Source organism: Robiginitalea myxolifaciens (genome assembly GCF_900115205.1).
GTDB lineage: Bacteria > Bacteroidota > Bacteroidia > Flavobacteriales > Flavobacteriaceae > Robiginitalea > Robiginitalea myxolifaciens.
On the sequence record NZ_FOYQ01000001.1, the window covers coordinates 576,582 to 691,924 of the forward strand.

Genomic DNA, 115,343 nt, shown 5'->3' on the forward strand with positions numbered 1-115,343 from the left:
GATCCGGGAACCAATCCATTTCTGCGGAGAGGATGTACTTACGCGGAACCCCACCGCTGAGGGCGGTAACCGAACTGTACGTCGGGTAGCCGGGATCCGGAATCAGGGCTTCATCCCCCGGGTTCAAAAAGGCCATACTTATGTGCATGATTCCTTCCTTGGACCCCATAAGCGGCAGGACTTCAGTACCCGGATCTAACTTGGTCCCGTAATGCGAGGCGTAAAATTCGGTGATGCTCTGGCGCAGTTCAGGTAAGCCCTGATAGCTCTGGTATTGATGGGCTCCGGGATGCTCCAGCCCATCCTTCAGGGCATCGGTAACCCCTTTAGGGGGTGCCAGGTCAGGACTCCCAATACCCAGGTTTATTACGGGCCTCCCATTGGCAACACGCTCCCGAACTTCTTTGAGTTTGCGGGAGAAATAGTATTCCTTAACGGTATCGAGACGTTTGGCTTCCGCTATCATTTTCTCGCGTTTTTATATTCCCCGAGGACTTGAAAATCCTCGCTCATTATTTCCAGCAGCGACTTGGCTTTGGCAAAATGGGCATACTCCTCAAAGGTGATGTCCACAAAAAATGCATATTTCCAGGGCGTCTCGATTACGGGTAACGACTGGATCTTGGTCAGGTTCAGGTTGCAATCGCTCATAACATTGAGGACGGTCGCCAGGCTCCCCCGCTTGTGATCGGTTAAAAACCGGATGGAAGCCTTGTCGATTTCCTCCTGCGGCAACACCTTGTTTTCCCGTTTGAGAATTACAAAGCGAGTTGCATTGTTTTTGATGGTCTGAATCTCTGAGGATAGGATCTCTAACCCGTAGAGTTCAGCGGCCCGTACTGGGGCAATCGCAGCGATCCCCTGCAAATTTTGTTGTTGTATCCTGCGAGCGGTTTCAGCCGTATCCACATCTTCCACCATTTTGAGCCCCTTTTGTTTTTTAAGGTATTCCCGACACTGCAACAGGGCCATGGGGTGGCTGTGTACTTCCCGTATGGCCTCGAGTTGCTGCCCGGGTAGGGCCATCAGGTGGTGGTGGACATTGAGGTAGTACTCCCCGATGATATGCAGACTGTTGTCGTGAATCAGCGCATAATTCGGAATAATTGAGCCCGCAATGGAATTCTCAATAGCCATGATCCCCTGACCGGCTTCCCCCTCGAGCAGGCTATCGACCAGTTCGTGAAAGGAGAGGCAGGGATGAAGGGCAACTTCCTTTCCGTAAAAAGCCTCCGCAACCATGTGGTGATTGGACCCCGGAATTCCCTGTATGGCTATTTTTTGTGTTTCCACCTTATTTGCACTTTCGTCTTTTACCAGGAATTCGATTCCCGGCCCCGACAAAAAAAAAGTCCCGTTTCAAAAACGGGACCTTGTTATATCGTTGTAGTATATCTAAAACGGTCCCGTACCTCTCCCAAAAAAGAAGTAGAAATAAAATCCGTTCCAGAAATACGTACGTGTCATTTTCTTTAAGTTTGGGGCTAATGTAGCCAATAATTTTTAAAAGCCGGAGGACGTCTATTTTTTTTGAGAAAAAAATATAAATGCCTGTTTGTGTTGCATTTCATAAAGCGATTTGGCCGCTTTGGTGTAAAATCCTCAGCGATCGGAAAGATGAGATCCTGGAATGGAGTTGGCCATGAAATGCTGTAAATCCCTATTTTTACCTAAAATTTTGCCATGTCCATCTCGGTTTCCGGAATCACCAAAAACTTTGGAGCGCAACGCGCCCTGGACTCCGTCAGTTTTGATATAACCAAAGGAGAAGTGGTTGGTTTTCTGGGGCCCAACGGGGCCGGTAAATCCACCCTGATGAAAATCCTGACCTCCTACTACACCCCGGACGCCGGCTCCGCAAGTGTTGGGGGGTTCGGCCTGGAAGAGGCCCCGGCTAAAGTCCGCGCCATCCTGGGCTACCTTCCGGAACACAATCCGCTATATCTGGAGCTGTATGTACGTGAATATCTGGGGTTTTGTGCCAGCCTTCACGGTGTGGGGCGTGACCGGGTGGAGGCCGTAGTTGCCCAAACGGGCTTGGGCCCGGAAGCGCATAAAAAAATAGGACAACTCTCCAAGGGGTACCGGCAACGGGTTGGTCTTGCAGCCGCATTGGTGCACGATCCTCAGGTATTGATCCTGGACGAACCCACCACGGGTCTGGATCCCAACCAACTCGTTGAGATTCGCAAACTTATCCGGGAGATCAGCAGTGAGAAAACGATCCTGCTCTCTACCCATATTATGAAAGAGGTCGAAGCCGTTTGCGATCGCGTCCTGATCATCGATAAGGGGAAACTGGTTGCGGATGCACGTATGAAAGACCTGCGCAAGAACCAGCAACAGGTCATCGAAGTAGAATTTGATTACCGGGTCGAAGAGGTACTCCTCAACAAGCTAAAATCCGTAAGCCAGGTCAAAAATACCGGGGGCTTTGTCTATGAGCTTACCTTTGACACCCAGGAGGATATGCGGCCAGCAGTCTTCGATTTTGCCCACGATAATTCGCTGAAAACCCTGCAGCTCAACCACAAGACGCGTAACCTGGAAGCCTTGTTCACCGAGCTCACAACAAGCACCTCAACGGCCGACTAGCCCCGAGGTAGTTCCGAAAAGTCTATCCCACAAAAATCGTCAATCCACCAGCTGAAAATCGATGGTGGAAACCACGCGAACCGTTTTGATATGGGGCGTATTCGCATCGAGGTTGCTGATGGAAAACAACCCTTGCCGGGCCACGCGGATATCCCCTACTTCAGAGTTGGAATCCCGGGCGAATTTATCGGCTACCGCCCTGGCGTTTACCGTGGCTTCTTCGATCATTTCCGGTTTGAGCTCATTCAACCCGGTGAAGGAGTACTCCACAGGTTGCCATTCATTCTTTGACCCAAAGAGGATTCCCTTGTCGAGTAAGTCCAGTGACTGGGTCAGGGATCGCTGCAATTTGGGGATATCGGAGGTGCGAACGGTAAGGTCAGATTTGGCCAAGTAGCGGAAGGCGCTGTACTGCGCATTGGTATTGTAGATGTTGGCCCTTGCATCGGTAATATTCACCATTCCCCTGCTTATTTCCTCTGCAGAAAATCCCTGGTCCATAAAGAATTGATAGACGGTTTCGTTCTGCTTTTCCAATTCCCGTTTTACTTCTTGCAAGTCATTGCCGGTGAGGGTGATGTTAATAGGCCAGACCGCAAGATCGGCAGGGACCTCCCGTTCGGACAGGCCCTTTACAGTAACAAATCGATCGAATTGCTTGCCTTTCAAAAAAGTTTGCCCTACGAAAAAACCAGCAATACAAAGGCCCGCAGCGAGGACGAGGGCAGGAATCAGATAATTGGATTTCATGGAAATAGTGTTTTAAAAATTAATAGTTAACAACGGACGCTATTTATTTACGGAGGGCGGCACCCCCATGGGTTTCGGGAAATCCCTAAATGTTTGCCAATTCCGGGTAGTCTACGGGTTCGTTGATTTCAGGAACGTTTCCAGCGTACTCCTTCCCCCGCAAACGGCCTACCGGGTAGGAATCCAACTCGGCAACCGGATAGGGCTGAATCAGGTTTTCGAGGGATTTTTGATCTAGGGGTTCCCCTATGGGTTTCAACCAATTATCGGCTAAGGCATCGGGAAGAATCAAAGGCATTCGGGGACCCTTGAGTTTGGGGTTGTTGTGAATACGAGCCATCAGGGAGTTTCCTACCGTGGTCACGATGGTAAAGGTCGTCAGGTTTTCCCCAGTTTCCGGATTACGCCAATCACTGTATAAGCCGGCAAGGATCATGGGCTCCCCATCTTTCCGGTAGATGTAAAAGGGGTAGGTTTTTCCCTGGTGATGGTGGTGTTCATAGAAGCCATCGATATAGATCAGGCAGCGGTGTTGCTTTGCCGCAGTCCGGAAGGAGGGTTTTTCAAAAATGGTTTCCCCCCGGGCGTTCAGGGTCTGATTCCAGAGTTTTTTCTGGCCGGCAACATCCTTTACCCAAAAGGGTACCAGACCCCAGGTCGCTACATCCGGGAATTCCGGACTCTCATCCGTGAAGATCAATAACCGGGGGTGGTTGAAGCCCGAGGCATGATGGATAGGTAAATCGGTGAAGGGAAGTAGCTTTTCCCGAATTTCCTCCGCCGCCTGCTCATCGCCGGAGCGCAGTGCCCTTTTTAACTGGGCTTCGAGGCTTGTTTTGATATCATAGCACATAAGGCCTACTCAATTGCAAACTTCACCTGAACCTGAGCTTCCATACGAATGCGTTGAAAATCGGAATCGATTCCTGCAAAGGCCATTTCCGTATCCTGGGCGGCCATGGTTCGGATACTGTATTCCGGTTGCGCCTGGCTCCTCACATAGAAGCCACCATCGCTGATATGAATGGCCCGACCCAACTGCTGATCCAGGGTTTCTACCATGATCTTTGCCTTGGTACGCGCTTTTTCAACGGCCATCTTTTTAAGGGCCAGTTCCAGACCTTCTTCATCGGAGTATTCGGTTCGGGAAAGAGACACATTCGCGATGCCCAGCTTCTCCAGTTCACCCACTACCTGCCCAACGTCCCGTGCAGTGTAGAGCAAGAGCTCATACGACTTGTCCTTGAGCACTTCCTTACCCCTCAGGAAGTACTTCATAAAATCACTGGAGATATCGGAGACCGCCAGTTGCTTTTTGAGGTCGATTCCCAAAAGCTCCAGCGCATTGGCCATACGTTCCTCCAATTCTTCGACGGATATACGACCCTTGGTATCGCTCTCCTGCAATACAATCTGTAAATAGATGCGATCCGGCACGACCAGGGTATCTACTTTTGCGGAAGTTTCCAGATAAGGCATATCCAGGAAGTTTTTCTGCTGGCCGATTGCACTGGCGGAAATCAGGAGGAAAAGTGCGGGTAGAACAACTTTTTTCATCTTTGGGCTTTTACCCAAAGTTACGCTTTCAAAAGTAAGTCGTCAAGCAGGGTTTCGAGTTGTGGATGTAATTCGGAAACCGAACAATTCACGAGTATCGCAACGGTCTGTTCCTGCTCGGGATACACCCGAAAAATACTGTAGGCGCCCACGCTGTTTCCCGTATGTCCATAATACGGCCGGCCTGCGGGATCCTGGCTTACCTCCCAGCCCAGACCATACCAGGTCGATTGCCCATCGATCTCCACAGCGGTGATAAACTCATTTAGAATGTCCTGGCTGACCAGGTTTCCGCGAAGCAGCGCCTGGCCAAAATTCAGTAAGTCGGGTACGGTGGAAATAAATCCTCCCCCGGCGAGTTTGTAGCGATTGTCGACCGGAACCGCAGGGCGAAATCCCCGGGATCTTTTGGTGTAAGGTAGGGCCTGGGATTCGGCCGGCATGCCAGGATCTTCTGCAATCGTTTGGGTCATGCCCAAAGGGGTAAATACCAATTCGCGGGCCAGGGTTTCAAAGGGTATACCGGTGGCGCGTTCCATGGCAAGGGCCAGGAGCACAAAATCAAAACTGTTGTATTGATAACCGGTCCCGGGGAGAAACAAAAGTGGATCTTCCTTAAAGACTTCCAAGGAATCCAGCATGGTGTAGGGGCGATTCAGTGCAAATTCTTTACCGCGATAGGTGCGCAATCCCGCAGTATGGGCAGCCAACTGCCCCAGGGTAATTCCGGGATGCGGGTACTCGGGAACATACTGTTCCAGGGGGCTATCCAAGGCAATTCGTCCGTCTTCCACCAGTCTGGCCAGCACCGTAGCTGTAATGGGTTTGGAAACGCTGGCTATGCGAAATAGTGTCCGGTTCGGATCGATCGATTTGCCCTGCTCAAGGTTGGCCGAGCCCGCTGCATGCAGGTGCATAGGTCCCCTCGGGCCGGAACTCCCGATAGCGATGCCCGGAACCTTTTTGGACGCTACAAGATCGTTAAGTTTCTGTGCCAAAGCATCAAGACCGGCTTCGCTTGTGCTTTCGTTCGAATGTTCAATATCGCTGACCCCATCAGGTTTGAAAACCTCCAGGACGCTCCTTAGAAATTTTTCCCAGAATCGCTTCACGGCACCTCAAATAATAACCGTCCCCGAAACTGTTCCTCTACGGCAATTTCTTCGGGTCGGAAAAAGCTTCTAACGTCCCCGTAACCCCGGATTATCCCTTCAATACGCTGCCTTGGATTAACCAGCATATCATTACTGCCCCGGTGATTAATGCGGACCGTGGTGGCCTGTAAGTCCCGGGCATCGATCCGGGAATCCCCGGCTGCCACGGTAAGGTCAGCGAGGTCCGCTTCCCCCCGTAATTTCACACTGGCAATCCCATTGACCACCACGCGAACGGTTTGGCAATCGAGCTCCAGATCAAAAGTACCATCAGTAGTAACGGTTTCCGGGTTATTAAAACTTTCCGATATCAATCTGAGGTTGTTAAAACCCAGGATGCCGGCACTGGTAATGGGCCAACCCGTACTGCTGCGAATTTCCCGTAGATCCGGAGTGGTTACCCGGATAACCGTTTCCCCATAGTCCCGAAACAAGTTGCAGTTGTTTTCGTCCCTGAGGATCAACACCCCATCCTGGACCCGGGCGCTTACCTCAGGGCGGAGGTTCTTTCCGGTTTCAATAACCACGCGTTGCTCTGGCCCCTGGGCAACGACCAGCTGAATGTTTTCAAAAACAGTAATAGCATCAAAAGCAGGGACTTCAACGCTTTCGCTGATACGATCTCCCGCAGCCTGAAAGCAATCCGGCGCGTTCTCCTCACAGGAATTCAGCAGCGCAAAGCTGGCGATGAGGACGATATGCAAGACTCGTTTCATAAGCGTATCCCAATTCCTAATTCAACAGCTTCTGCCTTGGCCCCGTGCGACTTTAAGCTCAACCCGGCAAAGAGCTTCTGGCCAAAATACCTCTTGATCCCTACCCGGTTGTACGTCCTCCCTTCGAAATCGAAAGGATAATATACATAGTAGCCGAATTGAGTCACAATCCCCAATTTCCCCATAGCCAGCTCATGACCCAGGAAGAGGCCAACCCGTTTGAAATCCGTGTCGGGATCCACATCGAGCTCGGGGAAGGAGGTAGCCTGGAACTGGATCAGTTCTTTGAGGAAATTGGAGGCAAAAAAGTCGGCACCCAGTTGCAGGGTACTTTTCCTCCCAATGCGCATTCCCCCATAGGCGGAGGCGATATAAAAGGGAAACTGCCCCGATCCGATCACATCGCTCTCGTTAATCCCGGTGCGAAAGACCAGGTTGAACATATATTTATCGGGCAGGGGATTGTAGGGTTGCTCCTGGTACTCCGGCTTTTCCTCCTGACCTAAATCGTAGCGAAGTCCAAGGCTGAAAGCGAACGTATTGGTAGAGGTATTGGGCGCCTTCACATTGGCGTTGGAATAGTGGATCAGCGAAATCCCGGCCTGCATCCCCAGTTTTCCCCATATACGATCCTTGGCATATTGGGCCATGAGGTAGGTGGAACTCAAAAGTCTGCTGCCATAGGCATTGTTTCGGAAATTGGTTTCCCGATCATACGGATTGGTCGCATACGCAATACCCTGTCCGATGCGCAACTGAAACTGACGTTGGAAGAAGTAAAAATTATAATGCGCATAAAGGCTGATTAATTCCCCCAGCACCGGGTTGCCCATATCCTGATAGACCAGGGAAAGCCCCTTGTCCGGATATCCAAAATCGGATTGCCAGGCCTCCTCCCCATAAGTCCGGGTATTCCAGCCGAGGATAAATCCACGCGGATGATTCGTGATCAGATGGCTGATATCGGTATTGTGTAATATTACCGATCCATAAAACGGTGTGAAATCGAGGAAACTGTCGCGACCCTGTGGATCACTCCCCGGGAGTTCCTGCGACAGCAAAAACCCCGGAACCAAACAAAGCAACCCTAGCCAGATTCCGCGCATCATGGCGGCAAAGTTAGAAAACTGCCTCGGCAATCGCCTTTATATTATCCGATTTCCCCATGGAATAATAATGCAGTACGGGTACCCCGGCCTCCTTCAGTTCCCGGGACTGGGCAATAGACCATTCGATACCTACTTCCCGGACCTGTTGGTTATCCTTGCAGGCAACTACGGCCTCGATTAGTGCTTCCGGTAAATCCGTACGGAATACCTGAGGGAGTAATTGCAGGTGGCGTTTTACCGCAATGGGCTTGATTCCTGGAATAATCGGAACGGTGATCCCCATTTCCCGGGCCTGTGCCACAAAATCAAAATAGCGCTGGTTGTCAAAAAACATTTGGGTCACGATATAGTCTGCCCCGAGGTCTACTTTGTGCTTCAACCATTTTAGATCGGTTTTCAGGGAGGGGGCTTCGAGGTGCTTCTCGGGATAACCCGCAACCCCGATACAAAATTTAGAGGCGGCATCCGTTTCCACCACTTCGTGCAGGTAGCAACCATCGTTGAGCTTTACGATCTGCTCCACCAGGTCTGAGGCATAGGTATGCCCACCCTGGGTGGGTTCAAAATAGGATTGTCCTTTCATGGCATCTCCACGTAGCGCCATAACATTATCGATCCCCAGGTATTGACAATCGACCAGGAGGTACTCCGTCTCTTCTCGGGTGAAACCGCCGCAAAGTACATGGGGTACGGTATCGACATTGTACTTGTGCTTGATCGCCGCGCAAATGCCCAGGGTCCCCGGACGCATGCGCGTTACCTTTTTGTCGTAGAGTCCGTCGCGATCGATGTAGACGTATTCCTCCCGAGACGTGGTAACGTCGATAAATGGGGGTGCAAACTCCATAAGCGGATCGATATTCCGGTAGAGTTCTTCAATGTTCTTTCCCTTTACAGGAGGAATAACCTCAAAGGAAAAAAGGGTGCCATCGGACTTGGCGATATGTTCTGTTACTTTCATTGTTCTGCCAGATTTGGACGCAGCCATTTTTCGGCCACCTCCCGGGGAATTTCTTTACGCTGGGCGAAGTCGGTTACCTGATCAGGAAGGATCTTGCCCAAACCAAAATAACGGGCCTCTTCGTGGGCAAAATAGTAACCGCTCACACTGGCGGCCGGCCACATGGCCAGGCTCTCTGTCAGGCGGACACCTATCCGCTTCTCAACCTCCAGTAATTCCCATATTGTTTCCTTCTCCAGGTGGTCGGGACATGCCGGATAACCCGGGGCTGGTCGGATCCCGCGATAGGCTTCCCGGATCAGGGCATCGTTGTCAAAGGTCTCGTTTGGAGCATACCCCCAGTGACGTACCCGTACTTCACGATGCAGGTATTCCGCAAAAGCTTCTGCCAGGCGGTCGGCCAGCGCCTTTACCATAATGCTGTTATAATCGTCCCCGGCCTGCTCATAGGCCAGGGCTAACGCTTCGCATCCGAGGCCCGCTGTTACGCAAAAACAGCCAACATAGTCCTGCACCCCAGCTTCCGGTGGCGCGATATAGTCGGCTAATGCGCGATGTGGAACCCCTTGCTTTTTATGAGCTTGTTGTCGAAGCGTACGGAATACGAAGTCTTCTCCTTCCGGGGTTTGCAAGGCAATGTCATCGGCTCCCTGGCGTACTGCAGGAAACAAACCAAAAACTGCCTTGGCTTGCAATTGTCCTTCCCGGATTAGCTTCTTGAGTAATTTGCGGGCATCCTCATACAACTGGGTGGCTTGCTGCCCCACCACCTTGTCCTTGAGGATATCCGGAAACCTGCCATGCAGATCCCAAGTCCTGAAAAAAGGCGTCCAGTCGATATAGGGTTCCAGCGTTCGGAGGTTCATCGCTTCAATGGTATTGACGCCCAAGGTCCTGGGAATTGTAATCCCGTCTGGGGTAAACTCCAGCTTCAGGGCGTTGGCTCTGGCTTCCTCCAGGCTGTTGTACTGCTTCTCCTTACCGCGGGATAGAAATTTTTCACGGAAACTCTCATAATCGAGCTTGATCCCTGCCTTGTAATCCTGGCTTCTTTCTTTCTGCAGCAGATCTCCTACCACGGTAACCGCGCGACTCGCATCATTGACATGAACCACTGCTGCACTGTATGCCGGGTCGATCTTTACCGCGGTATGTGCCCGGCTGGTAGTTGCCCCACCGATAAGCAGAGGCACCCGGAAGTTTTCCCGCTCCATTTCCCGGGCCAGGTATACCATCTCATCCAGGGAAGGGGTTATGAGTCCGCTAAGGCCAATAATATCGACCTCCTCTTCCCGGGCAACCTGAAGGATCCGCTCCGGGGGAACCATCACCCCCAAATCGATGATCTCATAATTGTTGCAGGCCAGGACCACGCTTACGATATTTTTACCGATATCGTGGACATCTCCTTTGACGGTAGCCATCAGGATACGTCCTGCCGATTGGCGGGATCCCTTGTCTTTCTCGGCTTCGATATACGGGGTGAGATAGGCCACTGCTTTTTTCATGACCCGGGCCGATTTTACCACCTGGGGTAAAAACATTTTCCCGGATCCGAACAGGTCTCCCACCACATTCATCCCGGTCATCAGCGGGCCTTCAATTACCTCAATGGGAGCGGCACTCGCAAGCCGCGCCTCCTCCACATCTTCCTCGATATATTGATCAATGCCTTTGACCAGCGCGCGGGTTATCCGATCCTGCAGGGGTTCCTCCCGCCAGCTCAGGTCGGTACTGCGTTCCTTTTCCCGGCCTTCCACGGTTTCTGCAAAAGCGAGCAAGCGCTCCGTGGCATCTTCCCTGCGATCGAGCAAGACATCCTCTACATGTTCCAACAGGTCGTTCGGGATATCGTCGTAGACTTCAAGGAGCCCAGGGTTTACAATACCCATATTCATCCCGGCTTTAATCGCGTGATAGAGGAAGGCGGAATGCATGGCTTCCCGAACGGCATTGTTCCCGCGAAAACTAAAGGAAATGTTACTCACTCCCCCGCTGACACTGGCATGGGGCAGGTTTTGGCGCACCCACCGCGTGGCTTCGATAAAGTCAACCGCATTGCGCCGATGCTCTTCCATCCCGGTGGCAACCGGAAAAATATTCAGGTCAAAGATCAAATCCTCCGGAGGAAAGCCAATGCGTTCGGTAAGGAGCTTATAGGACCTTTCGGCAATTTCAATCCGGCGCTCATAGGAATCGGCCTGTCCGGTTTCGTCAAAAGCCATAATGATAACCGCTGCTCCATATTGCCGGATCTTACGGGCCTGATAGAGGAATTCTTCCTCTCCTTCTTTCAGGCTAATCGAATTCACCACGCATTTCCCCTGAACCACTTGAAGCCCGGCTTCGAGAATTTCCCACTTGGAACTGTCTATCATAATCGGCAGGCGGGCAATATCCGGCTCGGCCATCATCAGGTTCAGGAAAGTAACCATTGCCTCCTTCCCGTCGATCAGGCCGTCGTCCATATTGACGTCGAGGATCTGCGCCCCGCCTTCGACCTGGTCCCTGGCAATTTCCAGGGCCTCCCCGTAATTCCCTTCCTTCACCAGGCGCAGGAAACGTCGGGATCCGGCCACATTGGTGCGCTCCCCCACGTTGATGAAATTGCTCTCGGGGGTAATTACCAGCGGTTCAAGTCCGGAAAGTTTCAAGTATCTCGGTGCTGTTTCACTCACGGGGTAGTCAGGGTATTCGCTTGGGAAGTACTCGCGTATTCCCGGGGTTTATATGATTGTACCAGTTCCGCGATGGCGCGAATATGCTCCGGGGTAGTTCCACAACATCCCCCGATAATATTGACCAACCCCAACTCCAGGTATTCCCGGATTTGACCAGCCATGGCTTCAGGCCCTTGATCATAGGCGCCAAAGGCGTTGGGTAAACCAGCATTCGGATGGGCGCTGATGGCCATGGTGGCGTTATTTGCCAGCACCTTAAGGTAAGGTGTAAGCTGGCTAGCTCCCAGGGCACAGTTAAGTCCAACAGATAACAGCGGCATATGGCTGATCGAGATCAAGAAGGCTTCCGGGGTTTGACCCGAAAGTGTTCGACCCGAAGCATCCGTAATGGTGCCACTAACCATGATAGGAATTTCACGACCGGTGTCTTCCCGAAGCTCCTGCAGCGCAAAGAGGGCCGCTTTGGCATTGAGCGTATCAAAAATGGTTTCCACCAGGAATAAATCTACCCCGCCTTCCAGCAATCCTTCGGCCTGTTCCCGGTAGGCCTCCCGCAATTGATCGAAAGTAATTGCGCGATATCCGGGGTCATTGACGTCGGGAGACATGCTGGCTGTTTTATTCGTAGGCCCGATACTTCCGGCAACAAAGCGCGGCTTTTCCGGAGTCTTCGCTGTATACTCACGGGCAGCTTCCCCGGCAATACGGGCAGCTTCCCGATTGATTTCCCGTACCAGCGCTTCCATGCCGTAATCGGCCATCCCTACGGATGTAGCCGAAAAGGTGTTGGTTTCTATAATATCCGCCCCGGCCTCCAGGTAGGCCCGATGGACTTCGGCCAGGGCTTCTGGCTGGGTAATGGAAAGTAAGTCGTTATTCCCCGCCAGGGAGGATTCCCAGTCTGCAAATCGCTTGCCCCGGAAGTCTTCCTCCTGGAATTTATAGGCCTGTAACATCGTGCCCATTGCCCCATCCAGGACAAGGATACGCTGTTCGAGTTCTTTGAATAAATCTGCCATGTTTTACTGCATATATTCATCAGCTGCCCCGGGCATTCATAAATAGAGCCGGGAATCAGCATGGTAAACGGTTACGAGAAAGTTGCAGGAATGCCTGTAAAGGCGGGTGTTATCTGCCCTGAGCTAGTAAATTCCCGCCGGGAACTGCATGGCAACAGGATAGAATGTAGCACCTTCTTGGCCGGGACGGCGCAAGGGTTGCTAAGGCTTCACCGGGTCTATTCCCTCCACCTTTCTCGATAACTGTATCACATTGTAGATGAACTGAGGACAAAGAAAAGGCAAGCCCGGCTTAAAACCAAGACCTGCCTTTGATTTTTACGATACCCAAATGGCTTTCGGGTCAAGGGAAACGAATTCCGGGGTCAGTCCAAAGTTTGAACCACCTCTTTCTTCGCCTCTTTCTTGGTTCCGTCAAATCCCGATACGCCCCCCACGGTAGTATATTTCATCAGGTACCGCTTGTCCGGGTGAATCCGGGCATAGGCACTCTGCATCATAACAGCCGCTTCGTGAAAACCGGATAAGATGAGCTTGAGTTTCCCGGGATAGGTATTGACATCGCCAATAGCGTATACGCCGGGGATGTTCGTTTGGTAATCATAGGCGTTATTCACGCGGATGGCATTCTTTTCAATTTCCAGCCCCCAATTCCCCATAGGACCCAGTTTAGGCGAAAGCCCGAAAAGGGGTATAAATGCATCTGTTTCGAGATAAATTGGCTCCTGAGTGGAGTCATTCGGGGTAAGCTGGACGGCACGTAATTCCCGCTCTCCTATCAGACCCGTAACCTGGGCTTCAGTATACATTTTGATCTTTCCGGCGCGGGCCAGTTCCCGGGCTTTTTCCACAGAGTCCAGGGCACCCCGGAATTCCCTTCTCCGGTGTACCAGGCTCAGTTCTGAGGCCAGTTCGCTTAAATGGATGGCCCAGTCCAGGGCAGAATCTCCACCTCCGGCCAGGACCACCTTTTTGTCGCGATAAATTTCCGGGTCCTTAATCATGTAGGACACGCCCCGGCCTTCATAAAGTTCCAGATCGGCCAGGTCGGGTTTTCGGGGTTCGAAAGATCCCAAGCCGCCGGCAATCACAACAACAGGTGCCCGGTGCAGAGTCCCTGAACTACTGCGTACCAGGAACTGACCTTCACTGTCTTTTTCCAGGGTTTCGGCCCGTTCTCCCAGGGTGAAGCCAGGGCAAAATGGCCGGATTTGCTCCATGAGCTTATCGATCAGGTCCCCGGCGAGTATCTCCGGATAGGCCGGAATATCATAAATGGGCTTTTTGGGATAGATCTCCGAACATTGCCCGCCTGGCTGCGGCAAGGCGTCGATCAGGTGGCACTTTAATTTGAGTAATCCTGCTTCAAAAACAGTAAAAAGGCCGGTAGGACCGGCTCCGATAATAAGGATATCCGTTTGGATCATGAGATTATAGATTTGTAGGATTCACATTGAAATTTCAATGCGCTTTAGACTTTGGAATTTGTTGGCTGGAATTTGCTTTTGCTTTGCAAAAGCTTCCGGGTAGCCCTGTTCATTAGTTTTACTTTGGTTTCAAAATCGGCCCTCAGGGTATCGCGGTAATCATTGAGGTAGGTAACCATTTCGCTCAAACCCTCGGGAAGGACTTCTTCGAGTAATTGTCTCAGGCGTTTGGCGGTCGTAGGTGACTGCCCGTTGGTACTGATAGCGATTTTTACATGTCCCTTGTTTACAATTCCTCCCATATAGAAGTCGCATAGTGGCGGGTTATCGGCTACGTTGACCAGTATCTGTCGCTTCCGGCATTCCCGGTAAACCCAGGCGTTAACCTCGGGGCGGTCCGTAGTTGCGATGACCATATGCCGGCCATCTAAGTGCCAGGTGGCCACTTTGGCATGGATCAACTCTGCTCCATAGCGCTCGGCCAGTTCCCGCGTGCGATTTCGAAATAGCGGAGCAACCAGGCTCACCCGGGCATCCGGACTGGATTTGGTCAGGAAATGCAGCTTTTCTTCAGCAACATTCCCACCTCCGACAATCAGGATATCGAGAACACTGCTTTTGAGAAAAATGGGATATAAGGTATTGCGTTGCATAACTGTTCGATTAAATCTGTACGGGTTGCGGTACTCTAGCTAACTCCCGGGCGTATTCCGGCAACCCATACCGTACAACTTCCCCGATAACAATGACAGCTGGGTTGCCCAACCCCTGCTCAGCTACTTTGGCAGCGATGTCTGTTACCGTTCCGAATGCCCTGCGGGCCCTTTTGGTTGTTCCTTCCTGTAGTACGGCTACAGGCATGGCCGACTTTCCAGCTGCCTGGAAACAGGCCATAATCTTTTGCAGTTTGGACATGCCCATCAAAATCACCACGGTTGCGCTGGATTGCGCAGCCAGAGCCACGTCGCGACTCAATTTGTGTTCCTTGGTGGTGCCAGTTACCACCCAAAAACTCTCACTGATTCCTCTTTGGGTCAGGGGAATATTTTCACTGGCCGGCACGGCAAGACTCGAGCTTATCCCGGGGATTACACGCACTTCCATACCCGCGGCAGCGGCCAACACCATTTCCTCTCCCCCGCGTCCAAATACAAAGGGATCTCCCCCCTTAAGACGTACCACATGCTTTCCCTGGGCTCCGCGTTGCAAAATGAGATCGTTGATCTGCTCCTGGAGGTAGGAGGCACATCCTTTGCGCTTCCCCACGTAAATGTGTTCGGCCTGGGGGGCATACTGCAATAATTGGTCACTGGCCAGCGCATCATAGAGCACGACATCGGCTTCCCCCAGCAGGCGAACGCCTTTGAGCGTAATCAATTCGGGATCCCCCGGTCCGGCCCCGATAAGGCTTAAAATTCCCGGCTTATGCATGACTCAATTGCTTTTCGCGAAATAATTCCGCGCGTTCGATAAAATTTCCAGCCTGATTCCGGTACCGTCGGGCAAATTCTGAATCCGGTGCGGCCTGATTCATGGCGAGCACCTCCTCCTTTAAGCTCGTTATTCCAAAGTCAGGGAGGTAATTCGCCAAATGGGTATCGAATAATTCGAGAATTCCAGAATGGGTGTTGGTATTAACCTCCTCCGCGGTTAGCAAGGCTTTGGCCGTATTGATCTGGGCGCTGTAGGCATAGTAAATCGCCGCAGCGTACCGTTCCTCGGCAAGTGCCTTATCGGCTGCTTCCAACTTTTCCTTGCCTTCCAGCATCAGAGTGGCCACTAAATCAATGATGGCCCCAGCGCACTCCCCGACCCCAATGGCTTTCTCATAGCGAGTCGTACTTCCCCAATCGATAAAATCAGCATCTCCAAGATTGGTGACATCGGTAAGCGGACGCAAGAACTCATAAAAATACTGTTGCCCTTGCTCCGCATAATACGCATCGTACCGTTTTCCCCCTCCATTTGCCAGATAATCCTCAAGGATCAATCGAAGGGCCTGAGGGCCTCGTTTTGAAGGGATTTTAACCACTTTATCGGCAAAACGGCCATTGCCTTCCCCGGCGTTTCCACCCCCAAGCAATACCTGGAGGGCAGGGGCCACGCGCTTATCCGGAGTACGTACGGACATCCCCTGAAACCCAATATGGGCGATTGTGTGTTGACCGCAGGCATTCATACAGCCGCTGATCTTGATTACCAGATCGGGAGCGGCCAGTAAAAGGGGATATTCTTCAGCAATGATACGCTCCAGTTCCGCGGCGATGCCGGTACTACTGGCTATCCCGAGGTTACAGGTATCGGTACCCGGGCAGGCCGTGATGTCGGCCGCCGAATTATACCCGGGATCGGCCAGGCCAATGCGTTGCAATGCAGCATAGACCGCGGGTATCCATTCCTCCCGGATAAATGGGATCAGGATATTCTGTCTCAGGCTAAGGCGAACTTCTCCCGCGCCATATGTTTCGATGATATCGGATAGTTGCCGCGCCTGATCCGTGGTAAAGTTTCCTAGAAAAACCCGGATTCCTACTGCCTTGAATCCCGGTTGTTTTTGCGTTATTACATTGGTACTTTGCCACAAATCATACGCCTGTGCGGCATCCGTTTCCTGTAACTGCAGTTTTACCGCTTTCAATTGGCTTTCGAGGTCTTCTGGAGCACTAGTAACCGGTTGCGTAGCGGGATAAGACTCATGGGGAATTTCAAAAATGGGATTGGGAAGGGACGGAGCCACCTTGGCTAGTTCCTCCCGGAATGCTTCCACCCCCAGATCCCGAACCAAATACTTGAGTCGGGCTTTTGCGCGACTTTTGCGCTCGCCAAAGCGATCAAACACGCGTACAACTGCTTCCATCAGGGGAATAATTCGGTTTTCCGGTAGGAAACTGTACAACAAATCGGCATGTCGGGGTTGGGCTCCCAGTCCGCCACCAATCATGACCTGGAAGCCGCGTACCCCAGCCTGAAGCTTTGCAATAAAACCCAGGTCATGCATAAACGACAAACCGGTATCGGAGCGACCGGCTGAAAAACTCACTTTGAATTTTCGCCCCATTTCCTGTCCGATGGGATTTCGCAGGAAATACTCAAAAACGGCCTGGGCGTATGGACTTACGTCGAAGGGCTCCTCCGGGTCAATCCCCGCTGTTTCACTGGCCGTTACGTTGCGGACCGTATTGCCACAGGCTTCACGCAGGGTAACTTCATCGCGTTCCAGCTCGGCCCAAAGTTCGGGGGTGCGATCCAGATCAACATAGTGGATTTGTATGTCCTGCCGGGTAGTGATATGTAATGTACCCGAGGAATAGGTATCGCTTACCTCGGCAATACGACGCAATTGACGGGCACTTACCTTTCCATAGGGCAGTTTTATGCGAATCATTTGCACCCCGGCCTGTCGCTGGCCGTAGACTCCACGAGCCAAACGCAGGCTTCGAAACTTTTCTTCGTCTAACGCGCCATTCTTAAACTGGTGAATGCGAGCTTCGAGCTCCAGAATATCCTGCTCCACCACCGGGTTCTCCAACTCCGTTCTAAAACTCTTCATTATATTATTCCTATAGATTAACTAGATATATTTACAGCAAATGCTGTCTACCTACTTTGAAGGTTGTACTAATTCCTAGGTGTGCAAGCCGCACTCCCGGTTTTCCAGGACTTTGGTAGGATCGAAATAACGATGTTCGTTAGGGAGGTTCCGGGCCTCGAGATAGGCATCGAGTTGGGTATCACTCCAATAATAGAAAGGACTTACCTTCAGGACACCGTCTTTACTGAGACTGAGGATATCCAGGGTATCCCGGTGCGCTGTTTGCCCGCGGCGCAGGTTCGTAAACCAGAGGTCGGGTTCAAATTCCCGCATCGCACGCTGAAAGGGTTCCAGCTTTACCTGCCGGGTAAACTCAGCATGTCGGGGATCGTCTATCCCGGGGATTCCCATAACCGCATCACGATGGGCTGCTGTTTGCTTTGGAACGTAGAGTCGGATATCCAACCCCAGGCGATAGGTCAGGTCCTCTGCATGCGCGTAGGTTTGCGGGGTGTTGTATCCCGTATCGCACCAGATTACCGGAACCGTGCGATCAATATCGGTTACGGCGTGGAGGATGGCTACCTCGTAAGGCCTGAAATTCGTTGTGAGTACAGGTCGTTTAGCCCGCTCCAGGGCCCAGGCGATTATTTCTTCAGGGGGAATTCCTCGTAATTGCTGATTAAGCTGGTCAACTTGTTTCTGGGTCATAATTCAGTATTTCCTTTTATCCTATCGTTTTACTAGGTTATTCAAAGATAAACGCAATTTTCAATTGTAAAAGCCGAAACGGCAATAAATATCAGTTTACCCTATAGTTTTAATAGATTTTTAAAATATCCCGGGTTTTACTGCGGAAATTTTAGGAGAACCTTGGGATTTTTAGAGGATATCAGCGAGGCTGTGACTGCGATATACGTCCAGGGCACTGTCCCGGACCCGCAACATCAAGCGATGTACGGAACACTTGTCTTCATCCGGGCAGTCGTCGCAGGCTTCGTAAAAATTAAGGCTGACGCAGGGAACCATGGCAATGGGTCCTTCCAGCACCCGCATGACAGCGGTCATTGGGATATCCGCCGGATCCTTAATCAGGTAGTAGCCTCCCCCCTTCCCTTTGCGGGATCCCAGAAAGCCGTTTTTACGCAAGGTGAGTAAGATACTCTCCAGGAATTTTTGAGAGATCTGCTCCTGCTCTGCTATCTCAGCGATTTGCACGGGTTGCCTGTCCTCGCGGTTTGCGAGGTAAACCAGGGCCTTCAATCCGTACTTCGTCTTTTTGGATAGCATCTTACGAAGATAGGAAAATCCGTCGCTCAGACCGCTTTGAGCGCCTGCTCCAGATCTGCCAGTATATCCGCAGGATGTTCCAGACCAACGGAAATGCGAACCATGCCATCGGTAATTCCACTGGCCTGACGTTGCTCAGGACTCAATTTGCTGTGGGTTGTAGAAGCCGGATGCGTAACAATGCTGCGGGAATCTCCCAGGTTGGCCGAAAGGGATAGCAACTGGATCTGATCAAAAAACCGCCGGCCGCCTTCCACCCCACCAGCTACTTCAAAGGCTACCACACAGCCACCGGCTTTCATTTGTTTCACGGCCAGCGCATGGGCAGGATGCGATTTCAAAAAAGGATATTTGACCCAATTCACTTTGGGGTGCGCCGAGAGGAATTCGGCCACCTTGAGGGCATTTTCACATTGACGGTCTACGCGAACAGCCAGGGTTTCCATACTCTTGGAAAGCAGCCAGGCATTGAAGGGAGAAAGCGCCGGACCCGTAATTCGGGAGAAACGATAGACCCTATCGATCAGTTCCCGGCTCCCCACGGTAATCCCGGCAAGAACCCTTCCCTGGCCGTCCATTAATTTGGTTCCGGAATGGATAACCAGGTCTGCTCCGAAGCGAATGGGCTGTTGCAAATACGGTGTTGCAAAACAGTTATCGATCACCAGTAATATCCCGTGATCCCGGGCAATTTTGCCCAATGCCTCCAGGTCCAGGACATCGACCCCGGGATTGGTAGGGGTCTCCGCATACAGCATTTTGGTATTCGGGCCAATAAGCGCGGGAATGTCTTCCAGCCGATCGGGTTGAAAATAGCTGTGCTGAATATTCCATTTCGGAAAGAACTGTGTAAAAAGGGTATGGGTAGAACCAAACACACTGCGGGAGGAAACGATGTGATCCCCGCTTTCGAGCAAGGCAGCGAAAGTGGAAAACACTGCAGCCATTCCGGAAGCAAAGGCAAAACCATCCTCGGCCCCTTCCATCTTACAGACCTTATCGATCCATTCCGATGTATTAGGGTTGGAATAGCGGGAGTAAATATTGCGCTCTTTTTCCTCCGCAAAGGAAGCCCGCATGTCCTCAGCATCGTCAAATACAAAGCTCGAGGTAAGATAGAGCGGTGCACTGTGTTCCTGAAACTCCGATCGCGGAATCTGGGTCCGGATAGCTTCTGTCTCGGGTTGTAACCCGTTTTTCTTATTCCTTGACATGTGTATCGTATTTAAGCCAAAATACGGCTGTAATCTATTTTGTTTCTTATGTTAATCCCGTAACCCCTGCTCCGCTATCCTTAAAATATCACCGAATACGCCACGTGCCGTTACCGCGGCACCAGCTCCGGCACCCTGGATAACCAGCGGCTTTTCACCATAGGATTCCGTAAAAATCTCAATGAGCGAATCCGCACCCCGAACCTGACCCAGGGGGTCGTTTTGGGGAATGCATTCCAACCGCACTTTTAAGTCTCCTTTTTGCTGGAGTAAGTCGCCTGAAAGCTCCCCGACGTACCGCAATACCTCATCGGAACCACAGGTTTTTTTTCGTTCCTGAAAAATCGCATCTAACTGGGGCAGGGCCGCTATAAAATCGGGCAGCTCCAACTCCTGCATGTCCTGAGGGATCAGATTCTCTATCGCGATATCTTCAAATTCATTTTCCAGGTCGAGTTCACGTGCCAGGATGAGGAGTTTCCTGCCAACGTCATTCCCGCTGAGGTCTTCCCGGGGGTCCGGTTCGGTGTATCCGCGATCCAGGGCTTCCTGAACTATTTCAGAAAATGGGCGATCCTCCTGACAATAACTATTGAAAATATAACTGAGGGAGCCCGAGAAAACCCCTCTGATACGGGTAATGTTCTCCCCGGACAAATGGAGCAAGGCAATAGTATCGATAAGCGGTAGCCCGGCCCCTACATTGGTCTCATAGAGGTATTGCTTTTGATGCTGTTGCAATTGCTCCCGCAAACTCGTGTAAAAATCGAAGGATAGCGTGTTGGCTATCTTGTTGGAAGATACCAGGTCAAATCCATTGGCAACCAAATCGGTATAGCGTTCTACAAAACGAAGGCTGGCGGTATTGTCTACAGCGATCAGGTTTTCCAGATGATGTGCGCGTGCATAATCAAAAATATCCTCCAGGCGATATCCCTGATTTGCGGCTTTCAGTTTCGTTTCCCAGTCACTGTTTATCCCCCGGTGATCCAGGAGCACCTGCCGGGAATTGGCCACGGCAAAGACATGGATAGCAATCCCTTTTCGAGCCTCAATTTTCTCCCGGGATTCCAGAATCTGTTGCATTAGGGTTCCGCCAACGGTCCCCACGCCAAATACCGCGAGATTGATCTTTTTCAGGATGCCGAATATTTGCCCGTGGATAACATTTACCGCTTTGAGCAAATCCGGTTTTCGCACCACCAGACTGACGTTACGTCCACTCACGGTATTGTTAAAGAGCAAGGGAACAACCTGATTTCGGATAAGGGCCGAATAGGGCTTGTGGAAATTACTCAGCTCCAGGCCAACGATGGAGATCACGGCTACTTCGGAGCGGATGGTGATCCCCTGGATATCCCTGGTTTTAAAATCTTCCTCAAAGGCGGCAATGAGCGCATCTCTGGCCCGGGTTGCTTCACTTGCGGCAACTACCAACCCAATCCCCCGCTCAGAAGATCCCTGTGAAATGATGCCCACGCTGATCCCGCTTTGACCCAGGGCCCGGAAAATCTTGGCATCCACCCCGACTTTTCCCAGTAACCCGCGGCCTTCCAAATTTATAAGGGCCTGGTCCTCGATAACCGAAAGCGAGCGAATACCCTCTCCCCCGGAAGCCGGACCAATCAGTGTCCCTTCATTATCTGAATTGAAGGTATTGAGGATGCGCAGGGGAATATTTTTTTCCAACAGCGGCACAATGGTCTTAGCGTGCAAAATGGTCGCTCCAAAATTTGCCAGTTCATTGGCCTCCTCGTAGGAAAGTCTGTCGATGCGCCGGGCTTCCGGTACCAGGTCCGGATTGGCGGTGTAAATCCCATCGACGTGGGTATAATTGCGCATTTCGGCTGCGTTCAGGAAATTCGCCAGCAAGGCAGCCGTGTAGTTGCTTCCATTGCGCCCCAGGGTTGTGGTTTCTCCTCGCTCATTGGAGGCTATAAAACCCGTGACCAGCGGTAAGCTTCCCTTTGGCAGCTTCTCAAAAAAGTCGGCGGTGTTCTCCCGGCTTACCCCTTCAAGGAGTTGTCCGTCCAGAAAGTCTCCTTTGGTCTTTAAGAATTCCCGGGAATCTACCGCTATGGCATTTAAACCGGAGGCCTGCAACCGTTCGCTCACCCAGGCCACTGACAGCAATTCCCCAATGGCCAGGACCTGTGCCCTGATTTTTGGACTGTAGTCCCCGAGTATTTGCACGCCTTCCAGCAAACGCCCCAATTCCTCAATATATCCATTGAGCAGTGCTGTACTTCCCGCATGTTGCTGATACTGCACAAATTCCTCCAGATCCTGGTGGTAGTCCTTCCCAGTTGCTGCCCGTTCCAATAGGTTTTCCAGCTGGTCGGTTGCTTTTCCCCGCGCCGACAGAACCACCAGGACTTTTTGATTGTGGGCAGCCTGGTCCCGGATAATTTCCACTACCCGATCCAGCCCATTGCCGTTGGCCAGAGACTTCCCTCCGAATTTGAGGACCAGGGGTGCCTTGGCCTGAGCTTCCGGTTTAAAGATAGGAGCCAGAAGTTCCTCCATTTGCTCAAATTCAATGAGGAAGGCATCATGGCCGTGAACCGACTGGATTTCCCCATAGGTAACCCCGGCATTGGATTGCGCCAATTGCTTGTAGGTCTCCTTGTTCTCCACAGCGGTAAAGAACAAATCCGAATCCACCCCGATGATGTGGATTTTCATAGGGCTCTTCCGAAGCTGCTGGAAAACCTCCTCGCCGTTCCGGGTAATATCAATGGTCTTGAGTAGCTGGTTGGTAAGCTTATAAGCAGCCAGTTGAAAGCGTTGCTGCAATTTCTTACCGTGATGCAACAACCAGCTTTCGACATTGAACACCTGAAGATCTTCATTTGTGCTGCGTCCAAATCGGCGTTTAAAGGATTCCGGCGTCCGATAGCAGAGCATGGCGTGCATACGGGCATCGTGTACAGGTTGGCTGGAGTTAACCAGGAACTGCTCCTGAATCTGGCAGTTGGCGATGAGCCAGTCCGTAGATTTCCAATCTGAGGCTACCGGGATCAGGTGCGCAATGCGTTCGGGTTGTAAGGCCGCCATCTCCCAGGCAATCCCTCCGCCCAAAGAGCCGCCCAATAAAGCAAAAAGCCTATCTACACCCAGGGCGTCCAGGCCCTGCCAAAAGATTCGGGCAATGTCCCCGGCTACAAAATCCTTGTAATTCTCAATGAGGAATCCGTCATAGCCGTTTCCGGGAACATTAAAACAAAGCACCGTGTACCTTTCGATATCGATACACTTATCGAGGCCAACCAGAGCATTCCACCACCCATCTGGTCCCCCCACATGGGAGTTTCCCGTTAAGGCATGGTTGATCAATACCACGGGAGCCTCGCCGAGCTTCTGCCCAAACTGTTCATAAGACAGGCGAATATCGAGTTGTGCACCGCTACGGGTGGTAAATCCGGGTATTGCTATTTCAGGTAAATCCATACAGTTAAACAATAAAAGAACGGTATGGGAAAGGGAAGGATAGGGACCTCAAAGGTCCGTTATGTTATCTGCCCCGAACAGCTCATTGCTGTCTGCGGCCGCTCTGACAAACCGCAACAAACGGGATAGAATGTAGCACCTTCTCCGCACAGGGGCGAAGGGTTGCTAAGGCTTCAAAGGGTCTATTCCCTCCACCTTTCTCGATAACCGATCAATAAAACGTTGAACTTGGGTCAAATATAGGGTGCCCTGAAGCTAAAAACCCAATATTTGGCCGAATATTTATAATTCGAATGCCTCGCGAACCTGGTCTACGGCATCCAGTTTCTCCCAGGTGAACAATTCTACTTCTTTTTCTACCCGGCCATTATAGGGGGATTCAAATACCTTGGTAACCGTTCTGGGCTCCTTGCCCAAATGGCCGTAGGCCGCTGTTTCCTTGTAAATAGGGTTTCGGAGTTTCAAGCGCTCTTCTATGGCGAAGGGCCGCATATCAAAAAGTTTGGCAACGCGGGCGGCAATCTCCCCGTCGCTTAAAGCTACCTTAGCCGTCCCATAAGTATTTACCATTACCGAAGTGGGTTCCACGACACCAATAGCATAGCTCACCTGCACCAGGATCTCGTCGGCAACTCCTGCGGCCACCAGGTTTTTAGCCGCATGTCGGGCAGCATAGGCCGCGCTGCGATCTACCTTACTCGGATCTTTTCCGCTGAAGGCTCCCCCGCCATGGGCCCCTTTACCTCCATAGGTATCCACGATAATCTTGCGTCCGGTCAGGCCTGTATCGCCATGAGGTCCGCCGATGACAAACTTACCGGTTGGGTTTATGTGGTAGGTAATGTCGTCATTGAACAGCTTCGCAATGCGATCGGGCAGGGACTGGCGTACCCGTGGGATCAGGTACTTCAGAATATCTTCTTGAATGCGACGGAGCATAACCGCGTCGTCAGCATCGAAGGGATCGTGCTGGGTGGAGATTACGATAGTCACAATCCTGAGTGGGTTGTGGTCATCGTCATACTCAATGGTTACCTGGGCTTTGGCATCCGGTCGGAGATAGGGTATTTCCCGGGCTTCCCTTCTGAGCGCCGCCAGTTCCCGCAGCAGCCGGTGCGCCAGTTCCAGTCCCAGGGGCATATAGTTATCGGTTTCCCTGGAGGCATAGCCGAACATCATTCCCTGATCCCCGGCGCCTTGTTCTTCCTTTTCTCCCCGGTCTACCCCCTGGTTTATGTCCTGGGATTGCTCGTGGATCAGCGATATCACCCCGCAGGAATCCCCGCTGAATTGATATTCGCCTTTGGTATACCCGATTTCATTGATTACCTCCCGGGTTATCTGTTGCAGATCTACATAGGTATGGCTTTTGACTTCTCCTGCAAGTACCACCTGCCCCGTGGTCACCAGGGTCTCACAGGCAACCTTGCTTTCCGGATCAAAGGCCAGGAAATTATCGAGCAAAGCGTCGCTTATCTGATCTGCAATTTTATCCGGATGGCCTTCGCTGACCGATTCGGAGGTAAATAAATATGACATGTTGTTGTAATTCCTTACGAGGAGAGATTGCACGGGTTTCCCGGCAAACTGCTTTAGCATTTTTCGGGTCGCGGATCGGATCCCGGAGGTTGCAATCAGTCAAATCTATCCTCAAATATGACAGCGGCAAAGGTAAGCTTTTGATGGAAATAACAAAGCATGGATTCCAGGCGAATTCCTCCGAATTTTGACCCCTTCCGGTTTTTGGCATCCGGTTGTTCTTTGTATATTGCTTTCCCCTTTTACGGGGCTAATCAACCAAATTCACCCCTTCATGCACATCGCAGTTGCCGGGAATATCGGCGCGGGTAAAACTACCCTGACCAAGCTCCTTTCCAAACACTACAAGTGGGATGCCCATTTTGAAGATGTGGTGGATAACCCCTATCTGGACGACTTTTACACCCAGATGGAACGCTGGAGTTTTAACCTGCAGATTTATTTCCTCAATAGCCGGTACCGTCAGATTCTGAGGATCCGAGAAAGTGGAAAGAATGTCATTCAGGATCGAACCATTTACGAGGATGCGCACATTTTTGCACCTAACCTCCATGCCATGGGCCTGATGACCAACCGGGATTTCCAGAATTACACCTCGCTATTTGAATTAATGGAAAGCCTGGTACAACCCCCCGACTTGCTGATATATCTGCGCAGTTCCATTCCCAATCTGGTCAATCAAATCCACAAGCGGGGCCGGGAATATGAGAACTCCATTTCCATCGATTACCTCAGCCGGCTCAATGAGCGCTATGAAGCCTGGGTACAGGGTTATGACAAGGGGAAGTTGCTCGTTTTTAATGTGGATCAACTGAATTTTGTGGATGATCCCGAAGACCTGGGACAGGTTATCAACCGCATCGACGCGGAAGTAAACGGTTTATTCTAAGGGGTAAAGCCCCATTCTTACCAGTACAACTTATTTCAGTAAGCCAAGCTCCCGGACATGACTTAAGATTTCCCGGGACTTTTCCGCCAGCAACACCGGCACCGTTTTTTCGTGGGCAATCAAATTCCGAACCCGTTTCATACGGCCCGGATGCCGGACGGTCCTGAGGTAAATGGCGCGTATCCGACCGGGGTAGCGCCGGGCAATATCGAGATAGATGTCTGCATCTTTTTCCCCGCTATCCCCAATCAGGACAAATGACAGCTTGGGATAGGACTCCAGGATATTTACGATCTCGTGCTGTTTATGGGGTACATCTTCCCGCTTGCGGCGCCAGAAACTGGCCATACTCCGCAGCAGGATGGGACCTTTGGGGAACTGATTCCGCCTTAGAAATAATTCCAGGTAGCGATACAGGTTCCAGGGACTGTGACTTACGTAAAAAATCGGGTTGGCAGCTTGCCCGTCGGTTCCCTTATGCAAGGTGTGATACAGCTCGGCCGCCCCACTAAGGGGAATTCGACTTTCGGCCCGTTTAAAGAGGGTATTCACGATTACCCGCCATTTGAGGTAGGAGGTGACGCCCGTTTGCAGGATGGTATCGTCGATATCTGAAATCACGCCAAACCGCGCCGTAGCAGCGGGAATGAGCATTGATCCCGGGAATCGGTTTTCGCCGAGTACAGGTCGGGATAATTGTCCTTCCCTATAGGACATTTCGAAGTGGACCCAGCCTTCTTCGTTAGTGAGGCTGTCCAGGGCCTGGGCCTGCTGATCCAACAGGTAATACCCCTCCATGTCCGTAGTCAGCTCAAAAACACGGTCGTCGGGCAGGCGGATCCTCAGCGGGGCGTGGCGAATTTCATCGGTCTCAAAACGCTTCCAGCTATTGGTAAGCAAGGGGACAAAACCTTTGCGTGCCAGATCAATACTTTCATCTTCCAGGGCCCTTCCGCGAATATATAGTCGCTGTGGGGTTCCGTAGCTCTGAAATGCAACGATTTGAAGCGGATCTTTCCGGCCTAACCAGCCCATAGGCATGCACCAATTTCTTCCTGTGAAGATACCACTTTAGGAAATTCCGGACCGAGCGACCAAAAAAGGTCCGGTGGACCTTTTTTAGCGCGACACTGCGCAAGCAGTGGGCGAGCCGATGCGGCTGGGCTGTTGCGCAGGCATTCTGATGCAAATCAACACCAAAAAAAAACCCCGGCTTTACAGCCAGGGCATTTTTTATATCGGCGGTAGGTACTACCGCGAACCGTCATTACTCGGAATCGGTCATTTCCTCTTCCTCAATGACTTCTTTTTCAATTTTGATTTTGGCGCCGTCTTTGGCTTCTCCAAGAGCTTCGACCTTAGCCTTAACCTCTTCCATGCTTCCGGTAAAGGTTTGCTCGTCGACCAATTGGGCTCCGTTCTCCTCCGAAGTAGTCGTTACCATCGCGGTGTACGTACCATCTTCATTGGCCTCCATACGCACCTCAACGCGCTTCTCCATGGAAGCAGCCATCATCTCATCGGCAGCAGCTGCGCTATCCGTTGCAGAAAGGGCAATACTAGGTGCAATAACCAGGGCAACAACAGAGATCAATTTCAGGAGTATATTAAGGGAAGGTCCTGAGGTATCCTTGAAGGGATCTCCAACGGTATCTCCAACAACCGCAGCCTTGTGGGCATCTGTTCCTTTACGGCCTTGCTCCTCGATCATTTTCTTGGCGTTATCCCAGGCACCTCCGGCGTTCGATTGGAAGATCGCCATAAGCACACCGGCAGAGGTAACCCCGGCGAGCAGTCCACCGAGCATCTCGGCTCCACCGATGAAACCAACCAGCACGGGAACAGCAATAGCCAGAAGTCCAGGCAATACCATCTCACGGATGGAAGCCTTGGTGGAAATTTCCACACATTTATCGTATTCGGCTTTTCCGTCTGCAGCATCAAAGACAGCGCGATCGGCTTCAGAAGCCTTGCTCATATCTGAATCGTACTTCCGCATGATTCCCAGGGCAGCTTTAAGCTCAGGGATATCGCGGAATTGGCGACGCACCTCCTCGATCATGGACATGGCTGCACGTCCTACTGCATTCATGGAGAGTGCAGAGAAAACGAAAGGCAGCATGGCGCCAACCAGGAGTCCGGACATAATATCAGGACGGCTTACGTCAATCGCGGTTACATTAGCTGTTTTCATAAAGGCTGCAAAGAGCGCCAGGGCGGTCAGGGCCGCAGAGGCGATAGCAAATCCTTTTCCAATTGCAGCAGTAGTGTTTCCTACAGCATCCAGCTTATCGGTACGCTCGCGTACCTCACCTGGAAGTTCTGCCATTTCGGCAATTCCTCCTGCGTTATCGGAAATTGGCCCGTAAGCATCAACAGCCAGCTGGATTCCTGTATTGGCCAGCATCCCTACGGCAGCAATAGCAATTCCGTAAAGACCCGCGTAGTAGTGGGAAACCAGGATCGCAGCTGCGATCAGGATAATTGGAATAGCTGTAGACATCATCCCTACTCCAAGTCCGGCAATAATATTGGTAGCCGATCCGGTTTCGGACTGGCGTACAATGCTGTTTACAGGTTTGGTTCCCGTTCCTGTATAGTATTCAGTTACTTTTCCAACGAGCAGACCAGCTACGAGACCGGCGATAGTGGCAAGGAAAACCCCGAAAGAGGTAAACTCTTTTCCACCTTCCATCCAGGATTCAGGCAGCATATAATCGATCAGGAAGTAAGAGGCTACAAGCATTAATCCGGCAGAACCGAATTCTCCGATGTTCAGTGCAGCGTGAGGCGATCCGCCTTCTTTAACGCGCACAAAGAAGGTTCCGATAATGGACATGATGATTCCGGCAGCAGCGAGGGTCAGGGGCAGTAATACCGCTCCCAAACCGTCAAAAGAAGCGGCGAATTCCGGCAGGGCTACGAAGGTTGCCCCAAGTACCATGGTTCCGATGATAGACCCTACATAAGATTCGAACAGGTCGGCACCCATTCCCGCTACGTCACCAACGTTGTCCCCAACGTTATCGGCGATTGTGGCCGGGTTTAAAGGGTGGTCTTCCGGGATACCCGCTTCTACCTTACCTACCAGGTCGGCTCCAACGTCCGCAGCTTTGGTATAAATACCTCCACCTACACGAGCAAAGAGGGCAATAGAAGAAGCACCCAGGGAGAAACCAGAAAGCACATTGAGTACTTCTGCGATGCTCCAGCCCTGTCCGCTATAGATCATGAACAAACCGCTGAGTCCCAGTACACCGAGTCCAACAACGCCCAAGCCCATTACAGCACCTCCGGCGAAAGCAACTTCTAAGGCCTTCCCTAATGAGGTACGCGCGGCATTGGTCGTACGTACGTTTGCCAGGGTAGCTACCTTCATTCCGATAAATCCGGCAAGGGCAGAACAGATGGCCCCTACAAAGAATGATACGGCAACCATCCCGTTATTGTTGGCCTCATTCTCACCTTTAAAGAAGAGAAGAGCAGCAACAGCGACGACAAAAATAGCCAGGATCTTGTACTCTGCCTTCAGGAAGGACATAGCACCATCCGCGATATTCTTGGCGATGCGGGCCATTTTATCGTCTCCTACTTCCTGCTTGGCAACCCATGCATTCTTAATAAATACATAGACCAAGGCCAGAAGACCGAAAGCCCACAAATAATTCACGATTTGTTCCATTATGTCAGTTATTTAAGTTTTTAAAACGGGGGCAAATGTAGTAAAACCGTCTCAGAAATGAAACCCAAAAGTGCCTGTTACGCTAAACGGTCGGGCTTCGGGCAGGTCCAGGTAATTTCCCCGGAAATTGAAGTCGATCCGGAAGATCTTAAAGATGTTCCCGATCCCTAAGGAGTATTCGTAATAAATCTGCTTATCCGGAGCCCGCAACGGAATGTTTGCCGGGCTGTTCAGCAGCTGATTCTCTTCGGACAGCTGCCCCCACACCCCGCGGAGTCCCACAATTTCCCGGAGGTTCCATTTGCGGATCAGGGGTATTCTAGAAAATAGGCGCCCGTTAAAATTATGTTCCAGGTGCCCGGCCACATAAACGTCGGTAACGAATTCGTAGAAATTGAGGTTGGGGAATGTATTGTAAATAGAAAACAAGGTTTGGTTCCCGGGAACCACGTTGAGCAGTCCCAGGGGTACGGCCCCGGAGGTACGGCCAACTTCCAGGGTCGTAAACATGCGACCGAATCCACCGAGTTGCCAGGGTCGGCTATAGGAAGCCTGAATCTTGGTGTAATCAAAATCACTTTCCAGAAACCCTTGAAGTCCTCGGGTATATTGGATATACAGGGTACTGTAATTCTCATTCACCTCGCGGCGCTCGACCCCGTAGCCAATGGTTTGACGCCCCGGGGTGTAGATCAGGGAGGTAATGATGTCTAATTGCTTGATTTCGGAGGAGATCCCGCCAGGGGCATCGGGATCGAGGTAATCCAGGCTAAAAGCATCCGGCAACGCCGAGCGCATGGTTCTTAGCGAGGCACCAAAGCCGAGCCGTAAATTCTTAAAGGGTTCTGCCTGTAAATTGAAGGTGGTAAGATTCAAGTTGGTCAGGCGGTCGTTATTCCCGACAGTAAGCACTGCGCCCGAGGCCACGGATCGTCCGAGAACATCGGTTGTAGCGGTAAGGTTCAGTCCCAGTTGTTCGATATCCCTCCGGTTCCCACCGGAAACGATCAGCCTCATTTTGCGATCGAGCAACCACTTCCCCGAGATTCCGTACTTCACTTTTTTATCCCGGAAACCATAGGCCATATAGCCTTCCAGGCGCCAGGGGTCGTTCTGCCCGAAATAGGTCCGGGCCCCACCCCGAAAACGCCAGCCCTCGGCATCGTTGAACCCCACCACGCTGTAGATATCACCCAGATCCAGGTTCCACTTATCGATTTCCACATAGCCGGAACCCAGGATACTGACCAGGTTGTAATAGGATTTAAAGCGGGGGACTGTTTTTAAGGTGTCGAGCAAGCTGTAAATCCCCAGCTCATCCTGATTCAGGGATTCCAGGCGGTTTTGTTCCCAAAAACCGTTGTCCCGTTCAAAAATCCGGGGATCAAAAGGATCGGTCTCGCCCTTGTAAAAGGCAGCCGGGCGTTCTACATCGAATTGATAGTTGTCGTAGACCGTGGTGCGCTTTCCGTATACTCCCCGCGACTTTTCCTTTTTATTCAGGGCAAAATCCGTGAGCATGTAGTCCCGTTTCAGGAGGAATACCGAATCGGACAGCAACTCAAAATCCTGCTCGATATAGAGCTCCTTGACCCAGTTCAGGTTAGCGCTCCGGGTTAGCTGTAAATTGATATTTACCAGGGCGAAGGTGGAATCATTGACCCAGAAATCCCCCTTAAAGGTGAGTTCGTTGCGGCGCCTGGGGTAATATATAATGTTGTAACACCACTTATCGCCCAGGTAGGCGCTATCGGCCAGCACGTAATTATAGGTGTCAATCCCCGTGGTAGACAGCGGGCTGGTAAAGCTTTTATCAAAAAATTTCAGGTAATTTTCATAGACATCGTACTGGGAATACAAGTCCTGTACAAAGGCGATGATTGCCTGGTTGTTGCTGAATCCGGAATTCTTGTTCCCTAAAACATCCTTCCGCTCTTCTCCGAGTTGGTTGTCCCCATAAACCCTGGAAAACTTCTCATTCAGGAATATTGGGAGATAGGTTTTTCCCGTGATTCGGGAAGTGTCGAGGTCCTCAAACACGAATTCCATGCCTTTAAAAAGGCGGCTTTGGATCAGGGCGCTGTCAATGGTATTCAGGTCAAATTCGACCTTCTCGTATTCGTCGTAGGTGTATTGCTTGAATTTCCGAAGGCCATTGACCCGGCGTTTCTCCCAGATCTTCCTCAGGATATCAATCGCCGGATTGTTCTTTTTGGATTGCTTCCCCACATAAACCACAACCTCATCCAATTGTTCATTGGATTCCTGCAGCACGATTTCCAAATCGAGCATGTTGGGGCGCGTCAGGGGCAGGGTCAGGCGCTCATAGCCAATAAATGAAACTACGAGGGAGTCATAACGGGTTTCGGACTCCAGGTAAAAGCGGCCATTGTCGTTACTGATAGTCCCTTCTGTGGATCCCGCAAAAACTATATTGGCAAAGGGCACTGCTTCTCCGTCCTGGTCTACCACCATTCCCCCTACACGGGTCTGGGCAACTGCCAGTATGGGCAGTAATAAAAACAGGAAGACCGGAAAAAAATTTTTCATGAAAAGCAGTGGGAAAAATAATACCCGGGATTCGAATGCAAAAATCAGGCCTTAAATGGCCCGGCGGGCAGTCTTACTTGTATAAGACCTTGTGGACCGCCTTAATCACGTCTTCCTTGTTCGGCAACCATTCCTCCAACAAGGTAGGAGAATAAGGCGCCGGGGTATCGGCCGTGTTGATTTTTACGATTGGGGCATCCAGGTAGTCAAAGGCGTGCTGCTGTACCTGATAGGTAATCTCGGTGGCGACATTGCCAAAAGGCCAGGCCTCTTCGAGGATAACCAGGCGATTGGTCTTCTTGACCGACTTCAGAATGGCCTCAGAATCCATGGGGCGAACGGTTCTCAGGTCAATTACCTCACAGCTGATTCCCTCTTTGTCCAGGTCCTCGGCTGCGGCGTAAGCTTCCTTAATAATTTTCCCAAAGGAGACAATGGTGACATCGCTTCCTTCACGTCCTATTTCGGCCACCCCAAGAGGAATGGTGTATTCTCCTTCCGGCACTTCGCCCTTATCGCCATACATCTGCTCGGATTCCATGAAGATAACAGGGTCGTCATCGCGAATCGCGGACTTGAGCAATCCCTTTGCATCCTTAGGGTTCGAAGGAACGACCACCTTAAGTCCCGGGGTATTGGCGAACCAGCTTTCAAAAGCCTGGGAGTGCGTGGCAGCGAGTTGTCCTGCAGAAGCAGTTGGCCCACGGAAAACGATAGGGATATTGAATTGCCCCCCGGACATCTGACGCATCTTAGCGGCATTGTTGATAATCTGGTCAATTCCCACCAGGGAAAAGTTAAAGGTCATAAACTCGATAATCGGACGGTTGCCGATCATGGCAGAGCCCACTCCAACCCCAGCAAAGCCCAATTCCGAAATAGGTGTATCCAGCACGCGTTCGGGTCCGAATTCATCCAGCATTCCCTTGGAGGCTTTATAGGCCCCGTTATACTCCGCAACTTCCTCCCCCATCAGGTAAATGGAGTCGTCCCGGCGCATTTCCTCGGACATGGCTTCGGCAATAGCTTCTCTAAATTGAATGGTCTTCATTGGCTCTAAATTAGTGTTGACTCAGGATACGCAATTGAAATGCCCACAAAAATAGAAAATTATCGCCCAAAAGGGGGCTGGCCTGAATCAAAAAAGTGAAATTTTTATTATGCATGCATAGTATTTTTGAATATTTATGGCTATCTTAGCCACCCATTATTCAAGCGACAATTCAAACCCGATATGAAGATATTAGTCTGTATCAGCAATGTGCCCGATACCACGTCAAAAATCAATTTCACGGCCGACAATACGGCCTTTGACACCACGGGCGTTCAATTTGTAATCAATCCCAATGACGAGTTTGGCCTGACACGCGCCATGTGGCTGAAAGAAAAGCAGGGTGCCACCCTTCATGTGGCAACTGTCGGAACGGCAGCCGTTGAACCCACCATGCGCAAAGCACTGGCCATTGGAGCCGATGAAGCCATCCGAATCAACGCAGAACCTACCGACGGGCTCTTTACTGCCCGACAACTGGCAGAAGTTGTGAAAAACGGGGGGTACGACCTCGTGATTGCAGGAAGGGAATCTATTGACTACAATGGCGGTATGGTTCCGGGAATGCTGGCCGCAATGCTCGACTGGAACTTTGTAAATACCTGTATAGGCCTGGAAATCGACGGAGATAAAGCCACAGCTGTTCGCGAAATCGACGGGGGTAAAGAAACCCTGGAAACGAAACTCCCCCTGATTATAGGTGGGCAAAAAGGATTGGTAGAGGAGAGTGACCTGCGCATCCCAAACATGCGCGGTATCATGATGGCGCGCCAAAAAACCCTTACCGTTATGGATCCGGTGGATATGGAACCCGGAACCCGTGATACCCAATACGAAAAGCCAGCACCCAAGGGAGATGTGAAGCTGGTTGATCCCGGAAATCTGGATCAGCTAATCGATTTGTTACACAAGGAAGCTAAGGCCATTTAAAAAATCAGAACCATGTCAGTACTTATATATACAGAAACAGAAGGCGGTAAATTCAAAAAGAATGCCTGGGAGGTATCCAGCTACGGCAGTGCCCTGGCGGAGTCTTTAGGCGTTCCGGCGATAGCGCTCGCCATCAACGCAGACAACCCGGATGCTCCTGGTAATTATGGGGTATCCAAGGTAGCTCACCTGCAGGACGATCGACTGGATAGTTTTAACGCTACCGCGGTTGCTTCCCTGTTGCAACAAGCAGCTTCCAAGTACGGCGCCCAGGTAATTATCCTGGGATCAGGGGCCGACGCCCGCTATCTCGCCGGAATCCTGGCCGGTAAATTAAAGGCTGGATATGCCCCCAATGTAGTGGGATTACCGGTAAGTACCAGCCCGCTGGTGGTGAAGCGAACCGTTTTCAGTAACAAAGGATTTGCACATACAACCCTTGAGGGAACCTTAGGGATTATCGGGGTTTCCAACAACGCCTTTGGGGCCAGGGAAACCGGTGGAAGTGCGGAAGTTGAAAGTTTTGACGGAAGTGTCTCCGATGCCGATCTCGGTGTTAAATCCGTATCGGTAGACCGGGCCAATGACAAAATCGCTATTGCCGATGCTGAAGTCGTTGTTTCCGGAGGTCGAGGCCTCAAGGGACCTGAGAATTGGGGAATGATCGAAGAACTGGCCGATGTACTCGGAGCGGCTACGGCCTGCTCCAAGCCGGTTTCCGATCTGGGATGGCGCCCGCATAGCGAACACGTGGGGCAAACCGGAAAGCCGGTAGCCAGTAATCTGTACATCGCTATAGGTATCAGTGGTGCCATACAGCACCTGGCCGGAGTCAACGCCTCAAAAACCAAAGTGGTCATCAATAACGACCCGGAAGCGCCCTTCTTCAAAGCCGCAGACTATGGAGTGGTTGGGGATGCCTTCGAAGTTGTGCCGGAACTCATCGAAAAATTAAAGAGCTTTAAGGCCCAAAACAGCTAATTTTTGTTAATTTGTCCCGCTAAGAGGGCTGTTAAACAACTGGAACATCCCTGTTGTTTAACAGCCTTTTTTACTGCGAGTGATTATGAGCCTGGTACGCCTTAAAATAAAGGGAATTTCCTATAGTCAAACCCAAAATGGGGCTTATGCCCTCATTCTGAATGAGGTGGAAGGCGACCGCAAATTACCTATTGTTATTGGTGCCTTCGAAGCTCAGTCCATCGCAATTGCCCTGGAAAAGGAAATCAAACCCCCGCGTCCGCTAACGCACGACCTGTTCAAGAACTTTGCCGATCGCTTCGAAATCGTCATCAAACAGGTAATTATCCACAAGTTGGTCGACGGGGTCTTCTATTCCAGTATTATTTGCGAGCGGGATAAGATCGAAGAGATCATCGACGCCCGTACCAGCGATGCAATCGCGTTGGCCCTGCGTTTTGACGCCCCGATTTTCACCTATCGCAATATCCTGGACAAAGCGGGTATTTTCCTGAAATTTTCCTCCAAAGACAAGGACAAAGAAGGTGCCGACGACAGTATCATGGTCGACGAGATTTTGCAGGAAAGCGAAACCGTCGAAATTGATGCTCCCGACGCGGCAATGTACAAGGAAATGACCCTGGAGGAGCTCCATCAGGAACTGGATAAGGCCGTGGCCAGCGAGGACTATGAGAAGGCCGCCAAACTCCGGGACGAAATCTCCAAACGCCAATAACAATTTGGAAACCCTCCTACCTAATGAAGGATTCGGATGGATGTCCCTGGGAAGGGGTGCCCTCGGAATGCTGGTTTTGGTGGGTATTGCCGTGCTATTCAGCAAGGATCGAAAAGGCATTAATTGGAAAACCACCGCAATCGGTCTCGGGGTTCAACTCCTACTGGCCGTAGGAATCCTAAAGGTCCCTGCGGTCCAGTGGTTCTTCAATGTACTGGGAACCTTCTTTAACAATGTACTGGAATTTACCCTGGCGGGAAGCACCTTCCTGTTTGGGAACCTCATGAACCTGGAGAATGCCAATATCGGGTACGTATTTGCCTTCCAGATTCTTCCCACCATAATATTTTTCTCTGCACTCACCTCGGTACTGTACTACCTCGGAATTATCCAGAAAATTGTCAAAGGCCTGGCCTGGCTGTTGACCAAATCCTTCGGGATTTCGGGTCCGGAAAGCCTGAGTGTGGCCGGGAATATTTTTCTCGGACAAACCGAAGCCCCGCTGCTGATCAAGGCCTACCTGGAGAAGATGAACCGCTCCGAAATTATGCTGGTTATGATCGGGGGAATGGCAACGGTAGCCGGAGGTGTACTTGCCGCCTATATTGGTTTCTTAGGAGGAAACGACCCGGTACTGCGCCTGGAATTTGCACGCCACCTGATTGCCGCTTCGGTAATGGCTGCCCCTGGGGCCATCGTGATTTCGAAGATCCTCTATCCGCAGACGGAAAGCGTTGATAAGGAAATCAAAATCAGCACGGAAAAAGTTGGGAGCAACCTGCTGGATGCCATCGCTAACGGTACCACCGAAGGGCTCAAGCTCGCGGTGAATGTGGGCGCCATGCTTTTGGTTTTTATTGCCTTTATCGCTATGCTTAATGGTATCCTCAACTGGACAGGGGGAATCAGTGGGATCAATGGCTGGATTGCCTCAGTAAGCCCGTATGAAACCCTGTCCCTGGAAGCAATCCTGGGAACGGTCTTTGCTCCGCTGATGTGGCTGATCGGGATTGATTGGCAAGACGCCATGCTTATGGGGCAATTGCTTGGGATCAAACTTGCGGCCAGCGAATTCGTGGGCTATACCCAACTGGCGACTTTAAAGGATATCGCGAGCAACCCTTCGCTCAGTTATCAGAAGTCGGTAATCATGGCTACGTATATGCTCTGTGGCTTCGCCAACTTCGCCTCTATCGGTATCCAGATCGGGGGGATTGGATCGCTGGCTCCCGGACAGCGTAAAACCCTTTCTGAATTCGGAATGCGAGCCGTTTTGGGAGGAACACTGGCCTCGTTGCTTTCGGCAACCATTGCCGGGATGATCCTGGGGTAACCTGGATCTTGGTACTTGGAATTTCCCCCAAGTATATCGTTGATAAAGTCTTGAAAATTCCTGCCACTGCCCCTTCACCTTTTTCGCAGTTCCCATTACTTTTATAGCTATGCAACAATACCACGATCTACTTCGCCATGTGCTGGAGCACGGCATCGACAAAAGCGACCGTACGGGTACGGGAACGCGGGCTGTTTTTGGTTACCAAATGCGCTTTGACCTCAGCAAAGGGTTCCCTCTGGTCACCACTAAAAAAATCCACACCAAATCCGTTATCCACGAGCTTTTGTGGTTCCTCCGCGGGGATACCAATATCGGATACCTGCAGGAAAACGGGGTGCGGATCTGGAACGAATGGGCCGATGAAAATGGCGACCTCGGTCCGGTTTACGGCCATCAATGGCGCAATTGGAACAGTGAAGGTATTGACCAGATCCGCGGCGTCATCGACACGATTAAAAACAATCCGGACAGCCGCCGGATGTTGGTAGCCGCCTGGAACCCTTCCGTCCTACCGGATACTTCGGAGAGCTTTTCCGAAAATGTTGCCAAGGGTAAGGCTGCCCTTCCCCCCTGCCACGCATTCTTCCAATTCTATGTGGCCGGTGGAAAACTCAGCTGCCAGTTGTATCAGCGTTCCGCAGATATTTTCCTGGGGGTACCCTTTAACATTGCCTCCTATGCCTTGCTTACCCTGATGATGGCACAGGTCTGCGAACTGGAACCCGGGGATTTCGTGCACACCTTTGGCGATGCGCATATCTACAACAACCATATGGAACAAATTGAGCTGCAACTGAGCCGGGAGCCGCGCCCCCTGCCCACGATGCATCTGAATCCGGAGATCAAGGATCTTTTTGCGTTTACCTTTGAGGATTTCCGCCTGGAGAACTACGACCCGCATCCCCATATCAAAGGCGTAGTTGCGGTTTAATCTTAATCTGCGGTATATTCCTTATCTTAGGGTAAAATCGCATGAATGCCGCTTACCGCAACCCTGGCAGACCGCTTCCTGGAATGCCGTACTGCCTCAGAATCCCTATGTGCTCCGCTGGAAACGGAAGACTATGTGGTGCAACCTATTGTCGATGTCTCCCCGCCCAAATGGCACCTGGGGCATACGACCTGGTTCTTTGAAGAATTCATCTTAAAACAACACCAACCGGGGTATCGGGAATTCCACCCGGACTTTTCTTTTGTATTCAACAGCTATTACGAGAGTGTGGGCAAACGCGTGGTGCGGGCCAACCGCGGCAACCTCAGCCGGCCCGGGGTAAAGGAAGTCTATGCCTACCGCCGCTATGTAACCGAAGCGTTAACAGCGTTGCTCGAGGCGGGTGTTGATGAGGAAATAACCAGCCTGGTTGAAATTGGTATAAACCACGAACAGCAGCATCAGGAATTACTACTCACAGATATCAAATATATCCTGGGAAACAACCCCTTGTTACCCCCTTATGTGAAGGGGGAACTCGGAGCGAATTTGGCCGCTCAGGAATATGCCGCAATACACAATGAAGCCGGGGACGGCCCCCAAGGCACAGATAGTAATACCCCTTACTGGCTGGACATCCCCAGAGGTATTTATCCGATTGGTTTCCAGGGGGAAGGATTCTGTTTCGACAACGAACTGGGGGCTCATGAAGTGTTGTTGCAGGACTACAGCATCAGCAGGAATCTCGTGACCAATGGCGAAATGATGGCCTTTATTGCCAACGGCGGATACGAGCGCTTTGAGCTTTGGCATGCCGCGGGATGGGATTGGGTCCAGGAGGAAAAAGTTGAGGCTCCCCTCTACTGGCATCACATAGACGGCGAATGGTACTATTACAGCCTGCGAGGCCTTCAGAAAGTAGATCCAATGGCTCCGCTATCACATATCTCCTATTATGAAGCTTTTGCGCTTGCCGGATCCCAGGGCCTCCGCTTGCCTACGGAATTTGAATGGGAGGTTGCCGCCGCCTCGCTCCATTGGGGGCAGCGTTGGGAATGGACAGAAAGCGCCTACTTGCCTTATCCAGGGTACAAACGCGCCGATGGTGCGCTGGGGGAATACAATGGAAAATTCATGGTAAGCCAGAAAGTGCTTCGCGGTGCTTCCATAGCCACTCCCCCCGGACATTCCCGGCCAACCTATCGCAATTTCTTCCACCCGCAGCTGCGCTGGCAATATACCGGACTAAGGTTTGCCAGGTAATTTCGACTAATCTCAAATCCACTACTAATTTGGAGTCATCCAACAATACACAATCACCTGCAGTCCGTTTGAAAAAATCAGAAAGTTCCTTTGAAGCCGCCATACGGGAAGGCTTGGGTAATTACCCAAAACGCCTGCCCTCCCGATTTATTTATGATAAGGAAGGTGATGCGCTCTTTCGCCGCATCATGGATATGCCCGAATACTACCTGACCAATTGCGAAACGGAGATTTTTGAGCAGCAAAAAGTTCAGATTATCGATGCCCTGGAGCCTCTGGGGGAAGGATTTGACCTGGTGGAACTAGGGGCCGGAGATGGTAGCAAGACCCGCATCCTGCTCGACGAAATTATCCGACGGGATATGGATTTCAGGTACCTGCCCATCGATATCAGTCAAAATGCACTAAGTGGTCTGAGCAAAAAACTCGTCGCTGAATTTACGGAGCTGGAGATCCTACCCCAGCAAGGCACGTACTTTGACATCCTTGAGGAAATGCAGCAGTGGAAGGAGCGCCCGAAGGTTATTCTTTTCCTGGGTTCGAACATCGGCAACCTCCTGCATCCGCAAGCCATTGATTTCTTGCAAAAACTACGGGCAGTCATGGGACCTTCTGACTTATTGCTATTGGGTTGTGATCAGAAAAAGGAGCCGCAGATCGTACTGGATGCCTATAACGATCCCGCAGGAATTACAGAAGCCTTCAATAAAAATCTGTTGGAGCGGATCAACCGGGAATACGGGGCCGACTTCGACACTGAGCGTTTTATCCATTGGGAAACCTATGACCCGGAAAGCGGGACCGCCCGCAGTTACCTGGTTGCCCGGGAGTCCTTTGAAGTCACTATCCCCGACCTGGATATGCAGGTAAACTTTGAAGCCTGGGAAAGTATCCACACGGAAATCTCCCAGAAGTACGACAATCGCACCCTGGAGTGGATAGCCGGGGAAACCGGATTGGAAATAGCCGCTTCCTTCACCGATTCTCGAGGGTATTACAAGGACTATCTACTGCAGGTACCCAAATAAAAAAAGCGGGGCATTGCCCCGCTTCCTGCTTTACAATAAGTAATCGATATTTACAGTTCCAGAACAGCGTTCTCGGCACCGGCAAAATCGTTCCACTGGTAACGATCGGCAGCTTCGTCATTGACGTAAGTCCCGTCTACCAGGTAACGGAATTCATAAGATTGCTCCATTGGAAGATCAAAAGTTCCTTTGAAGGTTCCGTTTTTCAGTTTTTTCAGTAGACTCCCTTTAGGATTCCAGTTATTGAAGTCTCCAACAACTGCTACTTTCTTTGCTTCTTCTGCAGGCACGGTAAAGGTTACCTTACATACAGGTTTTGATTTCAGATATTGTTTCTTAATAGCCATGATTAAGGGTGTTTAAGTATTTGTATTTACTATTTGGGGGACAAAGCAACGTATAAAAGTACTTACAGCCAAGGAGTTAAAGAAGATTTATGAATTTCGTAAAATTGAATTTACTTCTCCCTTAACTTGATAAAATATGCCGGGTTGTTTTGTTGAGATTACAACAATGATGCAGGGTTATTCTGCGCTGTCAAGCGCACCAAATAACCGCTCCAGATCCTGAGTATTATTATAGCAATGTACCCCAACGCGGATGCCTCCCCCACGCGGGGAAAAGACGATTCCTGCTTCCCGCATGGCCTGATGGCGGGCCTTGCTGTAGGCGATATTGAAGATGGAGCTATGGACTGGCCGGCCGGAAATTTCCGCTGAAAGCAGGCCGCGCTCGTGCAGACCGGCTTTCAAGGCTGCGCTTAAATCCCGTACATAGGTCTCGACTTGCTGCAGCCCCAGGCCTTGAAGAATTTGAAGGGCCTTTAAGAGACTTCCAAAATTTAAGGTATCCAGGTGTCCGGGTTCCAGGCTGCGCGCCAACGAGATACCCGAGAGGCCATCCAGGTCCCCCGAAGTGGAGTTAAACCCTGCAGAGCGCTTTGCTATTCTTGCTTCAGCCATTTCACTGAGGAACACAAACCCGTTTCCGTTACCCCCCAGCAGCCATTTGTAGCCACTTGCGCCGAGCACATCGATACCCGAGCTGTCAAAATCACAATCAAAAGCACCCAGGTACTGGGTGGCATCTGCAATAATCAGCAACTCTGGATTATCCGCTTTGAGGGAAGCCAGAAAGTCATGCGAAATCAATAACCCATCTGTCCAGCGCACCAGACTTAGCATCAGGATTTCGGGTTGGATGCGTTCAACGGCACGGGACAACTCCCCTTCCGGATCCCCGGAAAGCGGAACCCGGGTAACCGCAAACTCCCGGTGCGCAAAAGGCCAGTCCACTGATGGATATTCGTCTGCTGGGAGCAGGACCTTTGCCCCCTTAGGAAGACCCTCCAGCAACATGTTAAGACCAAGCGATACATTGGGGACCAGCGCCGTGCGATCCGGATCGCCATTAAAGAGGCTTGCGGCCAATTCACGAGTTTGCTGCAGCAGCGCCATAGCTTCCAGCTTAAAACGGCTTCCACCCATTGCAAAATCCTCGTCGTATTCCCGTCGCCAGGCCAGAATTTCCTGGTGCATAAGTCCCCAGGCTGGAGTGTTCAGATAAGCAGATTGTTGGAGTAGCGGAAAGTTGAGACGAAAATCCTGCATGTTCATTTATCGGCGATGACCGGCTTGAATTGCCCTGGCCATTTGGCGTATCTTTGCTTCTAAAGATAATCAATCGCATGCTCTCCGCCCTTCGTAATTTTTTATCGGGCTTACTGGCTATAACTCCTAAAAAAGAAAACGTTCATCAGATGTCGCAACATCAAGAGATCATACTAATCGCTGCTGCCGGCGAGGAAAACGAATTGGGGCTCAACGGAGATCTGCCCTGGCACCTTCCCGACGATTTTAAACGTTTTAAAACGCTGACCATGGGCCATCCCATGATCATGGGAAGAAAAACCTTTGATACCTTTCCGAAACCCTTGCCAGGACGCGAACACATAATTGTAACCCAAGACAAAACTTATACCGCCGACTTTCCTAATTGTACGGTCGTATACAGCCTGGAAGAAGCTATCTCAGTCGCAGGCACTTCAGAGAAGATCTATATTATCGGTGGGGGTGAAATTTACCGCCAGGGACTCCCCTATGGCACTGGAGTGGAGCTAACCCGGGTTCACGGTAGATTCCCGGCAGATACCTATTTCCCCGTTCTGGATCCTTCCCAGTGGGAGTGTGTGGCCGCTGAGCTCCAGGGGGCGGATGAGCGACATGCCTTTGCCTATACTTACGAAACGTATCGCAGGAAATAAACCTGCCCCGTTCTCCCGAGTTTTGCCAACATTTGTTGCATGACTTCGGGACTGCCATTGGTGTAGAGTTCACTACTGCCTTCGTTGGCCGGATTCAATAAATCCTGCGCCTCCAGAATCCTTCGGGTCTGCCGGGCAACCGGAAGTCCACAATCCAGGATGGCCACCTCTTTTGGCAGTAGTTCATTCAGAACTGGTTTGAGGTAAGGGTAATGCGTACAACCCAAAACCAAATGATCTATGCCCGCATCCAGCATGGGTGCCAAAAGCGGTTGTAAATGGGCCTGCATTTGAGGTCCGTCCGTTACCCCGGATTCTATGAGTTGTACCAGGCCTTTCCCTTCCTGCTCATATATCTCGATTCCGGAAGCATGGAGCTTGGAAGTATCCGCAAAAAGAGCGCTGCTCAAGGTACCCCGGGTGGCTAACACCCCAATTTTACCCGATTGGGATTGCAGGGCAGCTGGCTTAATTGCCGGTTCAATTCCGATAAAAGGAATCGGGAATTCGGCGCGTAGGGCGGCAATAGCATTTGTGGTGGCCGTATTGCAGGCCACTACGATAAGTTTACAGCCTTTGGAGAGCAACCAGCGGGTAATGAGTCGGCAACGTTCAAGGATTTCCTCTGGAGTTCTTTGCCCGTAAGGGGCGTAAGCACTATCCGCAACGTAGATGGTATGCTCCGCCGGCAGTACCTCCGAAATCTCTTTCCAAATGGTTAGCCCGCCTACCCCGGAATCAAAAATACCAATCGGGCTGGCTGTCCGGTTCGGGAATGCGGGGTTTTTTTTGGCCAAGGCGTTGTTCATCAGTACTGGAAAGGTAAAAAAAAACCGCCCCTTGGGGCGGTTTGTATGCTGTGCTTTTCTTAGAAGCCGAGCTCTTGTTTTACATCGGCCAGCAGATCCTTGCCAGTGGCAACAATCACACCACTACCGGGGCTGGAATCAAAGACATAGTTATATCCCTGAGCAGCAGCAACCTTTTCAATGGCTTCCTTAGCTTTCTTAGAAATAGGCTCGAAAAGTTCGGCCTGCTTCTTTTGCAGTTCCTGAGAAGCTGCTTGTTGCGCTTCCCCAATGTTGCGTTCAAATCCCTGAAGTTCCTGGGCACGCTTTTGGTTCTCCTCCTGAGAAACACCGCTGGCTTCATTCTGATACTGGGTCAGTTTGTTCTGAAGCTCAGTCATGGATCCCTGGATATCTGCGCGATAGGTTTCTTCCAGTTTCTTGAGTTCGGCCTGGGCCGCTTTCATCTCTGGCATTTGAGAAAGTAACTCGGTCACATTAATGTGAGCTGTTTTACTTTGCGCCTGAGCGGTGAATGACATTGCAAAGAGTAGGACAATGGCAATGGCTATCTTCTGTAAATGTTTCATGATTTCTGAATTGTGCAATTTGAGTTATGTAATCTATCGTTTAATTAGTTTCCGCTAATCGTGTCTTTGGCCTGCTCGGTAGCCTTTCGACGTTCTTCTTCTTTTTGTTTCCGGCGGGCTTCCCGCTCTTCGAGCAACTTCTGGCGGCGCGCTTCGTATGCTTTCTTTCGCTCCTCCCTCAGACGGACCTGCTCGGCCCGGTAGTCTTCCGCTTCCTTGGCTCGTGTCGCTTCGGCTTCCTTGGCGCGCTGTTGACGCTCCAACAATGCCTCGCTGGGTTGGTCCACTACCTCCTCGTCTTCGGCCTCGAATTGCTCCAGGCGATCCCGACGGGATTTCTTCGGGGCACTCACCTTGCGGGTTCTGGCTATTTGCCTGAGGACCAGCTCACTGATGTCGTGCCTTTTTTCGGAGTACAACATTACAACATCCGCCGATTTATCAAAAATAAAATCATACCTTTTATTGGCACCGATTTTCTGAACTTCGCTGAAGACCTGGTCCTGTATGGGTTGAATCAGGCGTTGCTTCTGCAATACCAAATCCCCCTGGGGACCAAAACGGTCTTGCTGGTAATCCAGCAATTCCTTTTGAAGGATTCCGATTTCCTCTTCCCGTTCCGCGACCAACTCATCCGTTAACAGGACGCGCTCTGCATCCAGAGCTTCTTGTTGCTGGTCTATGGCTCGCTGGCGGCTCTCTATCTCAGTTTTCCACTGATTTACTTTTGTTTCGAGCTGCTCACTTGCCTCGCGGTACTCCTCAACATTCTCGAGGATATATTCCATGTCCACATAACCGATCCTAACGCCGCGCTGAGCCTGTAAGCCGCACAACAGCCCGATCAGGGCCAGGAAACTAATTATCCTTGTCTTCATTACTGCGTGTTTAGACTATAGAAAATATCGTGCCAAAATTATTAAATCTTTTAAAATGAACGATTTAACAAGGTTTTACACAATAGGACAGGCATCAGAATTGCTGACCGATAACGAAGTGGGTCTGCCATCCGCTGGGTCCTGGAGTGTTGTCTGGCCGGAGATCGTCGTCGAATCCGTATCCAAAATCAATACCCAGGAGCCCGAATGCGGGCATGAAAATCCGGAGCCCCACCCCGGCTGACCTTCTTAACTGAAACGGATTAAACTCCTGAAAATTGTTGAAGGCATTCCCTGCTTCGAGAAAGGTTAACATATATATGGAAGCGGAAGGCTTCAAGGTAAGCGGATAACGCAGTTCAAGGGAGAATTTGTTATAGATTAATCCTCCTTCTACCTGTCCGGTGAGCGGGTCTACCGGGGTCAGGCTGTTATTTTCATAACCGCGAAGCTGAATAACCTCCCGGCCATCGAGCGTAAAGTTACGTCCCAGGCCATCGCCCCCAACGAAGAATCGCTCAAAAGGAACACGTCCTACGTCGGGATTATAGCTTCCCAAAAATCCAAATTCCGAATTGAACCGGAAGACCAGCTTACCTACGATTCGGTTATACCAGTCGGCTTTGAATTTGATCTTATAGAATTCCAGCCATCGGAAGCGCTCCTGATCGAGCTCCTCGAGACGGTTTTGCAGGAATTCATCCCGTTCTTCACCGCCCAGTCCCAATTGCGCACGTTCCCGCTGTTCGGCAATAATATCTGCGCTTTCGTCCTGAAGCGCTGCAAAATCCTTGTCACTAAATAAGGAATACGGCGGGGTGAACTTTGCCGTCAGCGCAATATTGCTACCGGAGATGGGGAAAATCGGGCTCGGTCCGGAACTGTTACGCGCAATCCCTATTGTATAGGCCAACGCATTGGAAGTACCGTTTCCGAAATTGAATAGTCCCGTTCGGTAATTCCGGAAATCATACAACTGGTAGCTCAAGGAGTGGGACAACACAAAGAGGTCGTCGGGCCACTGCACCCTTTTGGCCAATCCCAGGGAAATCCCGGTAATCGAAAACTGTTGGTCTTTGTCTACATCTACCCGTCCGTTCTGCCCAAAAGTGGCGCGGAACTGCTGGGTTCGACTCAAACTCATATTAAATCGCACCGGTTTGCGACCCCCGAGCCAGGGTTCTGAGAAGTTCAGGGAATATACCCGGAACGTCCTACTGGCCTGCAGTCGCAAGGCAAAAGTCTGGCCGTCTCCCATCGGTACGGGTTGGTAGGCTTCCTTATTGAACAAATTCTGTATCGAGAAGTTATTGAACGACAACCCAAGGGTTCCGATAAATCCACCGCCACCATAACCTCCTTGTAATTCTATCTGGCTGGCTCCGGATTCAACCAGGTCAAATCCGAGATCCACAGTTCCTTCATTCGGATTAGGATTCTGGATGTCCGGGCGAACCTGCTCAGGATCAAAGAAGCCCAACTGGCCCAGTTCGCGTATGGTTCGGATAATATCGTCTTTACTGTACTTTTGTCCGGGTTTGGTGCGGATTTCCCGGAAGACTACGTGGTCGTTGGTCTTATTGTTACCCTTTACCGTAACCTTATTGAGGAAGGTTTCTTTCCCTTCAATGATCCGTATCTCGAAATCGATGGTATCGTTTTCGGCGCTTACCTCAACCGGGTTGATCGTGGAGAAAAGATAACCGTTGTTCTGATACAGGTTGGTGATGTCCTGGCCGTCCGGTTTACTATCGTCGGCAATCCGCTTTCTCAGGAGTACCCCGTTATAGGTGTCCCCCTTTTTAATTCCCAGCACCTGATTGAGCTGACGATCGGTATACACGGTATTCCCCACATAATCGATATCGCCGAAGTAATAGCGGTTCCCCTCTTCCACATCGATATAGATGTCAATGCGCTTGTCGTTGCGTCGGGCCACGCTGTCCGAGAGTACCCGGGCATCGCGGTACCCATTTTCAGCGTACTTATCGATCAGGGATTTTAAATCCTCCTCATAGTCCGCTTCGATAAACTTGGACTTTTTCCAGAATCGTCCCGGACGACGCTCCTTGGTATTTTTTAAGGCTCCCCGTAGTGCGGATCCTTTGAGCTTCTCATTGCCGTTGAAAATGATATTCTTAACCTTAACACGATCGCCCTTTTTGATATTGACCACCATATTCTGGGAATTGGTCCCCGAGGTATCGGCGGAAGTCGCGATGGTAACCTGGGCATTGAGAAACCCTTGCTTGCGGTATTTGTTTTCGAGGTAGTTCTCCGAATTGGCAATTAAGCTCTGGGTAATTTTCTTCCCTTTTTTCAGGTCCGTATCGTCTACAATTTCCTGGATCTTTCGCTTGGGAATTCCGTAAAACGTAACATTGTTCAGGGAAGGACGTTCCGAAATAGCCAGTTCCAGAAAAATCCGGTCTCCCTCAATCTGGTAGTAAAAGCTCACGTCCGTAAAGAGATCCAGACCCCATAATTTTTTGATGACCTCACTGATTTGGTCTCCGGGTACGGTAATCGGTTGGCCCTCTATGAGTCCCGTATAGGTTTTTACAGTCTGCTCGTTATAACTCTGTAATCCGGTAACGGTTAGACCCCCAAGGATATAGGTTTTCGGCTCTTCGAAGGAAACTTCCTGAGCTAGGGCAGGCAGGGTAAGCAAGAAGGCAAAAAGGGCGGTAAGGCTTCGTAGTGCTAGCCGCGCCCGGTTAACACTAGTTAAGTTGTTCACTGGTTTTTCCAAATCGTCGTTCTCTGTTCTGGTAACTCTGAATTGCACTGATCAGGTGGGATTCCCCGAAATCCGGCCACAAGACGTCCGTAAAGTATAATTCAGCGTACGCAATTTGCCACAATAAAAAATTGCTGATCCGACATTCCCCACTGGTGCGGATTAGCAAGTCTACATCGGGCAAATCCCGGGTGTAAAGATGACCATTAATAATGGTTTCATCAATATTCTCGGGGGAAATTATATTATTTTTAACTTTGGTTGCGAGGGCTTTAAAAGCACTTGTCAATTCCTCCCTGGAACCATAACTCAAGGCAAGCGTCAGGGTCATAGCCGAATTCTCAGCGGTCTTTTCCATAACCTCTTTCAGCTCCCGGTGCACTTTGTCGGGTAAGGTATTTATCCGGCCGATTGCATTGAGGCGGATATCATTATCAGAAAGGGTTTTGAGTTCTTTTTTAAGGGAAGAAACCAGCAGTTTCATCAAGGTATCCACCTCGATTTTCGGACGTTTCCAGTTTTCGGTGCTGAAGGCGTATAGGGTGAGGTTTTGCACGCCGAGTTTGGCCGCGGTCTCCACGGTCTCCCGAACCGCGCGAACCCCGTTTTCATGGCCGAAAACACGGAGTTTTCCGCGTTGTTTCGCCCAACGGCCGTTGCCATCCATAATTACAGCAAGATGCCGGGGCACTGCCCCCTTTTTAAGCTCCTCAATAGTGTCCATAAGTGCTTCTACTCGAAGCAATCCATGCAGGGCTTTCGCCCGAAGGTGAAGGTGAGGGTAAGCCCGGAGAATACATACCAGTCGTTACTGTTAAAATTCTCAACGATATCGGCCTGTTGCTCAAAATTCGTGCCTTCCGGATTGCTGGCATCCAGGTTATCCGTAAGGGTATACCTGGCGCCTATTTCGGCTCCGAGAATCAAAAACTGATTCAGCCGGTACTTTGCTCCCACGGTCATTGGGATCGCAAAATCGCCTTCCCGCTGATTGGTTTCGATCAACTGTCCGGCATCAAAATAATTAAAATCGTACCTGAAATACGTTAGACCGGTATAGAGGTACGGTGTAAAGGCTGGACCCAATTTGTGCAGGTTGTACTCCACAAAATTGAATTCCAGGCCAGCGGAGAATTCCATAACCCGGTTCTCCATTTCCAGACCTCTTTGTTGCCTTGAACGAATGCTTGAGCGCGTGTCGTCGGCGGTAAACTTACCATAGAGGGCATGAGCCCGCCAGGCGTAACGCTTACTGCGATTCCACTTGCCCAGAACGCCAAAGGCAGGTCCGGAGGGCGCAATATAATTCATCCTGCCGACGTCCCCAATATTATTTGTTCCACCTGCGAAAAGTCCTACTTCGTAGGTTTGCCCGGAAACAGCTATTCCCAGAAGCAAAAAGAGGGCGGAAAGAAGCAATCGCATAAAGTCCGTTTGTTTGAAATGATAAACAGTATTTGGGGGCTTTTATTGCCCGCCCGGTACTTAATTGCGACGGTCCTCGCCCCAGAGTAATTTGTTGCGAATGGTTTTAAAAAAGCTTTCGGAGGTAAACTCTACCATGGCGATATTGAAGGCGGCCTTGCGTATGCGAATCTCCGTCCCGTTATCCACAGTTGAGATACGGGAATCCAGGGAAACCAGGTGCTGCGGTTCGCGCCCGCTTACTGTGAGCCGAATCTCTGTTTCATCGGAAATCACCAGGGGGCGAGCATTGAGGTTGTGCGGAGCTATCGGGGTAATGACCAGGGATCGCGCCGAAGGAGTGATCACCGGACCTCCACAACTCAGGCTATATCCGGTAGAACCCGTTGGGGTGGCGACAATAAGGCCATCTGCCCAATAGGAGGTCAGATACTCCCCGTCCAGATAGGTGTCAATGGTAATCATGGAGGTAGTATCTTTTCGGGATACCGTAACCTCATTCAGGGCAAAATTGAGGGCGTCTCCTCCTGGGGTGGCTCCACTGAAATCGGCCGTTACCAGGCTTCTGGGCACCAATTTGTATGCCCCTGCCTGGAATGCGGCTACCAACTCAGCTGTTTTTTCCCGGGGAAATGTCGAGAGGAAACCCAAACGTCCGGTATTGACCCCAATCAGGGGGATATCCATATCGCGTATATAGGTGATGGCACGAAGGATTGTCCCATCTCCCCCAATGCTGATCATCAGGTTGCAACTGCGATCAAGACCTTCTTTAAGATTAAAAAGCGGGTATTGTTTATCGGCTTTGAGCAGGGCACCCAGTCCTTCCTCCAGGAGCACCTCGCTACCGGCTTTCTCCAGCGCGCTGAGCAACTCCCGGGCCGGTTCCAGGGCGTCCTCAGAAAATGTTTGCGCGTAAAGTGCCACTTTCATGGCCTTAGACATTTAGATATTTATCGAGGTAAATCGAGCGTTCCCGAAGCTCTTCCAGGAATTGGTCATCGACGCTTCCGAAGAGAATAGTATACCCGTAGCGGCGGAAGGTCTGCAACACGTCGTTGATATTGGATTCACTCATTTTCAGCGTAATCTGCACCTGTTCCTCCCGGGCCTCCGTAATAAAAGCACCCAGCAGGCGGGTATTGCTGCTTTCGACAATTTGAGCGATCTCACTAAAACTGTAATCCCGGGCTGCCTTCTCCAACATAAGGATTACCCCAGGTTCTGTAAAGAAAGGCATCTGTGTAAAAATACCCACCACATCATTGAGGTCGTAATAGCCCATTAAGTGGTTCGCGTTGTCAAGAACCGGGACAATATTGGCCTCATTGCGGGTAAACACTTCCAGCACATCCAGCCAGGAAGCGTCCATCCCCACGGAAAAGCCTTCCAGTTGATAGCGAAAATCCTCTATCGTTGCGGTCTCCTGAAAGCTATCCATATCGGCTTCCCCCAGTAACCCGAGAAATTCATCATTCTCAATTATGGCCACATGAGAATAGGTGGAATGCGTAAAGAAATGCATCGCTTCCTTCAGGGAATCCGTCAGTTCAAAAACCGGGATGGTCGTGATGATATGATCGCGCATGGACAGCATAAGGACGGCGTGAAATTACTAATTTTTAAAGCACAAAAGGCATGCCTAATTTGTATTTTTGGGGCCCGAAGCTCATAAATCCGATTAAATGACACGACTCAGCGTCAATATCAACAAATTGGCAACCCTGCGCAATGCGCGGGGCGGCAACCAACCCGACCTGATTAAAAGCACCCGGGACATCGAGGCCTTCGGTGCCCAGGGGATAACGATCCACCCCCGGCCCGACGAGCGGCACATTCGCTACCAGGACGCCCGGGACCTGAAATCGGTGGTCACCACAGAATTCAATATCGAAGGCAATCCCATCCCCTCTTTTTGTGATTTAGTCCTAGAGGTTAAACCGGATCAGGTAACCCTGGTCCCGGATGCGCCCGACGCGATCACTTCGAATGCCGGTTGGGATACCCGCAAGCACCAAAAACATCTGCAAGACATCATTGCCACCTTTAAGGCAAGCGGAATCCGCACCTCTATCTTTGTGGATCCCGATCCGGAAATGGTACGGGCTGCAGCGGATACCGGTACGGACCGGGTAGAACTTTATACCGAATCCTACGCTACAGCCTTTCCCGCTGATGCAGAAGCTGCGGTGTTGCCCTTCAGGAAAGCGGGAGAAGCCGCAGCAGCGGTGGGACTGGGGCTCAATGCCGGCCATGACCTGAATCTGGATAACATTGCCTGGTTTGCCCAAGAGGTGCCCGGACTACTCGAAGTAAGTATCGGACACGCCCTGATTTGTGAAGCTATCTACGACGGCCTGGAATCGGTTATCGCAGCCTACCTCAAAAAACTCAGCTAACAGATGCAACAGCTCTATAGTAAAGTATTAGGCGAGGGTAAACCCTTGCTCATCCTCCATGGATTTCTGGGGATGTCCGACAACTGGAAAACCCTGGGACAGCGCTATGCCGCTGCGGGGTGGGAAGTCCACCTGTTGGATCAGCGCAACCATGGCCGCAGCTTCTGGTCCGACCATTTCAATTTCAACCTCATGGCCGAAGATGTCCGGAGGTATATGGACGACAAGCAAGTGGCTTCTGCCACGGTAATCGGGCATTCTATGGGGGGAAAAACGGCAATGACCCTGGCGGCGGCCTTTCCGTCCCGCGTCAGGAAGCTTGTGGTAGCGGATATTGGCCCCAAAGCCTATCCCCCACACCACCATACGATTCTCAATGCGCTGAATGGACTCACCCCTGAAGACCTGAAATCCAGAACCGCTGCCGATGAGGCCCTGGCTCAAAAAATTCCGGAATGGGGGGTGCGGCAATTCCTCCTGAAAAACCTGTATTGGGTAGAACCGGGTACTCTGGGATTGCGCTTTAACCTGGAGGTACTTTCACAAAGCATGGAAGCTATTGGGGAAGCCTTACCGCAGGGCGCACATTTTGCCGGGCCTGTTTGCTTTATCCGCGGAGGGGCTTCGGACTATATTCAGGAAGAAGACATGTCGTTGATCCACAATCATTTTCCCAATGCCACATTGAAAACCATAGCTGGCGCCGGACACTGGCTGCATGCCGAAAAACCCGATGAATTCTTCGCGATTTCCTCAGAATTTATGGAATTCTAAAAAACTGGCCCTTACTATTATGCATGCATAATTTTTTAGGCCATCATATTGCGAGTGTCATAATTTTAGTTACTTTTGATTACCGCCCGTATTATATGGGTAAATCGTACTAACTCAAACCCTCGAGAATGAAAAAACTATTGGCTCTTCTGGCCGTTTTTGGCCTTTTTTTTGTGTCGTGTAGCGATGACGATACTATCGTGGATCCGGGGCCCGATATGCCGGACCCGATACAGTATAGCAGCGGCTCAGCCAACTTTAGCACTTACGTAGCCCTTGGAAATTCACTTACTGCTGGATTTTCCGATGCGGCCCTTTTCGTAGACGGACAAACCGCCTCCTATCCCAACATGCTGGCGGGTAGTTTCGCCGAAGCTGGTGGAGGTGCCTTCAGCATTCCTTTTATGGCAGACAACCTGGGTGGTTTAACTCTCGGAGGAACACCAATCGCGGGTAACCGGTTAATTCTGGATTTCTCTACAGGCTCTCCTACGCCAGTACCGGTTAGCGGACAGGGAAGTACCGAGGTGAGCAGCGTGCTCTCCGGACCCTTTAACAACATGGGAATACCGGGTGCCAAAAGCTTCCATTTGGTAGCTCCAGGCTACGGGAATGTTGCCGGGGTAGCTGCCGGCCTGGCCAACCCGTATTATGCCCGTATCGCAACTGACCCATCGGCCACTGTACTCGGGGATGCTGCTTCGCAAGGCGCAACCTTCTTTAGCCTTTGGATCGGAAATAACGATGTTTTAAGCTTTGCTACCTCAGGTGGTGCCGGGGTGGATCAAACCGGAAATTTAGATCCGACCACTTACGGCGGAAATGACCTGACGGATCCCAATGTTTTTGCTAGCGTCTACAACACCATCCTCCAGACCATGACGGCTGGCGGGGCACAGGGGGTTGTTGCCAACATTCCTGATGTAACGACTATTCCGTTTTTCACTACTGTTCCTCATAATCCGGTACCCCTGGACGAAGGAACCGCAGCCGCACTCAACGCTGCTTACGCGGCATACAACGGAGGGCTATTGCAATTGCAAGGTCTCGGAGCCATTTCGGCTGAAGAAGTTGCCCGTCGCCAGATTTCGTTTAGCGCTGGTGATGCTAATGCCGTTGTAATCCTCGACGAAGACCTTACGGATCTGACAGCGTTTAACCCGGCCCTGATCAATATGCGCCAGGCCACGGCCGATGACCTTTTGACGTTTACTTCTCAGACCATCATTGGTACCCTGGCGAATCCTATGGATCCCACCAGTATCAACGGTGTTGCCATTCCGCTTGCAGATCAGTGGGTACTGACGCCTGAAGAACAAGAAATGGTAGCGACTGCCACAGCAAACTTTAATGCAACCATTGCCGCCCTCGCGGATACTTATGGATTAGCTTTTGTGGATGCCAACGCCTACCTCGGTACGGTAGCCTCTACCGGAGTAACCCAGGCTGATGGCAGCGTGGTTACTGCCGTGTACGCGACCGGAGGAGGATTCTCCCTGGATGGGGTACACCCGAGTCCGCGTGGCTATGCGCTGCTGGCAAACTTATTCCTCGACGCCATTGAGAGCGAATACGGGGCCACCTTACCGCGGGTTGAACCCCTTGGTTTTACAGGGCTCTATATCAACTAGGAAAAAGTAAAAAATGTATCTTTAAAGGGTTCTGCAACTGCGGAACCCTTTTTTATTGAATACAACCTTACTAAACCTGATTTCGCGATTATGAACTTTTTGCTCAGAATGCTTTTATCCGCCCTGGCGGTAGTACTGCTTGCCAATATATTACCCGGGGTTTCGGTGAGCTCCTTTATGGTTGCACTAATCGTGGCCGTAGTGCTCAGCCTGCTCAATTTTATCGTCAAGCCCCTATTGATAATCCTCACCCTGCCGGTGACCCTGATCACTTTTGGCTTGTTCCTGCTGATTATCAATGCCTTGATTATCCTGCTGGCCGATGCGCTGATCGACGGCTTTGCCGTAAACGGGCTATGGTGGGCGCTGTTATTTTCCCTTTTGCTATCGTTGTTACAGTCGCTGCTGTTTTCCCTGCTCAAAGAGAAGAAAAGCTAAAAATTTTACCCGCATCCAAAACTTGGTCGCAGGCAAAAAATACTGTAATTTTGCATCCCATTTTTAATTGCAAATCATAGCATTAGATGAATATCACCAAGGAGCAGATCGATTCGCTGAACGCCGTCCTCAAAGTAGATATCAAGAAAGAAGACTATCACGAGAAGGTCGAAAAAATCTTAAAAGACTACCGCAAGAATGCCAACATTCCTGGATTCAGGAAGGGCCAGGTCCCTATCGGCCTCATTCGCAAACAGTATGGACGTGCTGTTCTGGTAGATGAAGTAAATAAACTGCTTCAGGATAACCTCAACAAATACCTCACCGAGGAAAAACTCGATGTATTGGGTAACCCCCTGCCAAAGCAACAAGACAATTTCAACTGGGATGCGGATGATTTCGCTTTTGAGTTTGAATTGGGATTGGCCCCGGAATTCGAAGTGCCGCTCAAAACCAAAAAAGCGATCACCCACTACAACATTGTAGCGGATAAGAAGATGATAGACGACCAGGTATTGCGGATCCGGAAGCAATACGGGAAGCTCGTCTCCAAGCAAGCCGTTGGGGAGAACGACGAAATCAACGGAACCTTTACCAATGAGCAGGAGGAGATCGACAACAAAGCCGTTTTAGAACTCTCCAAAATCAAGAGTAAAAAAGCCGTAACCGCTTTAAAAGGTAAGGCTGTGGGCGACACGGTTACCCTCAAGACCAAAGGCCTCTTTAAAGAAGATTACTTACTGCCCAGTACACTGGGAATTCCAAGGGAGCGCGCCGAGGACCTCAATATTGAAGTGTCTTTCACTATTGAAGAAATCAACGAGCGCGAGCCTGCGGAATTGAACCAGGAGCTTTTCGATAAACTCTTCGGGGAAGGAAATGTTACCTCGGAAAAGGACATGCGCGAAAAGATCAAAGCCGATTCTGAAGCCCAGTTTCAACAGCAGTCCGACCAGAAATTGCTCAATGACGTTACCGAGCGCCTGATCGAGACCACTTCTTTTGATCTGCCCACGGAGTTCCTGAAAAAATGGATGCAGACTACCGGCGAGAAGCCGCTCAGTGCTGAGGAGGCGAACGACGAATTCGAGCGCACCGAAAAAGGCCTGCGTTATCAATTGATCGAAGGGAAACTCATTACAGAGCACGGGCTGGAGATTCAGTTCGATGAACTCAAGGAATTTGCCAAAGGCTTTATTCGTTCCCAAATGGCGCAATACGGACAGGTAAATCCGAAAGAAGAGGATTTAGATAATATTGCCGGCCGGGTATTGGGGAATCAGGAGGAAGTGAAGCGGCTTTCCGAGCAGTTGATGAGCCAGAAACTCCTCCAACTCTACAAGGAAAAAGCCAACCTGAAAACCAAGGAAGTGAACTACGACCAGTTCATCAAGGAGGTTTACGGCTAAACTGACTATCTTTACCAATAGAATCTTACCCTATGAATTACACCGAGGAGTTTAAACATTTTGCGATCAAAGATCAGGGGATTAGCAGCCTGAACCTCGAACGCGGCCTAACGAGCATGTATCCTGTAGGCATGACGCCTAACATCATCGAAGAGCGGCAACTCAATGCCATCGCTATGGATGTGTTTTCCCGACTGATGATGGATCGCATTATTTTCCTGGGGACCGGGATCAGCGATCAGGTAGCCAATATCATCCAGGCGCAATTGCTTTTTTTGGCCAGTGCAGATTCCTCCAAGGACATTCAGATCTATATCAATTCCCCGGGTGGAAGCGTTTACGCCGGTCTGGGGATATACGACACCATGCAGTTCATTAAACCGGATGTAGCCACCATCTGTACCGGAATGGCGGCTTCCATGGCTGCCGTATTGCTATGTGCAGGAGAAAAAGGAAAACGCAGCGGGCTCAAGCACAGCCGGGTGATGATCCACCAACCCCTTTCGGGTGCGCAGGGTCAGGCCAGCGATATTGAAATCGCCGCCCAGGAAGTGCTTAAGATCAAAGACGAACTCTACCAGATTATTTCCAAGCACAGCGGACAAACCTTCGACAAGGTCTACGAAGACAGCGATCGGGACTATTGGATGAAGGCCGAAGAGGCTATGAAATACGGGATGATAGACGAAATTCTGGAGCGGGACAGCGCATAAAGCGCCATAAACACAATTTTTGCCCTCAGAAACGTTTAATTAGTAGCTAGTACAAGCACATGGCCAAGGAAAACCTTGAATGTTCATTTTGCGGGCGGAAAAAGCCCGAGACCAACCTGCTCATTGCCGGGCTGGACGCTCACATCTGTGACAGATGTATTGAGCAAGCCCATGGTATCGTAGCCGAGGAGTCGCGTCAATCCAAATCGGAAGACCTCTCCAGCGAGCTTACCTTAAAGAAGCCGGTTGAGATCAAGGATTTCCTGGATACCTATGTCATTGGCCAGGAACGCACCAAAAAAGTGCTTTCCGTGGCGGTGTACAACCACTACAAGCGCCTCTTACAACCTTCCACCAAAGAAGAGGAGATAGAAATACAGAAGAGTAATATCGTAATGGTCGGGCAAACGGGTACCGGAAAAACCCTGATGGCCAAAACCATTGCCAAAATGCTCAACGTACCCCTGGCTATTGTAGATGCCACCGTGCTCACTGAAGCCGGATATGTTGGAGAAGATGTGGAAAGCATCCTGACCCGACTTTTACAGGCTGCAGATTACAACCTGGAGAAAGCCGAACGAGGGATCGTTTTCCTGGACGAAATTGACAAGATTGCCCGCAAGAGCGACAATCCTTCCATTACCCGCGATGTATCCGGGGAAGGCGTACAACAGGGACTGTTGAAGTTACTCGAAGGGACCGTGGTCAATGTACCGCCCAAAGGCGGGCGGAAACACCCCGATCAGAAGTTCATCGAAGTCAATACAGAAAACATCCTCTTCATTGCAGGAGGAGCCTTTGACGGGATCGAGCGAATCATTACCAAGCGTTTGAACATGAAAGCCATTGGCTACAGTGCTTCAAAACGGGAAGAGAGCCTCGACGCGGAGAATGTGCTGCAGTATGTGATCCCGAAAGACCTGAAGGAATTCGGGTTAATCCCGGAAATCATCGGACGTTTACCCGTATTGACGCATATGAACCCGCTGGATCGCAAGACCCTGCGCGCTATCCTTACCGAGCCTAAAAACGCCATCATTAAGCAGTATCACAAGCTGTTTGCCATGGACGGGATCGACTTTAAGATCACCGATCATGCCCTGGAGTTCATTGTCGATAAGGCTATTGAATACAAACTGGGGGCCCGCGGACTTCGTTCCTTATGCGAAGCGATCTTTACGGATGCCATGTTTGAGCTGCCCAGTAGCGAGGATACCGAATTTAAGGTAACCAAGCCCTACGCAGAGGAAAAACTCTCCTACGAGAAAATCAATAAGTTGAAAGCTGTTTCGTAAGCTGCGGAGTTACCGGTTGCTGCGTTACGGATTCCAGAAGTTCCAGACAAATCTTGCCGATAATCTTCTCATCGGAGTAGAGTTCCCGACCAAAATTCGGCATTACTTCCATATCCACGCCTAGTTGCTGTGCCCAGGCCTGGGCAGGCTTGTTTTCCTGGTATTCCCCGAATAATAGTTTCGCCGGAGCCTCAGGGCTGTTGTCGTAGCGATGTAACCATAACGGTGAAACGGCGTAGAGCGATTTCAAGGGTAAACCCTGTAAGGCTGCACTCCAGGCTATGGTCCCCCCAGCACAAAAAGTAAGGTAATGGCTGGGCTGAGTTTCCCGGCTTAACAAATGGGCTACGGCTGTGGAATAGCCGCCTTCCACAAAAGCCTTGCAGACGTTTTCAGGAGTCCTTACGGTAACTTCCAGATTTGCCAATTCCTGGCTATCGTAATAGACGATTTCGAAATATTGTTGGAGATAACCCAGGTAGGAAGTTATCCAGAGGCCTTTTTTGGCACCCCACATATCGGAAAGGACAACGAGACGTTCAGCCATAGTACGCAATTTTTAGAATACGTAAGATTGTTTCGGGACTTCTAAGTTGGATAATCACCGTGGATTTCGGGCTATTTTTCAGTTTATCGGAAGAAAATACTCGATGTAGACATAAAATGGCGGTGCCAAAGGGCACAATTCTACCTCAAAATATCGGGCGGAAGACGCCTGGAAGGAATTGCAACTAGAAGCGTTTCCCGAAAACGATCCCGATACGCGGATAGGCCTCAACGCCCAGGGAACCATTGAAATACCGGCCAACACCGAGGTAAATCTCCCCGATCCAATTCTTTGAGGTCAGGAATTTGGCCCCGGCGGCAATCCCCAATCCAAAGGTAAATTCGTTCTCGGTGATTTCCATATCGGTGGTAAAATCGTAATCGTACTGGGCTACGGAACCAAAAAAGGTGTTGGCTTCCAGAAAGAAACCGCGGGCATAACCGTCCCCGAAATAAAAGCGGTAAAAGGGTACAATCCCCAGCTTATACTCGATGTCATCATTCCAGGTAAACCCCACACTTACCCCCAGGCCAGTGTCTTCGGAAAGCAGGCGTTCATAGGTAAGCTCCGGCACTTCAGCCAGGGCAAAAAGCATGTTCACCTTGATTTCATCCCTGGGTTGGTCAGAGGTTGTTTCTTCCTCCTGAGCAAATCCAACACAGCAGAATAATAACGCAAAAGCGAGTAGTAGAGAATTCCTTTTCATAGCAATTGATTTGAGAATTTCTGGCAAAAGATAGCATAATTGCTGCGAGCCAGCCTGGAGTTAACCTAAAAATAACGCAGGGTTTTCCAGCCTACCCAACATTGACGGCCCGGGCGAGCTCCAAAAGGTCTTCCAGGTATTCGCGGTTGTTGGATAACCTGGGAATCTTGTGCTGCCCGCCGAGTTTGTCCTTGCTTTTGAGCCAGTCGTAGAACAGGTTGGGACGGGCTTGCCGGAGTTGCAGGGGATTGAGCGTAATGTTTTTATAGCGCTTGGCGTCATAATCCGAATTCAGGCGCTGCAATTCCTTGTCCAGGGCCTGCCCGAACTGCTCCAGGGATTCCGGTTCGTCCCGAAACTCTATGAGCCATTCGTGTGCCCCTTTCTCCTTGCCCTCCATGAAAATCGGGGCCACAGTATACTCTGCCACGCTACACTTAAACTCGGCACATACCCGGCGCAAAGCCTCCTCGGTATTCTCGATAATCAATTCTTCCCCGAAAACATTGATGTGGTGCTTGGTTCGCCCGGTAATACGGATGCGATAGGGGTTGGTACTGGTAAAACGTACCGTATCCCCAATCTGGTAGCGCCATAGTCCGGCATTGGTCGTAATCACCAATGCATAATTGACCCCGCATTCCACCTCCCAAAGGGGAAGCACGCGTTGCTGGGGCGTCCCGAAGGTATCCATCGGAATAAATTCGTAGAAAATCCCGTAATCCAGCATCAGGAGGAGGTCCGAACTTCCGTTTTGATCCTGGATGGCGAAAAATCCTTCGGAGGCGTTGTAAATCTCATAATAGCGGAATTGATCCCGCGGAAGGATACTGCGATACTGATCCCGATACGGGTTAAAGCTCACCCCGCCGTGGAAATACACCTCCAGGTTTTCCCAAATCTCGAACAGATGGTTCTTACCGGTGGTCTCGAGCATCTTGTTGAGCAAGACAAGCATCCAGGAAGGCACACCTGCCAGGCTGGTCACATTTTCCGCAATACTCTCCTGAATTATAGCCGCAAGCTTGGTTTCCCACTCGCTCATCAGGGACACCTTATTACTCGGGGTACTGCTGAATTCTGCCCATAGCGGCATGTTATCGATCAGGATGGCACTGAGGTCCCCGAAAAACGTTCCGTTGTCCTCGTATAATTCTTTGCTTCCCCCTAGTCGCAAGCTTTTCCCCGTGAATAGCTGAGAATCCGGGTTGTTGTTCAGGTAAAGGCACAGCAAGTCCTTTCCTGACTTAAAGTGACAATCCTCCAGGGCCTCGCTACTTACCGGTATAAACTTAGAACGGGCGTTGGTAGTACCACTGCTTTTTGCAAACCAACGGATTTCCGTGGGCCAGAACACATTCTGTTCCCCTTTACGGGAGCGTTCGATCAGCGGCTCAAATTCCTCGTAAGTAACCAGTGGCACGTTGCGGGCAAATCGCTCGTAGGTAGACAAGGTCTCAAAACCGTACTGCAGGCCAAACTGGGTTTCGTCGGCAAATTCCAGAAGTTGTTGCAATACCTCGCGCTGCACTTCCTCCGGATATTTGAGGAATAGCTCAATCTGGTGATACCGCTTTTTGAGCAGCCAGGAAGCGATGGAATTAAATAGCGGGATAGGCATTTTTGGTATCTTTACGCGTCGCGTGCGCAAGTGACTAAATATACTATCATTTTTTAAAATCCATCTACCCAATGACGTACGAAGGGGTGCTCAAAAAAATGCAAACCGAATTGGAGGATACTGTCCAGTACTACTGGTTGCTCCCGGGGGAATTCGTGCACGTGAATACCCTGTTGGAACGACAGTTAAAATTGGAACTCCTCGGGTTTCAATGTCTGAATTGTGGCCTGGACCGTCCCATTTTCCGCCAGGGATTCTGCCGGAGTTGCTTCTTTGAAATCCCCCAGGCCGGCGATTGGATCATGCGCCCGGAATTGAGCCAGGCCCACCTGGGCAAAGAAGACCGGGACCTGGAGTACGAGAAAAAGATGCAGCTTCAGCCCCATATCGTATACCTGGCGAACTCCAGCAATGTCAAAGTTGGTGTTACCCGTAAATCCCAGGTGCCTACCCGATGGATCGACCAGGGGGCCCACGAAGCCATAGGTATTGTAGAAACCCCGAATCGCTATTTGGCCGGAATTACCGAAGTGGCCCTGAAAGAACACGTGAGCGATAAGACCAACTGGCGAAAAATGCTCACCAACAACGCTAAGGACGAAGACCTTTTCGCCTGGCGGGAACGGTTGAAAACTTACATCCCGGAGGAGGCACTCCCCTACTTCCTGGCTTCGACCAAGGAAACCAACATCAGCTTTCCGGTTCTGAAATATCCTGAAAAAGTCAACAGCCTGAACCTGGACAAAACCCCGGAGTACAGCGGCAAATTAATGGGGATCAAAGGGCAGTACCTCATTTTTGAAGACAACACCGTCTTCAATATCCGTAGCAACGAAGGTTATGTGGTGCGGCTAAGCCTGGCGTAGGGCTGCTGACTAGCCAATCCAGTGTTTGCATCAGATAAGCACGCGTAAATTTCCTTATTGCTTGACCGAGTCTTTGACGGAACGCGCAGTGTCTTTTTTCCTTCCGAGCAAGCCGCCCAGAATGTTTTTAGCCTTCTCTTCCAGTGGCTTATTGGCCTGTGAATTCGTTTGGGTGGAATCAACCGGTTTTTCGGTACCTGTACCAGCACCGGAACCAGGTCCTTTCACCCCTTTCAGCAAGTCTCGCAAACCGCCCTGTATAGTTCGGGTACTGTCGGCCGTTGAATCCTTCCGTTGCCCGACCAGGTCGCCAAGTAGTTTCCGTGCTTTGTCCTTTCCTCCGTCGATCAGGCGTTGTTTCTTTATTTCCACCAGGCGTTTGGTCAGATCGGTGGCTGCGGCTTTCAGATCGGTGCTTACCTCCGGGTTGGTGTATTGCCCCCCGATACGCGCTACAACCGGAACGGCTACTGCTGCAAGATCGGGATCGTCCATCTCGGCTAGGAGGGCGTTTACTTCCTTGCCCAAATATTTGGCGGGCACCTCAAAGGTCGCGGTATAATCCAGGCGCTGGTCAAAAGTATGTCCCCCCGTAACATTGACCTTGATATCCTGGTAGGTAAAACTAAAGGGTTCTACTGCCACCAATCCATTTTCAAATGCCAGGACGGTCTTCAAGCCCTTGAGGTTCAGATTTTCGGCGTTAAAGAAATCCAGGCGACTACCCAGGGCGGATACGACGGCACCCTTTTTGCCGCTGAGTCCTGAGCTCAGCACCTCAGCAACCGCTTTACCGGCCAGGGTAGTCAGATCCGGGCTAAAATCTTCATTCAGGGCTCCGCTCAGCCGAAGTTTGGTGTTGAATTTCCCTTCTAAGAGCGAAGCAACTGGCGCCAAGGACTCAAAGAGTTCGATGGTTTCCAGGGTCTGGGCAATCCGGAATCCCTCGATCCCGAGATCAAGGTCAAATCGCGGTTTTCCCCCCGGGGCACTGATAGCGCCACTGAGGGCTAACACCCCATCCAGGGTATTGGACTGCAGATTCGTGAGTTGCAAGCTTTGATCCTTTAACCTAAGGGTACCATTTACCTGCTTCATTTCCAGGTTATCATAAACAAGGGTTTCGGCTTTAACCCCGGTGCTGATATCCAGGTTCGCAGGAAGCTCAAAGGTTTCCGCTTCCGTTTCGGCTTCTTCCGCTGCGGGAGGTTGAAAATCTGCCACCACAAAACGATTGGACTCCAGGTTGAGTTGTCCCAGCAAGGTCCCATCGCTCAGCAGGTAGCCGATGTAATTTCTCAGGTTTCCATTGGCCTTGAAATCGCTTTGCCCCAGGGTTCCCTGCAAGGACTCCAGGACAGCCTGTTGGGGATCAAAACGGAGCCGCGCAGACTGCAGTTGTAATGCGCTGGGTAAGGCCCCCGATGCATAGGTAAAATCCTGAAGATCCAGGTTGCCTGAACTTCGGGTTTCACTGTAGCGCCTGGCGGAAATGGCATTCCAGTTAAAGGCCGTCTGCACATCGGCCCGGAGTTTTCCGCGCATCCCGTGGGTATTCTCCATCGGATAGGCCCGGGCCAGGTTGGCCAGGTCCAGGACGCCCTTCAGCGCAGCATTGACTTTGGGGTTCCCGCCAAGTTCCGATGCATCCATACGCATCTCAAAGCGGTCCCCACCCAGGGTAAACCGCGCAAAAGGCAGCTGCAGACTGGTCTGTTCCACCTGTCCGCTGGAATTGCTCAGGGTAGCATCGAAAGCTATTTCCTCCACCCCCATCGGCAGCTCCGGATATTTAAAGGCGGCCTTATCGGCCAGCATCCGCAATTCAAAATCCGGGATGCGCTCTTCGCTATTGATTCCTTTCAGGGTTCCTTCCAGGGTAAATTCCCCTGAGGTGGTAACGCCATCGAGATTTCCAGCGTAGGCTTGAGGTACCAGGGCCAGTAAATTTTTAAAATCTGAATTCGGGGTGCTGAGACGTAAATCGAGCTCCTGCCCTTCCGGGATCAGCGCGACACTTCCATTGACTTCCAGCGGCATCTGGTTGATGCGTCCCTTGCTCTGTTGAAAGGTGTAGGTATCTGTAGTCAGGTCAATCCCCAGCAGGGCATCCAACTCCACTTCGTTGCGATCCAGGTAATTCACGCCCTCGATCCCAAAAGAAATCAAGCCCTGGGTATGGGTGTCTAATTCGGATTGCTCCAGGGTGAGGTCCCCGCTGCCACTATGCTGGATATCTTCCAGGAGGAAGGCCATGCGCGAGGCCAGGTCTACATAGGATACCCGGGAATCTATTATCGCATATTCCTGCAGGGATAGGGTAAACGGCTCGGACTCAGTTTCGGCAGTATCGATTTTCGCGATCAGGTAATTCACCTGTTCGTCGGAATTGGACACCAGGCGAAGGTCGGCCCCGGTAATTCGGAGTTCCCGCAATTCAATGGCTTCCCCCTCGGACTTAAAAAGTTCCCCCAGGCCCATCACCAGTTCCAGCTTAGAAGCCGCAATCAGGGTATCTCCGGCAAAGGGCTCCAAGGTAGTAATCGATGCATCCTCCAGAGAGACCTGTACATTCGGAAAACTTCGGATCAGGCTTAAGCGAGCCGCTCCAAAATCAAAATTCCCATTGATGGAGGCATTGACACTTCGCTTGAGTATGGGCTCAATCTTCGCTTCGAGAAACAGCGGTATAGCCGCCAGTAACCCAAAAAATGCCAGCAGGACAATGCCTGCAATTTTCAATCTCTTTTTTGTTTTCTTTTTCATGTAGTGGTTCTTCCGATCCGAGGTTGACATATATACGCAAAAAACATCCTGATAGCCTTCCTCATATGCCTTAATTGATAACGCATTTGCCCGGGATTGTGGTATCCGGGCCGGGACTTAAAATTCCAGGGGAATCTCCTCGTTGGGCTTGAGCTTGAAACGCCGGCGCAGCAGGTAAACGAATAGGTAAAGTAAGGGAGTGTCCAAGGCGGCGATCATCACTTTAAAAATGACGCCGGAAACAAAGAGGCCGTAGAACATATCCCAGGTAAAAACCTTAAACACGCAGAGCAGGAAAACCACCGTAAAGGTGTCTACAATCTGGGAGGAAAAGGTGGAGAAGTTATTTCTGAGCCAGAGATGACGCCCGTCCGTAAGTCTTTTCCAGAAATGGTAGATGGCAATATCGATATACTGGGCAAAGAGATAGGCCAGCATGGACGCCAGTACTGCGACAGGCGAAAGTGCAAAGACCTTACTGAAGAGCTCGTCGTTAACCCCGGAACTTTCAATTGCCGGAAGGGAATCGGCCAGTAAAATAATCCCCATGGAAAATACGGACGCAAAAATACCGGCTGTGACAACCTGATTTGCTTTTCGTTGTCCAAAGATCTCGGAGATCGTGTCTGTAATCAGGAAGGTAATGGGATACGGGAGGATCCCTACGGATAATACAAAAAGCGGGGCGCCAAAAAGCGTAGCCCCTTCCCCGAAAGGTTCCCAGGAGAAAAACTTCTGGAAAATCAGGTTGCCTACCACCAGGGAGGTGATAAACAAAGCCCCCAGGAATAAATAAATGCGGTAAGCGGCGCGTTGGTCTCTAGGCTTCATCCACTAGCGAATCTTCAGCTCAAAAGGCAGTCGGGTTTGCATTCCTTCTCGTTTCAGGGAAGTCTTCAGACTCTGGAAAATCCCAGCCCATTCGCTTCCTAATTCCTGCTCAATAATCTCGGAACTGTTTACCTGGGAGGAAGCATTCATATCTTCCAGGAAGCGCTCCAGCCCGGTTTTATACCGGGGCATTTCCTGCAGGCGGAAGTCTTCTATTTCGGCCAGTTCTGCTGCTTTTTCAACGGCTTCCGGAAGTCCGCCCAGGCCATCGGCCAAACCATTTTCTACGGCCTGAACCCCACTCCAAACCCGGCCCTGAGCCAATTCGTGGGCTTGTTCAACGGTAATATCCCGGCCTTCGGCTACCCGCTCGAGGAAGGTTTGATAGGTTTCTTCAACCCCTTCGCTAAGGATTTCCCGGAAGTCTTCCCGCATGGGTTCAAAGACGGAATAATCCAGGGCATATTCGTGCGTCCCGACTTGTTCAGCGTTGATCCCAATTTTGTCGCTTAGCCCTTCAATATTGGGGATGGTCAGAAAGACGCCGATAGACCCGGTAATGGACGTCGGTTCGGTAAGGATATGATCTGCTCCAACGGCCAGGTAATAGCCCCCGGAAGCCGCTACATCGCTCAAGGAAACCACCACAGGTTTCACTTCCTGGGTGCGTCGTATCTCCCGCCAGATTATTTCGGAGCTCAGCGCACTTCCACCCGGAGAATTGATGCGCAGTACCACGGCTTTGACCTTGTCGTTTTCACGGGCCTTCTTCAGAGCAGACACCATGATGCCCTGCCCGATATAGTCCTGATTTCCCTCTCCATAGAGGATTTCGCCCTGGGCATAAATAACGGCGATGCGATCCTCGCCGGTGTATACTTTTTTGTTTCGGGAAGCTTTGATATAATCCTGCAAGCTTACCATGGACGGAGTCTTTTTGTCGGACTCAGTAGCCGCCAGGAGCTTGGCATCGTACTCATCCCGATACATAATGCCGTCGATCAAACCGTACGCCTGGGCCTTTTCAGGGCTGCGGGCCAACAAGCCGTTTGCTATGTCGTCCAGGTCGGCTTCGGGCATGTTCCGGCCTTCGGCAATTTCCGAGCGCATCTGCCCCCAGATCGATTCCAGCAGGCTTTCCAACTGGCTCCGGTTCTCGTCGCTCATCGTATCCGAAAGAAACGGCTCAACAGCGCTCTTGTATTTCCCATGGCGAACTACCTCCATTTTGAGTCCGGACTGCTCCTGGAAGTCCCCGAAATAGAGTACTTCTGCCGCCAGACCTTTGAAATCCAATTCCCCAACGGGATTTAAAAAAATGCTATCGGCAACACTACTCAGGTAATAGTCTTTCTGCAGGTAAAAGTCGCTGTAGGCATACACGAACTTGCCAGTGGCTTTAAAATCGGCAATGGCGTTTCGAATGGCCCGGGTCTGGGACATCCCGGCAACCAGGTACGGACCCCCCAGGCTTATACCTGAAATTCGGTCGTCTTTGGCCGCCAGGGCAATGGCCTTGGTAATTTCGTTCAGCCCGGTCGTGGGCTCATCAAAAATGGCAAAAGGATCTTCCGGATCGCTGGTCGCGTATTCCGCAACAGGTCGGGTAAATCTCAGTTCCAAAACAGAATTATTCGCAATGCGGACTTGCTCCTCCGCTCCGGCAATACTGACAAAGATCAGGAACATAAGGAAAAGGATTCCAAAAGCCACCAAACTACCTAAAATGGAAGCCAGGAGGTTACGCAAAAATGCCATAGACTAATTTTAATTTTTAAAGATAACTATATGTCGTTGGTTTGCCCTCGGAGTTACAATTCAAAGTCTTTATTTACTAATTCATTTTTCCTATGAGCAACCAGCTTTTTTAAGGTTTTCGTACTTTGCCTCGCGATGCAAAACGCAGTTACCACATATCTTTCTCTGGGCAGCAATCAGGGCAGCCGCGCCTGGATTTTGCAGCAGGCCATTTTTGCCTTGCAGGAGAAGGCAGGCACGGTTTCGGCTATTAGTTCGGTATACAGCAGCCCTGCCGTGGGTTTTGAGGGGGACGACTTTCTGAACCTCTGCGTAGCCCTGGAAACTACCCTGGGTGCATCGGAATTGCTGAGCTTATTGCTGGAGATCGAACGCGACTTTGGCAGGGTGCGCCGGGACGATGGCACCTATGCCAACCGCAGTCTGGATCTGGATCTCATCTATTATGGGGAAGCGCAATTGCAGGAGGAAAACCTGATAGTCCCGCATCCGCGAATGCACACGCGGGCTTTCGTATTAAAACCCCTGGCCGATATCGCCCCGCAGCACTACCATCCGGTCTTGATGAAAGACACCCGGAACCTGTTGCAAACGGCACCCGACCGCAAAGAAGTCGTCCGGACTGGAATTCGACTTTTTTCCGAGCGCAAACAACTGCTTGCGGATATCGGTTTTCTGGCGATTGAAGGAAACATTGGCTCGGGTAAAACCACCCTGGCACAAAAAATATCCGAGGAGTTTCAGGGGAAACTCATCCTCGAGCGCTTTAAGGACAACCCCTTCCTCCCGCGTTTTTATGAGGACAAGGAGCGCTATGCCTTTCCGCTGGAAATGTCCTTTCTGGCAGATCGCTATCAACAATACACCGAGGATACCGGCCAGCTCGATCTGTTTTCCCGCTTCATGATCAGTGACTACGATATTTACAAGAGCCTGATCTTTGCCAACATTACCCTGCAGGCCGAGGAGTTTACCCTGTATCGCAAATTATTCCGGCTCATGTATTCCGAAGTGCGTAAACCCCGGGTCTATGTGTATCTCTATCAGGGAACCGAACGCTTGTTGGAGCAAATTGCCCGCAGGGGGCGGGACTACGAAAAATCTATCGGGGCGGAATACCTGGAGGAAATCCACCGGGGCTATTTTGATTTTATGCGCTCCACTCCGGATCTCAACAGCCTGGTTATTGACATGGAGCCGTTGGATTTTGTGGCCCGGGAAACCGACTACCTCACCATCCTGGATCGCATCTGCGCCCACCACATACAGGGGATGCCGCTACAGCCCGGGAATGTTAAAGTGTAGGTGACTTTTGGAAAAAACCAGCCAAATTGCTTTCTTGGCCGTCCTTTTAGAAAGGTAACCAGCTAACTCAAGCACTCAAATAAGTACCCCGGATCTCACGATTCGGGGTTTTTTGTTGGATCATTTTTGCCTACAGCTTGGAACTTGCAGGGGAAAGTTTCCGACTCACTTCCCAAAGCACTATTCCCGCGGCTACGGAAACATTTAGGGAGTGTTTGGTGCCGTGCTGAGGGATTTCCAGGACCCCGTCGCACACATCGACCACTTCCTGGGCTACCCCATCTACCTCATGGCCCAGAATCAAAGCTATGGGCGTATTCACTACCGGTTGAAAATCCGCCAATTCCTGGGCACGGGTCGCCTGTTCCACGGCAAAACACTGAAAGCCTTCCCCCTGTAATTGGCCAATTAACTCCGGGGTGGATTCGGCATACTCCCAGGCCACACTTTCCGTTGCCCCCAGGGCCGTTTTCCGGATATCGCGATTGGGCGGCGTGGCCGTGATTCCGCATAGCCAGATTTTTTCCACCCGAAAGGCATCTGAAGAGCGGAATACCGATCCCACATTGTGGGCGCTCCGAACGTTGTCCAGCACTACGTGCACCGGAATCTTCGGCGCCTCCCGGAATTCTTCCGGTGAGAGCCTTCCCAATTCTTCGTTTTTGAGTTTACGCATGTTGGAATTTTCGTCCGCCCTGCAAGGTAGCCATTTTCGACTTCGCACTGTCTGGCTTGGAAGGTGATGCTTCCCTTCTTGGAATTTGCAGCACGGAATCTTTTGAAGTTATCCGAAAATATTAACAGGCATTGGCCACGGCGGGCATTTCTGTTATTTTCGTTTGAATAGCTATTTCGCAAGGTAAAATCGATCGGACCAGAACAACCATGGCCAAAAAAGCAAAGAAAGAAACCCCGTTGATGCAGCAATACAACAGCATCAAGCGTCGCTATCCCGACGCCCTGTTGCTGTTTCGCGTGGGGGACTTCTATGAAACCTTTGGCCAGGATGCCGAAAAGGCAGCCGGGATCCTGGACATTGTGCTAACCCAGCGCAACAACGGAGGCGATAAAACCGCCCTCGCTGGCTTCCCCCACCACGCCCTCAACACCTATTTACCGAAGTTAGTCCGAGCCGGACAACGGGTGGCCATTTGCGACCAGCTCGAAGATCCGAAGCAAACCAAGACCATCGTGAAGCGTGGCGTTACCGAATTGGTGACCCCGGGGGTAAGCCTTATGGACGATGTGCTGCAGGACAAGGACAACAATTACCTGGCCGCAGTGCAATTCGGAGCCCGAAATCTCGGGATTGCCTTTCTGGATATCAGTACCGGGGAATTTTTCCTGGCGGAAGGCCGGGAGGAAACCATCGGGAAGTGGTTGCAGAATTTTGGGCCCAAGGAAGTCCTGATCCCGCGCAATCAACGCCGCCATTTCGAGGAGGTTTTCGGTAGCTCTTATCACACCTTTATTCTGGAGGAATGGATCTTCCAGGAGGATTATGCCCGGGAGCAACTCACCGGACACTTCAAGACCAGCAGCCTCAAAGGCTTTGGGGTCGAGAGCCTGACCGACGGGATTATCGCTGCAGGTGCAGCCCTGCATTATCTGAGCGAAACCCATCACCGCCGCCTGGGGCACATCCAGTCCCTGAGACGATTGGCGGCCGAAGATTATGTCTGGATGGATCGCTTTACCCTGCGCAACCTGGAGGTTTTGCAGGCCCGGGATTCAGAAGGCGTGTCCCTGCTCGATGTATTAGACCAGACGCGAAGCCCTATGGGTGGGCGTATGCTCCGTCGCTGGTTGGCCCTTCCATTAAAGGAAGAAGCCCGCATCGTAAAGCGGCAGGATGGGGTGGCTTATTTTGTAAAGGCTACTCCTGCCCTGGAGCGCTTGCGCAACCAATTAAAACAAATGGGCGACCTGGAGCGGCTCATCGCCAAGGTGGCTACGGCTAAAATCGGTCCCCGGGAATGTGTGCAACTCAAGAACTCCCTGATGGGGATTACCCCGATTCAGGGCCTCCTCAAGGAATCGGATACAGACGCCCTGCTAGAGATTTCCAATAGCCTTGACCCCTGCACGCCTTTGATCGAACGCATTCAGCAAGTCCTGCGGGAGGAAGCCCCAGCCGGTATTACCAAGGGTGGCGCTATCGCCGAAGGCTTTTCCGAGGAACTGGACGAGCTTCGCGGACTTTCCAGAAGTGGCAAGGATTACCTGGACCAGATGCTGGAGCGGGAATCGGAACGCACGGGAATCCCTTCCCTTAAAATCGCTTCCAACAACGTCTTCGGTTACTATATCGAGGTGCGCAACACCCACAGGGACAAGGTTCCGGAAGAGTGGATCCGCAAGCAAACCCTGGTCAATGCAGAGCGCTACATTACCGAAGAACTCAAGGAATACGAAGCCAAGATCCTGGGGGCCGAGGAGCGCATCCTGGATTTGGAGCAACAACTGTTCAACCAGTTGGTGAGCTGGCTACAAGAATATATCGGACCCGTTCAATTGAATGCCCGCTTGCTGGCCGAACTGGATTGCCTGGGCAGTTTTGCCCAAAGTGCCGCCCAGTATAACTATGTGCGCCCGGAAGTCCACCAGGGCACCGACCTATATATTGAACAAGGGCGCCATCCGGTGATTGAGCGTCGCCTTCCCCCTGGAGAAGGGTACATCGCAAACGACTTGTTGATGGATCGGGAGAATCAGCAAATCCTGATGATTACCGGGCCCAACATGAGCGGTAAATCGGCTATTCTGCGACAAACGGCCCTGATTAGCCTCATGGCCCAAGCCGGGAGTTTTGTACCTGCAAATGCAGCAAGACTGGGGCTGATCGACAAGATTTTTACCCGTGTGGGCGCCAGTGACAATATCAGCCTGGGGGAATCGACCTTTATGGTAGAGATGAACGAGGCGGCCTCCATCCTGAATAACCTTTCGGACCGCAGCCTGATCTTGCTCGACGAGATCGGACGGGGTACCAGTACCTACGACGGGATTTCCATTGCCTGGGCCATTGCAGAATTCCTTCACCGGCATCCCTCCCGCCCCAAGACCTTGTTCGCGACCCACTACCACGAACTCAACGAAATGGAGAACAGCTTCCCGCGCATCCGCAACTTTAATGTTGCCGTTCGGGAGTTGGAAGACAAAGTGCTGTTCCTGCGGAAACTGGAAGCAGGGGGAAGTCATCACAGCTTTGGTATCCACGTGGCCCGCATGGCAGGGATGCCCCAACAGGTAGTGCAGAAGGCCAAAAAGATCCTGAAGAAACTGGAGGCAAGCCACTCGGCCGAAGCCCTGGAAGGCACCGCTTCCAATACTACTACCCAAGTTGAAGCCAGCATGACCAATGGCGAAGCCGAAGCCGCTCCCAAGGCCTATCCTAGCCGGGAACAAACCTCTGGGGCCCTACAGGCTGTTCAGGAAGACATGCAACTCAGCTTTTTTAACCTGGACGATCCGCTGTTGGAATCGATCCGGGAGGAAATCCTGGACCTGGATATCGACCGACTCACCCCGGTAGAGGCGCTTATGAAACTCAACGAAATAAAGCGCATACTCACTGCCAAAAAGCGGGCGAGTTCTTAGTACTTCCCCTTATTCCCACACCTTCGAAATGCCCTTGTTTTTGGGGTAAAAATTCTTTGGAATTCCTCAAATTGTATTAAATTTGCCTCCGCGCCGGACCTGAGGTCCCAAGCCTGAAATAATGCGAAAATAGCTCAGTTGGTAGAGCGCCACCTTGCCAAGGTGGAGGTCGCGGGTTCGAATCCCGTTTTTCGCTCAGAGCAAGAAGAAACGCTGTCCGTCAGCGTTTTTTTGTTCCAACCCCTGCTCGGGTGGTGGAATTGGTAGACACGTTGGACTTAAAATCCAATGACCATTGCGGTCGTACGGGTTCAAGTCCCGTCCCGAGTACTTCTAACCCTCTTAATCATTTGATTTTGAGGGTTTTTGTTTCAACCTTAGTCAACTATTAGCCCACATTCTTGAAAGGAGGCTAGTTTTTGTCAAAAAAAACTACATCATGGAAAAGGAAGAACTTATTACCCAAATACGTAGGATAATGGATATTGCCGATAAGAACATTCATGGAGGCTACGCACAAGCTAAGGAATTTTTAAGATTGTATGCAGGGAGCGATTCAGAATTTTATAAGGCGCTAGACTTTAAAGTATTTCCAGTTCACACTTCGGCCATACCCTCAAGAGTCATCACCGTGCTAAGTTCCTTCATTACGTATGTGCAAAATGATCTTCTACGAAGCCTTTCATTACAAAGGGAAATTCAAATAGAAACAGTTTCAGATTACCTTAGCCAGGCGGAAGATTTGTTAAATAATTCTAAGATACATCCAGCGGCTCCTGCAATTATTATTGGTGCTTCTCTGGAAGAGTACCTAAGAACTTGGCTAGAGGACTTGGATTTAGATATAGACAACTTCCCGGCAGGTTTAGATCATTATGCCAAACAGCTAAGGAAAGCCGAAAAAATAACAAAACAAGATCTTAAGGACATCACCTCTTGGGCTGGTATAAGAAATGATGCTGCACACGGGAATTGGGAAAATGTGAACGATAAACAAAGAATTCGCATTATGCTAGAATCCGTAAATTTGTTCATCCGGAAGTACTCCAGATAATGACATGCATAACTCTTTAGAGGCCCTGGTCGTTATCCCCATGCTGGGGACTCTTTCCAGTTATCTGGAAATCCCATAAGCTTCACATCAACACTTGGAAACTCTTCAAATAGGTCTAGTGACTTTTCTAAGAAGCGGTTGCCCGGATTAATATTATTTAATAAACGGTTCACCATCGCAATAACACCATACATGCTGCGATTAAAGTTATCCGGCAGCTCACTATTAAATTTGTATCTCTTTCTTGATGGAATTACTGGTCTGTCTGCGGATAATCCTCGATTCCACAAGCGTCCATGATGGGCACAAATATTTCTAATGTTGTTTAAGTAAACAAACCAAGTTGATAAAACACTTGAAGGGAGTCCAAAATCGCTCGCAATAGATATTTTTTCATCTCCATTCGCAAGCCCTCGATACAATCTAGATAGCTTCCCAAGGGACAATATCTCAAGCGCCATATTCGACGGGGGCAAACTTTCAGATGTATATTTTGCTTTATAGTACTTTAAAAACCTTTCCTGTGGATCTTCAAATTTATCTGCGATTTCCTGGTTGATAGATGCGTAAATTTCCTTGTCGTCGTATAATCCATACGTTCTATACCAAAAAAAACCATGGTTCACGCAAAAGCTATCGGTAAGTTTTGCCCTAAGGGCCACCTCAATCCGTTCCAAATATTCCAATAGGATAAAGCGTAACTTTTTGTCAAAATGATAATGCAGAATGATGTCGTTGAATGCTATCCCTTTAATAAATTTATGACTACCATCATTGGTTTGCAGATGATACATATAACCGGTTAGCCTATAATATCCAATATTGGACAAGTATTTATGCGCTCTTTCAACATTTGGAATAGACAAACCTCTGGATTTAAGAAGTTCTATGTGCTGCTCAGAGCTGAAAGGCTCCTTCTCATACTTCATGAAGACTTAGTTGACTTTAGGGCAAAAAAAAGCCTCGCAAATTGCGCTTGAATCAGAGGCGTGCGAGGGATTGATATCTCAAAAGTAATATATTATGACTCCTTGTACTAGAAAATTAACATTTTTTTTGTTTAAACAAACTCGTCCACGTGAACTTATAATCAAGCCTTTAGCTCATATTTAACGATTCGATTAGCGCGTAAACAGGGTTAATATATATCCTTAAATAGCCATTCTTTTATGATATGCTCGAATTTTAATTCTATAAATAATCATCAAAAGTAACCCAACGCCTCATTCATACTATACTGATTGTAGGGAGTAAGGGTCCGGTTAGAGAAAATGTGAATCTGCTGTAGCTGGAACCGTTTGACGCACCAGGCGAAAAACGCCTTTCTCTTCCTGGATTTATACGTTGAGGTTTTCCATAGTTGCTTGTATCTTCTGCATTTATCTAGTTCATTTTCTGCGTATTTCTCGAAGTCATCTGTCATAGTTTAAAATTACGTAAGCTATCTCTTCTGTCAGACTATGTTGATAAATAAACTACCTGTTAAACATTCCGGAATTAAACCTATCATAGGCTTTCGTAAATACTTAAAACCATAATTTTTCTATGGTTTTCACATAGTAGTTTTGTAAGACTTATCCTTAATTTAAGGATATCAAAACTTATAGATAAATGCGCTATTACTTACCATTGTTGCTATTAATTTTCCTTTCATGTCAAAAAGAAGACCTCAAATCAACTGAAACATTACCCGAAGAGAATATAGAACAGGCTCAACCATCACGTGTAAATACGATTGATCCCTCACAAATTCCAGAGGTAATTGATTTAATTTCTCAGCTAACCGGAGTTTCTGATTTCGACCTCTCTGGTAAAAAATCAATGAAGTATGAAGATGCTGAAATTATGCTGGATAGCGTATTGGAACTAGTTGAAGAGAACAGTCGGAACTACTCATTTAGAATTAGGACAAAAAAAGCAAAGTATGATAGGTTTTATCAGCTCCAAGTATCCAAAGATATTAACGGAAATCTGAATACTCCCATAGTAAGAGAGTACAAATTCAGAAAAGGAGGCATGGACGACTTCATGTCTAATCGTATGGACGCAAGAAAATTTAGAGTTCGTTTCAAGAATTATGGCTTCTATGATTTCTTCAAAACCAAAGACAAAAGAGATTTAGATAACAAGAATGGCGACTGCGGCTCGGGAAACATTGGTGGAGATGGCGGCCCGATAACATTCGGTCCTGGAGAGACTTGGGATGTGGACTTTGATAACGGAAACTTTTCCGCTTCTACTGTCTTCTCATTCCCAACTAACCTAGTATCATACACGTATACCATTACCTATGAAAACAGCTCAGGTCAAAGCGAATCAGCATCTGCCTCTGGGAATAGTTCTTATCTAGATCAAGTATTTACCACCGGAGGTTTTGGCTCAGGGCCGGTCAATGTAATTACATTCCCTCCGAACACCGCATCAATCACCACTCTTACCAATTATGGAACTGGAACTGCTCAGACTGGATCTGGCGGCACACAACCGCCCTGTACTATAGTTGTTACTGCTAATGAGGGAGTTGTCGAATCAGTAAGTTTTGGTGCGGATTGTTATAACAATGGTAATGACCTACGAGAATATAACAGCTCTAAATCTGGAGATTGTGGTTCATCTGGAGGGTTCGGCGTGACTATTCCTGCTAACGTACAATTGGCATATCAATTGAAACAGAAGCTCGGTATTAGTTCGAACAACGATCCCGACAATGCATACGGTGACTGGTTTGTAAATAACCATGATGATTCCATAATCATTGATAATTTTTTGGAATTGCTTAATAATAGTGATTTTGCAATAACCGCTGTACTTTCTTTAGTTGGTGCGGAACTGAGCAGTGATATTATCGAGGTAGATTTTGCAGAAGAACTCCTTAGGATGGCGATAACAGAAGATGAATTTCTTTTGCTACAAGTGCCTTGTAATCAAATCCAGAATTGGCAAAACTTGGCACAGCACAAACCTCCTCAAGAAATTGTTGACAAGGTTACACAGATAGAAGAGGACAATGTTACTCTGTTCGGTGACTTCCAAATTCAGTACTTGGAAGATGCTGAAGGCGCAATTGTTAATATGGATTACTTCCCGATAGTCGTAAATCAACTACCGATCAATCCGGCTACGGGTAATAGGTTTTCCGCCACTGGATTTCTGTCTCACATAAGGAAGAACTTAAACTCATTTTCTAATTCGTTATTGGTAAATTTTGAACCCTATTCCTTTATGGATACTGGTTACAATGAGACTGCAATCTGGAATTCAAATAATCCTTTCGGAGCAATTATACACATTGATATAAATGCTGGTTCGATATTAGGACCGTCCAATGATGGTTCCGTTATTGTGAGTTCTGCAACCTCTGCAAATTGGATATTTACTACAATTGAGGCGGCAGGTGACTGGACTCACCCAGTAAGCGGTAATAGAGAATTTGGATATTATTACGATTCAAATCTAGGATTGGGAGGTTCATATGTCTATTATGTAAGAGGTGTAGATCGAATAACAGAAGAAATTGACGATATCATCGCAAATGCCTTTCGCATGGATCACCCGTTTGCCGGAGCCGACGATTTATGGAACTCATTTATGCAAGGAATTGAATCATATGTAAATAGTAATGGGGGAACTGGGAGTATTGGAACTAATGAAATTTATCGTCCATATTGGGACGACGTAAAAGATGTGCTCCAGGGAAATAAATCAATAGAAGAATTGGATTGTAATTAAACTAAACAATATGCCCGGAAACAGAGTTTTTAATACCTTAGGAAAGATTGTTGGCTTATCGGTAATTCTATTTACCCTAAGTATTATATTTTTCGCTTTACTGCCATCTTTTGAGAAAGAGAACTCCCACCCTATTAATCTCGAAAGTATAGGAAGAGTATATGTTTACTTGTTTTTAATTTTCATTTGGATTTACTTTATTGCTGTTGCCATATATCACATATTGCTGAATAGAGTAGCTAAAAATTCTAATTGGTCTGTAAAAGCAATATTGGCGGTGGTCATTGCATCGATCTTTGGGTTTTTAAGTTTCAATTTTGGTCATATGATCGATGGCGACTATTCGCGTATTGCAGTAACGATCCCCTTGCTTGTTTTCTATCTGTTTATTGGATTTTGCATGTATTTCTTCTACGGTTTGATATTTCGTAAAAATTGAAAAGTCAGAGCTTTGTGATATTACTTAGCTGAAATCTAAATGCATCCAAAAGGGGCGATTGTCCGACATATAATATCTTAGGTATGCCCTAAACTCAAGTGGATTGTCTGGGTCCCATAGCTCCGGGAATATCGCGGTATCAAAATCAAATACCCCATGAGTCACTATCTTCGACTTGATGTCTGGAAGGAAAGCTATTTAGTCATACATCTTATCGTTGGTGATATTCGAGTAGACCTTCGTAGAATGTTCTGGTAAATGGAGTCCTCTCTTGATTAGGACTTTATAAACTTCATCCCCTGGTTCGACTTTTGGAATATTAAAATCTCCCATGGCGATTATGTTCTTTGAGAAGGCATTTACCGAATTACGCCTCAGATCCGCGAACCTACCTATAACAAAAGCCTCAAGTGCTCTGCGTTCGATGTCAGACTTAGAAGTACTCCCGAAAAAAGAGTGGACTGTAATAAGCAAAATAAACTCATCACGCCATTGAAATGAGCAAAGGAAGGGATTTCTATCAAACCCGGTAAAAGTCTGGGTAAAGCCGTCTATTTTGATCCATTTATGGTCTTTGGGAGGGATCGCAATCTCAGCTACAAGCTCTAGCTGATTTTTGATTGATCCGTCATACACGAAGCAAGAACGTTCATTGTTCCCGCCCTTATCTGTGAAGATCAAGTTGTTTTCAGATGGCAGGAAAGACTCTGTCCCTCTAAGGCCTTCTAGATCATCGTTTACTTCTTGTATAGCTACGATATCAAACCATGAAATCACCTCAGCCAGGAGCTCATAGTGGGCTTTGGTTCTGTCTTGTAACCCAAGATTAGCAATGTTCCAGGATCCGATAAGTAATCGGTCAGCTTGTCTCTCTGGTATCTCCCTGGTTTGCTTATGCGCTAGGAGGTTTTGACTCTCAGTTTGAACATCAAACGGGAATACGATATTAGGTTTCGGGAAGGACGGTATGTCTATATATTTTCTATTTAATCAATATAATGCCTAAGAACATAAAATGAAGTTCGCTTTGTACGAATTGTCTTATTTATCTTATATGTTGTAATTAGGTCATACATGTAGCATAATCAAAAGATAAAAATGGGAGTCTGATTTCAAGAGTCTCAGATTTATTATAAATTCTTGGAGGTTAGTTCCAGGGAGCCCACTAAGCGAATTTGATTCTTTGACGTTCCTGAATTTAAGCAACTTATACAAAAATTCAACCTATTCAGACATCACATAACTTACCTATCAATTCATTAAAGACTATATTGGTTTTGACAACGATGATTATCAAACAGAAAATGCCAAATTGAAGGAAGAAATCTGCACTTGGTGGGAACAAGAAAGGGATTAATTCTGCACAAAATTTGTTTATAGTCCTGGGGCAGCAAGAAGCCAAGCCCGATTTGTTGAGATCTATTTTAATAACAAAACCCCCTAATTAAATTTTATTTAATTTTTTTAAATAAGCGCATTAATTATTTAATTTATACTTTTAATTCTTAATTAACGGCGAGGTTAAATAATATTAAATGCGAAATTTTAAATCTGGCACTTACATAAGTCAAGGCACTTTTAAAAGCTTTTCTCCAAACAAAATTAACCGCGAATGGCAACTTGACGATATTGAGGTAATTGCTCTTCTAAGTAAAGCTGATCGTCAATTGGGGCGGTTAGATATGTATTCTGATTACATACCAAATATTGAGCTTTTTATTAGAATGCACGTACTTAAAGAAGCTACTAAGTCTAGTAAAATAGAAGGCACCAAAACCAATATTGAAGATGCCCTCCAGGCTAAAGCTGATATTTCGGAAGAAAAAAGAGATGATTGGGAGGAAGTCCAAAACTATATAGAAGCGCTAAATAGTGCCATTGAGGCCTTACAAGAACTGCCATTTTCTACTAGACTGATCAAACAGACACATTCCATACTCCTACAAAATGTCAGGGGCAAACATAAATTGCCCGGAGAATTTCGGTCTAGTCAAAATTGGATAGGCGGCGCATCAATAAGCGATGCCGTATTTATTCCTCCTTACTATAAAGAAGTATCAGAGCTAATGAGTGACCTGGAAAAATTTGCTCATAATGAACAAATCCATCTTCCAGATCTTTTAAAGATTGCTCTCATCCATTATCAATTCGAGACAATACACCCGTTTTTAGATGGTAATGGGAGAGTTGGTAGACTTATGATAACTCTTTATTTAGTCGAAAAACAGATATTGAAAAAGCCCATATTATATCTCTCAGATTTCTTAGAAAGAAATAGAGCTCTTTATTATGATAATCTAATGAAGGTTCGTGAACAGAACAATATTCAACAGTGGTTTAAATTCTTCTTAGTTGGAATTATAGAGACGGCAAAAAGTAGTATTCTAACTTTTGATAATATTCTTAAACTACAGAAAGATGTTGATGAAAAATTGCAACGTCTAGGTAGTAGAACTAATAATGCAAGAACTATTCTTTCCCATCTCTATCTTCATCCCTTAATCGATGCGCAAAAAGTCAATGAATTGACTGGTCTATCGATGCCTTCTTCATACACACTTATTTCTGAGTTAGAGGGCTTGGGCATAATTCAGGAGATAACAGGTGCTAAAAGAGGCAAAAATTATTGGTTTGAGGATTACATTGCGCTTTTCAAATAAATAGGTCGCCAACGGCCGGCAAACAATGTTCTGGCGACCTTGATTCGTTAGTTTATCTTAATTTTCAAGTGTATTCCACCCGGAATCCACGAATTTCGGAGTATTCTGCTCGCCGTCCATTTGGCCCCATCGTGCAGCTCTTTATAAGATCAGAACCGGATGTGGACAAATCCGGATGCGTTGTGGCTAATTAAATCTTCTATTTACAAACTAGATGAAATATTATTTATTAAAGACATGAGTGATTTATCAAAAGAACAGAAAAGACAACTTTTTGTTGATTTCATTCGATTCATAAACGCTATAGAGTTTCCCAATGAATTTGATGAACCTAAAAGGATACATTTATTATCCCTTGATGAGAGAATGGTAATGGCGGCAACATACTATTTACAGGACTATGATGGAGAAGGATTTTCTATTATTATTGAAGAGGTTGATAATGACACTGTGAATCTAAAAATTCATGAACCTTATACCGACGATTTTTTTGAAAAAGATAACATAGTCGTTCGAAATGGAATATTGGAAAAATATAAAAATTTCGACGTGGACGATACTTATTTAAGTGTTGGATTAATAGAAATAGTGGATAATATTCCAGTAGTTAGGCCCAATAAGATCTTGAAAATTCCCTTAAAATCAATTTCGTTTTATGAGAAAAAGAATGAATGATGGAAGGAAATAATTCTCAAGTCATTTAGCCGTGTTCGAAGCAAATAGAGTAAGTGATGGTGAAGGCCGAGAAATAATAAGCCTTAAAGCTGGTGATTTTGAGTACAAAATTCCTGAAGTAGTTCATGAGGGCCTACAACTAAGCTCGTGATTCGTTATTTATCAACCATTCCTAAAGGCTAAGTTCCCTCAATTAGCGCCAGATACCATAAATAAAGAACTTCTCAGACTTTCACAATTACTCCCGGGTTGTGAATTCAACAATATTACCAAATCCAATAGTACCAAATCCAACGCGGTAGGTGCGAGCGCGATAGGTTGTGTTTGCCTCTAAGCCATCAATGACTAAAGTGAAGTCTGCAATACCCTCTCCAGCGCTTTCCCTAGTTCCGTCGTTGACTGGGGATCCAATGGGAGCCCAAACGATTCCCTTATCGGTTATTTCTATTCGACCCTCCTCTTCAAAAACACCTCCAATAGTTACCGAGTTTTGGGTAATATTGGACGGCTCGGTAGTGTTCAATACCGGTAATAACGGGCCTGGATCCTCCTCACCAATCGAACAGCCAGAAAGTAAGAGAGCAAAGGCTATTATGCGCAAACCATAGGGTAAAGTGGGGTTGAAATTCAACATAGATTAGGGATTAAATAAAAAACAGTTTGAATATGGAATGTTATAAAGTACTCAATTAATTGAAATCGATTTAGGAATGCTTGGGTTTTTGACTTGAAATGCTCGGGTGGGACTTACGGAGCCGCGGGCGAGGTTATTCTTATCGATTCTCTATTTGAATTTTCGACCTACTTCTCACTCACCCGGATAAAACCTATATTTAAGAAGGTAAATCTGCTTTCCCTATATTTTGCTAATTATTAGAAGCTACAGAACATGTCAAACAAACTTCAGAAAATAAGCATCATTACGGAGATAGTAGGTGCTGTAGCCATTGTCATTTCACTGATTTTTGTCGGTATTCAATTTACCGAAAACACCAAGGCTACCAAATCGGCAACTGCGGCTAGTACGATTGCTACTATTGCTTCCTGGTATACCGAAATGGGCAATAATGAACAATCCAGTAGCCTGTTTTACAATTTCATGGCGAGCCCTGATTCACTTTCCTCAGAGGAGAGATTTCAAGTCATCATAAATATGCATGGCCTTTTTCTAACCTTTCAGAATAGTTTTTATTTCAATCAGCAAGGAACCCTCGATTCGGATATTCAAAAATCCATTACCATGGCAGTAGTAGGCGTTAAAGACCAACCGGGCTTTCGCCTATTCTGGAAACTGCGGAGAGAACTGTTCTTGCCGGAATTTCAGAAGCATATCGATGAAATCGTGGATACGGACATAGAGATTTCTGAGGGAATGTATAAGGACGTCTCTAGTCTGGAGTCATCTGATTAATATTTATAGCTGCCTATGAAACTGCTTTGCACTGCGTTCTTCCTCCTGTTTTTTACGAGTTCTTTTGCACAAGAATTAGCATGTGATCGATTTAAAACGGGAAAATTCCTGATGGAAGATCCTAATACCGGTAAAAACTACATTACACGAACCGCAACTACGCAGATCGAAGACGTGCCCGATTTGGGAATTAAAGTCGAACTCAATATTCGCTGGGAAGACGAGTGCACTTTCGTACTAACATTGAAAAAAGTATTGGAGAATACAAGCGGAAGAGAGGTAGGTGACTTTGAGTTAATATCCAAGATTACAGAAACTGGTGAGGACTATTTTTTGGTGTCGTCCCGAATCGAGGGTATGGACCTAATTATGGATAGAAAGTTTGTAGTATTGGAGTGAGCCAGGTTGTATTAAAAATATACTCCACTTATAACGGAAACTGACTCAGCAAGATTAAACAGATGCAATAGCTATGAAGCCCATTAAAATATTAGAAGTTACTGGCCTTATCCTGGTGTTGATTGGATTCCTTTTGTTTCTATCCGAAAGGATCTTTTACATCGAGCAGCTCAAAGATGCCTATGATTACGATAGTTTCTTATTGCCTGTAGGACTGGTGCTCATTTTAATCACTTTTCGAAGGAAGAAAAAAGCGGGAAAGTAATTTTGACCACAAATCCTGACTTACCCATTCTCCCGAACGCTTCCCTCAAAATTCCCTAACTTCCCAAAAAGAAATTGCCATGAAAGCCATTTGGAACAATCAGGTCCTCGCGGAAAGCGACGATACCGTCGTTATTGAAAACAATCACTACTTCCCGGTCGAGAGCCTGAACAAGGAGTATTTTACGGATAGCAATACCAAATCTACCTGCCCCTGGAAAGGGGTCGCTTCCTATTACAGTCTGGAAGTAGATGGAAAATCTAATCACGACGCCGCCTGGTACTATTCCGATCCCAAGCATGCTGCCCTTGCCATAAAGGGACGCGTAGCCTTTTGGAAAGGTGTGGAAGTAGTTGACTAGCTCTACAAAACCCAACTAAATTTTCAAAGTAGTTTAAGGCACTCGTCTTACGCCTTCCAATAGGTCGGTGTGTAAATATGGCGCATTTTCAGATCGGTGCAGAACGGAAATGTCACCGGTAGACTCCAAGATCACGGCTTCTACTTGGTTAAAGTCAAGCACATTGGCCTCCCGCAATTTCGCTATGAGCTGAGACTTTTCAATCCGTGCAGCCTTTAAATTGTCGTACAAGATTTCTTCACCTTCCATGAGCAGTAAAGGCTTGTTGGAAATAGCAGAACTGAGTCCCGGAAATTTTCGCTGTAGGAAAGAGAAAGTAAAGGTGAGCACCAGAAGCGAAGCAATGGCTACAGTACCATGCACTATAGTAGTACTCGAAGTTAGCGTGGAGGAAATTATGCTTCCTATTGCCACGGTAAAAGCAAAATCGTAGGCCGTAAACTTCGCGAATGACCTCAGGCCTATAATTCTGGTTAGGCCTACAACAGCTATAAAAATCAAAAAACTTCCTATAAAAGTCTCCCAAAGAGGATCCTCCAAATTATAAATCCAGTCCATACAGCATAAATGATTTATCGCTCCCTGCAATCTGGATATTTCCGGATTCTTGAAAGCCTAGCTTACGGAGCAATTTCTGTGATCCAAGATTATCAATAGTAGTAATTGCCTTAAGGGCGCTTAGTCCAAATGTTTCAGCGGCTGCCACCACCAGCTTCTCCGAAGCCTCAAAAGCATAGCCTTGATTTTCATATTCAGGAAGGAGTGCAAACCCTAAGTCTATCCCATCCAGACCTTCGCGATCGTATAGTCCTATGGTGCCCATTTTACTCCCATCCGACTTACGCCTTATCGTGTAGGTAGAATATCCCAAACGCTTTAATTGAGGTATCATTCGATCTTCAATATACGTCCTTGCGTCCGCACTCGTGTGCACATTCCGGTCCCCTATGAACTCAATCCAATTGGGGCTGTTAAATAATTCCAGGATAAATACTGCATCCTCCACTTGGGTGGGACGCAATAGCAACCGTTGGGTTTCAAAGGAAGGATACTCCAAAAAGGGTTATTGTGAAATTCCTCGTTCGCTAATCCGCCTTATGCACTTCCAACTCAATTTCAATCAGGAATTCGGGTAGGGCGAGCTCTTTGACCCCGAGCCATGTGCCCGTGGGGAAGTGATTGGTATAGATTTCTCCCCGATACGCAGCAACTTCCAGGAATGCTGCCATGTCTGTAGTGAAGATATTCTCGACAACAACATCGTCGAAAGTACAGCCATAATGCTCCAAAATCTTTCTGAGATCAGTATAGCAGTTTTTCATTTGTTTTTCGATATCCCCAATAGCCATAGGTGCTCCAGCGTCATCCATACTCACGGCTCCAGATACTTTAATGGAATTTCCAATTTTAACTGCATGGGAGTAGCCATAAGCCTTTTCCACATCCGGACGCAGGAGGAAATACTCCGCCGTATCCGATTTGGATTCCATTTCAGTAACTACTTCCTCTTGAGATTGCTGGGTTTGCTCCTGGCAGGAAAACAGTACGGCGGCCAGCACTATACTAGCCATATAGGCAAGGTGTCGGTTTTTCATAGTCAGTCGGTTTTCACTAAAAGTAGCTTAAAAACCATTCAGATTCACCACTGAAAAAAAATAAATACAGAATAGAGTGCTCCTACCCCTCCTTCATCGGTGGGGTTTCGGCCTTAACTTCGTCGATCCATGTATTGACGCGGCGTTCCAGTAGCTCCAGGGGCATCGCGCCACCTCCTAAAATGGTGTCGTGGAAGCCGCGAATATCGAATTGGTCCCCCAACTCGGTTTCTGCTTTTTGCCGCAGTTCCTGGATTTTTAACATCCCGATTTTGTAAGCCGTTGCCTGCCCGGGCATGACCATGTATCGCTGCACTTCTGCCTTGATAGCCCCTGATGAAATCGAAGAATTCTCCTCGAAATAGCGGATCCCGTCGGCTTCAGTCCAACCCTTGGCATGGAGGCCGGTATCTACAACTAAACGAATAGCCCGCCAGATTTCATTGACTAGGCGGCCAAAATCGTAGTAAGGATTCTCATATCCCCCCATTTCCCCCGCAAGGGTTTCCGAGTACAATCCCCAACCTTCGCTGTAGGCGGTAAAGCCTGCCTGGGTTCGGAAGGTCGGTACAGATTCCAATTCCTGAGCAATGGAGATTTGCATGTGGTGGCCCGGTACGCCCTCATGATAGGCTACCCCTTCCATGGTGGTCTTGGGCATAGCGGTCATATCGGAAAGGTGGGCGTAGTAGGTTCCATTACGGCTACCGTCAGGAGTCCCCGGATAATAGTGTTGGGGTGCCCCATCCTGCTCGCGGAAAGCTTCCACCCGCTTCACATCCAAACCAGCCTTGGGCAGGATGCCAAAGTAATCTGGGAGTTTCGCGTATAAGGCATCGAGATAGGCCGAAGACTCATCGATATAAGCCTGCCGGCCTTCGTCCGTATTCGGGAAAAAGAATTGCTCGTCCGTATTGACAAACTCAAAGAACTCCTTCAGCGTTCCCTCGAATCCTACTTTTTCTTTAATGGCTTCCATTTCGCCCTGGATCCGAGCCACCTCAGCCAGTCCAATCTCATGGATTTCCTCGGCGGTTAGGTCCGTTGTGGTCGAGAGCTTCAGGCGGTAATTGTAGTACGCCTCCCCATTCGGGTGCCGGCTAACTCCGGTGGGCGTTGCCTCCGCATTCGGCATTTCAGATTCCAGCCAGGCAATCAGGTTTTCATATGCGGGTTGTAAATCGTTTACCAAAGCATCGGATGCAGAAGCGCGCAGGGAATCGACCATGGCTTCCTCCAGCCCCGCTTCAGAGAGTGCGGCCAATTTGCGATTGACATCGCCCCACAAAGGCGAAGGAGTATCGGAATCGGTAAAAGGTTGCCCGTCAATCACGGCTTTGGATTGTTGCAAGACAATTTTGAAGGAGAATTCAGGAGGAATGATGCCCTCCTCAGCCTGTGCCTCGGCGCGATCTATCAACTGGTTCATGGCGCGTCCTCCTTCCCGTAAGCGGGAGATATATGCCTCCATATCCGAAACGCTATCCACGGTATGGAAATTCATCATCAGGTTGGGGAACAGGGCATGGACGCCCATCATCTGGTGGAAGACATAATCCGACTCCCAGAAAGGTTTCCCTTCTAATTCCTGTTCGTATTGATAGACCCAGAGATCGTAAGAGGTTTTGTCGGCAGCATCCAGGTTTTCGTAGTTGAATTTCTCGCGAAGCTCCTCCACAGTGGCCGCCTTCCAGTCCAGGTGGCGCTGTTGGGCCTCCAGGCTCATATCGTCCAGTTCGCCGTACAGGTCCTTGCGCCCTATAACGGTCATTTGCAAGGGACTCATTTGGAGTTCCTCCTCGTACTTTTCCTCGAACCAGGCATTGAGTTCCTCCTTCTGGGAGGGGATTTCTTCAGGTTCCTCCTTGCAATTGACAAGCAGGAATACTAAACATAAAAGGGTAAGGGGCCGTAAGGCGGAGTACACGCGTTGCATGAGTTTGTTTTTATGGGTTTGTTATTATCCCATAAGGTATCTCATAACAGGCGTTTGCGCAAATATTTCAGGCTTATTCCGAAGGGCGAACGAAGTATTCTGCTCCCTCCGGTTTGGCAAATTGCGCGGGATCGGTTACCAACTCCGAGACTACCACGTTTTCAAAGTTTACCGGATTGCGCGCCGCCCCAATGGTTCGGCCTTCATACTCATGCCAGGTAATGGACTTGGGTAATAGCAAGCCGCGGTATTCCTTCCAGTCGTTATACCGGATCCACTTAACATTATCTGAATCTTCCCCGGTGCGGTAGGTAACCGTATAGCCCAACCAGGCCATTTGCTTGGTCTCGGGATGATAGTGTATGTAGTATTCATCCTTGGGGGAAGTTCCAATATCCGCGCCATAGGTGATCTGGATTCCCGGATACGACACGCCTTCAAATTCCAGATCCGGAGTCTCCCCGTAATTGATGCCCGGGTCGGCCAGCACAAAGGGCATGGCATAAAAATAGAACATCAGGTTATGGTAAAACTCGGGATTCCCCTTGTAGTTCTCATCCGGATCGAGCAGCCAGGTTCCCGTCCCATCATAGCCCATGGCATAGGCTTCTGTTTCTACCCGGTCGTTGCGGGACCAGAGATCAATGGTATGGGTTTCGGAAAAATCACCTTTCGGAAGATCGTAGCGCAAGGTGCGTTGCTTTTTCCATTGTTCCAGACCGCCATGTGCCTGCATTACTTCCACCAGTGATTCGGGAAAGGAGGCGTATAACGCTGTCAGTTCCGCGTCCTTATCCGCAAGTTCCTGCGTCGTGACATCATTGGATGCGTCAGTATTTTGCTCGGGGTTTTGCTTACAGGATACCGTAACAATCAGAATAAGCAGGGTGGTAAAAAGTCTCATGGGAGGTTTGTCTTTAGTTGATGCTTCGGTCGTAAGTTACAATTCAGCCTTACACCGGGCAGTTTATTTTACAAAATCCCTTTAATTGATTTTTATACCTTAGGTCACAATATGTCCGGGAACTCATTTAAGCTTTTTTGATGAAACGTAAATGGCGGAAGCGCATACTCGCCCTTTTGGCCTTGCCTTTTGCGGTAGTTCTCCTGAGTAACCTGATCATTGAATGGGGTACTTCGGGTAAGCTATATGACGATGTTACTGCCGTGCCCTACAACAAGGTCGGCATCGTCCTGGGTACTGCCAGGCACCGTACCGAAGGTGGAATAAACCCATACTATCAAAATCGGATCGACGCTACCGTGGACCTCTTTAATGCCGGCAAAATATCATTCGTTCTGGTCAGCGGCGATAACGGTAGTATTTATTACAACGAACCGGATACCATTAAGAAAGATCTTATAGAAGCAGGAATTCCCCAGGAGCGAATATTCCTGGATTACGCCGGTTTCCGGACACTGGATTCCATGATGCGGGCCAAAACCGTTTTTGGGCTGGATTCGGCCACGATCATTTCCCAAGAGTTCCATAACGAACGCGCCATATTTATTGCGGGATTCAAAGGCCTGGATGCCATAGGCTATAACGCCGAGGACCTCAGTGGTCGTCAGGGACTTAAAGTACAGACCCGCGAGGTTTTTGCCCGGGTAAAAGTCTTTGTGGATTTACTGCTCAACACCCAACCCAAATATTTAGGAGAAGGCGTCCGGATCGAATAATTTAATGGAAATGAATATCTAGTAAGAAACCACAGCTAACCAACCATGCAAAAACTCAAAACCCTGCTTCGGAATTTAGGCCCGGGCCTGCTCTTTGCCAGTATGGCCATCGGAACTTCGCATTTGGTGCTTTCCACCAAGGCAGGGGCTACCTATGGGTGGATCATGATTCTCCCGATTATCCTGGCCAATCTGTTGAAATATCCCTTCTTTGAATACGGGATTCGGTATACCAATGTTACCGGGCGCAGCTTAATAGAGGGGTATGCACGAAGGGGGAAAGCGTATATGTGGATCTATGCCGGAATTACTCTGGTAACCACGTTTACCATCCTGGCCGCCCTGTATATCGTTACTGCAGGGCTGCTGGCGAACCTGTTTGAAATAACCGAAATATCCATCACCTGGATTGCCCTGGGGCTTTTCCTGTTCATTAGCCTGGCCCTGATTGTGGGTCGGTATAGCCTGCTGGAAACGACCTTGAAAATAGTCATCAGCATTCTCTTTGTGGCCTTATTGGTAACCACAGTAATGGTGCTTTATAAACCTGCCGTCACAGCCAACCCGGACTTCGTGCGCCCTCCCCTATTGGATTCCGTTGGGGTGTTGTTTTTAATCAGCCTGATCGGGTGGATGCCTACCGCGGTGGAAGCCAGCAGCTGGATCAGCCTCTGGAGTCTGGAGAAGTATAAAATGCTCGGTAAGAAGCCTAGCCTGAAGGAAGCCCTCCAGGAATTCAACAGCGGCTACATCACCACGGCCCTGCTGGCCGTTTTCTTCTTGGTAATCGGGGTGCGCACCCTGTACGGAACCGGCACGGAGCTCAGCGGACAGGCTGTTACCTTTGCCGACCAGGTCGTGCAACTCTTTACCACGCATATCGGGGACTGGGCCTATATATTCATCGCTGTTTCGGCTTTTGCCACCATGTTCAGCACCTGTATGACCGCTCATGATGCGATTGCGCGCGTGAGTATTGATGTGGTGGAATACCTCCGGCCCGACAAGAAGCGCTACACCCAAAAGTGGCATTATGCTTTGGTGGTAATACTACTCACCCTGGTTAATTTTCTGGTCCTAACAGCCTTTAGTGCCAACATGGGGCAGTTGGTTGCCCTGGCTACCTTTATTTCGTTTGTTTTGGCGCCAGTGGTCGGCTACATGAACCTGAAGAATGTGACCAGCGAGGACCTGCCTGCCGAGACGCACCCCAAGCGCTGGTTGCGCGCCCTCACCTATGCCGGGATTGCTTTCCTGACTTTTTTCGCGGCGTACTATTGCTGGGTATTGTTGGCCTAGCGATATATTCTTAGTCCCAATCCTTACAGGCCTGATTACAATTCATTGAAATTGAGCACAATTAATGGGTAGCGCTCATTCTGGTTGTGGAGCATTTCCAGGCAAAAGACCCCTTCCTTACAGTTGTTCATGATCTGGGATTCCCCCAGGCCCTCTACCTCAGCGATACGTTCCGCCGGAACCCCCTGACTTAGCAGATATTGCTCAATAGCCTTAGCCCTGCGCTGAGACAATTGCAGGTTGGTTCGGGAACTCCCGCGACTGTCCGTGTGGGCTTCAATACGCACAACCATATTGGGGAAGCCTCTGAGGATAGCTACGGCCTCGTCGAGTTTGGGCAACATATCCGGGGTCAGGGCTGTCGTGCCTTTGGGAAAGAGGAAACGATCAATATCCAGTACTTTCTTGCCTTCCCGATCGCGGACCACAGCATCCAACGGAGCCAGGATCACCTCGCCGATTCCACCTTCCTCCTGAGAAGCCAGAATGGCCTGGCTATCGAATAAGGCTGCCGCGTGTTTCTCCCTGGAGATCTCCAGACTTACATCCTCCCGCCAGGGCAATTCCGCATAGTAACGGCCATCCTCCTGGCTGAGTACCTGCTGGAGTTCATTACCGGCAGGATCGAGGATACGCACCCGGGAGCCTGCCAATGGATTCCCAATGGGATCAATTACACGTCCCTGAAACACCAGGGTTTTGATTCCCGGAGCTTCTGAAAGCCTAAAGCCATAGAGATCGTCACCACCCAAGCCACCGGGTCGGTTCGAACTAAAGTAACCCAGATAACCTTCCCCCTGCTCTTCGCGTACGATCAGGCCAAACTCGTCGTGGCGGGAATTGATACCAGGCCCCAGGTTTACCGGGATGGTAAAGAGGTCGTCGCCCCGCATTTCGGCCCGATAAATATCCATGCCGCCAAAACCGTAAAAGACATCCGAGGCAAAATACAGGCTGCCGTCCTGAACAAAAGGGGCAATTTCATTACCCGGAGAATTGATCCTCGGGCCAAGGTTTACCGGGGAGGACATGATCCGCCCCTGGTTCGTTGCCACGTAGTAAATATCGGTACCGCCATATCCCTGCTCAAAATCGGCTGCGAAATACAAACGCTCTCGTTCAGCATCGTAATAGGGGTAGTAAAAAGAAGTGGCCGGGTCGCGGAGTAAGAGCTGCAAATCGCCTTCGCGGAAAGCCAGGGCTACGGCCAGGGAATTCTTTCCATTTTCATCAAAAGTCATTCGACCCCGTTCGGTATTGGATCGCACGTAAAACACCGCATCCAGATTGGGGCTGTAAAAAGGGGTTGCCTCATGGTATTTGAGTTCCGGAAGCCAGTCCAGGGGTCCGGGATTCCGGGCTTGCCCCCCAGCTTCGAGGGTTGCCACAAAGACATCCATATAAGCCTCCCCGGATGGGCCATAGACCTCTTTTTCCCCCTGGCTGCGCGAGGAGCTGAAAAGCAATCGGTCGTCCCCATAAAACGCAGGGGCAAAGTCTCCGCCCGTACTATTGATGTTCAGGGTAAAAATTTCGTATTCGGCCGAACCCAGGTCCTGCTCCAGCACCGCCTCGTTGAACGTGGCATTCTCCATTAATTCGCCCGTAAGCATGGACTGGCCGGCACGGGTGTACGCCTTAACGCGTTCCGGGTTGGAAGTTTTGGACAGGGCTTGCAGCATGCGGTTGAAATCGGCTGTCCCCAGCACACTATCCTGTTTGAACAATTCCAGGTAGATCTCAGAGGATTGCCCGTACTGACGCAATTTAAAATAGGACTCCGCCAATTTTAATCGCTGCTGAGGAGTAAGTGGAGCCTTTCGCGCTTCCTGCTCGTAGGCCTCAACGGCTTCGGCATAGTTGTATTCAAAGTACAGGCGATCCCCAGTCGAGGATTTCTGTGCCAGGGCAACCGAACACAGGCTGCACAAAATGAATGTTATACTCCAAAGTCGCTTCATAGTTCGTCTTAGAAAAATCTCGGGCTGTCGATCTGCTTGCCCTTTTTCTTATTCTTGTCCTTATCGGTATCGCGATTGCGTTCCCCACCTCTACCTAGGTAGAATTTCAGGATAAATTCGTGGGAACCGCTGTTGAATTCCCCTAACCCGTTGGTATTGTAATCATAGGCATAGCCAATGAAAATGCTGGGGTTGATCTGGAAGCCTGCCAAGCCACTCACGGCATTGTCAAAGCGATACCCCGCCCCTACAGTGACCACATCGCTGATCAGGAAGTTGGCCGAAAGATCTGTAGTTAGCGGTGCCCCGCTGATATAACTCAACAAGAAAGCCGGCTTGAATTTCAGGTTGTCACTTAGGTCAAAAACATAACCCCCGATAAAGTGAAATTGAATCTGGTCTTCCACGATTTGTGCCACCTCATCAGAAGTCAATCCGTCGGTCAGGAAATTGGGCACCGAGGCTCCCAGGTACCACTCTTCGCCATACATGAAGATTCCCGCACCCACCGTTGGGTAGAATTCATTGATATTTTGTGCATCCAGGATAGGTTCCCCTGGGTTTTCAAAAGTTCCCTTGCTGAAATCCGTATTCAGGATATTTCCCCCTGCGGATAAACCAAAAGACAAAAAGGACGACTCGCTTAAATTAACCTGGAAGGAATAGCTGACATCGACAAAGGTTTGGCTAACCGGCCCCAGCTGGTCGCTCATGGCGTTAAAACCGAGTCCGTGCTGTTCTCCGATAGGCACATTGGCCCCAAAGCGAAAGGTGCGGGGAGCGCCCGGGATATCGATCCACTGGGAACGATATAACAGGCTCAGATCGGGGGTTTCCACACTTCCGACATAAGCCGGGTTAAAACTTCCGATGTTATACATGTACTGCGTGTACTGGGGTTCGCGCTGAGCGCTGACCAATACGGGCAGGAGGAATAGCAGCGCCCAAAGGCTTTTGCGTACGATCATCGATATGGATTGAGGTTTGCCCGCAGTCTGCTTCATCTTATCGTATCAATTGGATCCATCCTTTAACCGCCTCGGTATCCGGGCCGAGTTGCAGGATATAAAAATAGGTGCCCTCCGGTGCCAGGCTGCCTTCGTAATTACCATCCCAAACCGCATCATCGACCATATTCACCGCCTCAAAGACGAGTTGTCCGTAGCGATTAAAGATCTGAATTGAATTTTGTGGGAAGGTCCCGATGTCCCGAATCTTGAGGAAGTCATTGGTTCCATCGTTATTCGGGGAAAACTGGTTGAACACAAAGCCCGGGTCGGCTGGGTTCAATACATTGACCACTACCCGTACACTGTCTTCGTCGTTATCCGGATTGGCATCGGCAGGGCTGGATCCCAAATAGCGTGCGGTATTGACAAAGTCGCCCGGGGCTCGGACTTCCACCTCAATTTCCAGATCCGCACTCGCACCCAGGGCCAGATCGGCTACCTCCCAAAGGCCAGTATCCACATCATAAGTTCCCAGGGTTGTCTGGTGAATCCTGTAAACAAAGACATTGGTGTCCAGGATATCCTCGATTCGGATATTGCGTAAATCGTCGTCCTGGCTAATGTTGGTAATCCGTATCCTGAAGGTGATGATTTCCCCGGCAATCGGGCTTATGCGATCGGTCTGGTAATTGTTCCCGGAAAGGATATCGCCAATCTTGGCCGATTTCTCAACTTCAAGGTCTACTCCTTCCGGCAGGTCCACATCTACTTCTACCGTAGACGAATCGTTGGTTGGATTATCGTCTAGGGGGAAGGAAGTCAGTAGCTCTGCGGTATTGCTAAATACGCCGCCTTCGAGCACCACGGCGGTTATCCGTAGACTGGTCTGGGAGAGCGGGTCCATTTCAGGGATGGTCCAGGCTCCCGTGGCGGGATTGTACTGCCCCTGGTCAGCATTGTGGCTTACATAGGCAAAACCGCTTTCCAAGAGATCCCCCACTTCGATGCGCAGCACCCGGCTGTCACTGAGGTTGGCCAAGCTAATATTGAAATTCACCTGTTCTCCAATAGCGGCTACCTCAGGATCCACCGTCTTGATAACCTCCAGGTCAATCGGGTCCGGCTCACAGTCCGGGGTTAAATTCGGGTCACAGGGGTCCAGAGGATCGGAACCCTGTACAATTTCGTCCCCATCGGTAATCCCATCGCCATCGGTATCACAAAGCCCGTTGGTATTATCCGGAATACAGGGATCCTGGTTTGCGGGATCCTGCTGGTCGTTTACCCCATCCATATCGGAGTCCTCGGTGTTCGAATCCAGGGCATCGATGATTCCGTCGAAATCCTCATCTAAGGGATTATCCGGATCACCGCCAACTTCTTCTCCATCGTCAATACCATCCCCATCCGTATCGGGGTTATTGGGATCGGTCCCCAGGGCCGCTTCCACCCCACTGAGCAGGCCGTCACCATCGTCATCGGTATCGCAATTGTTTACGCTGATGGTTACCTGAGCCGATTCGTTTGTACAGGGTGCTTGTGCCCCGTTAGTGGTGTATTCAAAGACGTAGTCCCCATCGGGTACCCCGGTGAAATCCACGATATTATCCGCACCAATGACCAGTCCGTTGGAAGGGTCGGAGATGACTGCCCAGGTTCCGGCATCCTCCCCGCTGAGTTGCTCGTCCAGATCCAAACTAGTTGGCCCATAGGTCGGATCACTACAGGAGGAACCATTGGATGGCACCCCTGCGGTAACCGAGGGTATCACCGTGGCCACAACCGCTTCCCGTGCGGTAGCACAACCGTTGGCAAAGGCCTCTACATAAAAGGTGGTGGTCTGGGTGAGGTCCGGCATAAAAGTTGTCCCCGTGGCAATAGGCGTATCCGAATCAATGGCATCGTACCAGTTAATCGTCGGGTTGTTAGCACTATTCGGAATTTCTCCGCTGGCCGTTAAGGTCAGTACTCCCGGATCGCAAATTTCATCGCCCTGCCAATCCAAAAGTACCGGGCTTTGGTTCTGTTCCAGGGTAATCTCCAGGGTTGGGCTGGAACAGTCATTTACCGGATCGTAAAAGAAGGCGTAGTACGTACCCGGGGTTGGATTGTCGATTGCCGCCTGGGTCAATAAGGCCCCGCTATCCGGAAAATCCGGACTGGTACTCCATTCCAGGGTGGTCCCTGCCGGAGGTGTACTATTGGTGAAATCACTGAGGCTGGGTAAGGTGTCGTCTGTACAGTAGACCGTGGGAATTCCTGTAGACACAGGAGCCTGATCCCCGGCATCGCAAGCATCGTCATTAATGATCGTCGCCTGACCGGTTCCCTTGCTTACCGCTGCATTCTGAACATTTTCCAGGAGGAGTTGAAAGGTTTCATCGTCTTCCTTATCGTCATCCGCGATTACCTGAACCGTAGCCGTGGTCTGGGTTCCTCCCTGGGGAATCTGCCCGGGTTGTTCGTCCAACTCCACGTAGTCGTTGTTGCCAAGGGTAGCTGTTCCGTTCTGGGTGCTGAGTTCAAAATTGATATTCTCTACCGCAATCCCCTCATCCACACTAATGGTAAACGTGAACGCCGTTTGCCCGCCGGTACCTTCCGCCTGGGAAATGTCATCAATGGAAATGCTATTGGCATCGTCGTTCTGGATAGTTCCTGTCCCGGTATTCTGGCTAATGGTTGCGCCTGTTGGGCTGCTGAGCACTACGGTAAAGGTCTCCCCGAATTCCGGCTTGGTATCCCCGTTTACGGGTACATTGATCACTGTACTACTGGCGCCCGCTGCAATGGTGCCTGTTCCGGAAGTATTTACATAATCCCCATCGGCAAGGGTGGCCGAACCATCCTGGGTAGCGTAGGAGAATTCGATGTCCTGAATGGCGGTCAAGCCTCCTCCAACGGTTACATCAAAGGAAAAATTCGATGCTCCTGCATCCCCTTCGTTCTGGCTCACATTCCCGATGGCAATGGTATTGCTGTCGTCATTGACAATAGTTCCGATCGCGGTATCGTTCGCACTGGCATCCGCTCCATTGACATTGACAATCTCTACCTCAAAAGTTTCATCCTGTTCCGGGATGTCATCGGCAACCACTTCAACAATAACATCAACGCTATTGGCTCCCTCCGGGATTATGAATAGATCAAAATTAAGCGGATCAAAGTCGGCATTGTTGTCCGCAGTAATGGGTTGGGTATCTATCCGAAGGCGGATATCATTAAGCGCGGCGCTTCCGCCGTCCACACTTGCCACAAAGGCAAAATTCGTTGTCCCCCCGCCGGACCCTTCGGCCTGGGACAAAGGCGCAATGCTCACGGTCTGCGCATCGTCGTTTTCTATGGTTCCCGTACCCTGGTTATCCGTTGCCGTAGCCCCGGAAACCGGATTCAGTGTAATGGCAAAAGTTTCGTCGGCCTCTGCCGTGGTATCTCCGTTCACGCTAACGGTAACGCTGGTGGCATTCTGGCCAATGGCGATACTTCCCGCAAAATTACTGAGGGCCACATAGTCCTGCCCGGCAGTAGCGGTTGCATCGGCCGTGCTCACGGTAAAATTGATAGGATTTACCGCATTGCCTTCGTTGACGCTGATGGTAAAAATAAAGTCCGTGGTCCCTGCATCCCCTTCTTGTTGGGAGACATCGCTTATGGAAAGTGTATGGTTTATTTTGGTGCTGGTATCCCCCACAGGAATCCCGCTGTTGCCTACCGTATCGGTGAGGTTAAAAACCAGGGAGATCTGGCCATCGGCCAGACCGCTGAGATCAATTCCCCCTATAGTCCCGTTAGCTGCGGTAATGGTTCCCGTGGCCACAACTGGGGGTCCCCCATTGTTACTGGTAAACTGATAGGAATACGTTGCTCCGACCTCCGCGCCGGTATAACTAATACTTACCGCTGTCTGATTCAGCAGCGTAATCGGATCCTGGGTTATTTGCGCTGCAAATCCCGTAGGTGGAGTGGCATCCTTGGTACTGGTATCCTGTACTATGGGGCCAAACCCACCTCCGTTACTCATCTGGAAACGCAACAGGATGGGCCCATCGGCCAGGCCTGTGATATTTATGTTGTTTGTGGGGTTAATCCCGAAAATCCCGTTACCGGTTACCGTATTGGCAAACTGATCGGAGAATTCGTAAGCGTAGCTGTCGAGGGCTGTTCCTCCCGTAACGGTAAAACTAACCGCATTGTCGTTCGCTGCGGTAATTGGATCCTGGTCTATGGTCACCGTGTAGCCACTGGGTTGTGCCCAGAGTGCAGCGGAGTATATGAGTAATGCGACAAAGGCCAAAGCCCTGCCGATTCGCTTTAGCATGGGGCGCTGCATTGCCGAATGGGGTCTTTTAATCATAGCTGGCGCTTGTTAAGCGTCTGATTTTCAGACCACAACACAAGGGTGTAGGTAGGGCATAAATTTGGGGATTCAATAATACTAAAAAAAGGTAGTCTCCCCCAATTTAACCGGTCAAAATCCCCGATTTACAGGATGAATTTCCCAATCAGCTCAAAATTCTCTGAATCGAGCAAATATGGGTATCAAGGCAGTTCTTAAATCGTTGCAGAAGAAGCTTCAACGGAATTATCGATCTTGCGCACCAGCCCCTGTAAAACCTTGCCTGGGCCCACCTCAATAAATTCAGTGGCCCCGTCAGCAACCATCTGGCGAATGCTTTGGGTCCATTTTACCGGAGCAGTAAGCTGGGCGATCAGGTTTTGACGAATGGCGTCGATATCGGTAACGGCGGTTGTAGTGACGTTTTGGTAAATCGGACAACGCGGCGCGCTGAATTCGGTGGCGGCAATGGCTCCGGCCAGTTCTTCACGCGCAGGCTCCATCAATGGGGAGTGGAACGCACCCCCAACAGGGAGCACCAGTGCCCGTCGGGCCCCGGCTTCTTTCATTTTTTCACAGGCAGCCTCGATGGCATCGACGGCCCCGGAAATCACCAACTGACCCGGGCAGTTGTAATTTGCTGCCACGACAACCCCAGGAGTTGCTTCGCAAAGCTCTTCCACCACATTGTCGTCCAGTCCGAGCACTGCTGCCATAGTACTTTCCTGGGCTTCGCAAGCTTTTTGCATGGCCTGGGCACGCTGGCTCACCAACTTTAACCCGTCTTCAAAGGACAGGGCCCCGGCAGCCACCAAAGCGGAAAACTCACCCAAAGAATGCCCGGCAACCATATCGGGCCGGAAACTATCCCCGAGTACTTTACTGAGCACAACGGAATGCAGGAAAATAGCCGGTTGAGTAACCTTGGTCTGCTTGAGGTCTTCAGCAGAACCTTCAAACATGATGTCGGTTATGGAAAAACCGAGAATGTCATTGGCGCTTTCAAAATACTCCTGTGCGTTGGGATGGGCTTCGTAGAGGTCTTTACCCATGCCGCTGAATTGTGCTCCCTGTCCGGGAAAGATATAGGCTTTCATACGTGTTTGGCGTTTGGATGCAAAAATACATCATCCCGGGGACTCCCAGAAAACCAACCCTACTTAAACCAACCGCTGTACTTGATATAATTTCGGGCGATGCGCTCAATCTCCCCCTCCCGGAGTTCGGGACTCACCTCAGCGATTTTACGGGCAGGCATGCCGGCGTAGATACTTCCTTCTGGGACTATGGTGCCTTTGGTCAGTACGGCACCTGCGGCAATTATACTGTTGGAATGCACCACGCAATCGTCCATAATGATACTGCCCATCCCCACTAAAACCTTGTCCTTGAGTGTACAGCCGTGGACTATGGCATTATGGCCTATGCTAACGTCATTACCGATAGTAGTGGGAGATTTCTCGTAGGTACAATGGATAACGGCGCCATCCTGCACGTTTACCCGATCACCCATTCGAATAAAATGAACATCCCCGCGCAGCACGGCGTTGTACCAAATGCTGCATTGACTGCCCATAGTTACTTCGCCAACAATCACGGCGTTTTCGGCCAGGAAACAATCTTCACCAATTTGGGGGGACTTGCCCCGAACTTCACGAATAATGGCCATGGAACTACAAATAGATTTGAGCGATTAGACTGCCTGCCAACTTACTCAAAAAAGGCGAGTAATTCCTTTTTGCGCGAAGGGGAAACCGAAATTTCCTTCCCGCTGGAGAGGACGACACTGCCCCCCTTCCCCCTGCGGTAGTGCACCACCTCGCTTACATTGACCAAATAGGATTTATGAACCCGGGCAAAGGGAAATTCCGACAGCGCCTCCTCGAAGTATTTCAAGGTCTTGCTGATGAGTATTTTCTTATTCTCCAGGTGGATCTCGGTATAATTATCGTCTGCTTTACAGTAAAGGATCTCGTTCACCTTCAGGACCTGGAAGCCATCCTGCTGGGGAAGGGTAATCTTGCCTTCCACTTTCTGAGTCGACTTCAGCACGCGGTCCCCGAGGCTTTCCTCCTTGAGCTTTACTTCGCGAACGTAATCGACTGCGGCAATCAGGGCATCGATATCGATGGGTTTCATCAGGTAGTAGGCGGCATGGCTGTTGAGCGCATCCATGGCATAGTTTTCATAAGCGGTAACAAAAATGGTTTCAAAGTCGCGCTCTGGAAGCTGCTCGAGCAGGTCAAAGGCATTCCCAAAAGGCATTTCCACATCGAGGAAGACCAGATCCGGCTTCCCTTTTCGGATAGCCTCCAGGCCTTCTTTGACATTAGCGCCTTCCCCAACCAGGACCACATCCTTGCAGTAGGAAGCGAGGTAGGTGCGCAGGATCTCCCGGCTTTGGGCTTCATCATCGATCAATACAGCTTTCAATTCCATAATTTCTAACTTCTGAGGGTTACCTGTACCAGGGTCCCGGTTCCATCCGTATTGAGGTCGCGGACAGACACCGTGATCCGGTCTCCATACATCTTGTTCAATATTTCTATCCGCCTTTTGATATTCCCCATCCCGCGCGATTTCTGGCGTTGCTGGTTGGGCGTCTTTAAGGCTGCCGATTGTTTTCGGCCAATGCCATTGTCACTAATTTCTATCTGGAGTACTCCGGGCACAACCGGGCTGAGTCTCAGGCGCAAATACCCTTTCTCCTCCTTGTAGCGCAACCCGTGCCAGACGGCATTCTCCAGGTAGGGTTGCAAGAGCATAGGGGGAATGCCAAAGTCTCCGGGATTCACTTCGGGGTCCACCTCAATTTCATAATCGAACTTGTCCGGGAAACGGGAGTGTTCGAGTTTCAAATACAATTCCAGGAGTTCCAGCTCTTCGGTAAGCGGAATAAAGTCTTTCTCCGAGTTCTCCAGCACCGTGCGCATCAGGCGTGAAAAATCACTCAGGTAGCGATTGGCGCTGCGTTCGTCATTTCTGGCAATGTAATTATTGACCGAATTCAGGGCATTGAATATAAAGTGCGGATTCATTTGACTGCGCAAGCCCTTAAGGGCAAGCAGGTGATTCGACAACTCCTTCTGGCGGTTGCTGCGGTAATAGAGGAAGGCGGCCAGTGCGGTGAGCAATAACCCGAAAATCAGGGAATAGATGATTATGCGTTGCTGGCGATTGTTCTCAATGCTCAACTGCTGCTCGGCCAGGGCCAGGTCGTACTTACTCTTGGACAATAAGCGATCCTGCTCCAGGGTCCGGATGCGATCCTGGGAAGTAGCCATTTGCCGGCTAAAACGGGCGGCCTGAGAAAGCTCCTGCTCCTTGCGCACATATAGAGTGTCAACCAGGGCCACATATTCCTGATAGAGTTCCATAGCCCGCTCAAAATTACCCTGGTCGCGATACGCCTCGGATAATTTGCGGGTTGCATCTTTCTGGATAACCAGGTCGCCTTGGGAACCGGCTTCCCGGATACTCTCAGACAAATAGGGTATCGCCTCCTGGAAACGGGATTGGGCCAGGTAAGCGGCTCCGATCTTGTAATTGATCCCCTGAACGGTAATTGAATCGGCCTCGGGCAAAATCACCGTTGCGCCTATGGCCTTGAGTTTTTCCAGGCTTTCCTTGCGTTGGGTAATCTCCTCCTGGAAGCGGCTGCGCTTTTGGAAAAAATCCGCCAGGTTTTCACTTTCCAGCACCGCCAGGGAAGGATTCTGGGTTTTGGCTTCCTCCAGGGAATTGCTGAAATAGGCCTCTGCCTCTACCGGGCGCTCCGCATTGTCGTAGGCCATGGCAATTTTTGAATTCAATACAGGCACTTTGGCCACTAATTGGTTCTTTTCTGCCACCGTCAGGGCCCTTTGGTAGAGGGAAACAGCCGTATTAACCTGCTCCAGTCCTCCATAGGCATCCCCGAGGATTTCATATAATTCCAGGCGCTGAAACGGGATCAGTCCCGAACGATCTGCCTCCGGCAGTAAGAGGTCCAGGGCTTCCTGAAATTGCTCATTTAACACATAGGTCTTCCCGAGTAGTAATAAGGTCCGGGAGGAATCGAATTGCTCCAGGGCTTCCCGGTAATTGGATATAGCTAGGTCGTACTGCTGGTGGAACTGATAGATCTCACCTAGTGTGGTCAGGGAGGCTGCCAGTTCCCGGGCATAACTGCGCCCGTCTAATAGCTCTATTGACCGGGTAACAAAGGCCAGGCTGCGCTCGATATCGAGCTGTTTGTAATGTAGGGCGGAATCCAGTAATTGCCGGTGCTGTTCCGTCTTACTCAATTGCGGTTCCGCGGCCCTGTTCAGGGTTTCGGGCTCAATGTCTCGGACCAGGATTTTTATGTCCTCATTATTTCGGATGCGATACCGTACCGTTTCCATGTCAGGGTCGGAAACGATCAGCATATCTCCGGCTGCCGCCATTATTTTGAATTCCCCGAACTGGTTGGTTAGGGTGTAGGCACCCTGATCCGTACTTACCGAGATTCCGGGGATTGGCGTTTCCCGTACCTCGGTAACCACCTTACCCTTAAGCTCAAATTCGCCCCGTAAATTCGAAGGGGTCTGGGCGCTCAGGGCCAGGGACAGGAAACACAATAGTATGGTAAAAACGCTGGATTTCATGGCGAATAGCTCCCGTAAACTTAGGCGATTTCCACGGGTTATAAAAGTCTGCAAAAGCCGGTTTTTGACGGTTTACAGCCATTTTTGCCTGCCTGGCTCAACGGGCAAATTCGTTCCCTAACCCAAAAGGCCTGCTGACGCATCGCCGCTTTTATTTTCAGGGAATTGATAGGAGATTGCCGGAAAGTGGTAGGTTGGTGTCGTTGGAGCAAAGCCTGATTCGGGTAAAACCTGAGTCGGGCTTTGTATTTTAATAATTTGCCGCAGGGCAGTAACAGTCGTAACGGTTCTCCCGCTTGGGTCCAAAGTCGTAGCCGAGGGTTATTTGGTGGAATCCCCCGTTATCCAATCGGATATCTCCGGACTGATAGGAATAATTATAAGCAAACATGAAGCGGTTGACATTCAGGCCCACAAAGGGTGTAAACAACTGCAGGCGCTGCTCCCCGAAGGATCCATTCGAAACAAACTGGGCCCCGTCAAAGCTTCTGCGATAGGAAAGTCCTCCCCATACGGTACCGAAAGCAACATCCTTGTACACCTTGGCATTGAGGTCAATGGTTTTCTCCTGGGTAAAGTCGGTCAGTTGGAACAGTACAGAAGGCTCAATTCTAAAAGAGCTTTTGCCAAAGATATACCCCACCGAAAACAGGTAGCGGCGCAAATTATCAAAGAGGGGCAGGTTGGGATCGTCGGCGCGGCCAATACGGTAGAGTTCCCGCTCGCTGTTCAGCAAATTTAAAATGGAAGCATGGGCATAGAAATCCATGTACGAATACGACATCCCCAGGTCGATATTAAAATAGGTCGCGCTGATATTGGCCCCGGTAACGATAGGATCGGGAACCACAGACCGGAACTCTGTTTCGTCTAACCGGCTCTGCAGCACTGTCGGACTCAGGGCAAAAGAAAGCTGGTTCAGTATCCTGAAATCACTTGCCAGGGGCAGGTGATGCGCGTAAGTAGCCTTAAACCCCGTTTGGGAGTGGTACCCATTGGCATCGTTGAAAAGCACAAAACCAATCCCACTGCGACTATCGGGGAGTCGCATGTGCGCATTGATGGTTTGCATATTGGGGGCCTCGTCTACGCTGAACCACTGTTGGCGGGCAGTAAGACGGATCTTTCCCCCTTCCCCAATCCCCGCCATAGACGGGTGGACCAGGTAGTAATTATCCATCAAATAATCGAAATAAACCGGAATTCCCTCCTGCGAATGCGCGTGAAAAGCGAAACTGAAAAGGGCCGCGAGACTAAGTAGGATACGTTTCATCAGGAGGAGAAAGGGCTAGTGCTTAAGGGCGTTTAACATAGTGTATAACGGAGTAAACTGTACATTATTATTCTACCTACTCCTTCGAAAATACCCTATTTTTGCAGAAATTTACGCGCTATGGAGAACTTTGTGATAACCGTGCGGGAAACCAACAACCCCGCTATCCTGAAATTCGAAGCCAACAGGACCCTGATCGGGACCGGTTCCTACGAATACAAAAACATCGATGAGGCCGCCGACTCCCCGTTGGCCCAACAGTTATTTTACCTGCCCTTTATCAAGACTGTATATATCTCGGGAAACTTTATTGCCCTGGAACGTTACGACATTGTTCAATGGGAAGACGTTAAGGACGAAGTGGCCCAGCAACTGGTCGAGTATCTGGAATCCGGAGCTCCACTGGTACGCGTTAAGGACCGCAAGCCGGAAGCCATAACTGTATATGCCGAAGTTACCCCCAATCCAGCGGTAATGAAGTACGTGGCCAATAAAAAGTTGGTCGATTCGGTATTCGAATTCAAGAATATCGACGAGGCGTCAGAATCGCCCCTGGCGACCCGCCTGTTTCAGTTTCCCTATGTGCGGGAAGTCTTTATGGACCTGAACTACATCTCGGTGACCAAATACGAGGTAGCCGCCTGGGAGGAGATCGGAATGGAATTGCGCGAAAGCATCCGTGAATTTCTGGTGGAAGGCGGAACGGTCATCAATCCCGGAGCCACAGCAGCGGTTAGCAATACCGGCCCGAATATGAGCGGTCTTGCCCTGGAGGGTACTGCGCTGGAAATCGCCAATATCCTGGAGGAATACGTAAAACCAGCAGTTGCCGGAGATGGTGGAAATATCGTTTTCCAGGACTACGAAGAAGAAAGTGGGAAGGTGCATGTGATTCTGCAGGGCGCCTGTAGCGGATGTCCTTCCTCTACGTTTACCCTGAAGAATGGCATTGAGACCATGCTAAAGAATATGCTCGGCGACAAGGTCGGGGAAGTGGTTGCGATTAACGGTTGATTGCCTTGGGAATCCGATGGTGGTTTCGTATTTTTAGTGGAATACATAAAACACTATAACCATGGCAGTATTAAAAGTAATTGAAGTTTTAGCGAATTCTAACAAGAGCTGGGAAGATGCGGCAAAAAATGCCCTGAATCAGGCTTCAAAATCCGTTAAGAACATCCGTTCGGTATATATCAACGAGCAGAGCGCGTCGGTAAAGAACGGAGAGATCGACGAATATCGCGTTAATGTCAAAATCACCTTCGAAGTAAAATAGCGACAGCGATTACAAGCTATTGCGTCCCGGAAGTTCCGGGACGTTTTTGTTTAAAGCCTATAGCATTGCCATGAGCCCATCCAAACCCGAAAATACTGCCGGCACCCCCAACGCCCTGATCGGGGAAACCAGCGCTTACCTCTTGCAGCACGCCTACAATCCCGTAAACTGGCTGCCCTGGAAACCCGAGTCGCTTAACAAGGCCGCGGCAGAAGACAAACTATTGCTCATCAGCATCGGGTATGCGGCCTGCCATTGGTGCCATGTGATGGAAGCTGAATGTTTTGAAGATGCCCAGGTAGCAGCGCTGATGAACAGGGCTTTCGTACCGGTAAAAGTAGACCGGGAGGAACGCCCCGATGTAGACCAGATCTATATGGACGCTCTGCAACTGATGACAGGGTCCGGCGGGTGGCCGCTGAATATTGTAGCCCTGCCGGACGGAAGACCTTTTTGGGGAGCCACCTATTTACCCAGGGAACAGTGGATGCAAGCGCTCTCACAACTCGCTACGCTCTATAAAGAACAGCCGGAGAAAGTCATTGAATATGCCGAGAACCTGACGGAAGGATTACATCGCCTGCAGGAGGGTCAGGGTTCCGGGCAGGCCAATCCCCTGGAATCTGAACGGGAGGCTCCCAAAAATCTTCTGGCCTGGGCCGAAGGTATGGCCAAATGGAAACAGCGATTTGACCCCGAATATGGCAGTAACCGGGGCGCCCCGAAATTCATGATGCCGGCCCAACTGGATTTCTTGTTGCATTGGGCAGTAACCAACCGGGACGAGGAGGTCGAAACCCATGTGAATACCAGCCTGCTTAAGATGGCCTGGGGTGGTATTTACGACCAGCTTGGGGGCGGATTTAGCCGCTATTCCGTAGATGCACGGTGGCATGTCCCCCACTTTGAAAAAATGCTCTACGACAACGCGCAGCTTTTGGGAACCTATGCCCGGGGCTATGCCCATTTCAAAAACCCGCTATACCAGGAAATTGCGCAGGGCATATTCACCTTCTTAGAGCGCGAATTGCAGGCTCCCGGAGGGGGCTATTACGCCTCCCTGGATGCTGATAGTCTCGACGCCAGGGGAGAAAGCACGGAAGGAGCCTATTACGTCTGGAAGGCCCAGGAACTTAAAGACCTGCTTGGTTCGGATTTTGAAGCATTCGCCCTGGTCTATAATGTAAACGAGTTCGGGCATTGGGAAGCGGGGAATTACGTATTGATCCGGAACCAGGAAATGGAAACCTGCGCGACCGCATTACAAATTGATCCGGAGGTACTCAGCCAGAAAATGGCCAGCTGCCGCCAAAAGTTGCTGGACTACCGGGAAAAACGCCCAAGGCCCGGGCTGGACGATAAAATTATCTGTGGGTGGAATGGGTTATTGCTCGCCGGTCTCGCCGATGCAGCGGCCTATCTGGAAGGCTCGGAGGAAATGGAGCAAGCCGCAACCGCTTTAGCTGCTTTTCTCCTGAAACGCATGCGCCTCGAGGACGGAAGTCTCCTGCACAGCATTGCCAAACAGACCAATGGCCCCACGGGATTCCTGGAAGATTATGCTGCCCTTATCGACGGCTTAATTCGGCTATACAGTCTTTCAGGCACCCTGAGGTGGTTGGAGGAGGCTGAGCAATTAACACAATATGTTCTGGAACATTTTTCGGATCCACAGCAAACCCTCCTGTATTTCACCTCCGATATTCAGGAGTCCCTGATTCGTCGCAGCCGGGAGACAGCCGATAATGTAATTCCATCCTCCAACGCGATAATGGCTTTAAACCTAAAGCGGCTCGGATTGCTATTAGGTAAAACAGCCTGGGTAGAGCAGGCCCGTGAAATGTTTACTGCAGTACTTGCCGATAGCACTTCCTATCCCGCGCAATATGCCTTGTGGTTGCAGCTTGGGCTATCCATGCAGCAGCCTTTCTGGGAAGTGGTCACCAGCGGGCCTGAGGCCAAATCCCTGAGTCGGCAGCTGCAACAGCACTACCTGCCCAATACGTTGCATGCTTTTCATGAGGAACCTACGGATTACCCGCTTTTCAAGGGGAAGTTCGAAGCCGGTTCCACCAGGATCTTCCCTTGCCAGCAAGGGAGTTGTCAGCAACCGTTGCGCAGTATGGAGGCTGCCATCGAGACCATAGCGGCTCCCTGGACTTAACACGGTCTTAATCCCCGGAACTTGACATTCCCCCTGTGTAGTCCTTACCTTTGCACCCGCATTACGAGAAAACACAAAAATCTGAACACTACTTATGGAATCATTAGATCAATACTCAGAATATATCGAGAAGGCTACAAACTGGTTTTGGGAATTTCTCCCCAGCCTGATCACAGCCATCCTGACCCTTTTCGTAGGGCTTTGGATTATCCGGATTATCAATGGGCTTGTTCGGAAATTCTTCGATAAAAAAGACTACGACGAAGCCCTGGAGTCCTTCCTTCAAAGCTTCATCCGTGCCGGGCTGAAGTTTATTCTCTTTGTGCTGGTAGTTACCCAACTCGGGGTGCAGACTTCCTCCCTGGTGGCCATGGTGGGAGCCGCTGGTTTGGCCATTGGCCTTGCCCTGCAGGGCTCCTTGTCTAATTTTGCCGGAGGTGTGCTTATCCTGCTCTTCAAGCCCTTTCGCGTGGGCGATTTTATCTCGGCCCAGGGCGTAGACGGTACGGTCAAGGAAATTTCCATCCTGACCACCAAACTAAACACCTTCGGGAATCAGATCGCCATCCTGCCCAATGGTAAACTGGCCAACGAGAATATCATCAATTTCAATGCTGAGAGCACCCGAAGGAACAAAATCGACGTAGGGATCGCCTACGGCGCGAACATTAAGCTGGCCAAGGATATCCTGCTGGAAATTTGCGCAGCGGACGAGCGCATCCTGAAAGAACCGGTACCCGAAGTATACGTTGGCGCCCTGGCCGATAGCTCAGTAAACTTAACCCTGCGTTTCTGGGCGAAAAACGAAGATTTCTGGGCAGCCCATTTCCACGTGATGGAGACCCTGAAATATCGCTTCGATGAGGCAGGCATTGAAATTCCCTTTCCACAACGCGACATTCATATTATTCAAAATGGGGAGGCCGGACCTTCAGAGAAATAACGTCAAGTCCTCGCAGAAATTAACCGGGGCCTTCAGAGAAATAAAGGCCCTTATTTTCCTCCCGGAATAAAATCCTTGAGGTAGTTGGGTTCAAAGTAAGCGGTGTCCTGGAAATCTCCGGCAGTAAAGGCCTCTTGGGCCAGTACGCCCATAAAGCCCGCAGAAGATTGCAGGTCCGGATGGAAGGCAAAAGGCGGATCGGGTAAAACCTCCATAAGCTTGGCTGCACCATTCCCAAGCAAGTGAAGCGTTCCTTGCTTTCGGTATTCACTGAAGGAGTTCTCATCGATTACTTCTGCCCGGGTATCGCGAATTTGTTCTCCATTGAAATTGAAAACGGCAGAATAAACTTCCATGCGTCTTGCATCCAGCACGGGTATAAGCAAGCCCTCGCCCGCAGGCTTTCGCATAGCATCCAGAAATCCTGCTGCCATTATGCGCAGGGTTCCGATTGCTATCAGCGGGATATCCAGGGCAAAACACAATCCCTTGGCCGCTGAAACCCCAATTCGCAAACCGGTATAAGACCCCGGACCCTGACTTACTGCTACTGCATCCAGGGTGTCGGCGGTAATCCCCGCGTCCTGCAATACCTCCTGAATAAATACATGAAGCAGTTCTCCATGGGTATACTGGGGGGACGGATCTTCCCGCAGCGCCCGTAGTTCGGTATTTTCAAAAAGCCCTACTGAACAATTGGTAGAAGCCGTTTCCAGGGTTAGTATCCACGCCATGGGTCAAAGATAAAAAACCCCGCAATCGAAAAATCGATCGCGGGGTCATAAGATTTATGAAACATGGGGTCGGTTAGACCCCGGGGTTCACCATATTTATTACTTAATCCAAAGTGATTGGCAATCCGTAAAAGAATTCAAGAACCTTAATACGGAAAATATAAGCATACTTTGAGCGAATCACTTCGGCCTGGGCATTGTCCAGACGGGACTGTGCCTGCCCGAAATCAAAGGCATTCAACAACCCTACCTCGTAGCGCTCTTTGGCGTACTCGTAAGCCGTTTGCCTGGCTTCCAAAGCACGTTGAGCCGACTCATAGGTCTTAGCGGCATTGGACACATCTGCATAAGCTGTATTTACCGTTGTTTCCAGGTCCAATTTGTCCTGCTCCAACTGCAACTCAGCACGCATCAGGTCGATTTCGGATCGCTTGACGTTGTTCCGGGTGCTCATACCATTAAAGATGGGTACATCTACTCGGACACCATAGGAGATTCCGTCATTCAACCATAACTGATCCGAGAAGCTAACCTCCTCCCCGGATAGTGGATCACGGGTCTGATCGGAGTATCGGGTGTTGTAGTTAAAGAACGCCCCAACTGTCGGGAAGTAAGCTCCCTTTGCAATCTGTACGTCTTTCTCGGCCAGGGTAACTCCTGTCTCGGAGAATGCGATATCGTTTCTAAAGGTCAGGGCCTGTTCGTAGATAGAGCGCGGGCTGTTTTCCAGAATACTCGAAGCCGGCACATCGTAATCTACCTCGGCAATATCAAAATTCTCATAATCCGTAATTTGCAGCAATTGGGCCAGGGCAATACGCGACAGGATCACATTGTTTTCCTGGTTTACAATAGTCTGCTCCTGCCCGGCGGCCGTAGCCTGTACCTCGAGTAAATCACCCCGCGGAAGTACACCGGCATCGACCTGCTCTTTGGTACGCTCAAGGTCCTGCTGGGTAACCGCGTAGTTTGCACGGGTAGCTTTCAGTGTTTCCTTATCCGAGAGCACCTGCAGGTAGGCTGTAGCGACGTTGATCCGGATATCGTCCTTCAGGTCGTCCCTGCGATACTGGTTTGCCAGGGTGTTGATTTTAGCCCGTTGTATACGATATACATTACGCAGCCCGTCGAAGAGGTTCATCGTCGAGGTCAGGTTCCCTGTAGCGGTTATGATCGTCGTAGTTACCGGTGCATTGGTCGTTGGATCAAAGGTCAGACCCGTGTTTCCACCTCCTTGTATACTACCATTGAGACTTGGCAGCAGATCGTTCTTGGCATCGGACTGGTCTATTAGGGTACCTTCGTAATCCAATTCTATCTGTTGAATAGAAAGGTTATTTTCCACCGCATAGGTAACGCATTCCTCCAGGGTCCACTCTCGCTTCTGAGCCTGGGCCGTACCCAGTCCCAAAGCAAAAAGCAAAAGGAATAATACGCCACTTTTTCGTGGCTGCAATAGTTGCGAACTGTTCATTTTTTGATGATTTACTCGGTTTGTGATGATTGGTTGTTCTGTGCTGGTTTTTCCTCAGGTCAGGTTATGGCGCTTATCGGCCACCTTCTTCCATCGGTTCGGTTTTATTCCAGATCTTGATTTCGTCTTCTGCCGTGATTCCAGAAACAACCTCTACAAAGATGCCGTCCGATATTCCGGTTTCTATATCCTTGCGCTCGTATTGATTCTCTCCCGTTTTAATTTCCAGGTAAGGCTTTTCAGTTTCCTTGTCGAATTGCAACCAGGCCTCTTTTACTGCCAGGACACTATCCTTGCGCTCGAGTTCCAGGGAAGCATTGGCGCTGTACCCTGCGCGGATAAAGTAGGCCGAATCCAGCGCTACATCTCCTTCGATACGGAATTGAACTGCACCTTCTTCCTCTACCCCTTTAGGCGCGATAAACTTCAGGTTGGCATCGAATGATTTGTCCTGAATGGCCCCGAGGGTAATGCTTAGTGGCATATTGGGACGCAGTTTACCTACCTCAGCTTCATCGACCTGGCCTTCAAAGATCATTTTACCCAGATCGGCAATGATGGCTATGGTTGTACCATCGTTGAAGTTGTTGGCCTGGATTACCTGATCTCCTTCTTCGACCGGAATCTCCAGGATGGTTCCCGGTACAGTCGCGCGGATGTTGGTGTTGGCGTTAGAAGCGCCTCCGATGGAACCGCGTCGGATGATCTGGTAGTCGGCCTGGGCGTTTTTCAGTTCTTGCTGAGCCTGCTCGTAAGTTGTGGTTTGTGTCACAAACTCCTGGTCGGAAATTACCCCCCGCTCGTGCAGGGTCTTATTTCGGTTGAACTCAATCTCCGCATTATTAAGTGCAATTTCTGCATTCTTAACACGTCCCTGGGCCTGGTAAAGTGCCTGCTCATTCGGCACTACCTTGATCACCGCAATAAGGTCGCCTGCCTTTACGCTGGCACCTTCTTCCAGATAGACCTTCTCGATAATACCTGAAATCTGTGGCTTGATCTCTACCTCTTCCTGAGGAATTACCTTCCCGGTAGCAACGACCTTATTAATAATGGTCTGCTTGCTGGCCTTTTCGGTTTCATAGAGTTCAGCGGGTTTGCTGTTGGTTTTCAAAACCCGGGTAATGGCATATAATGCTCCTAACCCAAGGATGATCAACAAGCCCCATTTTACATATTTATTCATGATTGAAATTGATTAGCTATCTGTGGTTGAATTAAATTATCGTGTAGTATATGTCTTGATCATTCTCGCTTTGTTACTCTTCTCGGAGTGCATCTATAGGTTTTACTTTCACGGCACGGTTTGCCGGGATCATTCCGATCAGGATACTCAGGCCTACCATCAATACGAAGGAAACCACTACCTGAATAATGCTTACCGTTGGATTCGTAAATGGTGCGTCATCTGTCTGCCCAAAGGCGATATCGAGACCGTGTAAAATTCCTATGGAAATAATGAACCCTACCAACCCGGCAAAAAAGGTCAGTACAATGGATTCCATCACAATCTGACGGCGGATTACTTTAGGAGTTGCCCCCAGCGCACGGCGGATACCGATCTCGTTGGTTCGCTCTTTTACGGTAATCAACAGGATGTTACTCACTGCAATAACACCGGCCAGCAGGGTAAAAATCCCTACGAAGAATGAGAAGCCCGACAGTACCAGGGTAAAGGCGCTGATCCCTTCAAAGATTTGAGAAAAATCAAAGGAACCGAAAGCCCTCGGATCGTCGGGGTGAATATTGTATTTGCGCTTCAGCAGCGCCTTGATCTTGCGTTCGGCAACGGCCACCTTTTTGTCTTCGTCGACCAGAATGGCCATCCAGCCCACCTCGTCTCCGCTATTAAAAGCGGTCTGGAAGGTGGTAAAGGGAACGAATACCGCATTTTCCCCTTCAAAGTTGATATTGTCGTTTCGCTTGAAGATCCCGACTACGGTAAAATAGATCCCGTTTACCCGGATACTCTCTCCAATAGCGTTCTCCCCTTTGTCGAAAAGGAGTTTGTAGGCATCTACGCCAATTACACAGACTTTACGCGCCCCTTCAATATCTTTCTGGTTGAGAAAGCGGCCTTCGACCATGCGCTTTTTAGACATGCGGTCGATCGTTGGGTAGTCTCCGTAAACACTGGATCCACTGCTTTTTCCACCACGAATAACCGTAACGGTTCCCCGAAAATTACCCAACTGAATGCGCGGACTGATGTCGTCTACCTCAGGTACTTCGCGCTTGATGAGTGCTACATCCTCCAGGCGTAGATCCACGCTGCGTCCACGCTCAAATCCCTTGTAGGGCATTGAGGTGCGCTGAGTCCACAAGAACATGCTGTTGGTGGCGGTACCGGCAAAAATCTGATTAAAGCCATTCTTCATCCCATTGGTTGCACCGAGCAATCCAATAAGGATAACCATGGCAAATATTACCCCGAGGGTGGTCAGAAAGGTCCGGAGCATATTTTTGCTCAGGGTGGTAAAAACCTCTTTCCATAAGTCGCGATCCAGCAGTCCCATATTAGTCGGCTCTTAGTGCTTCAATAGGTTTAACATTTGCTGCCCGTATAGAGGGTATCAGTCCGGCCAGAACACCTGCAAAAATCAGTACTACCGTACAGGTAATTACTACAGTGTTGTCTACGTTCGGGTTGGAAAATGCCGGCGCATCCACGAGGGGTGAAATAGCGGCGACAATCCCCATGGAGAATAACATACCGCCAAATCCACTAAGGGTGGTGATAACGATAGACTCCAATAAAATGAGTTTGATGATTTCGATAGGTCGGGCACCGAGGGCTTTACGCACCCCGATTTCCTTGGTGCGTTCCTTAATAATGAAGATCAGGATATTTCCGATCCCCACGATTCCGGCGATAAGGATGAGTACCCCAACGCCAATGGCCACATACTTCAGGAAACTGCTGAAGGATTGTACATTGGAAAATCCTTCTGCAAAGTTATTGACAAAGAAAGCACTCTGATCTTCCGGGTGGATGGTCAGGCGGCGTTTCAACACCTCTTCCAGGGTATCCCCGAATCCCATGGCCCGGGTAAAATCGAACTCCGGATTGTAGGTCATCGCAATGGTATTGACCTGATCGGAATTCCCAAAAATCTGTTGCATGGTGGTGTAGGGAGCGTAGATATTGCTCTCCTCCCTTTCGTTCCCGTCGTCTCCGAACACCCCAATCACCTTAAAGACCAGTCCATTGGCGATCAGATTCTGCCCTACCGGATCCTCGTCTTTGAATAATTCTTTCTGAACTTGCCGGCCAATGACCATGACCTTCTGCTTGTTGCGGACATCCTGAATGTTCAAATACCGCCCATTGAGAATGATAGAACGCTCAATCTGCTGGTGGTCGGGACTCACTCCGACTACACCATAGGCTCCCGTCTCCTGCTTAAACTTAAAGGTCATGGAGCGGTTAAACCGCGGGCTGAAATATTCGATTGAACTCGCGTAACTCCCTTTGATAAAATCCAGGTCGTCGTTCTTGAACCGGATGCGGCGGCCGGCTTCAAAACCTCCATAGGGTTTGGAAGTGGCATTGGGATAAATAAAAATGGAATTCGTGGCATCGTCATTGAACTGCTTCTCGAAACCATTCTGCATCCCGTTTACTGACGCCAGCAGTAATACCAAGATAAAAATCCCCCAGGCAACGGAAAATCCGGTTAGGAAAGTCCGCAACTTATTGTTGCGCATGCTGTGCCAGATTTCCTGCCAGGTATCTTTATTGAACATAGGAAGAAGCTCTTACCTGCTTGATTTTTTTGTCTTCGACAATAACTCCGTCGCGCAGGTGAATAATGCGTTTACACATGTGGGCAATGTCCTCCTCGTGCGTAACCACCAGGATAGTATTCCCCTGGTCGTTAATATTCTGAATCAGGTCCATTACCTCATAGGAGGTTTTACTATCCAGGGCACCGGTAGGCTCATCGGCCAGCAATACCTTAGGTTCCGCAGCCATGGCGCGCGCAATGGCGACCCGCTGCTTCTGACCTCCGGAAAGTTCGTTGGGCAGGTGATGTGCCCATTCCTTCAGGCCCACCTGCTCCAGGTATTTGATGGCTTTTTCTTCCCGCTCCTTACGACCAACCTTTTGGTAGTACAGTGGCAAGGCCACATTTTCCATCGCAGATTTATAGTTGATCAGGTTGAAGGACTGGAAAACAAAGCCCAGGAATTTATTTCGGTACTTGGCGGCCTTAGTCTCACTTAGATTCTTAATCGGCACGCCATCCAGGTTGTATTCGCCAGAATCGGCTTCATCCAGCATTCCCAGAATGTTGAGTAGTGTGGATTTACCGGATCCGGACGAACCCATTATCGCTACCAACTCGCCTTCCTCGGCGGTAAAATTGATTCCCTTTAAGACATGAAGGGAATTGCTGCCCATTTTATAGGACTTGTGTAAGTCTTTAATCTCGATCATGGTTGGCTTTTGCTTTAATGCGATCTAACCGTTAGACCGCTAAGTTCCCGTTTTGTTACAGGGATGTTCTGAATTTTTTGTTAAAATTGTTTAAGCCCCTTCCATTACGGGCTCAATGGCATTCCAGACTTTGATGACGTCGTCCTCGTTCAAACCCGAAATTACCTCAACAAAAATGCCATCGCTGATTCCGAGTTCCAGGTCGCGGCGCTCAAATTGCTGGTCGCCTACCTCTACCTCAACGTAGGGCTTCTTGGTAGCCGAATCGAATTGGACCAGGGCTTCCTTAAGGGCGAGTGCCCCTTCGGCCTTGCCGAGGATAATGGACGCATTGGCACTGAGTCCGGCCCGGATAAATACGCTATCCTGCTTGGAAAGGGTACCCTTGATCTCGAACTGTATCGCGCCGTTCTCCTCGTTCCCCTTTGGAGCGATGTAGTCCAATACAGCTGGAAAAATTTTATCCTCAATGGCTCCTACGGTTATTTCAAGGGGAAGGTCCTCGTGGATTTTCCCCACCTCAGACTCATCGACCATGCCTTCAAAGATCATCTTGTCTATATCGGCGATGGCGGCAATGGTCGTTCCTTCATTAAAGGTGTTGGCCTCGATAACCTGGTTACCTACTTCTACCGGCACCTCGAGGATCATCCCCCCTACGGTGGCCCGGATAAGCGTATTGGCTGCGCTGCTTAGACCGCGGGTGGTACCTGTCTTCACAATATCATAGCGCTGGTTGGCTGCGGCATACCCTTGTTTGGCCTGGTCATAATCTACTTCGGCCCGATCCAGGTCGGCCTGGGAGATAACGCCCTTATTGAACAGGGTTAACTGACGCTCGTAATTGCGTTGCCGGTCGTTCAGGGTAATCTTGGCGTCCTCAATCGCATTCTTGGCATCGTTCAGGGCGTTCAGGTTCGGGACTACTTTGAGTTTAGCAATAAGGTCCCCGGACTTAACATAGTCGCCCCCTTCCACATAAATTTCCTCGATCACACCACTGATATTTGGTTTGATCAGGACTTCTTCCAACGGGAGGATGCTCCCGGTAGCTACGGTTTTCTTTACGATATCCTGGCGCGTAGGCTTTTCCGTCTGATAGACCACCGGGTCTTCAGAGTTCTTGGAATACAAATAGTACATGGACCCGGCAAAGACCAGGACAATCAGGATCAGGATGATGCGGGTGACAGATTTTTTCATCGCAGTTGGGTTTTACTTTCTTTGTTGACTTTCGCTTTTTGACTTTTGTTGTTCACTTCACTTTCAGGGGGAAGTTCCCTTTCTTCCGTTCCGGGGGAAGGACCCGTTTATTTTATTCGGTTCTTAAGGCATCGATAGGCCTGACTTTAATAGCACTTTGGGCGGGGATAAATCCGGCCAGCAAGCCGGACACCACCAATATGGTCAGGGATCCCACTACGACCCCCATACTAACACTCGGATTCAAAAACATATCCACCGGACCGTTGGCATCGAGTAGTGCGTTTACCCCATAGATAAACAAGGCGCCAAAGCTGATTCCGCACATCCCCGAAATCAGGGTCAGGAAAATAGATTCCATCAGGATTTGCAGGCGAATACTCCAGGGCTTCTCCCCCAGGGCGCGCCGAATCCCGATTTCCTTGGTGCGCTCCTTAACGACAATCAGCATGATATTGCTCACCCCGATGATCCCAGAGAGCAGGACCAGGACGCCGACAAAATAGGCGATGAACCGCATGGCCCCGAACAGGCTTTCTACCCGGTTATATTGCTCGTACAGGTCAAAATAGCCGATCGCGCGCTGGTCTTCCGGATGTACTTTATGCTTCTCTTTCAGGGCACCTACTATGGATTCTTTCAGGGATGTGATCGAAGTGCCGTCTTTGGCAGTAATCGCCATCCAACCTACATTATCGGCCCGGTTAAAAGCCTGGGAGAATGCAGTGAAAGGCACAAAGATTTGCTTTTGCCCTTCTTCCCCA

The 115,343-nt window shown here is 49.7% G+C and carries 99 protein-coding genes, 2 tRNA genes and 2 riboswitches (2 of these 103 cut by a window edge); of the genes, 36 read left to right on the forward strand and 65 right to left on the reverse strand.

The window, feature by feature from the left end; genetic code table 11:
• Together BM318_RS02540 and BM318_RS02545 are read right to left on the reverse strand one after the other, a co-directional pair.
• Positions 1–466 carry the 5' portion of a pyridoxal phosphate-dependent aminotransferase gene (locus tag BM318_RS02540; protein ID WP_092980425.1) on the reverse strand. 719 nt of this gene lie to the left of the window's left edge, so only the first 466 of its 1,185 coding nucleotides appear in the window; the start codon lies at positions 464–466; its stop codon lies beyond the left edge, outside the window.
• Positions 463–1,293, reverse strand: a complete 831-nt coding sequence (locus BM318_RS02545; RefSeq protein WP_092982036.1) for a prephenate dehydratase — start codon at positions 1,291–1,293, stop codon at positions 463–465. The genes BM318_RS02540 and BM318_RS02545 overlap by 4 nt, the downstream gene beginning before the upstream one ends.
• A gap of 390 nt (positions 1,294–1,683) precedes the next feature.
• Here BM318_RS02545 and gldA point away from each other — a divergent pair, with 390 nt between their 5' ends.
• A complete protein-coding gene (gene gldA / locus BM318_RS02550; protein ID WP_092980427.1) occupies positions 1,684–2,595 on the forward strand; it encodes a gliding motility-associated ABC transporter ATP-binding subunit GldA in 912 nt (303 codons plus the stop codon).
• A gap of 39 nt (positions 2,596–2,634) precedes the next feature.
• Here the strand turns inward: gldA and BM318_RS02555 are convergent, their stop codons facing one another.
• From BM318_RS02555 to metK, 18 genes are all read right to left on the reverse strand, one after another.
• Positions 2,635–3,345 carry an SIMPL domain-containing protein gene (locus BM318_RS02555; RefSeq protein WP_092980429.1) on the reverse strand — a complete coding sequence of 237 codons (711 nt, stop codon included), beginning with the start codon at positions 3,343–3,345 and terminating at the stop codon, positions 2,635–2,637.
• Positions 3,346–3,430: 85 nt separating this feature from the next.
• Positions 3,431–4,198, reverse strand: a complete 768-nt coding sequence (locus BM318_RS02560) for an SOS response-associated peptidase (RefSeq protein ID WP_092980431.1) — start codon at positions 4,196–4,198, stop codon at positions 3,431–3,433.
• 5 nt (positions 4,199–4,203) lie between these two features.
• The gene (locus BM318_RS02565; protein ID WP_092980433.1) at positions 4,204–4,902 is read right to left on the reverse strand and encodes an SIMPL domain-containing protein; all 699 of its coding nucleotides are present in this window, start codon (positions 4,900–4,902) and stop codon (positions 4,204–4,206) included.
• Positions 4,903–4,922: 20 nt separating this feature from the next.
• Positions 4,923–6,014 (reverse strand): serine hydrolase domain-containing protein, encoded by a 1,092-nt coding sequence (locus BM318_RS02570; RefSeq protein WP_245759720.1) that lies wholly within the window; start codon positions 6,012–6,014, stop codon positions 4,923–4,925.
• Positions 6,011–6,772: a head GIN domain-containing protein gene (locus tag BM318_RS02575; protein WP_092980435.1), complete on the reverse strand. Its 762-nt coding sequence runs from the start codon at positions 6,770–6,772 to the stop codon at positions 6,011–6,013. Before BM318_RS02575 ends, BM318_RS02570 begins: the two co-directional genes overlap by 4 nt.
• A complete protein-coding gene (locus tag BM318_RS02580; RefSeq protein ID WP_092982038.1) occupies positions 6,769–7,878 on the reverse strand; it encodes an acyloxyacyl hydrolase in 1,110 nt (369 codons plus the stop codon). Before BM318_RS02580 ends, BM318_RS02575 begins: the two co-directional genes overlap by 4 nt.
• 13 nt (positions 7,879–7,891) lie before the next feature.
• Positions 7,892–8,842, reverse strand: coding sequence for a methylenetetrahydrofolate reductase [NAD(P)H] (gene metF / locus BM318_RS02585; protein ID WP_092980436.1), 951 nt, complete (start codon positions 8,840–8,842; stop codon positions 7,892–7,894).
• The gene (gene metH, locus BM318_RS02590; protein WP_092980438.1) at positions 8,839–11,520 is read right to left on the reverse strand and encodes a methionine synthase; all 2,682 of its coding nucleotides are present in this window, start codon (positions 11,518–11,520) and stop codon (positions 8,839–8,841) included. The genes metF and metH overlap by 4 nt, the downstream gene beginning before the upstream one ends.
• On the reverse strand, positions 11,517–12,542 hold the full coding sequence (locus BM318_RS02595; RefSeq protein ID WP_092980440.1) for a homocysteine S-methyltransferase family protein: 1,026 nt from the start codon (positions 12,540–12,542) through the stop codon (positions 11,517–11,519). Before BM318_RS02595 ends, metH begins: the two co-directional genes overlap by 4 nt.
• A 106-nt stretch (positions 12,543–12,648) precedes the next feature.
• A riboswitch (SAM riboswitch) is annotated at positions 12,649–12,788 on the reverse strand.
• A 119-nt stretch (positions 12,789–12,907) separates the two neighbouring features.
• Positions 12,908–13,969: an NAD(P)/FAD-dependent oxidoreductase gene (locus tag BM318_RS02600; protein WP_092980442.1), complete on the reverse strand. Its 1,062-nt coding sequence runs from the start codon at positions 13,967–13,969 to the stop codon at positions 12,908–12,910.
• 44 nt (positions 13,970–14,013) lie between these two features.
• On the reverse strand, positions 14,014–14,622 hold the full coding sequence (locus BM318_RS02605; RefSeq protein ID WP_092980443.1) for a precorrin-2 dehydrogenase/sirohydrochlorin ferrochelatase family protein: 609 nt from the start codon (positions 14,620–14,622) through the stop codon (positions 14,014–14,016).
• Positions 14,623–14,632: 10 nt separating this feature from the next.
• Positions 14,633–15,400 carry a uroporphyrinogen-III C-methyltransferase gene (gene cobA, locus BM318_RS02610; RefSeq protein ID WP_092980444.1) on the reverse strand — a complete coding sequence of 256 codons (768 nt, stop codon included), beginning with the start codon at positions 15,398–15,400 and terminating at the stop codon, positions 14,633–14,635.
• A complete protein-coding gene (locus BM318_RS02615) occupies positions 15,393–17,519 on the reverse strand; it encodes a nitrite/sulfite reductase (protein ID WP_092980446.1) in 2,127 nt (708 codons plus the stop codon). The genes cobA and BM318_RS02615 overlap by 8 nt, the downstream gene beginning before the upstream one ends.
• A gap of 75 nt (positions 17,520–17,594) precedes the next feature.
• Positions 17,595–18,212 carry a phosphoadenosine phosphosulfate reductase domain-containing protein gene (locus BM318_RS02620; RefSeq protein WP_092980448.1) on the reverse strand — a complete coding sequence of 206 codons (618 nt, stop codon included), beginning with the start codon at positions 18,210–18,212 and terminating at the stop codon, positions 17,595–17,597.
• A 171-nt stretch (positions 18,213–18,383) separates the two neighbouring features.
• Positions 18,384–18,791 carry an RrF2 family transcriptional regulator gene (locus BM318_RS02625; protein ID WP_092980449.1) on the reverse strand — a complete coding sequence of 136 codons (408 nt, stop codon included), beginning with the start codon at positions 18,789–18,791 and terminating at the stop codon, positions 18,384–18,386.
• 26 nt (positions 18,792–18,817) lie between these two features.
• Positions 18,818–20,005, reverse strand: coding sequence for a trans-sulfuration enzyme family protein (locus tag BM318_RS02630; protein ID WP_092980451.1), 1,188 nt, complete (start codon positions 20,003–20,005; stop codon positions 18,818–18,820).
• 51 nt (positions 20,006–20,056) lie between these two features.
• Positions 20,057–23,455: a bifunctional aspartate kinase/homoserine dehydrogenase I gene (gene thrA, locus BM318_RS02635; RefSeq protein WP_092980454.1), complete on the reverse strand. Its 3,399-nt coding sequence runs from the start codon at positions 23,453–23,455 to the stop codon at positions 20,057–20,059.
• 98 nt (positions 23,456–23,553) lie between these two features.
• Positions 23,554–23,665: riboswitch (SAM riboswitch) on the reverse strand.
• 72 nt (positions 23,666–23,737) lie between these two features.
• The gene (gene metK / locus BM318_RS02640; RefSeq protein WP_092980456.1) at positions 23,738–24,994 is read right to left on the reverse strand and encodes a methionine adenosyltransferase; all 1,257 of its coding nucleotides are present in this window, start codon (positions 24,992–24,994) and stop codon (positions 23,738–23,740) included.
• A 274-nt stretch (positions 24,995–25,268) separates the two neighbouring features.
• On the opposite strand from metK, the gene BM318_RS02645 reads away from it, so the two are divergent.
• A complete protein-coding gene (locus tag BM318_RS02645) occupies positions 25,269–25,883 on the forward strand; it encodes a deoxynucleoside kinase (RefSeq protein ID WP_092982039.1) in 615 nt (204 codons plus the stop codon).
• A 30-nt stretch (positions 25,884–25,913) separates the two neighbouring features.
• Here BM318_RS02645 and BM318_RS02650 read toward each other — a convergent pair whose 3' ends face one another.
• The 4 genes from BM318_RS02650 to BM318_RS02665 form a co-directional block, all read right to left on the reverse strand.
• A complete protein-coding gene (locus BM318_RS02650; protein WP_092980458.1) occupies positions 25,914–26,918 on the reverse strand; it encodes an App1 family protein in 1,005 nt (334 codons plus the stop codon).
• Between the two features lie 232 nt (positions 26,919–27,150).
• Complete coding sequence (locus BM318_RS02655) at positions 27,151–29,565, reverse strand: sodium-translocating pyrophosphatase (protein WP_092980460.1); 2,415 nt, start codon at positions 29,563–29,565, stop codon at positions 27,151–27,153.
• Between the two features lie 51 nt (positions 29,566–29,616).
• Positions 29,617–32,115: a DUF5686 family protein gene (locus BM318_RS02660; protein ID WP_092980462.1), complete on the reverse strand. Its 2,499-nt coding sequence runs from the start codon at positions 32,113–32,115 to the stop codon at positions 29,617–29,619.
• Positions 32,116–32,188: 73 nt separating this feature from the next.
• Complete coding sequence (locus BM318_RS02665) at positions 32,189–33,166, reverse strand: pyruvate dehydrogenase complex E1 component subunit beta (protein ID WP_092980464.1); 978 nt, start codon at positions 33,164–33,166, stop codon at positions 32,189–32,191.
• A gap of 183 nt (positions 33,167–33,349) precedes the next feature.
• On the opposite strand from BM318_RS02665, the gene BM318_RS02670 reads away from it, so the two are divergent.
• The 7 genes from BM318_RS02670 (at position 33,350) to BM318_RS02700 (ending at position 40,350) form a co-directional block, all read left to right on the forward strand.
• Positions 33,350–34,096 (forward strand): electron transfer flavoprotein subunit beta/FixA family protein, encoded by a 747-nt coding sequence (locus tag BM318_RS02670; protein ID WP_092982040.1) that lies wholly within the window; start codon positions 33,350–33,352, stop codon positions 34,094–34,096.
• 12 nt (positions 34,097–34,108) lie between these two features.
• Positions 34,109–35,077 (forward strand): electron transfer flavoprotein subunit alpha/FixB family protein, encoded by a 969-nt coding sequence (locus tag BM318_RS02675; protein ID WP_092980466.1) that lies wholly within the window; start codon positions 34,109–34,111, stop codon positions 35,075–35,077.
• A gap of 85 nt (positions 35,078–35,162) precedes the next feature.
• Positions 35,163–35,792: a bifunctional nuclease family protein gene (locus BM318_RS02680; RefSeq protein ID WP_092980468.1), complete on the forward strand. Its 630-nt coding sequence runs from the start codon at positions 35,163–35,165 to the stop codon at positions 35,790–35,792.
• Between the two features lie 40 nt (positions 35,793–35,832).
• On the forward strand, positions 35,833–37,125 hold the full coding sequence (locus BM318_RS02685; RefSeq protein WP_394333330.1) for a NupC/NupG family nucleoside CNT transporter: 1,293 nt from the start codon (positions 35,833–35,835) through the stop codon (positions 37,123–37,125).
• Positions 37,126–37,234: 109 nt separating this feature from the next.
• On the forward strand, positions 37,235–38,059 hold the full coding sequence (locus tag BM318_RS02690) for a thymidylate synthase (protein WP_092980472.1): 825 nt from the start codon (positions 37,235–37,237) through the stop codon (positions 38,057–38,059).
• Between the two features lie 45 nt (positions 38,060–38,104).
• Entirely contained in the window at positions 38,105–39,322 is a 1,218-nt protein-coding gene (gene egtB, locus BM318_RS02695; protein WP_092980473.1) for an ergothioneine biosynthesis protein EgtB, read from the forward strand.
• Between the two features lie 68 nt (positions 39,323–39,390).
• Positions 39,391–40,350 (forward strand): L-histidine N(alpha)-methyltransferase, encoded by a 960-nt coding sequence (locus BM318_RS02700; RefSeq protein ID WP_092982041.1) that lies wholly within the window; start codon positions 39,391–39,393, stop codon positions 40,348–40,350.
• 50 nt (positions 40,351–40,400) lie between these two features.
• Here BM318_RS02700 and BM318_RS02705 read toward each other — a convergent pair whose 3' ends face one another.
• The gene (locus BM318_RS02705; RefSeq protein ID WP_092980475.1) at positions 40,401–40,697 is read right to left on the reverse strand and encodes an isoamylase early set domain-containing protein; all 297 of its coding nucleotides are present in this window, start codon (positions 40,695–40,697) and stop codon (positions 40,401–40,403) included.
• A 177-nt stretch (positions 40,698–40,874) separates the two neighbouring features.
• Positions 40,875–41,960 carry an aminotransferase class V-fold PLP-dependent enzyme gene (locus BM318_RS02710; RefSeq protein ID WP_245759722.1) on the reverse strand — a complete coding sequence of 362 codons (1,086 nt, stop codon included), beginning with the start codon at positions 41,958–41,960 and terminating at the stop codon, positions 40,875–40,877.
• 149 nt (positions 41,961–42,109) lie between these two features.
• Here BM318_RS02710 and BM318_RS02715 point away from each other — a divergent pair, with 149 nt between their 5' ends.
• On the forward strand, positions 42,110–42,613 hold the full coding sequence (locus tag BM318_RS02715; protein WP_092982042.1) for a dihydrofolate reductase: 504 nt from the start codon (positions 42,110–42,112) through the stop codon (positions 42,611–42,613).
• Here BM318_RS02715 and murI read toward each other — a convergent pair.
• From murI to BM318_RS02755, 8 genes are all read right to left on the reverse strand, one after another.
• Entirely contained in the window at positions 42,589–43,422 is an 834-nt protein-coding gene (murI, locus tag BM318_RS02720) for a glutamate racemase (protein ID WP_092980479.1), read from the reverse strand. The two genes, BM318_RS02715 and murI, sit on opposite strands and share 25 nt — an antisense overlap.
• Positions 43,423–43,481: 59 nt before the next feature.
• Positions 43,482–43,991, reverse strand: coding sequence for an OmpH/Skp family outer membrane protein (locus tag BM318_RS02725; protein ID WP_092980480.1), 510 nt, complete (start codon positions 43,989–43,991; stop codon positions 43,482–43,484).
• Positions 43,992–44,035: 44 nt separating this feature from the next.
• Complete coding sequence (locus BM318_RS02730) at positions 44,036–44,869, reverse strand: OmpH/Skp family outer membrane protein (protein WP_092980481.1); 834 nt, start codon at positions 44,867–44,869, stop codon at positions 44,036–44,038.
• A 94-nt stretch (positions 44,870–44,963) separates the two neighbouring features.
• Complete coding sequence (locus BM318_RS02735) at positions 44,964–47,609, reverse strand: BamA/OMP85 family outer membrane protein (protein WP_245759723.1); 2,646 nt, start codon at positions 47,607–47,609, stop codon at positions 44,964–44,966.
• A complete protein-coding gene (locus BM318_RS02740; protein WP_092980483.1) occupies positions 47,593–48,333 on the reverse strand; it encodes an isoprenyl transferase in 741 nt (246 codons plus the stop codon). The genes BM318_RS02735 and BM318_RS02740 overlap by 17 nt, the downstream gene beginning before the upstream one ends.
• 8 nt (positions 48,334–48,341) lie before the next feature.
• Positions 48,342–49,034, reverse strand: a complete 693-nt coding sequence (gene porG, locus BM318_RS02745) for a type IX secretion system protein PorG (protein WP_092980485.1) — start codon at positions 49,032–49,034, stop codon at positions 48,342–48,344.
• A gap of 60 nt (positions 49,035–49,094) precedes the next feature.
• On the reverse strand, positions 49,095–49,967 hold the full coding sequence (locus BM318_RS02750) for an NAD kinase (RefSeq protein WP_092982043.1): 873 nt from the start codon (positions 49,965–49,967) through the stop codon (positions 49,095–49,097).
• 4 nt (positions 49,968–49,971) lie between these two features.
• Complete coding sequence (locus tag BM318_RS02755; RefSeq protein WP_317040333.1) at positions 49,972–50,622, reverse strand: CBS domain-containing protein; 651 nt, start codon at positions 50,620–50,622, stop codon at positions 49,972–49,974.
• A gap of 97 nt (positions 50,623–50,719) precedes the next feature.
• Between BM318_RS02755 and BM318_RS02760 the strand changes: the two genes are divergently transcribed.
• The 7 genes from BM318_RS02760 (at position 50,720) to clpX (ending at position 57,693) form a co-directional block, all read left to right on the forward strand.
• On the forward strand, positions 50,720–51,433 hold the full coding sequence (locus BM318_RS02760; protein WP_092980487.1) for a pyridoxine 5'-phosphate synthase: 714 nt from the start codon (positions 50,720–50,722) through the stop codon (positions 51,431–51,433).
• A gap of 3 nt (positions 51,434–51,436) precedes the next feature.
• Complete coding sequence (locus tag BM318_RS02765) at positions 51,437–52,207, forward strand: alpha/beta fold hydrolase (protein ID WP_092980489.1); 771 nt, start codon at positions 51,437–51,439, stop codon at positions 52,205–52,207.
• A 128-nt stretch (positions 52,208–52,335) separates the two neighbouring features.
• Positions 52,336–53,838, forward strand: a complete 1,503-nt coding sequence (locus BM318_RS02770; RefSeq protein ID WP_092980491.1) for an SGNH/GDSL hydrolase family protein — start codon at positions 52,336–52,338, stop codon at positions 53,836–53,838.
• 90 nt (positions 53,839–53,928) lie between these two features.
• Positions 53,929–54,276, forward strand: a complete 348-nt coding sequence (locus tag BM318_RS02775) for a phage holin family protein (RefSeq protein ID WP_092980493.1) — start codon at positions 53,929–53,931, stop codon at positions 54,274–54,276.
• 86 nt (positions 54,277–54,362) lie between these two features.
• Positions 54,363–55,685, forward strand: coding sequence for a trigger factor (tig, locus tag BM318_RS02780; RefSeq protein ID WP_092980495.1), 1,323 nt, complete (start codon positions 54,363–54,365; stop codon positions 55,683–55,685).
• 32 nt (positions 55,686–55,717) lie between these two features.
• Entirely contained in the window at positions 55,718–56,398 is a 681-nt protein-coding gene (gene clpP, locus BM318_RS02785; RefSeq protein WP_092980497.1) for an ATP-dependent Clp endopeptidase proteolytic subunit ClpP, read from the forward strand.
• A gap of 59 nt (positions 56,399–56,457) precedes the next feature.
• Positions 56,458–57,693 carry an ATP-dependent Clp protease ATP-binding subunit ClpX gene (gene clpX, locus BM318_RS02790; protein WP_092980499.1) on the forward strand — a complete coding sequence of 412 codons (1,236 nt, stop codon included), beginning with the start codon at positions 56,458–56,460 and terminating at the stop codon, positions 57,691–57,693.
• Here the strand turns inward: clpX and BM318_RS02795 are convergent.
• The 3 genes from BM318_RS02795 to BM318_RS02805 all read right to left on the reverse strand — a co-directional run bounded on the left by BM318_RS02795 (position 57,668) and on the right by BM318_RS02805 (position 60,567).
• On the reverse strand, positions 57,668–58,240 hold the full coding sequence (locus tag BM318_RS02795) for a hypothetical protein (protein ID WP_092980501.1): 573 nt from the start codon (positions 58,238–58,240) through the stop codon (positions 57,668–57,670). The two genes, clpX and BM318_RS02795, sit on opposite strands and share 26 nt — an antisense overlap.
• Positions 58,241–58,424: 184 nt before the next feature.
• On the reverse strand, positions 58,425–58,946 hold the full coding sequence (locus tag BM318_RS02800; protein WP_092980503.1) for a DUF3575 domain-containing protein: 522 nt from the start codon (positions 58,944–58,946) through the stop codon (positions 58,425–58,427).
• A gap of 91 nt (positions 58,947–59,037) precedes the next feature.
• Complete coding sequence (locus tag BM318_RS02805) at positions 59,038–60,567, reverse strand: GH3 auxin-responsive promoter family protein (RefSeq protein WP_092980505.1); 1,530 nt, start codon at positions 60,565–60,567, stop codon at positions 59,038–59,040.
• 71 nt (positions 60,568–60,638) lie between these two features.
• Between BM318_RS02805 and BM318_RS02810 the strand changes: the two genes are divergently transcribed.
• Positions 60,639–61,433: a DUF2797 domain-containing protein gene (locus BM318_RS02810; protein ID WP_092980507.1), complete on the forward strand. Its 795-nt coding sequence runs from the start codon at positions 60,639–60,641 to the stop codon at positions 61,431–61,433.
• A 54-nt stretch (positions 61,434–61,487) separates the two neighbouring features.
• On the opposite strand, the gene BM318_RS02815 is transcribed toward BM318_RS02810, so the two are convergent.
• The 3 genes from BM318_RS02815 to sppA all read right to left on the reverse strand — a co-directional run bounded on the left by BM318_RS02815 (position 61,488) and on the right by sppA (position 66,788).
• Entirely contained in the window at positions 61,488–64,199 is a 2,712-nt protein-coding gene (locus tag BM318_RS02815) for an AsmA family protein (protein WP_177218243.1), read from the reverse strand.
• A gap of 117 nt (positions 64,200–64,316) precedes the next feature.
• On the reverse strand, positions 64,317–65,030 hold the full coding sequence (locus BM318_RS02820; RefSeq protein WP_092980510.1) for a queuosine precursor transporter: 714 nt from the start codon (positions 65,028–65,030) through the stop codon (positions 64,317–64,319).
• A 3-nt stretch (positions 65,031–65,033) separates the two neighbouring features.
• Positions 65,034–66,788, reverse strand: coding sequence for a signal peptide peptidase SppA (gene sppA / locus BM318_RS02825; RefSeq protein ID WP_092980512.1), 1,755 nt, complete (start codon positions 66,786–66,788; stop codon positions 65,034–65,036).
• Positions 66,789–66,923: 135 nt separating this feature from the next.
• On the opposite strand from sppA, the gene folK reads away from it, so the two are divergent.
• A complete protein-coding gene (folK, locus tag BM318_RS02830; protein WP_092980513.1) occupies positions 66,924–68,093 on the forward strand; it encodes a 2-amino-4-hydroxy-6-hydroxymethyldihydropteridine diphosphokinase in 1,170 nt (389 codons plus the stop codon).
• A 130-nt stretch (positions 68,094–68,223) separates the two neighbouring features.
• Here folK and BM318_RS02835 read toward each other — a convergent pair whose 3' ends face one another.
• Positions 68,224–68,769 (reverse strand): RNA methyltransferase, encoded by a 546-nt coding sequence (locus BM318_RS02835; RefSeq protein WP_092980515.1) that lies wholly within the window; start codon positions 68,767–68,769, stop codon positions 68,224–68,226.
• A 209-nt stretch (positions 68,770–68,978) separates the two neighbouring features.
• Between BM318_RS02835 and mutS the strand changes: the two genes are divergently transcribed.
• The 4 genes from mutS to BM318_RS02855 all read left to right on the forward strand — a co-directional run bounded on the left by mutS (position 68,979) and on the right by BM318_RS02855 (position 72,747).
• Positions 68,979–71,693 (forward strand): DNA mismatch repair protein MutS, encoded by a 2,715-nt coding sequence (mutS, locus tag BM318_RS02840; protein ID WP_092980516.1) that lies wholly within the window; start codon positions 68,979–68,981, stop codon positions 71,691–71,693.
• A gap of 123 nt (positions 71,694–71,816) precedes the next feature.
• Positions 71,817–71,889, forward strand: a tRNA-Gly gene (locus tag BM318_RS02845).
• A 49-nt stretch (positions 71,890–71,938) separates the two neighbouring features.
• Positions 71,939–72,023, forward strand: a tRNA-Leu gene (locus tag BM318_RS02850).
• Positions 72,024–72,132: 109 nt separating this feature from the next.
• Complete coding sequence (locus tag BM318_RS02855; RefSeq protein WP_092980518.1) at positions 72,133–72,747, forward strand: hypothetical protein; 615 nt, start codon at positions 72,133–72,135, stop codon at positions 72,745–72,747.
• A gap of 32 nt (positions 72,748–72,779) precedes the next feature.
• On the opposite strand, the gene BM318_RS02860 is transcribed toward BM318_RS02855, so the two are convergent.
• Positions 72,780–73,676: an Abi family protein gene (locus BM318_RS02860; RefSeq protein WP_092980520.1), complete on the reverse strand. Its 897-nt coding sequence runs from the start codon at positions 73,674–73,676 to the stop codon at positions 72,780–72,782.
• Positions 73,677–74,358: 682 nt separating this feature from the next.
• Here BM318_RS02860 and BM318_RS02870 point away from each other — a divergent pair.
• On the forward strand, positions 74,359–76,476 hold the full coding sequence (locus BM318_RS02870; RefSeq protein WP_092980523.1) for a hypothetical protein: 2,118 nt from the start codon (positions 74,359–74,361) through the stop codon (positions 76,474–76,476).
• 637 nt (positions 76,477–77,113) lie between these two features.
• Here BM318_RS02870 and BM318_RS02880 read toward each other — a convergent pair.
• Positions 77,114–77,692 (reverse strand): exonuclease/endonuclease/phosphatase family protein, encoded by a 579-nt coding sequence (locus BM318_RS02880; protein WP_092980527.1) that lies wholly within the window; start codon positions 77,690–77,692, stop codon positions 77,114–77,116.
• 758 nt (positions 77,693–78,450) lie between these two features.
• Between BM318_RS02880 and BM318_RS02885 the strand changes: the two genes are divergently transcribed.
• Positions 78,451–79,575 (forward strand): Fic family protein, encoded by a 1,125-nt coding sequence (locus BM318_RS02885; RefSeq protein ID WP_092980528.1) that lies wholly within the window; start codon positions 78,451–78,453, stop codon positions 79,573–79,575.
• A 237-nt stretch (positions 79,576–79,812) separates the two neighbouring features.
• Positions 79,813–80,250 (forward strand): hypothetical protein, encoded by a 438-nt coding sequence (locus BM318_RS02890; RefSeq protein WP_143099901.1) that lies wholly within the window; start codon positions 79,813–79,815, stop codon positions 80,248–80,250.
• A gap of 238 nt (positions 80,251–80,488) precedes the next feature.
• Here the strand turns inward: BM318_RS02890 and BM318_RS02895 are convergent, their stop codons facing one another.
• Positions 80,489–80,884, reverse strand: coding sequence for a fibronectin type III domain-containing protein (locus tag BM318_RS02895; protein WP_092980531.1), 396 nt, complete (start codon positions 80,882–80,884; stop codon positions 80,489–80,491).
• Positions 80,885–81,139: 255 nt separating this feature from the next.
• Between BM318_RS02895 and BM318_RS02900 the strand changes: the two genes are divergently transcribed.
• The 4 genes from BM318_RS02900 to BM318_RS02915 all read left to right on the forward strand — a co-directional run bounded on the left by BM318_RS02900 (position 81,140) and on the right by BM318_RS02915 (position 82,686).
• Complete coding sequence (locus BM318_RS02900; RefSeq protein ID WP_092980533.1) at positions 81,140–81,661, forward strand: hypothetical protein; 522 nt, start codon at positions 81,140–81,142, stop codon at positions 81,659–81,661.
• A gap of 15 nt (positions 81,662–81,676) precedes the next feature.
• Positions 81,677–82,060 (forward strand): hypothetical protein, encoded by a 384-nt coding sequence (locus tag BM318_RS02905; protein WP_092980535.1) that lies wholly within the window; start codon positions 81,677–81,679, stop codon positions 82,058–82,060.
• 73 nt (positions 82,061–82,133) lie between these two features.
• The gene (locus tag BM318_RS02910) at positions 82,134–82,325 is read left to right on the forward strand and encodes a hypothetical protein (protein ID WP_092980537.1); all 192 of its coding nucleotides are present in this window, start codon (positions 82,134–82,136) and stop codon (positions 82,323–82,325) included.
• Between the two features lie 79 nt (positions 82,326–82,404).
• Positions 82,405–82,686 (forward strand): DUF427 domain-containing protein, encoded by a 282-nt coding sequence (locus BM318_RS02915; RefSeq protein ID WP_092980539.1) that lies wholly within the window; start codon positions 82,405–82,407, stop codon positions 82,684–82,686.
• A 33-nt stretch (positions 82,687–82,719) separates the two neighbouring features.
• On the opposite strand, the gene BM318_RS02920 is transcribed toward BM318_RS02915, so the two are convergent.
• From BM318_RS02920 to BM318_RS02940, 5 genes are all read right to left on the reverse strand, one after another.
• Entirely contained in the window at positions 82,720–83,244 is a 525-nt protein-coding gene (locus tag BM318_RS02920) for a DUF421 domain-containing protein (RefSeq protein WP_092980541.1), read from the reverse strand.
• Entirely contained in the window at positions 83,228–83,707 is a 480-nt protein-coding gene (locus tag BM318_RS02925) for a GNAT family N-acetyltransferase (protein WP_245759724.1), read from the reverse strand. Before BM318_RS02925 ends, BM318_RS02920 begins: the two co-directional genes overlap by 17 nt.
• Before the next feature lie 64 nt (positions 83,708–83,771).
• Positions 83,772–84,176, reverse strand: a complete 405-nt coding sequence (locus BM318_RS02930; RefSeq protein WP_394333331.1) for a RidA family protein — start codon at positions 84,174–84,176, stop codon at positions 83,772–83,774.
• 187 nt (positions 84,177–84,363) lie between these two features.
• A complete protein-coding gene (locus tag BM318_RS02935) occupies positions 84,364–86,217 on the reverse strand; it encodes a DUF885 domain-containing protein (protein WP_092980545.1) in 1,854 nt (617 codons plus the stop codon).
• Positions 86,218–86,290: 73 nt separating this feature from the next.
• Positions 86,291–87,121 carry a DUF6503 family protein gene (locus BM318_RS02940; RefSeq protein ID WP_092980547.1) on the reverse strand — a complete coding sequence of 277 codons (831 nt, stop codon included), beginning with the start codon at positions 87,119–87,121 and terminating at the stop codon, positions 86,291–86,293.
• Positions 87,122–87,261: 140 nt separating this feature from the next.
• Here BM318_RS02940 and BM318_RS02945 point away from each other — a divergent pair, with 140 nt between their 5' ends.
• Together BM318_RS02945 and BM318_RS02950 are read left to right on the forward strand one after the other, a co-directional pair.
• Positions 87,262–87,897 (forward strand): SanA/YdcF family protein, encoded by a 636-nt coding sequence (locus tag BM318_RS02945; protein WP_092980549.1) that lies wholly within the window; start codon positions 87,262–87,264, stop codon positions 87,895–87,897.
• Positions 87,898–87,942: 45 nt separating this feature from the next.
• A complete protein-coding gene (locus BM318_RS02950) occupies positions 87,943–89,196 on the forward strand; it encodes an NRAMP family divalent metal transporter (protein WP_092980551.1) in 1,254 nt (417 codons plus the stop codon).
• A gap of 35 nt (positions 89,197–89,231) precedes the next feature.
• Here BM318_RS02950 and BM318_RS02955 read toward each other — a convergent pair whose 3' ends face one another.
• The 8 genes from BM318_RS02955 to BM318_RS02990 form a co-directional block, all read right to left on the reverse strand.
• Positions 89,232–91,157 carry an OmpA family protein gene (locus tag BM318_RS02955; protein WP_092980553.1) on the reverse strand — a complete coding sequence of 642 codons (1,926 nt, stop codon included), beginning with the start codon at positions 91,155–91,157 and terminating at the stop codon, positions 89,232–89,234.
• 8 nt (positions 91,158–91,165) lie between these two features.
• Entirely contained in the window at positions 91,166–92,125 is a 960-nt protein-coding gene (locus BM318_RS02960; protein ID WP_092982045.1) for a PorP/SprF family type IX secretion system membrane protein, read from the reverse strand.
• A gap of 37 nt (positions 92,126–92,162) precedes the next feature.
• Positions 92,163–96,461 (reverse strand): Calx-beta domain-containing protein, encoded by a 4,299-nt coding sequence (locus BM318_RS02965; RefSeq protein ID WP_092980556.1) that lies wholly within the window; start codon positions 96,459–96,461, stop codon positions 92,163–92,165.
• 197 nt (positions 96,462–96,658) lie between these two features.
• Complete coding sequence (gene fabD / locus BM318_RS02970; protein WP_092980558.1) at positions 96,659–97,540, reverse strand: ACP S-malonyltransferase; 882 nt, start codon at positions 97,538–97,540, stop codon at positions 96,659–96,661.
• 59 nt (positions 97,541–97,599) lie between these two features.
• Complete coding sequence (locus BM318_RS02975; RefSeq protein WP_092980560.1) at positions 97,600–98,112, reverse strand: gamma carbonic anhydrase family protein; 513 nt, start codon at positions 98,110–98,112, stop codon at positions 97,600–97,602.
• A gap of 41 nt (positions 98,113–98,153) precedes the next feature.
• Entirely contained in the window at positions 98,154–98,882 is a 729-nt protein-coding gene (locus BM318_RS02980) for a LytR/AlgR family response regulator transcription factor (protein WP_092980561.1), read from the reverse strand.
• A gap of 5 nt (positions 98,883–98,887) precedes the next feature.
• A complete protein-coding gene (locus BM318_RS02985) occupies positions 98,888–101,071 on the reverse strand; it encodes a histidine kinase (protein ID WP_092980563.1) in 2,184 nt (727 codons plus the stop codon).
• Positions 101,072–101,321: 250 nt separating this feature from the next.
• Positions 101,322–102,344, reverse strand: a complete 1,023-nt coding sequence (locus BM318_RS02990) for a PorP/SprF family type IX secretion system membrane protein (RefSeq protein WP_092980564.1) — start codon at positions 102,342–102,344, stop codon at positions 101,322–101,324.
• Positions 102,345–102,464: 120 nt separating this feature from the next.
• Here BM318_RS02990 and BM318_RS02995 point away from each other — a divergent pair, with 120 nt between their 5' ends.
• The 4 genes from BM318_RS02995 to BM318_RS03010 all read left to right on the forward strand — a co-directional run bounded on the left by BM318_RS02995 (position 102,465) and on the right by BM318_RS03010 (position 106,727).
• The gene (locus tag BM318_RS02995; protein WP_092980566.1) at positions 102,465–103,358 is read left to right on the forward strand and encodes a NifU family protein; all 894 of its coding nucleotides are present in this window, start codon (positions 102,465–102,467) and stop codon (positions 103,356–103,358) included.
• A 61-nt stretch (positions 103,359–103,419) separates the two neighbouring features.
• Positions 103,420–103,620, forward strand: a complete 201-nt coding sequence (locus BM318_RS03000) for a dodecin family protein (protein ID WP_092980568.1) — start codon at positions 103,420–103,422, stop codon at positions 103,618–103,620.
• Positions 103,621–103,690: 70 nt separating this feature from the next.
• Complete coding sequence (locus BM318_RS03005; protein ID WP_092980569.1) at positions 103,691–105,784, forward strand: thioredoxin domain-containing protein; 2,094 nt, start codon at positions 103,691–103,693, stop codon at positions 105,782–105,784.
• A 94-nt stretch (positions 105,785–105,878) separates the two neighbouring features.
• Positions 105,879–106,727 carry a mechanosensitive ion channel family protein gene (locus BM318_RS03010; RefSeq protein WP_092980570.1) on the forward strand — a complete coding sequence of 283 codons (849 nt, stop codon included), beginning with the start codon at positions 105,879–105,881 and terminating at the stop codon, positions 106,725–106,727.
• A gap of 50 nt (positions 106,728–106,777) precedes the next feature.
• On the opposite strand, the gene tsaB is transcribed toward BM318_RS03010, so the two are convergent.
• From tsaB to BM318_RS03050, 8 genes are all read right to left on the reverse strand, one after another.
• Positions 106,778–107,461 (reverse strand): tRNA (adenosine(37)-N6)-threonylcarbamoyltransferase complex dimerization subunit type 1 TsaB, encoded by a 684-nt coding sequence (gene tsaB / locus BM318_RS03015; protein ID WP_092980571.1) that lies wholly within the window; start codon positions 107,459–107,461, stop codon positions 106,778–106,780.
• Positions 107,462–107,564: 103 nt separating this feature from the next.
• On the reverse strand, positions 107,565–108,935 hold the full coding sequence (locus BM318_RS03020; protein ID WP_092980573.1) for a TolC family protein: 1,371 nt from the start codon (positions 108,933–108,935) through the stop codon (positions 107,565–107,567).
• A gap of 73 nt (positions 108,936–109,008) precedes the next feature.
• On the reverse strand, positions 109,009–110,121 hold the full coding sequence (locus BM318_RS03025; RefSeq protein ID WP_092980574.1) for an efflux RND transporter periplasmic adaptor subunit: 1,113 nt from the start codon (positions 110,119–110,121) through the stop codon (positions 109,009–109,011).
• 73 nt (positions 110,122–110,194) lie between these two features.
• Complete coding sequence (locus BM318_RS03030; RefSeq protein WP_092980575.1) at positions 110,195–111,451, reverse strand: ABC transporter permease; 1,257 nt, start codon at positions 111,449–111,451, stop codon at positions 110,195–110,197.
• A gap of 1 nt (position 111,452) precedes the next feature.
• A complete protein-coding gene (locus BM318_RS03035) occupies positions 111,453–112,682 on the reverse strand; it encodes an ABC transporter permease (protein ID WP_092980576.1) in 1,230 nt (409 codons plus the stop codon).
• Positions 112,672–113,376, reverse strand: a complete 705-nt coding sequence (locus tag BM318_RS03040; protein WP_092980578.1) for an ABC transporter ATP-binding protein — start codon at positions 113,374–113,376, stop codon at positions 112,672–112,674. The genes BM318_RS03035 and BM318_RS03040 overlap by 11 nt, the downstream gene beginning before the upstream one ends.
• Positions 113,377–113,466: 90 nt before the next feature.
• On the reverse strand, positions 113,467–114,579 hold the full coding sequence (locus BM318_RS03045; RefSeq protein WP_092980581.1) for an efflux RND transporter periplasmic adaptor subunit: 1,113 nt from the start codon (positions 114,577–114,579) through the stop codon (positions 113,467–113,469).
• A gap of 112 nt (positions 114,580–114,691) precedes the next feature.
• On the reverse strand, positions 114,692–115,343 hold the 3' portion of the coding sequence (locus BM318_RS03050; RefSeq protein ID WP_092980583.1) for an ABC transporter permease. It continues 608 nt past the right edge of the window; only the last 652 of its 1,260 coding nucleotides appear in the window; its start codon lies beyond the right edge, outside the window; the stop codon is at positions 114,692–114,694.

Coding starts and splice junctions, on each gene's coding strand:
- gldA (WP_092980427.1), top strand. CDS start 1,684: ATGTCCATCTCGGTTTCCGGAATCACCAAAAACTTTGGAGCGCAACGC.
- BM318_RS02555 (WP_092980429.1), bottom strand. CDS start 3,345: ATGAAATCCAATTATCTGATTCCTGCCCTCGTCCTCGCTGCGGGCCTT.
- BM318_RS02560 (WP_092980431.1), bottom strand. CDS start 4,198: ATGTGCTATGATATCAAAACAAGCCTCGAAGCCCAGTTAAAAAGGGCA.
- BM318_RS02565 (WP_092980433.1), bottom strand. CDS start 4,902: ATGAAAAAAGTTGTTCTACCCGCACTTTTCCTCCTGATTTCCGCCAGT.
- BM318_RS02575 (WP_092980435.1), bottom strand. CDS start 6,772: ATGAAACGAGTCTTGCATATCGTCCTCATCGCCAGCTTTGCGCTGCTG.
- BM318_RS02580 (WP_092982038.1), bottom strand. CDS start 7,878: ATGCGCGGAATCTGGCTAGGGTTGCTTTGTTTGGTTCCGGGGTTTTTG.
- metF (WP_092980436.1), bottom strand. CDS start 8,842: ATGAAAGTAACAGAACATATCGCCAAGTCCGATGGCACCCTTTTTTCC.
- BM318_RS02595 (WP_092980440.1), bottom strand. CDS start 12,542: ATGGCAGATTTATTCAAAGAACTCGAACAGCGTATCCTTGTCCTGGAT.
- BM318_RS02600 (WP_092980442.1), bottom strand. CDS start 13,969: ATGATCCAAACGGATATCCTTATTATCGGAGCCGGTCCTACCGGCCTT.
- BM318_RS02605 (WP_092980443.1), bottom strand. CDS start 14,622: ATGCAACGCAATACCTTATATCCCATTTTTCTCAAAAGCAGTGTTCTC.
- cobA (WP_092980444.1), bottom strand. CDS start 15,400: ATGCATAAGCCGGGAATTTTAAGCCTTATCGGGGCCGGACCGGGGGAT.
- BM318_RS02615 (WP_092980446.1), bottom strand. CDS start 17,519: ATGAAGAGTTTTAGAACGGAGTTGGAGAACCCGGTGGTGGAGCAGGAT.
- BM318_RS02620 (WP_092980448.1), bottom strand. CDS start 18,212: ATGACCCAGAAACAAGTTGACCAGCTTAATCAGCAATTACGAGGAATT.
- BM318_RS02625 (WP_092980449.1), bottom strand. CDS start 18,791: ATGCTATCCAAAAAGACGAAGTACGGATTGAAGGCCCTGGTTTACCTC.
- BM318_RS02630 (WP_092980451.1), bottom strand. CDS start 20,005: ATGTCAAGGAATAAGAAAAACGGGTTACAACCCGAGACAGAAGCTATC.
- thrA (WP_092980454.1), bottom strand. CDS start 23,455: ATGGATTTACCTGAAATAGCAATACCCGGATTTACCACCCGTAGCGGT.
- metK (WP_092980456.1), bottom strand. CDS start 24,994: ATGTCATATTTATTTACCTCCGAATCGGTCAGCGAAGGCCATCCGGAT.
- BM318_RS02645 (WP_092982039.1), top strand. CDS start 25,269: ATGCACATCGCAGTTGCCGGGAATATCGGCGCGGGTAAAACTACCCTG.
- BM318_RS02650 (WP_092980458.1), bottom strand. CDS start 26,918: ATGGGCTGGTTAGGCCGGAAAGATCCGCTTCAAATCGTTGCATTTCAG.
- BM318_RS02655 (WP_092980460.1), bottom strand. CDS start 29,565: ATGGAACAAATCGTGAATTATTTGTGGGCTTTCGGTCTTCTGGCCTTG.
- BM318_RS02660 (WP_092980462.1), bottom strand. CDS start 32,115: ATGAAAAATTTTTTTCCGGTCTTCCTGTTTTTATTACTGCCCATACTG.
- BM318_RS02665 (WP_092980464.1), bottom strand. CDS start 33,166: ATGAAGACCATTCAATTTAGAGAAGCTATTGCCGAAGCCATGTCCGAG.
- BM318_RS02670 (WP_092982040.1), top strand. CDS start 33,350: ATGAAGATATTAGTCTGTATCAGCAATGTGCCCGATACCACGTCAAAA.
- BM318_RS02675 (WP_092980466.1), top strand. CDS start 34,109: ATGTCAGTACTTATATATACAGAAACAGAAGGCGGTAAATTCAAAAAG.
- BM318_RS02680 (WP_092980468.1), top strand. CDS start 35,163: ATGAGCCTGGTACGCCTTAAAATAAAGGGAATTTCCTATAGTCAAACC.
- BM318_RS02685 (WP_394333330.1), top strand. CDS start 35,833: ATGTCCCTGGGAAGGGGTGCCCTCGGAATGCTGGTTTTGGTGGGTATT.
- BM318_RS02690 (WP_092980472.1), top strand. CDS start 37,235: ATGCAACAATACCACGATCTACTTCGCCATGTGCTGGAGCACGGCATC.
- egtB (WP_092980473.1), top strand. CDS start 38,105: ATGCCGCTTACCGCAACCCTGGCAGACCGCTTCCTGGAATGCCGTACT.
- BM318_RS02705 (WP_092980475.1), bottom strand. CDS start 40,697: ATGGCTATTAAGAAACAATATCTGAAATCAAAACCTGTATGTAAGGTA.
- BM318_RS02710 (WP_245759722.1), bottom strand. CDS start 41,960: ATGCAGGATTTTCGTCTCAACTTTCCGCTACTCCAACAATCTGCTTAT.
- BM318_RS02715 (WP_092982042.1), top strand. CDS start 42,110: ATGTCGCAACATCAAGAGATCATACTAATCGCTGCTGCCGGCGAGGAA.
- murI (WP_092980479.1), bottom strand. CDS start 43,422: ATGAACAACGCCTTGGCCAAAAAAAACCCCGCATTCCCGAACCGGACA.
- BM318_RS02725 (WP_092980480.1), bottom strand. CDS start 43,991: ATGAAACATTTACAGAAGATAGCCATTGCCATTGTCCTACTCTTTGCA.
- BM318_RS02730 (WP_092980481.1), bottom strand. CDS start 44,869: ATGAAGACAAGGATAATTAGTTTCCTGGCCCTGATCGGGCTGTTGTGC.
- BM318_RS02740 (WP_092980483.1), bottom strand. CDS start 48,333: ATGGACACTATTGAGGAGCTTAAAAAGGGGGCAGTGCCCCGGCATCTT.
- porG (WP_092980485.1), bottom strand. CDS start 49,034: ATGCGATTGCTTCTTTCCGCCCTCTTTTTGCTTCTGGGAATAGCTGTT.
- BM318_RS02750 (WP_092982043.1), bottom strand. CDS start 49,967: ATGAAAGTGGCACTTTACGCGCAAACATTTTCTGAGGACGCCCTGGAA.
- BM318_RS02755 (WP_317040333.1), bottom strand. CDS start 50,622: ATGCGCGATCATATCATCACGACCATCCCGGTTTTTGAACTGACGGAT.
- BM318_RS02760 (WP_092980487.1), top strand. CDS start 50,720: ATGACACGACTCAGCGTCAATATCAACAAATTGGCAACCCTGCGCAAT.
- BM318_RS02765 (WP_092980489.1), top strand. CDS start 51,437: ATGCAACAGCTCTATAGTAAAGTATTAGGCGAGGGTAAACCCTTGCTC.
- BM318_RS02770 (WP_092980491.1), top strand. CDS start 52,336: ATGAAAAAACTATTGGCTCTTCTGGCCGTTTTTGGCCTTTTTTTTGTG.
- BM318_RS02775 (WP_092980493.1), top strand. CDS start 53,929: ATGAACTTTTTGCTCAGAATGCTTTTATCCGCCCTGGCGGTAGTACTG.
- tig (WP_092980495.1), top strand. CDS start 54,363: ATGAATATCACCAAGGAGCAGATCGATTCGCTGAACGCCGTCCTCAAA.
- clpP (WP_092980497.1), top strand. CDS start 55,718: ATGAATTACACCGAGGAGTTTAAACATTTTGCGATCAAAGATCAGGGG.
- clpX (WP_092980499.1), top strand. CDS start 56,458: ATGGCCAAGGAAAACCTTGAATGTTCATTTTGCGGGCGGAAAAAGCCC.
- BM318_RS02795 (WP_092980501.1), bottom strand. CDS start 58,240: ATGGCTGAACGTCTCGTTGTCCTTTCCGATATGTGGGGTGCCAAAAAA.
- BM318_RS02800 (WP_092980503.1), bottom strand. CDS start 58,946: ATGAAAAGGAATTCTCTACTACTCGCTTTTGCGTTATTATTCTGCTGT.
- BM318_RS02805 (WP_092980505.1), bottom strand. CDS start 60,567: ATGCCTATCCCGCTATTTAATTCCATCGCTTCCTGGCTGCTCAAAAAG.
- BM318_RS02810 (WP_092980507.1), top strand. CDS start 60,639: ATGACGTACGAAGGGGTGCTCAAAAAAATGCAAACCGAATTGGAGGAT.
- BM318_RS02815 (WP_177218243.1), bottom strand. CDS start 64,199: ATGAAAAAGAAAACAAAAAAGAGATTGAAAATTGCAGGCATTGTCCTG.
- BM318_RS02820 (WP_092980510.1), bottom strand. CDS start 65,030: ATGAAGCCTAGAGACCAACGCGCCGCTTACCGCATTTATTTATTCCTG.
- sppA (WP_092980512.1), bottom strand. CDS start 66,788: ATGGCATTTTTGCGTAACCTCCTGGCTTCCATTTTAGGTAGTTTGGTG.
- folK (WP_092980513.1), top strand. CDS start 66,924: ATGCAAAACGCAGTTACCACATATCTTTCTCTGGGCAGCAATCAGGGC.
- BM318_RS02835 (WP_092980515.1), bottom strand. CDS start 68,769: ATGCGTAAACTCAAAAACGAAGAATTGGGAAGGCTCTCACCGGAAGAA.
- mutS (WP_092980516.1), top strand. CDS start 68,979: ATGGCCAAAAAAGCAAAGAAAGAAACCCCGTTGATGCAGCAATACAAC.
- BM318_RS02855 (WP_092980518.1), top strand. CDS start 72,133: ATGGAAAAGGAAGAACTTATTACCCAAATACGTAGGATAATGGATATT.
- BM318_RS02860 (WP_092980520.1), bottom strand. CDS start 73,676: ATGAAGTATGAGAAGGAGCCTTTCAGCTCTGAGCAGCACATAGAACTT.
- BM318_RS02870 (WP_092980523.1), top strand. CDS start 74,359: ATGCGCTATTACTTACCATTGTTGCTATTAATTTTCCTTTCATGTCAA.
- BM318_RS02885 (WP_092980528.1), top strand. CDS start 78,451: ATGCGAAATTTTAAATCTGGCACTTACATAAGTCAAGGCACTTTTAAA.
- BM318_RS02890 (WP_143099901.1), top strand. CDS start 79,813: ATGAGTGATTTATCAAAAGAACAGAAAAGACAACTTTTTGTTGATTTC.
- BM318_RS02895 (WP_092980531.1), bottom strand. CDS start 80,884: ATGTTGAATTTCAACCCCACTTTACCCTATGGTTTGCGCATAATAGCC.
- BM318_RS02900 (WP_092980533.1), top strand. CDS start 81,140: ATGTCAAACAAACTTCAGAAAATAAGCATCATTACGGAGATAGTAGGT.
- BM318_RS02905 (WP_092980535.1), top strand. CDS start 81,677: ATGAAACTGCTTTGCACTGCGTTCTTCCTCCTGTTTTTTACGAGTTCT.
- BM318_RS02910 (WP_092980537.1), top strand. CDS start 82,134: ATGAAGCCCATTAAAATATTAGAAGTTACTGGCCTTATCCTGGTGTTG.
- BM318_RS02915 (WP_092980539.1), top strand. CDS start 82,405: ATGAAAGCCATTTGGAACAATCAGGTCCTCGCGGAAAGCGACGATACC.
- BM318_RS02920 (WP_092980541.1), bottom strand. CDS start 83,244: ATGGACTGGATTTATAATTTGGAGGATCCTCTTTGGGAGACTTTTATA.
- BM318_RS02930 (WP_394333331.1), bottom strand. CDS start 84,176: ATGGAATCCAAATCGGATACGGCGGAGTATTTCCTCCTGCGTCCGGAT.
- BM318_RS02935 (WP_092980545.1), bottom strand. CDS start 86,217: ATGCAACGCGTGTACTCCGCCTTACGGCCCCTTACCCTTTTATGTTTA.
- BM318_RS02940 (WP_092980547.1), bottom strand. CDS start 87,121: ATGAGACTTTTTACCACCCTGCTTATTCTGATTGTTACGGTATCCTGT.
- BM318_RS02945 (WP_092980549.1), top strand. CDS start 87,262: ATGAAACGTAAATGGCGGAAGCGCATACTCGCCCTTTTGGCCTTGCCT.
- BM318_RS02950 (WP_092980551.1), top strand. CDS start 87,943: ATGCAAAAACTCAAAACCCTGCTTCGGAATTTAGGCCCGGGCCTGCTC.
- BM318_RS02955 (WP_092980553.1), bottom strand. CDS start 91,157: ATGAAGCGACTTTGGAGTATAACATTCATTTTGTGCAGCCTGTGTTCG.
- BM318_RS02960 (WP_092982045.1), bottom strand. CDS start 92,125: ATGATCGTACGCAAAAGCCTTTGGGCGCTGCTATTCCTCCTGCCCGTA.
- BM318_RS02965 (WP_092980556.1), bottom strand. CDS start 96,461: ATGATTAAAAGACCCCATTCGGCAATGCAGCGCCCCATGCTAAAGCGA.
- fabD (WP_092980558.1), bottom strand. CDS start 97,540: ATGAAAGCCTATATCTTTCCCGGACAGGGAGCACAATTCAGCGGCATG.
- BM318_RS02975 (WP_092980560.1), bottom strand. CDS start 98,112: ATGGCCATTATTCGTGAAGTTCGGGGCAAGTCCCCCCAAATTGGTGAA.
- BM318_RS02980 (WP_092980561.1), bottom strand. CDS start 98,882: ATGGAATTGAAAGCTGTATTGATCGATGATGAAGCCCAAAGCCGGGAG.
- BM318_RS02985 (WP_092980563.1), bottom strand. CDS start 101,071: ATGAAATCCAGCGTTTTTACCATACTATTGTGTTTCCTGTCCCTGGCC.
- BM318_RS02990 (WP_092980564.1), bottom strand. CDS start 102,344: ATGAAACGTATCCTACTTAGTCTCGCGGCCCTTTTCAGTTTCGCTTTT.
- BM318_RS02995 (WP_092980566.1), top strand. CDS start 102,465: ATGGAGAACTTTGTGATAACCGTGCGGGAAACCAACAACCCCGCTATC.
- BM318_RS03000 (WP_092980568.1), top strand. CDS start 103,420: ATGGCAGTATTAAAAGTAATTGAAGTTTTAGCGAATTCTAACAAGAGC.
- BM318_RS03005 (WP_092980569.1), top strand. CDS start 103,691: ATGAGCCCATCCAAACCCGAAAATACTGCCGGCACCCCCAACGCCCTG.
- BM318_RS03010 (WP_092980570.1), top strand. CDS start 105,879: ATGGAATCATTAGATCAATACTCAGAATATATCGAGAAGGCTACAAAC.
- tsaB (WP_092980571.1), bottom strand. CDS start 107,461: ATGGCGTGGATACTAACCCTGGAAACGGCTTCTACCAATTGTTCAGTA.
- BM318_RS03020 (WP_092980573.1), bottom strand. CDS start 108,935: ATGAACAGTTCGCAACTATTGCAGCCACGAAAAAGTGGCGTATTATTC.
- BM318_RS03025 (WP_092980574.1), bottom strand. CDS start 110,121: ATGAATAAATATGTAAAATGGGGCTTGTTGATCATCCTTGGGTTAGGA.
- BM318_RS03030 (WP_092980575.1), bottom strand. CDS start 111,451: ATGGGACTGCTGGATCGCGACTTATGGAAAGAGGTTTTTACCACCCTG.
- BM318_RS03035 (WP_092980576.1), bottom strand. CDS start 112,682: ATGTTCAATAAAGATACCTGGCAGGAAATCTGGCACAGCATGCGCAAC.
- BM318_RS03040 (WP_092980578.1), bottom strand. CDS start 113,376: ATGATCGAGATTAAAGACTTACACAAGTCCTATAAAATGGGCAGCAAT.
- BM318_RS03045 (WP_092980581.1), bottom strand. CDS start 114,579: ATGAAAAAATCTGTCACCCGCATCATCCTGATCCTGATTGTCCTGGTC.